We start from the raw sequence: 101509 nt of genomic DNA, 5'->3' as shown, positions 1-101509 counted from the left end.
TCACATTGTCGGCCTAATCCGCGCGATATTCATGCAGGAGGGGCTTCCCTTGTCGTGTCCTGCTCATATCGTCTTATTTGCTATGCTGTAGACCTCTGGAAAATGTGCAGGATATGTGCGCGGTGAGGGATATGGCAAAGACATCATCAAAGAGGGTTTGGGCGCTTGCAATCCTCTTGCCATGCCTGCTCTTTCTCGCCGTCTTCACATTTCGTTCATCTTTCATCCCGCCCCTCGACCAGCTTCTGTTTTCCGACGTCACCTTCGATGTCAACGGTGGTTGCATCGAGGGGCAGGAAGCGGGCACCCTTAGGGTGTGGGCCTGGGAGCCCGTCTCGATGCCGCAAGCGCATAAAGACGGCTACGTGCTGCTCGGATGGGTAGATAGCTCCTCTGGGGCCGTTACAGGGCCTGATAGCAGCAGGGTAGGGGGTAGTGGCACCCTACGGGCGGTATGGGCGCGCGACAGGTACGCCATATCCTATGACTTGGCATGTGGATCGCTTACGGATTGCCCGCCTACGTCGTATTCCGTCGAATCGGACGTCGTGAAGCTTCCAGAGCCTTCGCGCTATGCGTATGAATTCCAGGGTTGGCGTATCGATGGATGCGAGGAGTTGGTCGATAGCATCGACCCTACGCTTGCCCGGGATGTCACTGCGCATGCCGTCTGGACGCCTGCGGTAGATGCCGCGCCTGCGACGCTGTATCTTGGCGATGGACTCGATGCCGTTCCGTATTCCTATTGCTATGGGTGGGATACCGCTCCAGCGCAGGAAGCTGGCATCTGGCAGGGCATTGGATGCGTCACCGATGGGGAGCCGACATATTACATCGGACACAATCCCGGTATCTTCGCCCCCGTAGCCGATTTTCGCGTGGGGTCCCTTTTCGCGGTTTGCGACGATGCGGGCAACCTTGGCTGCTACCGCGTAGTGCGCATTGTGACGGTACTGCACGATGGAACCGTTTTCACGCCCGAATTGCAGGCGATGGTCATGCCGCAGGGGGAGTACGCCTCGCTCCAGACCTGCCGTCTCGACAATGTCTACATGGACATATTCGTAGGCAAACGCATCGACTAATGAACGTCGGTTTTGGCAGTTCACCTGGGATTATGTACTCAGCTACAAAAAATTAAATACCCTCTTGCCAGAAAGGGTGAGTCGCGTATAATACTTTCTTGCGCGCGGACATGGCTCAGTTGGTAGAGCACCACCTTGCCAAGGTGGGGGTCGCGGGTTCGAACCCCGTTGTCCGCTCCATTGTTCATGTGAGCCGGCCGAGCAATCGGCTGGCTCTTTTAAGCAAAGCATGGCGACGTGGCCAAGTGGTAAGGCAGAGGCCTGCAAAGCCTTTACCCCCGGTTCGAATCCGGGCGTCGCCTCCAATTTGCTTCATGAACGCAGCGCTGGAAGTTTTTAAAATTGGGTGTTTACATAGCACTCAGCTCTGTTAGAATACTTCCTGCTGCAAAGCTAACGGGCGTTTAGCTCAGGGGGAGAGCGCTTCCCTGACACGGAAGAGGTCACAAGTTCAAATCTTGTAACGCCCACCACGAATTGCGAGGCTGGAAGCTGATGCTTCTGGCCTCTTTTGTTATCTGCGGCATTTGTTATTGTGCTCATCTGTGCGTATTGGCGTGTTGGTCTCGTTGTCTGGTAGCTGGTCAAGGAGTAAATCAATGGTTGACCTACATTTTGCATTGCCGGATTTCACGTACAACTTCCACTTGAACCTTGCCCTCATCAAGGCTTGGAACAGCGACCCTGCGATGTTTAGAGACGGGGTGTGCTTTGATAGCGTGTACGGCTGCTTCCCCCAATGTAAAGCAAATGGCGGACGACACTATTTGGGGAGGCAGTACAAGCCTTTTCTGATACATGCAACCTTTGCCATGCTTAACGACATGGGCGTGAAGGTGCGTCTGACCTTCACCAACGTGTTCCTCGACCGCCACGTGTTGAGAGACGACGCATATGTTCGTGAGATCTTAGATATCGCAAGCAACTATGATGTTGAGGTAATAGTCTACTCAGATGACGTGGCAGAGTATTTGCGTCAAAACTATCCATTTAAGCTCGTGCTGTCGACAAGCCGAGACATCACAGACGTACATTTGCTTAACGATGCGCTCGATCGCTTTGACTATGTGGTTCTTAACTACAACCTGAACAAGGACTACGACTTCCTTGCTCAGGTTGCCCATCCGGAACGCCTCGAGGTTATGGTCAACGAGCTCTGTGCGCCGCATTGCCCTGTTCGGCAAAAGCATTACGAGCATGAAAGTCGCGACCAGTTAAACGGTGAGAGCACCCTCTTTTGTGAGGAGTGCGGCCGCTCGAAAGCTGACCTGGCCGATCTCTTTGACGGACCAATTGTTCTCTCTAACGAGGAGATTGCGCGCCTGCGCACGGAGCATGGAATTCGTTACTTTAAGATTGTTGGGCGCAAGAGAAATCGCAACAAGCTTCTCGATGTCTATCTGTACTACCTCGTGAGACCCGAGTACCACGAAGATGTTCGCCGTTTGCTTGTTGGGTAGTTAACCGGAAGGGGCTCAGCATGAGAGCGAGGGAGTGTCTTACAGTCACTGCGATAGTCCTCAGCGTGCCGCATGGCCTCTCACGTCACCTTTTCCCTGGTAACAGTCGTTTATCCACTGTCTGACGGTGCGATGCCAGAGAAGAGCGCATGCTAAAATGATGCAGGGGGTTAGCTTTCTAGGCGCAATCATTACTCGATGGCGGCATTTCGCGTGGTAAGCATGCGAATATGAATTAGCTGAAAGCAAGGTTTGATCATGATTGAGCTGCGCGATATAGGCAAGAACTACTTTAAGGGAGAGAATGCGGCACTTTCCGATGTGTCCGTCGCCTTCGGAGATTGCGGCCTTGTTGCGATTTGCGGGCCGGCGGCTTGTGGCAAGTCCACGCTCCTGAACATCCTGGGAGGAATCGAACAGCCCGATTCAGGTGAGGTAATCATTGATGGCAAGTCGACCCGTACATTCAGAGAGGCCGATTGGAATGAATACCGCAACGCGCGTGTCGGGTTTGCGTTCCAGGACCCTGTTCTCGTGGGGCATCGAACTGCGCTCGAGAATGTCGAGCTGGCTTTAACGATTGGAAACGTTCGCCAAACCGAGCGCAGTGAACGAGCGCTCGAAGCCCTTCGTCTTCTGGGTGTTGAAAACTGCGCGTCGAAGAAGCCAGCGGCCCTTTCAAGCGCTCAGCAGCGTCTTGTGGCGATTGCTCGCACCTTGGCGAAAGAGCCTGATATCCTTCTTGCGGACGAGCCGACGTGTGGGCTTGACAAAAGCTCCGCGGAAACGGTAGTAAACGCTCTCGAGCGCGCAGCGAGGAGTCGACTCGTGATACTGGCTACGAGCGACGATGAACTGGCTTCGCGCGCCAGTCGGATCTTGCGCTTTGCCAACGGCAAAGTGGTCAGCGATGTATCTACGCACAATGGAATCGTCGTCGGGACTATCGAACAATCCGCGCAGCTTTCGGAAAAGAGCAGCTCTAATCCCCGCCTACGAGCGAAATCGCGGCGGAGCATGCCGTTTTTCGCTGTGGTAGGCTATTCGATCCGCAACATGTCTGCGAAGAAGGGGCGGGCAATACTCACAGCCATCGCATCGGCCATAAGTATGATAGGCATTGCTACCATCGTGGCGCTTGGTGGCGGTGCAAATAATCTCATTGCTGGTTTCGAAGAGTCTTCGATTGCCACCGACCCTATCGTTGTAGGGAAATCCAACCTTGACCTCACGAGCTTGCTTAGCAGCGAGAGCTTGAGGAATCTCAATTCCCAGAGTGCGGCCACAGAGGAAAGCTCGTCGTCTCCGGGCACTGTAAAGGTAAATACTCTCGATGGCTCCATTCAAGACGTATCATCGATGCTCACCGAAACGATCTCACACGTTCGCGATAATGACCTTGCTGGTTTCAAGCAATTCGTCGATTCAAATTCGGATGGTATTCTCGATTATGTTGACACTGTCACATATGATTATGGCATTGTGCCCCTTGTATACAATGGCGACACGACCCAGGGCGTTGAACAGCTTAATCCTTCGTCGCTTTCGGAAATGGTCATGCGTCGGGCCAACTCGACCGCAAGCTCGCTTAATAGCCTAGGCGGGTTTCATCAGATGATCGACAGCCAGGATATATTGGACGAGCAGATGAACGTTGTCTATGGCACTTGGCCTCAAAGCTACGACGAATGCGTGATTGTGCTCGACAAAGACGGCGGTATTAGTGACCTTACGCTCTATTACCTTGGGCTCTACGACCACGAGGCAGTTAACGACGCGCTGAATGCGACCCTCGACGGGCAGAGCGTCGAGTTTCCCGAATCGCCATCCGAGCTTAGCTACGACCAGCTTATGGACGCGAATTTCGTGGTTCTGCCGCGCGTGAGCCTTTACCAGAAGGATGAGGCACGAGGCACGTGGGCCGATAAGTCGCTGGACGACGACTATGTTGCCGGCAAAATAGCCCAAGAAGGCATCAAGCTGAAGGTGTGCGGTATCGTACAGCCGAAACGTGATGCGCTTTCCCCGCTCATGCCCGAAGGCGTCGGGTATACGTCCGAACTCGTCGATTACCTCGTCGGGGTATCCGCTCAAAGTGCGATTACCAAGCAACAGCTCGAGAACCCTGATGTCGACGTGTTTACGGGTAAGAGCTTTGAGGATTTGAAGGCGCATCCGGCGGGCAATCTGGACCTCGAGAACGTCATTACCGTTAATGATCAGGCGATTGCTCGCCTGCTCGGCATGTTTGGAGATAGTGATGTGGAAGAGACTGATTCCGGTGATGACGACCTTGAGCTGCTTTGGGCTGACCTCTCGAAGATTGACTGGTCGCAATTCGAGATTGACGAACGCGACATCCTCGACGCGGTGAACGAACAGAGGATCTACGATGCCATCGAACTCGCCTCGATGCTCGATCCCGAAGAATCCGGCTTGGAGCTGACCGATGAGCAGAAAGCCGAGGTAAGCATATTAACGGGGGGCATGGTTGCCAACTTCACCGCCTGGGCCATTGATGAGGGGGCCACTGCCGAGGATCTGAGCGATTCGGATAAGGTTAGCCGCTATTGGAAAGACTACTTGCAAACCGATGTCGGCAAGCAGCAAATGCTCGAACTCGACCTTCTCGTGGGGCAGAGCTACGGTGAAGTCGTGCGTGGTCAGCTCGAAGATTACCTAACGGGCGTTTACGTCGAGGTCCTAATCGACGAAGTCAGTGCCGAAATCATCGAACAGTCCATGGAGGAAATCGCGAAGGAGGCCGAAGAGGAGCTCGAGCGCGAGTTTCCGGCTGTTGCCGACGAACTAGGCAGGGAACTCGAAGCGGCTATAGCTAATGAGCTCGACCGCATTCTCACTGAGGTCGACAATGGGGTCGCTGTGGTTGGAAACGAACTTGCCAACGTAATCCAGATCAACATGAGTGAAGAGGATCTCGTTGCGTTTCTTAACAACCTATCTGACTCATCCGAGATAGGCTATGACAACAACATGGCCAAGCTTGGCTACGTAGACATGAGCAAGCCGCTCTCGATGAGCATCTATCCAAAAGACCTTGCTGCAAAGCAGAAGGTGATTGGGATTATCACGGCTTACAACGATCGCATGGACCAGGCGGGAATGCACGACCGAACTATCATCTACAACAATAATTCTGGCGACATGTCCGAAACCCTGTCTGGCGTTGTGGACATCGTGGGCCTGGTGCTGATCGTTCTCATTGGCGTCTCGCTGGTTGTCGGTTCCATCATGCTAGCGCTCCTTACCTACACTGGCATAGCTGGACGACGCCGAGAAATGGGGCTTCTACGATCCCTTGGCGCATCGCGGGGCAACCTGGTGGCCATGTTCAACATCGAGACGTTCGTGGAAGGCTTGCTCGCTGGCGTGATTGCGGTGGGCGTCGTCTACGCAATGTCTGCGGGCGTGAACAGCATGACGGCCACAAGCTTTGCGGGCGTAGACGTCATGGTTCTGTCCCCTCAGATAGCCGCCGCGCTCATCGTACTCTCGGGCGTGCTTCCGTTGCTTGTAGGTTTGATACCGTCACTTGTTGTGTCATGCAAGCGCCCAGCTCGATTTCTGAGTAGCTAACGAGTCGATTGTGGCTGCATTGATGTGATAGTAGTCATTCCCCTTGAACCTTCATTACGCCATCGTCTATTGGGCTATCTGGCGAAATCTTGATGATTTCCTATACTGTTAGGTCGAAGGAGGAAAACGCAGGTCTATGCCTGGTCTCGGAACAATCATAAACATTGCAGCTATTGTGGCTGCGGGAGTGCTTGGCTCTGCAGTTGGAATGCTGCTAAGCGAACGTCTGCAAGAGGGGCTTGCCAAGGCGGCGGGAGTATGCGTGCTCTTCATTGGAATTGCGGGGGCCATGCAAGGCATGCTTTCCCTCGACGGGGGCACCCTTGCATCAGGCAAATCGTTGTTCGTGGTGGCAAGTGTGCTTTCGGGAACTATCGTAGGCGAGGTATTGGGCATCGAGGATCTCGTGAATCGATTTGGCGAGTGGCTCAAGCGCAAGACGGGAAACACCGAGGACCGTTCCTTCGTAGATGCGTTTGTCACGGCGTCGGTGACCGTATGCGTGGGTGCCATGGCAGTGGTTGGAGCAGTCGAGGATGGCATGCTTGGAGATATATCCATCTTGTGCACCAAGGCGATTCTCGACTTCGTTATCATCCTGGTCATGACATGTTCGCTTGGGCGAGGATGTGCGTTCTCCGCTATTCCCGTTGGCCTCCTTCAAGGGACGGTAACCGCGCTGGCGGTGCTTATCTGCCCGATTATGACCACTTCCGCTTTAGCGGCCCTTGCGCTCGTTGGAAGCATTCTTATTTTCTGCGTGGGCGTGAACCTTGTATGGGATACCAAGCTTCGGGTGGCAAACATGCTGCCCGCCATCATTATTGCCCCGTTGTTCACCTTCCTGCCAATTGCCTGGTAAGACCTCATGTAGCAAAGGGATGTCTGCGAGCATGACGCAGACATCCCTTTTCTTTATCCGTTCGATGGCTTTGCTAGCTTAGAGACGAAACGTTCAGGGGAAAGGTGAAGTACGTATCGGGATACGGTTCGTCTTCTAACGTGAAGTGCCACCACTCCTCAACGAGGGGCTTGAAACCGGAGCTGAGCATGATATCGCGCAGAACCATGCGCCGCTCGTATTGCTCATCGGTTATATCCCGATAATCGGGGTGGCTCAGTTCGCCAAAGTAATCGAACGTGCCACCCATGTCGACTTCGCGTTCGGTCGCCATGTCGAACAGCGTTAGGTCTACGGTGGAGCCTCGCGTATGGCCGCTCTTCTCGGCAATGTAGCCTTGGTCGAATAGGACGGACTTATCGAGCTCGGGATAGAAGTAATCCTTCATGCGCGTATCGGAGAGGTCCTTCGACCAGCGAACGAAGTGGTCGACGGCCTTTTGCGGACGATAGGCGTCGAATATCTTCAGGCGATACCCCTTCGAAATCGCCATCTTGGACGCATCCTGCAACGCTTGCGCCGCTTCACGCGTGAGCAGGGAAATGGGCTGTTCGTAACCATCTATGCGATCGCCCACGAAGTTGTAGGTCGAGTAATAGCGTATCTCCTGAATGGCGTCGGGAACTGCGTCTGCCAGCAGTACAAACCCCGATGCATCGGCTCTTGGGTCTTGCGATTCGCTACCGGAATCGGACGCGCTCGAAGAGGTGCCCGTTTGCCCTTGCGCGCAGCCCGAAAGAGCCACAGCCGAAAGGGCCCCTCCCATGGCGGCTACAAAACCACGACGTGTCATTGATTTCATGATTTCCCCCCTTGCGTTTCCCTGGCTGGAAATGATACGGCAGCGAACCCAAAGGAATTCCGTTTGGTTCCAAATGGTAACTAAACGCAGTCTTGCGCGTATGCACTCCCTGTTCGAGCAGGTAATATGCTAGCCGTACGCGTCTCATCACGCTCAGGCGCCTGAGCGTGATGCGCGCGACGCAGCCCGTAGCAATGGACGTTATTCGTGCCTGCGTCAGTAGGTAAGCCCATGTACTTTTGGATCTCACGTTCGGGCTTCTTCAGGAACACGGAATAGACGCCTACGAGCACGGCCTGCTCGTAGGAAAGGACGCCAGCACGGTAAAGACCAATGGAGTCGAGCGTGCGATCGAGGTTCCGCTCGTCGGAAAGCGCGCTTATGATCTGCGATTCCATTGAGTACATGCGCTTCACGTTCACTCCATTCTCTTCCGAGAATACGCGAATGGCCGCATCGCTCGTTTCGTCACACACGGCAACGTAGACGGTATCGCCTTCCACCGCAAGAGGCAGGATCTTCGCCTTTCGCAGGCGTTCCCGGTCGAACTGTTCCAGGGCCTCGCGGTAGCCAAGCTTGTTCACGACGCCATCGGGCAGGAAGAGCACGTGCTGAACGTGGCTTAGGGCCTGCACCATCTGCACCTCGGTGATGAGTCCCTTGCGAATAAGAAATGCGCCGATGTGCTCGCCAGACTCATGGTCCATTTCCTCCAGCGCATCCCTGAACTCCTCTGCCGTCAAGCATCCCTGAACGATGAGGGTGTCGCCGATCTTGCGGCGATAGCGCTGCAGCTGCTCGCTCGTAAGGAACTCATGGTCGGTCTTGGCCCACTTAACCTTGCGGCGCGGACTCTTCTTCGCCTTTTCCTTTTGAGGGCGATTCTTGCCCACGCGAAAACGCATGCTAATGGCGCCCTTGGTTGCGACGAAGTTGATGATGTTGCCGTAGATGAGGCGAATGGGAAGCAGCGGAGGAAGGAAGCAGCCAAAGAAAGCGCTCTTCAGGCCATATACGCGATAGAGCGAATGTGCCCTGGTGATCTGACGTACGAACATCATAAGGAATACCAGTACGGCCAGGAAGAAGAAGGGGGAATCCTCGGGGAACATCTTCGGTAGGCCAAACGGAAACGAGACAATGCAGTAGAGCGAGGCCGCATAGCCGATGATGGGCATGAGGTTGATGTACTTCGACTTGACGTCCTTGTAGAAGGAATAACGCCCTGCAAAGCTCACGCCCTTCGAGAAGAAGACGTCCCGAAGGCTGATGGATTGCATGGTGATGCCATACGCCCAGCGCGTCTTCTGGCGCACTGCGGCATGAAACGTTGCGGGGAACAGGGCGCGCGTAGTGATGAAATCGTCCTTGATCTTGCCGTTTGGCAGAACACGGGGCAGGCGTTCGAGAACGTAATGCAGGGAAATGCCCTTCTTGTACAGCTGAAGCGAAAGGAGGTAGTCCTCCGTAAGGCTGTCGCTCGGCAAGACATCCTCACCGTTGAACCTATCAATCAGGCCCCTCGAGAGCGCAAATCCGGTGCCGGCGCAGGGCACGAACGCACCTAGGTTCCTGCGCGCAACAAGCGTCGTGAAATGGTGCTCCGCGAACTCATCGGCGTACGTTCCCGTGGTGAGTTGCCTGAAGAAGTTCTTGAACGTGGGCATCTCCATGATGGGGAACACGGGGAACTGCAGCGCTTCGTGCTTGTCGATGAGGTAATTCGTAGCCAGAAGTTCGTAGGAATGGATAACGTCTTCGGAGTCGTGAACGGTCAGCGAGGCGAACCGAATGTGATTCTGCTCCTCGTAGAGTTTGATTTGGCGAATGACGTGATTGATGTTCTGGGCTTTCGTTGTGGGGCCATCGATGCAGTTCACAATGGCATGCACGTTGGGAAAGCGCTTGGAAGCCGATTTTACGGCGGCAATCGTTTCGGGGTCGTTCGGGTAGACGCCCACGAATAGGTGATACATCGACTTGGGGTAGTCGGTGTTGGTGACGAAGGTATCGATGACGTCTTCGATTACGTTCGACTCGTGCCAGGCGGCAATGCACACGGCGAGCATTTTGGGCGGGGTGGAGCGCATTTGCTCGAAATTGATTCGGGCATTATTCGACTTCCTGCGGTAGATGCGCGAGCAGAAGGAAACGATGTCCCAAATGGCGTCATCTATGCCACAAAAGAGAAAGACAAAAATTGTGAACGCGCCGAACCCCACGACGAACGTTTGCAAATCCATACGCACCTCAGCAGTAACATTTTTCAAGGTCCGTATTGTGAAGAGCAGTTGTGAAGCGAGACTGATATTCGCAATTTCGACACTTCGAGCATTTCGTGTACGCGCTTGACGTGGAGAAACGTTTTCATTCAAACGAATAGGGGGTTATATTGTTTCAAGAGTGAATTATCTACTCGTCATTTCTCCATAAGTATTCAAATGGAACAACGCTGCAGGTAGGTTGCTATACATCCCTCTTTTCGTCCGCGACGATATCGATGAGTTCTTGCTTAGAATGCACGTCGAGCTTCAGGTAGATTCGCTTTACATGCGATCGCACCGTGTTTTCCGAGATAAACAATGTTTCTGCGATATACGGCTTGGAGCGGCCTCGACAAAGCAAATTCAAGACGTCTTCTTCGCGACTTGAAAGGCCGTATTGTTTGGCAATGGCATGGCATGTTTCGTTGATCCTGTTGTCAACGTCTTTCGTTGGGTGCTCGTTCATTGTCCCGGAAAGCAGGCGATCGGCGTCGGGGGAGCGCTGAGGAAGTAGGAACGCCACAACGAGGATGATGGCGAGTAAAGAATAGCTTGCAACGACCTGCTCGTTTACGCTCGCGGAGAAGGCTCCGATGAGCACGCGGGCAATAGCGTCGGGAAAAACGTAGAGAAGCATTCCGAGAAGAACGATGGCGGACGCTTGGTATGTACTCTGGCGGGCGATATCGACGAGGGTCAGCCACAGCAGCAACTCGCCAATTACGGCCGTCGGACCCGTGACAACTTGTAATGGCTTTATGATGCCAATGGATACAGAGAGGGCAAGGCCAATCCCTATGAAGACGAATGCCAGTCGCCAGACGAGTGAAACGTCGAGTCGTCGCGAGCGTGCGACCATCCACCAATAGAGGAACGTAGATACTGCAATGAGCAGGAGATAGGAAAGCACCGTTAGCTCGCTATCCGCGCTCGCCCCAAACGAGTAATGACCCGTGGATAGCTTCAAGGACGCATTGAGCCACGACCAGACAAGAAAGAAGATGGCCGCCGATACGGCCATGGGCCATAGCGAAGCTATCTCATCCGCTCCGTATACGTATTGCGCCTTTTCGGCGGGAGCATGCTCTATTTCAGCATGCAGTAAGGTTACGGACAGGAGGGGAGCTGCTGCCGCTATGATGCTATAGCATTCGAATCCAATGAGGGAAACGACAAGCTTGACAGCTGAAATTCCAACAAGAGAAACGACGAACGCACCAGCCGCATCGGCTGAAGACGTTCGCGCATATCGAATGCTCCATTGTGCCATGAGCCAAGAAGTCGCAAGGGCAAAAGCGGACGTAATGGCGCCGGCAAGAGGTACGTGCCTCATGTCGACGATGCTGCAGCAGACAATCGTTGTGACCTGAATGGAAGCGGCTACTGTATCGATTCCAAACAAGAGTGATTTCGGAGCCCTTTTAGTCGCAACGCAAAGTATGAGGGCCCCAGGAATGCCCACGAAAAAGCAAAGTGATTTGCTGAACCACCAAGCGTCTACGTCATAAGAAAATGACCCCATCCAGTTCGAACAGATATACCATGCCGCAAACCCCACCGAAAGCGGCACGTACGTTCGGGTAATGGTTTTGGCATTCTGGCTTTCAATCACGTAATTCCTCCCTCATCCCCTTAGAACTATACCCAACTCCCCTCCGAATTTAAAAGCTTCTCAACTGGTCTTTTGCAAATGCACCCTAAACGGGCGATGGAAAAGCGGGGTGGATTACGTCGTTTAGGGCGTATACGCTTGCTTGCCTTTGGCCCAATGCTGCATACGTCAGACCGCATGATGCGGATGGTTCAAGCAAGGAGATAACAGTGAAGACAATTAAAGACGTCTATTCGCGCCGTTCGTTCCTGAAAACGAGCAGCGCCATAGCACTTGGTGCCGCTGCGATGGGCTTTACGGGCTGCGCCCCTTCAAAGAGCAAGAATAACGACCAGGCCACAAACATCAACGATATCACCTGGGACGAAGAATACGATGTGCTTGTCGTTGGCGCTGGCGCGGCGGGCTTGGCCACCGCGGCCACGATTGCGACTGAGGGCAATGGTCTTACGACGCTACTTCTCGAAAAGGGCGCGTCGGAACGCGGCGCAGGCAATTCCCCCGTATGCAGCGGTTCATTTCACATTACCGAGGACGTCGAATCCTTCACCAAGTATATGAAGGCCCTTCTCGGCGACTTCTCGGCTACGCCCTCAATCGTCTACGAGACGTATGCAAAGGGCGCTGCGGAAAACTGGGGCTGGCTCACGTCTCTTGGCATGAAGGAAGACGACGTCAAAATCACCCCGATGACAGGTGGGGCTGCCGAGTACTTTGAGCTCGAGGGGTCCGAAAGCTTTTCAAAGTGCCAGTTCAAAAAGGATAACGAGGACGGCGTCAATCACATTACCATCTTCCTGAGCAACGTGCTCGACCAGTACTCCGATCGCGTAACGCGCCTTACGAACGCACCTCTTACCGCCTTGGTGCAGGATCCCGAAACGAAAGAGGTCATTGGCGGCACGTACGAGAAGTCGGGCAAGACCGTCTACGTGAAGGCGCGCAAGGGCGTTGTCATGACGTGCGGTGGCTTTGAGAACGATCAGGAAATGCTGCAGGATTATCTATCTTTCGAGAGGATGCACGCGGCAGGCGCTTCGCTTAACACGGGCGATGGGCACCGCATCTGCTCAAAGCTCGGCGCTAGCATGTGGCACATGAACAGCTTTGCCGGCGCCTGGACCAATGGCGTGAGTCGCGATGGCACGCAGTTCCTGCAGTACCGCACCCTCAAGAAGGCTCAGGGCATCGTCGTGGGCATCAATGGTCGTCGTTTCTACCAGGAATGGGAGGGCACGACGATGTACACGAAGGGCGAGGAAGGATCGCTGGACCTCCACTACGGATGCCGTCACGGCCATCAGAACTTCGGTGGCGACTGGCGTTGCCTGCCGATCCCACCCAAGACCTGGTTCGTATTCGATGCCGAAGGCCAGAAATACGGTGCTTACCTTGGTAAGGACGTGCTCACCAATACGCTGCAAAACCAAACCGAGAAGCGCGAAATCGAACCGAATATCAACCCCGTCGAAGATGGCTATGCCCTCACGGCCAACACGATCGAGGAGTTGGCTCAGCAAATGGATGTTCCCGTCGACGAGCTCGTTAAGACGGTCGAGAAGTGGAATTCCGATTGCGAAAAGGGGGAAGACACTCAGTTCCATCGCCCTTCCTCCCAGCTCACGCCCGTTGCCACCGCTCCGTTCTACGCCATCGAGTGCGTTCCCGAAATCCTCAACACCGATGGCGGTCCGCGTCGTGATGAGAAATCCCGCATTCTCGACGTTGATGGAAACCCGATTCCCCATTTGTACTCCTCGGGCGAATTCGGTTCGGTATGGGCCGCCAAATACCAGGGCAGCGGCAATATCACCGAATGTATGGTCTTCGGACGCATCGCCGCACGCGAGATTATTAGCGCGTAGCACCTTCGCGACAAATGACATATCCCTCCCTGGGACGCCGATACTCCTCGGCGTCCCTTTTCACTTAGTCGCGCACATGTGCTCAAATCGTGCCCTTGAGGGTTCTTGTTGATTGTTGGGGGAATGAGAGAGGGGAGTTGCGCGCGTTATGCCCTGCGATACCGTTGCATGCGGTCTGTTGTTTTGCGCATTGAGGGTATCGTGGATCTCGCACAGTTCTTTCTTGGCGGCCTGCCCGCTTGGTCACTCTTGATAATCGCACCGCTGCTGTTTGCCGCGGGCTTCGTAGATGCCGTAGGCGGCGGGGGAGGCCTGGTTTCGCTTCCCGCATACATCCTGTGCGGCCTTCCTTCCCACGCGGCTATCGCCACGAACAAGATGTCGTCGACCATGGGAACGACCATCGCCACGATCAAGTACGCACGGCGTGGCTACATGGATTGGAAGCTCTGCATTCCTTCCGTAGCACTTGCCATCTGCGGTTCTTTCCTGGGGTCGAATCTTGCCCTCCTGGCAAGCGACCGCCTCCTCATCATAGTCATGCTCGTGGCCCTACCCGTCGTAGGCGGATATGTGCTCTTCAAGAAAGACATCTCTCCGAAGACGCCCGCGTTTCCGTTCGGCAAGACCGTAGCGCTCTGCATGCTTATCGCATTCACCATCGGCATCTACGATGGCTTCTACGGCCCCGGCACGGGAACGTTCCTCATGCTGCTGCTCATGGGTGTGGCGCGACTCGACGTCTTCAAGACTGCGGGCGTTACCAAGAGCATCAACCTCACCACCAACGTCACATCGCTTGCCGTATTCCTGGTGAATGGGGAAGTGCTCATCGGCCTGGGCTTACTCGCCGGCCTCTTCAACATCGCGGGCAACTACCTTGGCGCCACGTACTTCTCGAACAAGGGGGTAGGCATCGTTCGCCCCATCGTCCTCGTCGTGATCGCAATTTTCTTCGTGCGCTTGGTGCTTCAGCTTTTGGGCATCTTTTAACGCGAACGTGTGCAGATTATGGACAATTCGGAAAGCTGAGCCGTCCACCCTCATTTTCGCGCCGTCCACGCGCAACGGAGGGGACCGCTTTTCCCGCCTACCGAGAAATTATGTGGCTGAACAGCCCCACTAGCGAAGAGTGGAGCAGCTTTTGATACTCTGTCTACGGTGCTACAAGGCACCGTTTTTTATAGCAGTCGAGAAGTTAGAAGGGGTGAAGCTCGTGGAAATGATTGGTTTCCTGATTCTGTTCCCGCTGGTGATTGCAGCAGTATTGCTCTTCATCAAGAACAATAGCGTGCGAACGGCAATCGTATGCAGTGCCGCGGCCATCATCGCATTGGCCACGCTGGTATTCTGCGCCACCAATATTGCCACACCCGGCGTTTACATCGAATTCAGCTCGCAGATCATCGACTACATCTGCGCTCTGGCTAGCATTCTCATCGGAGTATGCGTTATTGCCTTTGCCATTCGATACAAGAACGTGTGGGCGGGTATCCTCGCGGGCGTACAACTTGTAGCTTCCCTCGTCTTCGAATTTGCATTTGCCCATGGCATTCACGTTACCTACGGCTTGTACTTCGATTCCCTTTCGGTGGCCATGGCATTCATCATCGGCATCATCGGTACGGGCATCTGCGTATATGCTCTGGGCTACATGGAAGATTTCCAACGCGAACATGCTGACGAGAAGGACCGTCGCCCGGTGTTCTTCGCCATCATGTTCCTGTTCCTGTCGGCTATGTACGCCGTCGTTTTCTCGAACAACATGTCGTGGCTGTTCACCGCTTGGGAAATCACCACGGTTTGCTCGTTCCTGCTCATTGGCTACACGCGCACCGACGAAGCCATTCGCAACGCATTCCGCCAGATCATCATGAACATCGCTGGTGGCCTGGGCTTTTCCGTAGCGCTGTACTTCTGCGCCATCGCGCTGAAGACGTTGTCGTTCTACGAATTCATCGCGCTGGGTGCCTATACGCCCGCGCTGGTCGTGCTTCCCGCAAGCGCACTTGCCTTCGCGGGCCTCACCAAAGCGGCACAGATGCCGTTCCACACCTGGCTGCTGGGCGCCATGGTTGCGCCTACGCCCACGAGCGCCCTGCTCCACAGCTCCACGATGGTGAAGGCCGGCGTATTCATGCTGGTGAAGCTTGCCCCGGTATTCGTGGTCTCCATGGTTCCGTCCATGATGGTCATCCTGGTAGGCGGCATCACGTTCATGCTCGCCTCGTTCATGGCCATAAGCCAGAGCAACGCCAAGCGCGTGCTGGCGTACTCCACCATTGCCAACCTGGGCCTGATCGTTGCCTGCGCCGGCGTGGGCACGCCCGAGGCCATCTGGGCAGCCATCTTCCTCATCCTGTTCCACGCCATCGCCAAGTCGCTGCTGTTCCTGTGCGTGGGCACCGCCGAACATCACATTGGCAGCCGCAACATCGAGGACATGGACCTGCTGTTCGAGCGCATGCCGAAGCTGGCCCGCCTCATGATGCTGGGCATCATGACCATGTTCATCGCGCCGTTCGGCATGCTCATCTCGAAGTGGGCCACGCTCGTCTCGCTCGTTGAGATGAACCAGGTCGTGCTGCTCGTGCTCCTGGCATTTGGCTCGGCCGCCACGTTCATGTTCTGGGCGAAATGGCTCGGCAAGCTCTCGGGCATTGCCGCGGCGCAGGAAAGCGTCGAGGTCACGGTTACCAAGACTGAATGGGTTTCCCTGTACCTCATGGCCGCCCTCATCGTGCTGTGCTGCTTCTTCCTGCCGGTAATCAGCAATTACGTCGTGCTGCCCTACATTGCAACCGTGTACGCGAACCCCACTGCAGCCCTGAGCGACGACATCCTGTGGATCACGAGCATCCTTGCGGTGGTCGTCACGTTGCTCCTGTTCGTTGGCTTGAATCGCAAGGCCCCCAAGGGCAAGAAGGCAAGCGTGTACCTGGCCGGCGTAAGCGCCGACAACGCGAATCGCGTGTACGTCAACGCCATGAGCCAGCGCTCCGAAGCCACGGTGCGCAACTGGTACCTGGAATCACTGTTCGGCGAAAGCCGCATCAAACCTATTGGCGAGATAAGCTGCACGCTCATCATCATCGCCGCATTCGCCATGTCCCTCGCCAGCATCACGGCCGTTTTCTAGAAAGGAGCGCAAGATGACACCCATTCTCATGGCAATTCTGAAGACCATCATCGCCACGGTCATTTTCGCCGTCGTCGCTCCCGTTATCGGCTGCCTGCTGGCTGGCCTGGAGCGCATCATCAGCGCCCGCATGCAGGGTCGCGTTGGCCCGAAGCTGCTGCAGCCCTATTGGGACGTGCGCAAGCTTCTGGAAAAGGAACGCGCAAGCGTGAACGGTGTCGAAGGCGTCTACATTGCCGCAGCACTTGGCTTTGCCATGCTGGCAGGCGGCATCTTCTTCAGCGGCGGCAACCTGCTGCTATGCGTTTTCGTCATCACGCTGTCGAGCCTGTTTTTCATCATCGCCGCGTACTCCACGCGTTCGCCCTACGCCGAAATCGGCGCTGCGCGCGAAACCATGCAGGTCATGAGCTACGAGCCCATGGTCCTGTTCATGGCCATCGCGTTCTACCAGGTAACGCATTCGTTCGACGTGGCATCCGCATTCCACCTTACGCATCCTGTCATCTGCTTCGGCCTGGGTGCGTTCATCGGGCTGGCATTCATCCTCACCATCAAGCTCCGCAAGAGCCCCTTCGACATCTCCGACAGCGGCCACCACGGCCACCAGGACATCGTGAAGGGCGTCACCACGGAAATGTCCGGCCCCACGCTTGCCAAGGTCGAGATCATGCACTGGGTCGAAGATGTGCTCTTCCTGGGCTGGGTAGGCATGTTCTTCGTCTGGGGCGGCCCCGTAACCATCATCGTGGCCATCGTCTTCGCGCTGGTCATGTGGTTCCTGGAAATCTGGATCGACAACAACTTCGCCCGCGTGAAGTGGCAGCCCATGCTCAAGTGGGCCTGGGCGGTTGCCCTGGTCGCCGGCGGCATCAACATCGCCGTGTTGGCATTCGTATAGGAAGGAGGCTCACATGTCTTTTGCTAGCAAATCCCCGTGGGTCATCCACTACGACGCTTCCAGCTGCAATGGCTGCGACATCGAAGTGCTTGCGGCCCTATGCCCCGGGTTCGACGCCGAACGCTTCGGCGTGGTGAACACCGGCAACCCGAAACACGCCGACATCTTCCTGGTAACGGGTAGCGTCAACGAACGTAACATCCACGTCGTGCGCGAGATCTACAGTCAGATGCTCGAGCCGAAGGTCGTTGTGGCTTGCGGCTGCTGCGCTTGCACGGGCGGCGTGTTCCACGACTGCTACAACGTGCTCGGCGGCGTAGACAAGGCCATTCCCGTCGACGTGTACGCACCCGGCTGCGCCGTGCGCCCCGAAGCGCTCATCGACGCCGTCGTGGAAGCCGTGGGCATCCTGGACGAGAAGAGTAAGGCCATCAAGTCGGGCACCTACGTTCCGCCGAAGCTGCCTGAGCTCACCCGTGGCACGCCCGTCGAAGAAGAGATAGCGAAGGGGGCATAATGGCAATCGACCAGCACTTTCAAGATATTCAGCTCTCCGAGCTCCGTGCGATTGCGCAGCGTCGCAACGCCGAAGGCTGGCGCGCCGTGCAGACGCATTGCGTAAACACCGAAGAGGGCATCGACATCACGTATACCTTCGAACGCGAAGGCATCTACGAGAATTTCCGCATTCGCGGGGTGCAGAAGACCGACGAGGTTCCCTCGCTGCAGGACATGTTCCTGGGTCTCTTCCCCTTCGAAAATGAAGCGCACGACCTGTTCGGCGTGAATATGACTGGCATGGTCCTCGACTTCCAGGGCGCATTCTACGACCTGGCCATGAAGGAGCCCATGACCGTCATCAGCCCCGAGCAGAAGGCAGCCCGCGAGAAGGCCGCGAAGATCGCCGCTGCGAAGGCGGCAAAGGCCAAGGCAGCCGCTGCCAAGAAGGCAACCGAAGAAGGGGAAGGGGAGTAGCATGGGCAAGGCAACCGTCATTCCTTTCGGTCCGCAGCACCCGGTTCTGCCCGAACCGCTTCATCTGGACCTGGTAGTCGAAGACGAAAAGGTCGTCGAGGCCATTCCCCAGATTGGCTTCATCCATCGCGGCCTGGAAAAGCTCACTGAAACGCGCGACTACAACCAGTTCATCTACATTGCAGAGCGCATCTGCGGCATCTGCGCATTCGGCCATAGCATGGGCTACGCGGAAACCGTCGAGAAGCTCATGGGCGTGGAAATCCCCACGCGTGCGGAATACCTGCGCGTCATCCTGCATGAACTTTCGCGCGTGCATTCGCACATCCTGTGGATGGGCCTGGCAGCCGACGCATTCGGCTTCGAGAGCCTGTTCATGCATTGCTGGCGTCTGCGTGAGCGCGTGCTTGATTGCTTCGAGCGCATGACCGGCGGCCGCGTGATCTTCTCGGCCGTGGTCGTGGGCGGCATGGTGCGTGACCAAGACGCCGAGACGCTCCGCCACCTGCAGGACACGCTTGCGGGCATCAAGGACGAATACCAGCAGCTCATGAACACCTTCGTGAACGACACAAGCGTTCGCTCGCGCCTGGTGGGCGTAGGCGTCATCACGCCCGAAGACGCGGCAAAGTACGGCATGGTGGGCCCCTTCGCCCGCGCCAGCAACCTGAACAACGACGTGCGTCGTCTGGGTAATGGCGGCTACAAGTACCTGAGCGACTTCCAGCCGATCCTCTCCACCGACGGCGACTGCATGGCCCGCGTTATCGTGCGCGCGCAGGAAGTGCTGCAGAGCATCGACATCATCAACGAGCTGTGTGCCACCATCCCCGCAGGCGACATTGCCGTTCCCGTGAAGGGCTCGCCCAAGGCCGGCGCACAGGCGTGCAACGCCCTCGAGCAGCCGCGTGGCGAATGCTACTACTACGCCATGGGCAACGGCACGAAGTACCTGGAGCGCATGCGCATTCGCACGCCAACCAGCGCGAACCTGGCCGGCATGGCCACGGCGCTCGCGGGCTGCGAGCTCACCGATGTGAACATGATCGTGCTTACGATTGACCCCTGCATCAGCTGCACGGAAAGGTAGGGCCATGGGTAGTTTCAAACTTGGAAAAATGACCTTGGGCTCGCTTTTCAAGAAGCCTGAGACGCTGCTGTATCCCTTCGAGACGAAGCCTGCACCCGCAGGCCTGAAGGGCCACATTGAAAACGACATGAAGGTCTGCATCCTGTGCGGCATCTGCCAGAAGGCGTGCCCCGCACATTCCATCACCGTCGACAAGAAGGCTGGCACCTGGACAATCGACCATTTCGGCTGCGTACAGTGCAGCTCGTGCGTGCGCGCTTGCCCAAAAAGCTGCCTGACCATGCTGCCCACGTATCAGAAGCCCACGCGCTCCATGGCTCCCGAGGTTTTCACGAAACCGGAAGAATCGGAAGAGGAGAAAGCGGCCAAGGAAGCCGCGAAGAAGGCGAAACTTGAAGCTGCTATGAAAGCCAAAGCCGAACGCGAGGCCGCGAAGGAATAGGTCTGCAATTTTCGCTACAATAAAGAGTCGGGTGTCTATTCGCACCCGACTCTTTTTGTTTTGATTAGCAGAAACGCAGGGACATGACGCAAGAGAACGACATCATCAAAGGCACTCCGGAGAATCCATCTGACGCTATATTCACGCTTCCCAATGCGATCAGCTTTGTGCGTCTGTGCATGATTCCCGCGTTCTTCTTCATGCTCATGCAGGGGAACAACATTGCGGCTACCGCGTTGTTTGCGATTGCCGCCTGCACCGACTTCCTTGACGGGCAAATCGCTCGTCGAACGAATCAGGTTACGAAGCTGGGTCGCATGCTCGACCCAGCGGTAGACCGCCTCCTCATGATTCTGGGCGTGCTCGGCGTATACCTTACGGGCCGCATCCCCCTGTGGATTATCGTGCTCGTGCTGGGTCGCGACATCGTACTTATGGCAGGATACGCCATCCTGCTCAAGCGCTGGAAGGTGCGCGTCGACGTCATCTACCCAGGTAAGGTTGCCACCACGTTCTTCTTCATCGGCTTTGCGGGTCTGGTGCTAAACGCTCCGCTCATTCCCGGTTTGGGATGGTGCGACTTCGCATGGCTTCCCGGCTTCAACGGAGCGAACGTTTGCTGGGCCATCTGGTTTATCTATGCCGGCCTTCTGCTGGGGGCGTATTCCACCACGTACTACGTGCGAGAAGCCCTGCGGAAGCTTTCCGCAGCTAGGAAAGCTGAGCGTTCGTAGCAATGGCTGAAGCTCGTCACAATCGGAGTTCGTCTTCCCGCGCATCTTCGCGCGGCGGAAAGCACGCAGGCAGCGGGCAGACGCGACGCACGCGCAACGCGGCACCAGCGCGCTCTTCACGTAGCAGCGCCGGTAAGCGTGCGCCCGCGAGCAATCGCTCTGCAACGCGCACGGCGAACACCTCGCGCGCAACCAGGCGAACGCAACCGCAGCGAACCATGCGTTCGAATAGCTCGACCCGTACACGTTCTACGAGCGTAGGCGCAGTTCGCGCCCAGCAGCCGCGTTCCGCACATCGCAGCAAAGCCAAGAGCCGCAATATCGTAGCCATCATCCTTGGCGGATTGGTCACGGGACTCTTTTCGTTCTTTTCGTTCATCGGGAAGGGCATCCTGCACGCATTCGGCTCGCTTCGCGCCAGGCATCCCCGCGCGGCCTTGTTCGCCGCAATACTCGTAGTGTTCGCGCTCTTCAACTGCGTGTGCTATGCAGGCGATTACGTAACGCGATGGGGCAAGATTATGCCCAACGTTTCCGTGGGCGGCATCGACGTTGCCGGCATGACGCGCGACGAGGCCATCGATGCCGTGAAAACGGTATACGAACCCCGACTCACCAGTTCAGACGTGGAAATCTACTCCAGTGAAGAGGGCATGGCGCTGCATCACACCAATACCGCTTCCAGCGACGAGGTCACCGTAGAAGAGGAACTGGCCTCCACTGAGGTGTGGAACACCAACGCCTCGAACCTGAATGCCTCCATCGACTACGACGCGCTCATCGACGCAGCCATGGCCGAAGGTCGCGGTGGCATCTTCGACCGCATTGGCCTGTTCTTTGGTGCCCGCCAGCTTTCCGTCGTCGTCTCGTTTGGCGAAGAAGACCTTGAATGGCTGGCCAGCCAGATTGACTCGTCCATGGGCGAAGCCTACGAGAACTACGGCATCACCATTTCGAAGGGCCAGGCCAGCGTCACCGAAGGCCACGACGGCATGATGGTCGACCGCACCTGGTTCGCCGACAAGCTTTCCACGTTGCTCACCAGTGACGACAGCGTTACGCGCGCATTCGTGGCCGAAGTAGTGTACACCCCCATGAAGATCAGCGAATCTACCGCGCAGGCCACCTGCAACACCATCAACAACGCCATTGCCTATGGCCTTACGTTCTCGGAAGAGGGGGGCGAGTGGCATGCCACGTCTTCCGACCTGGGAGACATGATTACCACGGATATCGTCCAAAACGGCGATGGCACGTATGCGCTTGCCCCCACGGTCGACAGCTCCAAGGTAAAGCATTACCTGGTCACGCAGTCGCTTTCGGGCGTCGATGCCGATAGCCTTACGGTAGCGTTCGAGCGGGAAAACGACAGCATCTACGTAAACGTAACCTCCGGCGGGCTCATGCCCGAAACCGAAGATGCGGTTACCCAGATCACGAACGCGCTCTTCGGCGGCGACGCGCCCAGCGCTACGCCCACCATCACACTGAAACTCGTGGATATGCCCAGCCATATCTCGGTCGACGAGGCGATTTCCCTGGGCCTTATCACGAAGATCAGCTCGTACACCACCGAATACACCGCTCGCTCGACGGCTCGCAATCACAATATTCACTTGGCAGCCGACCTGCTCGACAACTCCATCGTTTCGAGCAACGGGGGAGTGTGGAGCTTCAACGATACGGCGGGCGAATGCAACGAAGCGGCCGGGTTCCAGGTAGCGGGCGTCGTGGTGAATGGCGTGAGCGAGGAAGACTTCGGCGGTGGCATCTGCCAGGTTGCCACTACCGTATTCAACGCGGTATACAACGCCGGCTACCCCGTGAAAGAACGCCATAACCATTCCAGCTACATCGCCTCGTATCCCGCAGGTCGAGACGCCGCCATCAGCTATCCGTCTCCCGATCTGAAATGGACCAATGATGGCACTTCAGATGTTTTGCTGGACATGTCTTACACCGACACGACCGTTACCGCTACACTGTATGGAATCGACCCAGGGTACGTTGTCTCCACCGAAACCGGCGAATGGCAAGAAGGGGCCGAATATGGCACCACGTACACCTACGACGACACCATTGCCGCAGGCACGCAATACGTGCAGACCGAAGGCAAGAACGGCTCGAGCATCAGCGTTACGCGCACGGTAAAGGATTCCGAGGGTAACGTCCTGCACAAGGACCTCTTCCAATCCACCTACGTTGCCGTGAACGAGGTCATTGTCGTCGGAACGAAAAGCTAGAGAGGTCACCACGTGAAGCAGCTTTCATCCAAACGAATCACCATCTCGTTCGGCATGCTTGCCCTGGCGCTTGCCACCGTACTTGCGTTTGCACCTGCGCAGGCTTACGCAAACGTGCAGAAAAGCGACGTCATCGCAGGCGAGACGGTAGCGAACCGCAATCTTTCCGCCGCCCAATGCCCCAGCGTGGAGGCATCGTCGGTGCTGCTCATGGATTCCGATGGCAACGTGCTCTTCGAGCGCAATGCCGACGAACACGTGAACATCGCCAGCATCACCAAGGTCATGACGGCCGTAACCGCCGTAGAGTACGCAAGCCTTGACACCGAAATCACGGTGAGCAGCACGGCCGCCGCCATTGGCGAATCCTCGGCAGGCCTGCAAGCGGGGGATACCCTTACGCTGCAAGAGGCCCTGAAGGCCATGCTCTGGCCCAGCGGCAATGATGCAGCACAGTCCATCGCCGAGTGCGTGGGCGCGCAGATTCTGAAGGAACAGGGCAACGCTTCGCCTACGTCCACCGAATCCGTTGAGGCATTCGTGCAGGCCATGAACGACACGTCGGCCAAGCTCGGCATGACGAATTCGCTGTGGGCGAACCCCCACGGTCTCGACGATGGCGTATACGCTAGCCAGGAAATGTACAGCACCGCACGGGATGTGGCCACCTTGGCCAACTACGCCATGAAGATTGATGCCATCAGGTCCATCACCAGCCAGGACGGTGGTACGGTAACCGTTATCCGCGATGGCGCGACCACGGGCGTCGAGCTGGAATCCACCGACGAGCTGTTTGGCGTGGTCGAAGGCGTTCTGGGCGTGAAGACGGGCTTTACCGATGCGGCAGGCGAGTGCTTTGCGGGTGCCGTCGAGCAAAACGGCACGCGCCTCATTTCCGCCGTACTGAACTCCACGTCGTCCTCCATGCGCTTCACCGATACGCGTACGCTCTGGGAATGGGCATACGAGAACATGATCGATTATGCCGCCGCGCAGACGACGCAGACTACCGTCAATGCAAATGGCGCTACGGTTCCCTTGGTGGCAGAAGTAGCTGATGCGGCCTGGACCGACAAGACGGTTCCCGCAACGCTCGAAAACCCCAACCAAACATTCCGCGTATTCGCGCTTGCCGGCAACGTGAGCCAGGAAGTTACCTACTACGACATTAACGGCAGCGTGAAGGCTGGCGACGTCGTAGGCAAAATCACGTACTACCAGCAGAACGAAGTCATCGGCACGGCCAACTTGGTAGCCACTCAGGATGTGGCCGCTCCCAACCCGCTCGAGGCCCTGGGAATCTGGTGGTCTCGCCTGATAGGGGGCTTTTCTGGGGATGACGGCGTAGCCGATAGCGTATGCTATAACGAAGTAGAACTCATTTACGACAAGTCGAGTCTCTCTGCCGCATAGCAAGACTCCGCGTGAAAGGATGTCACATGGAAACATGCCCCGTATGCAATGGTCCGGTGAGCCCGCAGGATGCGGCGTGTCCGTCGTGCGGTTTCAAGCTCACGGGCTCCACGCAGAAGTTCCAGCCCATCAACCTGAACGACGACGCACCGCGCGACAAGCAGGCTGCTGAGGCCAAGGTCGCTGCGCAGCCGAGCGCATCGTTCACCGTGGTACGCGGGCCGCAGCAGATCGATACGCAATACTCCCTCGAGGCACGCGAGCTCACCATCGGACGCTCGCCCAAGTGCGATATCTTCCTGAACGACATGACGGTTTCCCGTCATCATGCCGTTGTCATGCCCGTAGGCGACCGCTTCGCCATCCGCGACGAGGATAGCTTCAACGGCGTTTGGATCAACAACGAAAACATCACCCAGCGCGTTCTGGAAAAGGACGACATCGTTCAGATTGGGGCATTCTGCCTCCTGTACAGCGAATAAGCCTGCACAACACAATCCAAGAGAAGGGGATCGCATGCAGCTCTTGTCCGGCAACGAGGCCATCGCCCAGGGCGCCTGGGAAGCAGGCGCGCGCATTGGCGTTGGATATCCGGGTACGCCCAGCACGGAAACCATGGAGTCCTTCGGCGCGAAGGAAAACGTGTACGCCGAATGGTGCGCCAACGAGAAGGTTGCCGTGGAGGTGGCCGTAGGCGCAAGCGCTGCCGGCGCGCGCGTGCTGGCCACCATGAAGCATGTGGGCGTGAACGTTGCCGCCGACCCCCTGTACACCGCTGCCTACACAGGCGTGAACGGAGGTTTGGTGGTTCTTGCCGCCGACGACCCGGGCATGCATTCCAGCCAGAACGAGCAGGACACGCGCTTCCACGCACAGGGCGCGCATATCCCCGTTGTAGAGCCTTCCGATTCCGCCGAGGCCCGGGAATACACCATGCAGGCCTTCGAGGCATCGGAGCGTTTCGACATTCCTTTCTTCGTGCGCAGCACGGTGCGCGTAAGCCATGCCAAATCGCCTGTTGAAGTTGGCGAGCGCGTGGAACGCGAGCTCATTCCCTACGAAAAGGACCCTTCCAAGTGGGTCATGATGCCCGCCTACGCCAAACCACGTCGCACGTCGCTCGACGCCCGCATCGCGCAGGTGGCACAATGGGCCGAAACGAGCCCGCTAAACCGCCTCGAGCTCAACGATACGTCCATTGGCGTGATTTGCGCCGGCGCATCGTACCAGTACGTGCGCGACGCACTTCCCAACGCATCCATCCTGAAGCTTGGCATCACCTGGCCCATTGCCACGGGACTCATTGCCAAGCTTGCCAACCACGTAGATGCTCTCTACGTGGTGGAAGAGGGTTCCGACTATCTGTCCATGCAGGTAAAGGCTACGGGCGTAGCGATTTCCGAGCCTCCCGCGCATGCGCTTCCCAAAGAGGGGGAGCTTACGCCAGGCATCATCCGCTCCGCGTTCGGCCTTGCGCTGCCCGAAGAGCTTCCCACCCAGGACGACGTTCCCGGACGTCCGCCGGCGCTGTGCGCTGGCTGTCCGCATCGCCTGGTGTTCAAGGAACTCTCGCGTGCAAAGTGCATCGTAACGGGCGATATTGGCTGCTACACGCTGGGTGCGCTGCCGCCGCTTGCCGGCATGGATTCCACGCTCGACATGGGCGCATCCATTTCCATGGCGCACGGCTTCGAGCTGGCTCTTGCGGGAACCGACCATCAACCCGTCGTAGCCGTCATCGGCGATAGCACGTTTGGCCATTCGGGCTTCACGAGTCTCCTTTCCACGGCATACAACAAGGGTGCGGGCACCATCTGCATCCTCGACAACCGCACCACGGGCATGACGGGCCATCAGGGTAATCCCTTCAACGGCATTACCCTGCAAAACCGCCCGTCGCGCGAACTCGACCTGGAGGGCATGGTGCGCTCGCTGGGCATCAGCGACGTCCAGGTGGTAAACCCCAACAACATGAAGGACGTACGTGCCGCCATCAAGGACGCCACGTCCCGCACCGACGAGCTTTCGGTCATCATCTTCCGCAGCCCCTGCGTGCTGCTCAAGAAAGTATTCGAACGTCAGGCACCGTACACGATCACGTCCGATTGCCGTGCCTGCGGCGTATGCGTAACGCTGGGCTGTCCGGCCATCGCGCGCATCGAGGAAACGGGCGAGGCCTGCATCGACCCCGACCAATGCGTCGGTTGCGGCCAGTGCAAGGCATACTGCGGATTTGGCGCCATCGTGCGCATGGAAGGAGCACTTCGATGAGCGTGTACAGCGACGGCGCCACTACGGTACTGCTGGCGGGCGTAGGCGGGCAGGGCACCATTCTTGCCGCCGATCTGCTTGCGAAAACGGCCATTTCTAACGGCCTTCAGGTGAAGCTCTCCGAAATCCATGGTATGGCTCAGCGTGGCGGCTCGGTTACCACCGTCGTGCGTCTTGGCGAGCAAGTTCACTCCATGGTCTGCGACCGTGGTTCGGCCGACTACCTGCTCTGCTTCGAGGCAACGGAAGCCCTGCGTAATCTGCCGTTCCTGGCGCAGAGCGGAAAGCTGCTGGTCAACGACGTGTCCATCAAGCCGCTGCCCGTGCTCACCGGCAAGGCATCCATGCCCAAGCGCGTTCACGAGCGCCTGGGTGCATACAACGCGCAACTAGTCGACGCCAACAAGCACGCACGCGAAGCTGGCTCCTTGAAGTGCGCAAACGTCGTACTGTTGGGCGCCCTGGCTGCCAACATGCCCTTCTCGCTGGAAAGCTGGGAAGAGCAGATTCGCCTGAAGGTGCCGCCCAAAACGATCGACATGAACATCGACTCCTTCCATCGTGGCGTCCAGAGCGTTGCGAGCGAGGCGAACCGCTCGTAAGCGGCGCGCATGACGCTTCCCGAAACACCCGATAGCAGCCATCCCGTTCCACGAGGGCGCTTTGCGCCTTCGCCCACGGGCCGCATGCACGCGGGCAACATCTACGCATCCCTGGTTACCTGGCTTTACTGCAAGCAGCGGGGTGGGGAAGTGGTCCTTCGCATTGAAGACCTGGACCCGCAACGCTGCAAGCCCGCCTACGCCGAGCAGATTAAGGCGGACTACAGCATGCTCGGCCTAGGATGGGATGGCACCATCATGTACCAGAGCACGCGAACGAACGTGTATCGCGATGCGTATAACGAACTGGGGAAGCGCAATCGCATCTACCCATGCTTCTGCACGCGTGCCGACCTGCACGCCGCCTCGGCGCCGCATAAGGGCGAGAAGCACGTCTACCCTGGTACGTGCCGCGATCTTTCACCCGAAGAAAGAGAGGCACGTTCGCAATCGCGCAAGCCCGCGTGGCGCATTCAGGTGCCAGAGCGCACCATACGCCTTTCCGACCTCTTCCAAGGGGAGTATGGCCAGCAGCTCAGCGAGGACTGCGGCGACTTCCTCATCCGGCGCAGCGATGGCGCATACGCGTACCAACTCGCCGTGGTGGTAGACGACGCGGCCCAGGGCGTGAACACGGTCATTCGGGGCGTCGACTTGCTCTGTAGCACGCCCCAGCAGATCTTCCTGCAGCAGGAACTCGGCTTCGACCAGCCCACATACGGACACGTTCCGTTACTGGTGGAACGGGAAAACAGGCGCCTTTCCAAACGCGATCACGACGCCTCGCTCGAACAGCTGCTTGCCCAATACGGAAACGCAAGGGGAGTAGTGGGGCATATCGCGCACGTAGCAGGGCTCATTCCGGAATTCGAACCGCTTACGCCCGAAGAGCTGCTTCCACATGCGTCGTTCGACAACCTGCACAATCGCATCCAAATTGCGTGGCAGGCATAGCTTGCACTACTTAGAGTAACTCTAAGTAGAAGAATCCTAGAGCGTGAGCGTCACCGTAGAGGCAAGGATGCAGAGGCCGTAGAACGAGCCGAACAGAATGTTCAAGGTGGAGCACTGGCCGAAAGCACCTGCGCGAGACTGCGCGGTAAGCGGATTCGCCAGCAGCATGCGTCCCGGCGCATGAGCCGCGAGTAGCATAAACGGCAACACAATGGCGCCAGGGGTGAAGACCACGCCAACAATGACGCAGATGGAGAGCACCCAGGCATACACGACGCCGTGATAGAGCTTCACCGTGCGCTCATGCCCAAGCAGCACGGGGAGCGTCTTGCGATTCGCTTCCGTGTCCTTTTCGATGTCACAGCCGTTGTTCGTGAGCATGATGAGTGCAATGCCCAGGATCTCGGGGATGGAATAGACAAGCACCATGAAGTCGAGCGAACCCGTGAGCACCTGGTAGCTCGCCAGTGTGATGAGGCCGCCCATGGTGAAGCCACTGGCAAGTTCGCCCAAGGGAAGATAGGAAATGGGGAGCTTGCCGCCCGAGTACAGGAAGATCACAACCACGCCAATGAGGGCGATGACGAGCGGAGCGATACCCGCAATAACGATGCAGTATACGCCCAGCACAAAGGCAACAACGATGAGTCCGATGGCGTAGGCAAGCGCATGACGAGGGTTGACGTTGTTGTACACGAGCACGGCATCGGTGGGGTCGAGCTGATTCTCCTCGGTGTCGGTGCCCTTCACATAATCGAAGTAATCGTTGATGGTGTTCACGGCGCTTTGCAGCAGCACGCTGATGGCAAGCAGGACCAAAACGGAGGAAACGCTCGTGGGCTTGCCCACAGACGCATTGAACACGAAGGCGAGGCAGCTGGCCAGAAGAACGGGGAAGATGGAAGCCGCCCACGTATGGGGCGCGGCAAGCTGCACCATGAACGTGGGAGTAAGGGGTTGATACGTTTTCTCGTCGGCCATGAAATCGCTTTCTCTCGCTGCAACACTCGTCTAAGCCGTATGTACTATACCCTAAACACCAGAAGAGAGTGATGTTTTCACGCAAGTTAGGCGCGCTCGAAGCGTTGGCGCTACACTGGGGAATGGCCGCAAGGCCGTTTCTACTACCTAACGCAAAGGAGCGTGCATGGAAACCATCCTGGTTACCGGTGGCACGGGCTTCATCGGAAGCCACACCTGCGTCGAGCTCATCAACGCGGGTTACGATGTCGTCGTCTTTGACAATCTCGTTAACTCGAAGGAAGAGTCCCTGAATCGCATCGAGCAGATCACGGGAACCCGTCCGCGTTTCTACAAGGCCGACATGCTCGATCGCCCCGCGATTGAGGCGATCTTCGACGCCGAGAACATCTCCTCGGTTATCCATTTTGCCGGTCTGAAGGCAGTGGGCGAGAGCGTCGTAAAGCCCTGGGAGTACTACCAGAACAACATCGAGGGCACGCTGATCCTCCTCGACGTCATGCGAAATCATGGCGTGAAGAACATCATCTTCAGCTCTTCGGCCACGGTGTACGGCGACCCTGCTTTCGTGCCCATCACGGAAGAATGTCCGCTGGGCAACCCCACGAACCCGTATGGCCAGACGAAGAAGATGCTCGAGCAGATGCTTCATGACATGTGGGTAAGCGACAACGAATGGAACGTTTCGCTGCTTCGCTACTTTAACCCCATCGGCGCGCATCCTAGCGGCCTTATGGGCGAAGACCCGAACGGCATCCCCAACAACCTTATGCCCTACATCACGCAGGTGGCGTTGGGCAAGCTGGAATGCCTGGGCGTCTTCGGCGATGATTACGACACCCCCGATGGAACGGGCGTGCGCGATTACATCCACGTAGTCGACCTGGCGCGCGGCCACGTAAAAACGCTCCAGGCTACCGCAGGCCAAACGGGCGTGCACGTGTGGAACCTGGGCACGGGCGTGGGTTATAGCGTCCTCGACGTGGTGAAGGCGTTCATCTCCGCCACGGGCGTCGACGTTCCGTACCAGATTAAGCCTCGTCGCGCAGGCGACATCGCCCAGTGCTACGCAAGCGCAGCCAAAGCCGAAGCCGAGCTTGGCTGGAAGGCGGAATACGGCATCGAGACCATGTGCCGCGATAGCTGGAACTGGCAGAAGAACAACCCCAACGGATACGCCGACTAGATAGGTAGCCTCATGATCAGGGAAGACGTAGTAAACCGCTGGAACGAGAAGGTCACCGACCCCATTGTTCGCGAACAGCTCGACGCACTGCTGAATGCCAACGACGAATCGGCCATCGACGATGCCTTCTTCCAAGACCTGGAATTTGGCACTGCGGGCCTGCGTGGCATCATCGGCGCCGGCACCAATCGCATGAACGTCTACACGGTAGGCAAGGCCACCATGGGCGTTGCCGCATACCTGAACAGCACGTTTAGCGAGCCCACCGTTGCCATCGCCCGTGATAGCCGCAACATGGGCAACGAATTCGTGCGCCACACCGCACGCATCCTTGCCTCGCAGGGTATCAAGAGCTTCATCTATCCCCGCATCGAGCCCGTTCCCGCACTCAGCTTCGCCGTGCGCCACCTAGGCACGTCCGCGGGTATCTGCATGACGGCCAGCCATAACCCCGCCGAATACAACGGCTACAAGGTGTATGGCGCCGACGGCTGCCAGATCACCAGCGATGCTGCCAGCAACATTTCCGCTGCCATCGCCGGCATCGACGAGTTCAGCACGCTGGAAATGGCCTCCTTCGAAGAATACGAGGAGCAGGGCCTCATCAACTGGATCGACGACAGCGTAATCACCGCGTTCATCGATGCCGAACTGGAAGCCAGCATGGCCGACCCCGACGCTTCCGACGTATCGCTGAAGCTCGTGTACACGCCGCTGAATGGCTCGGGCCTGGAATGCAATTCGCTCATGTTCGAGCGCATTGGCGTCACCGACGTCACCGTGGTGGAAGAGCAGGCCGAACCGAACGGCGATTTCCCCACGTGCCCGTACCCGAACCCCGAGATCCGCGAGGCCATGGAAAAGGGCATCGAGACGTGCGAGCGCGTGCATCCCGACCTGCTGCTTGCCACCGACCCCGACGCCGACCGCGTGGGCATCGCCGTAAAGAACGGGGGAGACTACCAGTTGCTCACGGGCAACGAAGTGGGCATTCTCATGCTCGACTACCTGTGCCGCATGCGCAGCAAGGCAGGTAAGCTTCCCAGCGATGCAGTCGCCGTGAGCACTATCGTTTCTACGGTTATGATCGACAAGATCGCAGCTCACTGGGGCGTACGCATTCAGCGTACGCTTACCGGCTTCAAGTACATCGGCAACGTGATCACCGACCTGGTGAACGCCGGACGCGAAGAGGCCTATGTACTGGGCTTCGAGGAAAGCTACGGCTACCTGGCCGCCACGCACGTGCGCGACAAGGACTCCATCTGCGCCAGCATGATCATCTGCCAGATGGCCCAGCACTACCGCAAGCGCGGCATGAACCTGGCTCAGGCCATCGAAGAGCTGTACCGCGAATACGGCTACTTCCGCAACAAGACGGTGAGTATCTCGTTCCCCGGAGCCGACGGCGCACGTAAGATGGCCGACATCATGTCCACGCTGCGTACGCAGGCCCCCTCGGAAATCGCGGGATATCCCGTCCAGGAGGTCATCGATTATCAAGACGGCTACAATGACCTTCCAAAGGCCAACGTGTTGGAATTCCGCCTGCCGAACATGAACAAGGTCATCATTCGCCCCAGCGGCACGGAGCCCAAGATCAAGGCATACCTGTTCAGCAATGGCGAAACGGCCGAGCTTGCCGACGAGCTTACTGGCAAGCTGGAAGCAGCCGCACGCGAACTGCTTTCGTAACGCATCAGAACATCTAGCAGGGTAGGGCGCACCTTGAGTGCGCCCTACGTATGGGAAGGCACCATGAGTACCCGAGAACAGCTTCTAACGCTCCTTTCGCAGGCCGCGCTCAACCAGACCTGGGTGTCGGGAGAAGACGCCGCACAGCAGCTGGGAGTATCACGCGCCGCCATCTGGAAGGCCATCAAGACGCTGGAAGAAGAGGGATATCGCTTCGAGGCGCAGCGAAACCGCGGGTACCGCATGGCCGAGCATCAGGACGTCATTACGAAGGGCGACCTGGATGCCGCGTTAGCTAATGCCAAGCTTCCCGTTGAGACGCAAGTCGTCTTTTCCACGGGAAGCACCAATAACGACGTAAAGGCCCTTGCCGAACAGGGGAAAGACGAACTATTCGCTCTGGTAGCCAGCAAGCAGGAAAGCGGAAAGGGAAGGCGAGGGCGCTCGTTTTTCAGCCTGGGCGACCGCGGCGTGTATCTGAGCATCCTCATTCGCCCGTCTATGCCCATCGCCGAGGCTTCCGCCATCACTGCCGTAGCGGCCGTGGCAACCTGCCGAGCCGTGGAATCGCTGTTCGACGTGATGCCTTCCATCAAATGGGTAAACGATGTTTATCTGGGAAAACGTAAGATTTGCGGCATCCTTACCGAAGCGGCAACCGACCTTGAGACGGGCATGCTCTCGTATGCTGTCGTGGGCATTGGCGTGAACGTCTACGAGCCCGAAGGCGGATTCCCCGAAGAGATTCGCGAGCGAGCAGGGGCCATATCCACCACGATCAAGCAAGGAACGCGTGCGGCTCTTGCAGGTGCAATCATCAAGGAATTCGTAGAGCTCTACGACAAGGATTCGTTCGGAGCGTTTCGCGATGAATATCGAGCGCGCTCGTTCGTGGTTGGCAAAACCATCACGGTCATCGACGGGAAACGGGAGCAAGAGGCTCTGGCGCTGGGAATCGATGACGACCTGTCGTTGCACGTTCAATTCGAGGACGGTTCCAAAGCGCACCTTCATTCTGGCGAAGTGAGCCTACGGGTGTAGCACCAAGCAAGCTACACCCATCTAACCTGTGTTTACGCTGCAGTCACCCATAACAACACGTCGCATACCGCTCACCCAACGAGCGTCTATTGTGCATTGACACTGTCGAGATTACAATTGATGCAAACGGGGGATCTCTAGAAACGGGGAGCGAGATGGACTCCGCAGATCAGAAGCAATAATTGAGCCAGAATTGATCCTTTGCGTCTGGCAATGCCTAAGGATCCAGGCTAGACAGAACGACTCCTTAAGTATTGCTACACAACGGGGAACACGCACGAGGGGGCTTCAGCATGAATTCATTGAACGGCGCAGTCGCAAGGCGTTTCTTAATTGCCCTTGGCATCATGCTTGCAATGGCTGCGGTGATGCTAGGCATCGCCATTTCACCTACCGCATTCGCCGAAGACGGCGATCCCACTGCAGCCGAAGAGCCAGCCCCCGACGATAGTGGGCTTGTTGCCACCGAAGATCCGTCTCCCGGTGATGGCACTAAGCCTTTCCGCACCATCATGATTTACCTGGATGGCGCTAGTTCCGAGGAAAACAATCCCGTATGCTCCGCCATGCTCAAGGAATACATGGCATCGAAATTCGATCGAAGCGACTTCCGCATCATTGTTATGACGGGCGGATCGCTCAAATGGCACCTCGATGCAAGCTACCTGCGAGACAAGAATGGCAACGCGGGAACGCTCACCGAGATCAGCAGCGAATACAACCAGATCTGGGAAGTGTACGGAGCCACCGATGACGCCGAAGGCTACCTGAGGCTGCTAGACGGCGATGGCGTAAGCGGTGACGAAGCTAACGCCAAAACGTCTGCCGAGGAGCTCATGAGCGACCCCGACACGCTGCAGCAGTTCATCAACTACGCCTATAGCGTCGCCCCGGCGGGCAAATACGACCTGGTTCTAAACGACCATGGCTCGGGTCCTGGACGCGGCTATGGCTACGACGATCACGACACTGAAAGCCCAGATGTAGGGTTGTCCTTGCTCGAACTGCGACAGGCGATATCCGGAAGCGAAGTCGTGCAGGATGTGGGCAAGTTCGACTTCATCAACTTCGACTGCTGCCTGCTGGGTAATTTTGAAACGGCGCTCGCCTTGGAGGATTACACAGATTATTTCCTCGGGTCGGCAGACGTCGACCCAATGCCTACAGTCGATTACACAGCAGTGTTCGACTTCCTCGCAACAGACCCCGATATGGATGCTTGGGTCTTGGGATGCAAGCTCGTAGACCTCTTCGTTGATTACTATGACGAGAACACCAGCGCGATTTCGATTGGCCCTTCGGAAACCTATTGCGTAGTTAACACGGACAAGCTAAAGCAGAGCGGTATCGTGGACAAACTGTTCGCAATTGCAAGGCAAATGCGAACAGAGGCGACAGCTGGGAGCTTCTACGACGAGATTCGCGTTCCAAAAGACTCCTACCGTTTCGGCTACGCCAACATACAAGATTTCGCGACCGTGATGGAGCAACTTGGAATTGGACTATACGAATCCGATTGGGAAGAGCCAGGGTTCTTGAACGCCTATACGCAATCGGCACTCGAGATTCAAAACATCCTGCATGACGAAGACGTCGTCTATTCAAGGCACACTCAGAGGTCGAATAAAACGCATGCGTTCTTCGGCAGAGACGACGATGGAAGCATAACGGCACGAGCTACGAAATCCCCGACAAGCGGGTTGAGCATCTTCTCCTTCGCCAACCCATCCAACGGCGACGTTTCCTACGAGGTGGCCTTCTACGCAGAGGCCATGAAGGAGCTGTCTGGTGCATACGGTGAGGGCTCAACCGAAAAAGAGCTATTCGAAACGTACATGCAGGCGATTCTCGATTACGAGCTGATCTGCAACGCCGGCGTTGCCGTATCTAATCTCGTTGAGGACGGATGCGATCCCAACGAGATCGACTACGACAAGGTTCATGCCTATCTCCAGTCCCAAAAATCCGGGGAATCCAAGCGAGGATGGGAATACATATCGAAGGCATTTGATGCCAGCGACCGAGATGTCGAAGCATGGCTGGGCGGGATCATAGAAATCCAGCGTGAGGAGGTTTTGAATCATGACAAAGTCTCCCTCAAGACGGAATCCCATGATGGGACGGATTACTATCGCCTCGATGTAGCGGATACTCCCAAGCGAGTCATTGACGTTCCCGTACTTACGGTGACCGCAAACAAGGAAGATGATGTTTTCAACAAGCCAACCAGGACGTTCTACGGCACGCGGATGACCAGCGATGGGGAAGAGTCTGCAGGCGATTACATGAGCGCTACCGACTCTTCCTATCAAATTCCGAAATTCGACGGGCAGTGGTATGCCGTCCAGGATGCGGATGGCGGCGTTTATTTGGCATCCGATGCGTCAGACCATTCTGTTTACGCAAATTTCTATTCGATGGATGGCAAGTCGATGGGTGCGGGGGAGCTGCTCTTCGATGCGGACGGGAACGCGGATAGCATTTACCTTTACGGGAACACGATACCGATTTCCCTCGACACTTTCGAGGAAATGGTGACGGTGGCGCTTTGCAATGACCCGAGCTATGGAGGCGACACGGTCTTGGGCTCGTTCGTGCTAGAAGGGAAGAATGCCAAGCTCGTAAAGGATAGTTGCTCGAATCTGGGCATAGACGACGTTGAATTAACGCTCGCCATCTCGGATATGTACGATGCCCGGCATGAGGTGAAGCCAGAGCTTACATTCGATCCTGCCGGAGGGCAATGGGAAGACGGCACAAGTGCAATCAAAAAATATGAGACTGCCCTCGAATCCTCCTTCGACATCATCGATGCTCCTACGCGCGAAGGTTACACCTTCGTGTGCTGGCAAGGATCTGAATATCAGCCGGGGGAGAACTACCTCGCAGACAGCGACCATACATTCACAGCCCTGTGGGAAAAGAACCCTGAGAGCGACCCCGCCACTACGGAGCCAGAACATAGCGACGACGCGAACAATCAGGATCCAGATAACCAAGGGGAAACCGCCAGGGGCAAATCGAGCATCATCCCAAGCCTGGGAGACCTCCTGAACCTGATGTATCTGCTGCTGGTCTCAGCGGCATTAGGCGGGGCGATCGCAGTGGCCGCAAAGAATCGAAAGCGCAACTAGGAGCCAGTGAATGAATCACCCTGGACTAGAAAGGCGATTTTTATATACTTTACATAATATATATTATCGATAATATATATACGAATAAGCGAGAGGACAGGCGATTCAGATTATGCGGGCGCCTGTCTAGCCAAGAGCTCACTGCTTCATGCGCTACCACATGCGCGTGCGAGCTTCCGTTGTTTCAACCCATGGCTATGCCCTTACGTAACCGCCGTTTTAAAACTACCACTGGCCAGCTTCCGCGCACCATTCGATTTGTCGGTCGTTGCATGCGTTCGGATTTCTAAACCCTACGCATGGCTACCGCCTGAAACGCTTTCCCAGAGAATCGTTCTAGATGCTTTTCTGAGCCACAACCCGAGTCATCCATCAATCTGAAGCAAATAAAACGATTCTCCAGACCGCTAAAAGTGGCCTCTTTTGGCGCATTTTCGAAAAGTAAGACAAAGCAAGCCTATGACCTGGTGTTTTAGAAGCGAGGATCTGAGAGCCGTTCTAAGACCCCATTTTGACTTTAGATGAGTATTTATACCTGGGAAATTTCCGCGTTTTGGGCTATTTCAGATGCATAGGCCTCTAGAGCGCCTTGGCACTCCTCGATTTCGCGCATTTTCAAATCAAGCGAGAGCTTCTGTTCGGAAAGAACGCGCATCAACTGCTTGACGCCATCACGTCCTCGCAATTGCATGCGTACGAAATAGCCAATGCCCTCAATGGACAGACCGCTATAGCGAAGCGCTTCGATTAGCGTCAGCTGCTGCAAATCGGAATCGGTAAAATACCGACGCCCGCGCGAATCGCGCCCAAGATTCGGAAAGAAGCCGCACTTGTCGTAATAGCGAATGGTATGAGCGGTAATACCCGTCATATCCTCGACTTCAGTAATGGAATAGCCCGGGCGATCTTCCTTGCTTTTCGCAGCCATGGCAGCCTCTATTTCTACTTAGAGTAACTCTAACCAAACTATACCATACTTAGAGTAACTCTAAGTAGAAGAATCGCCAGAAGAGCCGAGGACCGAAAACAAATTAAAGCATAAAAGAGAACGACCCACGCTTCAAACTACGAAGCATGGGTCGAAAAGCTGTAGACGATAGGCAGCGCTACTTTACGCCACTGCTACCGAAGCCGCCCTCCCCTCGCTGGGTTTCGGACAGCTTGTCCTGCACGATCAGCGAGACGTTTTCGACGCCCATGATAACCAGCTGAGCAATTCGGTCGCCCACCTTCAAGTGAATGGGCTCGTTCGCATCGAGGTTGATGGCAATGCACATGAGCTCGCCGCGATAGCCGCTATCGATAAGGCCCGGAGCGTTTACCAGAGATAGGCCCTGTTTGATAGCAGAACCAGAACGAGGAAGCACGAAGCCAGCGTACCCTTCGGGAATGGCTACGCAAATGCCCGTATGGATGAGCGCACGCTCGAAAGGCTGGAGCGTGATCTCTTCCACGGAGCGCAGATCAATGCCAGCATCACCTTCGTAAGCGGTTTCCGGCAAAACAGCATTGTCGTTTACCACCTTTACGGGCAACGTAAGAGAAGACATATGAAACCTTTCGAAATAGCCTAGAGACCCTTGATGGCCTGATTGAATTCGTCGACGTTCTTGAAGTCTTTGTACACGCTGGCAAAGCGAATGTAAGCAACTTCGTCGAGGTTCCTCAAACGCTGAAGAACCATGTCGCCCAGAGCCTTGGACTGAATCTCGGTATAGTTCTTGTTCCTGAGCTCGGTCTCCAGATCGTCGACGACGGAATTGATCTGGTCGGGCGTAATATGGCGTTTTGCGCAGGCGATATACAGACCACGAAGAATCTTATCGCGACGGTACACTTCCGACGTACCATCGGACTTACGCACAACAAGAGGATTTTCGCCGAGACGTTCGTACGTAGTGAAGCGGCGATTACATTTCAAGCACTCACGACGGCGACGAATGCTCGTGCCATCTTCGGAAGGACGGGAATCAACAACTTTGGAATCGGTATGCCCGCAGGATGGACAGCGCATGTGAATTCCTCTCTTTCGGCCTGGTGTCAGATTACCATACCAACTGGGATAATATTAGGCCGATTCGAGAGAATCAAGGTATTTTATTCGCCCGAGCCCGCCGGAAAGAGCAGGCTCGGGCATTTACGCAGCTACCACAGAACGCAGCATCTGGGGTGCCCTAGAGGGTAAGGCAGATAGCGCCAATAGCCACGGCAGCATAGACAGATGCCGCAGCGATAACACGGCCCATGCAAGGCTCGGTAACCTGCATACCCCGAACGTTTCCATAACGGAAATCGGTGAGGAGCTGGCTTTCCGATGCAAGGCGAGCACAGCGAGCATGCACACGTTCGCGCATGCGGGCACGGTACGCATCTTCAATGGGATTGACCGCATACTTCTTTTCGTATGCCGCAACAGCGCGCGTGAAGTCGATGATGTGCTCGTTTTCATTGCTGTACCGAGAACAATCAGGCTTACGTGCGGCCGTTCCGTCGATGGGATACATGACGTTCAGGTCCTTCATTTCTGCCTCCTTGCTCTTGCATAGAACCTTTGTTCGTGTATACTCTAAATCGAACATAAGTTCTTGTCAACAAATTTATCAAACATTTGTTCGTGTGAAAGGGTGCAGCATGTCAAAGGACATTACGAAACGCCAGCAAGCAGTCCTCGATTGCATTACCGCCTGCATCGAAGAAAACGGCTACGGCCCCACCGTACGCGAGCTGTGCGAACGCATGCAGCTCTCCTCCCCTTCCACCGTTCACGTGCACCTGAAGGCCCTGGAAGACAAGGGCTACATCCACCGCGATCCGCTGAAGTCCCGCTCCATCACCCTTGCAGGTGAAGCGGCGGCTCCTGTTAGCGAACCCTCCCCCATTGCCTCGTACGGCAACGTGGTGCAGCTTCCCCTCGTGGGCAATGTCGCCGCGGGCGTACCCCTCTTGGCCGACGAAAACATTACCGAAACCATCACGCTGCCTACGGAAATCGTGGGCGATTCGGCATCGTTCCTTCTTTCCGTGCATGGCGAATCCATGATCGAAGCCGGCATCAACGACGGCGATTACATCGTGGTAAAGGAACAGAACACGGCGAATAACGGCGAAATCGTCGTTGCGCTCGTGGAAGACGGCGCCACGGTAAAGCGCTTCTATCGCGAGAAAGACCACATTCGTCTACAGCCGGAAAACTCCAGCATGGAACCCATCATCGTGCGCGACTGCGCCATCGTGGGCAAGGTCGTGGCACTCTTTAGGCGCGTACGCTAAACTGCTCTAACCTACTGGCAAGCGAGGGGCTCACGCGAATTGTCATCCACGTTCCCTGCTCGTCGTAGTGTTCTTCCACAATGTAGCAACGCTCATGCGCTAGCGCCACAATATCGCCGCGCGTATACGGCACCAATACGTGCAGAATCTCGTCCTGGGCAGCAGCTAACTTCACGATGCGCGCTATCAGCGCATCCAGGCCTTCATGCGTAACAGAAGAGATTTGCATGGCATTCGGGAAATGATAGGCCAAGGCTTCACGTCCCTCGTCGTCAAGCAGGTCTATTTTGTTGAGCACCAGAATCGAAGGGATATCCTGCGCGCCAATCTGATTCAGTACATCATCTACCGCACGCATCTGCCCCTCGAAATAATCCGAAGACGCATCGACCACATGCAGGATGATATCGGCTTCTCGCACCTCGTCGAGAGTGCTTTTAAACGATTCAACGAGCGTGGTGGGCAGCTTCTGAATGAAGCCAACCGTGTCGGTAAGGGTAATCTCGCGCCCCTCGGGCAGCGTGTATTTGCGCGTGGTGGAATCGAGCGTGGCAAACAGCTTGTCGTAGCTGAGCACCGAAGCATTCGTAAGAGCATTGAGCAGGCTCGACTTCCCCGCATTTGTATAACCCGCCAAGGCTACGCGCAGCATGCCGCTTTCCTGGCGCCCCTGACGCTGCACGGAGCGGTTCTTGTCGAGCTCGGCAAGTTCGCGGCGAATGGACGTAATGCGATTGCGCACGATGCGACGGTCGACCTCGAGCTGGCTTTCGCCTTCGCCGAAGCGGCTGCCAACGCCACCGCCCATACGGTTGCTGGCTAGATGAGCCCACATGCCGCGCAGACGCGGATAGAGGTACTGGTTCTGGGCAAGCTTCACCTGCAGTCGACCCTCACGCGTGGTCGCGTGGAGCGCGAAGATATCGAGAATAAGGGCCGTGCGGTCGATGACCTTCACGTCACGGCCCATGATCTTCTCCAAATTGCCCTGCTGAGAAGGCGTAAGCTCATCGTCGAAGATAACGATGTCGGCGCTATACGCCGTGCAGAGCTCAGAAATCTCGACTGCCTTGCCACTGCCCACGAACGTACGCGGGTTGGGCGCATCCAAACGCTGGGTGGTCTGCGCAACCACTTCGGCGCCTGCCGTGGCGGTAAGGCGCTCTAGCTCCGCCATGGTCTCCGAAAGGGGCCACGACGCACCAGGCCTATCGATGCCCACGAGGATTGCTCGTTCGGCAACTTCGGCGGTTTCGCGAAGCGGAAAGCGGTTTTTGTTGACCGACATACCCAGCGCCTACGCTAGTCGATTTCGATTTCACCCGTGAAGGAAGCGGCAGCGGGGCCCGTCATGAACACGTGTCCATTGCTGGACCAGTCGATGTGAAGCACGCCGCCACGCAGGTGAACGTCATTTACGCGACCGGCACGCCCCGTAAGAGCTGCTGCCACGTTGCTCGCGCACGCGCCAGTGCCACAGGCAAGCGTCTCGCCATCGCCGCGTTCATATACGCGCATATGCAGGCCATCTTCGCAAACCTGGATAAACTCAATATTGGCCTTTTCGGGGAAGGCAGGGTTGCTCTCGTAGAAGCGACCCACGGTGTTCAAGTTGAGCGTTTCGAGCGACTTATTGCTAGGATCATCGAAAATGGCATCCGGCAACGCCTGGAAATCCTCGATGAACGTAATGGCATGGGGGTTGCCCATGGAAACGCACGTGAATTCGAAAGCGCCCCAAGGGCTCTCGATGGCTGTCTCGCGCACGTAGCCAGCCGCTTCATACTGGGCGTTCTCGGGAAGCGCAACGGGCACTTCCGCAGCCGCCAGGATGGGCTGACCCATATCGACGGTGGCAACGGTCATCTTGCCCGCTTCGTCAACCTGGAACGAAATGGGCCTACGACCAGCTAGCGTGTCGGCCACGAACGAACCCGCAGACGCATCGACATAGCCATGGTCGATGAGGAACTTCGAGAAGCAGCGCACGCCATTGCCGCACATCTGGGCAAGACTGCCATCTGCGTTGTAGTAATGCATGTAGCCAGCGCAATCGTCCTTTTCGCTCGGGCGAACCAGAATAACGCCATCGCCACCGATGCCAAAATGACGATCGCACAGATAGGCGACCTGACGGGGTTCGAGTTCGATGGCGCCTTCCATGTCGTCAATCATGACGAAGTCGTTGCCCAGGCCATCCATCTTGGTGAATGAGAGTTTCATGCGCAGCCCTTTCCGTAGCGTTTTTCATCAGTATCCACGATTTCAAGAGCGCGACAAAGCAGCTCTTCCCCATTATCACGGTCTGCGCATATCCAGGTGATGCGCTTGTCCTTGCGAAACCACGTGCGCTGGCGCTTGGCATAGCGATGCGTGGCAAACTTGATTTGCGAAATGGCCTCGTCAAGCGAAATGGCGCCGTCGAGCGCCTGGACGATTTCCTTGTAGCCGATTGCCTGATTAGCGGTAAGCGCATCTCGCAGACCCTCGGAAAGCAACGAACGCACCTCGTCTACCAGGCCATCTTCGACCATCTGGTCCACGCGAGCGTCGATGCGATGCCGCAGGATTTCAGGGTCAACTTGCAGGCCGATCATGGTAACCGGGAAATGCACGCCGATGGCATGCAGCTTGGCATGCTGCTCTGCATACGACGTACCCTCGCTGAGCAGCTCAAACGCACGAACGACGCGTTTGGCGTCATGCGCGTTGATAAGCGCCGCGGAAGCGGGATCGCGTTGATTGAGCTCGGCCCACACGGCACCGCAGCCACATTCTGCGATGCGCGCGTTATAGGCATCGCGCACCGGATTTCCCACCTGCTCGCCTGCGGGAAAGTCGTACGAATCAACGAGGGCGCGCACGTAGAAACCCGTTCCACCACACACGATAGGGCGACAGCCCTGCTCGTACGCGCGAAGCACCACTCCCCTGCCATACTCCTGGAACAGGGAAGCGGAATAGGCGCTGCCCGGAGCGGCCACATCGAGGCCATAGTACGGCACCGTGCGATCGGCGGGGGCGATCTTGCCCGTGCCGATATCCATGCCACGGTAAATCTGCATGCTATCAGCGGAAAGGACGCAACCATTCAGGCGTTCCGCAATACGCTGCGCCAACGCCGTCTTGCCCGAAGCCGTGGGACCCACCACGCAAACCAGGGGCGCATCAAGCGGACATACTACCTGGCTTTTCTCACCCGAGGCAGCAGGCCACTGCATTAGAGCATCGTCCCCCACAGGTACCAGGTATGGGCTTCGTCGATGCGAATGTCCACGATGGAACCAGCGAAATCGCTCGCACTCATGCCCTGGGGCACGCGCGCATGAACCGTCTGATTGCGAGGACTCTTGCCCGCAAGGATGGAAGGATCGTTCTTGCTGGCGCCCGTAACAAGCACGGGAAGCACCACGCCCGCCTGATTCTGTTCCAGGTTCAAGCGCTCAGCATTGCGCTGCACCAGGTCGACCAGACGATCGAAGCGCTCCTGAATGACCTCGCGCGGAGTATCGTCCTGCATTTCGGCAGCGGGGGTTCCCTCGCGCTTGCTGTAGATGAACGTAAACACCTGGTTGTAGCCAACTTCGTTCACCAGGTCGTACGTAGCCTGGAAGTCTTCCTCGGTTTCGCCCGGGAAGCCCACGATGATGTCGGTGGAAAGCGCGATATCAGGGCAAACCTTGCGAAGCTTCTCGATGAGCTCACGATAATGCTCGACGGTATAACGCCTGTTCATAGCTTTCAGGATGCGATTCGAACCACTCTGCGCGGGCAGATGCAATGCCGGCATGAGGTTGGGTAGCGTGGCGAAACGCTCGATAACCTCATCGGTAAGGTCCTTAGGATGACTGGTAGCGAAGCGGATACGCTCGACGCCCGTTTTCGAAACCACGTCGAGCACCTGGGCGAAGCGCGGTTCGCCATACAAGTCGCGACCATAGGAGTTCACGTTCTGACCCAGAAGGGTGATCTCCTTCACGCCCGCATCGACGTAGGCCTGCGCTTGCTGGGCAATCTCCTCGATGGGGCGACTCAGCTCGCGACCGCGCACGTACGGCACAATGCAGTACGTGCAGAAGTTGTTGCAACCCACCGTGATGGGCAGCCAAGCAGCCCAGGGATGCTCACGATCCTCGGGAAGGTCGTCGTGAAACTCGGCGCGGCCATCCACGAGCTCGGCGCGGCGCATGCCGCCCTCAATGGCCTCCTGCAGCAGATGCGGCAGGGCTTCCATGTTATGCGTGCCAAATACGACATCAGCGTTTTCCAGCTGATCAAGCAGCTTCTGGCCGTCGCGCTGGCCAATGCAGCCGCCAATGGCCACGAATCGCTTGCCGAAGGGGCTACCTGGGCGCACCGGGTCGTTCTTCATGGTGGCCACGGTGCCCATAAGGCGCTCGTCGGCCTTTTCGCGCACGCAGCACGTGACGAAAATGGAGAAGTCGGCTTCAGCATTCGTCTGAACGGGCACGGAACCCAACGACGACATAAGGCCCGACAGCCTTTCGGCGTCGTGCTTATTCATCTGGCATCCGAAAGTCGTGATGCAGAAGGTAGTATTTTCGAACATGAAGTGGAACCTTTGGGTTTGAATTACACGTTTTCGCCGATGGTGGCACCGTTCTTCAGGTAATGGAGAATGACCTTGAAGCGAATGGCGGTGCGATATTCGCCATCGATAACAATATCGGCGAAATACGGAATGCAAGCAACTTCAATACCGATAGGAGAAAGAAAACCACGCGAAATAGCTATAGCTTTTACCGCCTGATTGACCGCACCGGCGCCAACTGCCTGAATTTCGACATCGACGCCGTCTTTAACCATGCCGGCGATAGCACCGGCTACGGAAGCCGGCGAAGACTTGGAAGAGACTTTCAAGAAGCCAATTTGTTGCTGCGAATCGTTCGGCACGTTGTATTTCCTATCGTAGTGCGACTTTGCTGCGATATTGCATCTTATCGAGTCATTTTATCCGTATTTTACGAACAGGGCAATTGCGTTAGCCCCTATTCGTGGTGAAACCATGCTGATTCTGCGCAGCAAAACGCGACGGCAGCATATGCGAGGAAGGCGGAGCTAACGCTCCATGACGACGGGGATGGTAATGCGAATGCCATTCTTCTGCACGGAGACTGACGGCACCACGTTTTCATCGAGGTAATACGCTTCGGCAAGATCGGCATAGGCCCGAGCAACGCCTGCGCGAAACGCAGCAAGGTCCTCGGGGGCAATCTTCAGCGAACGTGGGTCGACATGAAGCAGGCCATCATCTTGCTGGTCGGCGGCATGAGCGATCGCAGCATTCTTCTTGGTACGCGGGGGCTTGGCGTTTTCGTCGCGAATGACCACTTGAGAGGCAAGATCCTGAAGCGGCTGGATTTGGCCATCCATAATGCGGCGAGCACTGCGCGCAGAAAGCTGCAAGCCCAGCGATGCGGCAATGTCGGCAAACTCCTCGGGCGTACCCGCAATTGAAATGCGCTTCAGAATGGGTAGCTGAGCAGGGTCGTTGCAGAACGCGAGCGTAGACTTGCTGAGCACCGAGCGCCCGAAGGCCCACAGCGTTGCGGCGATTTCAATGGCGGAGCCCATGTACACCTGCACGGACGTGCGATCAATATAGGCGAACTCGGTTGCCGTGCGTACGATATTGCGAGGGCCACGCACGGTAACGGTTCCCGCGGCAGTTCGTACGAACGCGGGGTGCGTGCTCTGGTCGGTTTTCTCGGGCAGCTTGGTGGCGTCGGTTTCCACCAGGAACGAAGAGCCGCCCGCAGGCATGGTTTCCTGAATACGCGCAAGCTTGGCGTTCTCGCGAATGGCATACAGGGCCATACCGCGGCCATGAATGCCCCACGTATCCATGTGCACCGTGTCGAGCTTACTGGTAACGCGGGCTTCGAAGATGCGTTCGCGCATGTGATCGGGTACGCCATCGCCATCGTCGAGCATAACCAGGCGACGCGTATTACCCTCGCGCCCCGTAGCCAGATAGATGCTATGCGCATGGGCGTCGCGCGCATTGCGCAGCATCTCGATGACGATGTCCTCCACGCTACGAACGTCGTGCTTTGCCTGACGGCGTTCGGCTTCCGCACTACGTAAACGGACGAAGCCATCCCCAAAGTCGTCTTCGACTCGGAGATGGCTTTCGCCCGTTACTGATTCAACGAATTGAGCGAGGTCTTCGGAAGACATGCTACTTGGCGATGCCGATTGCACGGCTTTCGCGGATAACGACTACCTTGACCTGACCAGGATACTGCATCTCGTTTTCGATCTGCTGCGCGATGTCATGCGCGAGGACCGTGGTGGTTGCCTCGTCGACGACCTCGGGCTGAACCATAACGCGAAGCTCGCGGCCAGCCTGGATGGCGTAGGTACGCTCGACGCCCTTGTGGGCATTGGCGATTTCCTCGAGTTTTTCCAGGCGCTTGACGTAGGCATCGAGGGTTTCCTTGCGCGCGCCGGGGCGTGCAGCGGAAACGGCATCGGCAGCCTGGACGAGCACGTCGAGAACGCTATTGGGCTCGACGTCGTTGTGATGAGCCTCGATGGCATGCACGATTTCGGGCTTTTCGCCGAAACGACGAGCAAGGTCGGCACCGATGACGGCGTGGCTACCGTCGACCTCGCGATCGATGGCCTTGCCGATGTCGTGCAGCAGGCCGGCGCGCTTGGCAACGATGGGATCCAAGCCCAGCTCGGAAGCCATGACGCCGGAAAGGTAGGCAACTTCCAGACTGTGGTCGAGCACATTTTGGCCATAGCTCGTGCGGTACAGCAGACGACCAAGCGTATGAACCAGCTCGGGATGCAGATCGTGCATGCCCGTATCGAAGGCGGCCTGCTCGCCCGCTTCGTCGATCTTCTGGTTTACGAGCTTTTCGGCCTTCTTGTACATCTCCTCGATGCGTGCAGGATGAATGCGACCGTCGGCGATGAGGTTTTCCATGGTCACGCGACCGATTTCGCGGCGTACCGGGTCGAAGCAGCTGATCGTAACGCACTCGGGAGTGTCGTCGATGATGAGGTTGGTACCCGTGAGCTGCTCGAACGAACGGATGTTGCGACCCTCGCGGCCGATGATGCGGCCCTTCATGTCGTCGCTGGGAATGTGAATGGACGAAACGGTAATTTCGGACGTGTGGTCGGCGGCAACGCGCTGAATGGCGATGCTCAGGATCTCGCGCGACTTCTTGTCTGATTCCGCCTTGGCGCGGGTTTCGGCCTCGCGGATGATAGCGGCAGATTCGTGCGCCACTTCGTCCTTCAGGTTATCGAGCAGTTCCGTCTTCGCCTCGTCGGACGTCATGCCGGCAACCTTTTCGAGCTGACGGTTGATTTCCAGATGTTCTTCTTCCACCTCGGCACGACGACGCTCGAGCTGCTTTTCGCTTTCGCGAAGATCGCGGGAACGCTTGTCGACCTGGCCCTGCATGCTGGAAATCTGATGCTCACGCGCATCGAGCGAATCGCTGCGATGATCGAGCGACTTCTCGCGCTGATTCAGGCGATCTTCCTGAGAGCGCACGTCCTTCAGACGCTCGGAGCGTTCGGCTTCGATGGTCTGGCGCATTTCAAGCGCCTTGTCCTTGGCCTCAACTTCGGCTTCGCGGCGGAGCGTATCGGCTTGCTTGCGAGCGCTTTCGATGAGCGATTGAGCTTCCTGGGCCGTCTGCTTCTGCTTCGAGGAATTCAATGCGCTAACGGCGACGAAGGCGATAACAGCGCCAACAGCAACGCCGACAACAGCAAAGATTATTTCCATCGGACTCCCCTTCCTGGTAATCCTGTTTTGTGTTTCAAGTGCATAAAAAAGCCAGTGATTACACTGGCATGAGATTGCACGGGTGTAAGGCACCCGACTCTATATATTGAATTGTATATATAAAACACCTTTTCAGGTATGCTTTCTCATGCTCTTCTACTATAGGCGTTGCAGCGAAGATAACACGCGGGAATTGCGAAAATAATGGCAAAAGCCACGAAAGTTTCCGCGGGTGTGCCATTTAATCGCGCGATTCGAACCATTCCCTTGTGGCGCGTGAAGCAACGGAAGGCGCGTAGCCCTTTGCGATAAGTTTACGGTACGCACCGCCCCAAACATCCTTACAGCGCGGTTCGTGCTTAAGCAGGAAAGCCACCGCCCGCTGGGTTTGCTCATCTTCGGAAAGCCCGTAGGAGGCACCTTCGTCTTCGAAAAACGGCGCAGGATCGATGCCGAATTTACGCTGCAATTCACGCTCAATGGCAACGCGACCCTTGCCCATGGAAACGCGTGAGCGAATGTACGCCTCGGCGAAACGCGAATCACTTACCAACCCGCAGGCTACGGCACGTTCGACAGCGGATTGAGATTCCTCTTGCGTATACCCAGCACGCACAAGACGTTCGAGCAATTCGTGCTGCGACCTATCGCGCTGGGCACAGAGGCGAATAATGCGATCGAAGGGTGGCGTGGAGGGGCGTTCCACACCCGATGCGTGCGCTTCCGAGTTTGAGCGACGCGAACGACGCCGCTTAGGCACGCTTGGCTCGGGATCAAAAGAGGATACGACCCTACCCCGCCCTTCGGAGTTCATGAGACACTACTTACGCTTTGCCGGTTTCGGATCGGGCGTGACTTCGGTGGCCTTCGCCTCTTCAGCGGAGGGAAGCACCATGTCGTATTCCTCGCGCACCTTCACTTCCAGCTCGTCGCGCAGATCGGGGTTTTCCTCGAGCGTGCGCTTAGCCGCTTCACGACCCTGGCCAAGGCGCTCTTCGCCGTAGGTATACCAGGCGCCACTCTTCTTCACCAGGCCACACTCGACGGCCATGTCGAGGATGCAGCCCGTCTTGGAAATGCCCAAGCCATAAATGAGGTCGAATTCAGCCTGGCGGAACGGAGGGGCTACCTTGTTCTTCACGACCTTGGCACGCACGCGGTTACCCACCGTTTCGCCGTTGATCTTCACGTAGTCGCAGCGACGAACCTCGATGCGTACGCTGCTGAAAAACTTCAGCGCACGACCACCCGTGGTGGTTTCAGGATTACCGAACATAACGCCGATCTTTTCGCGCAGCTGGTTGATGAAGATGCAGGTGGTATTCGAGCGAGACAGCGAACCAGCAAGCTTGCGCAGAGCCTGGCTCATGAGGCGCGCCTGCAAGCCAACCGTGGTATCGCCGATTTCTCCTTCGATTTCGGCACGGGGAACCAAGGCGGCAACGGAGTCGACGACTACGGCATCGATAGCGCCACTGCGTACAAGCATATCGCAGATTTCAAGAGCCTGTTCGCCCGTGTCGGGCTGGCTGATGAGAACGTCGTCGATATCGACGCCCAGGCGGGCCGCATATACGGGATCGAGCGCATGTTCGGCGTCGATAAAGGCGACGACGCCGCCCTGCGCCTGTGCTTCCGCCAAGATGTGCAACGCGAGCGTGGTCTTACCGCCCGATTCGGGGCCGTAGATTTCGACGATACGGCCACGCGGTACGCCGCCAATACCCAAGGCGGCGTCGAGCGGAAGGGCGCCCGTGGGAATGACGCCAATATCGAGGTTGTGACCGCCTTCGCCCAGCTTCATGATGGAACCGCGACCAAACTTCTGCTCTATCTGGTCGGTTGTGAGTTTAAGGATTTGTTCTTTGCTCTGACTCTGGGCCATGTTCTCCTCGATTCTGTACGGATTAGCCTAATTATACGAACATTTGTTTGCTCGTCAAGAACGTACCTTAAGAATCGAGGAGCGCAGTGACGGCGCGACACAAGAAAAGTCGCGAAATGGTTGCGAAAAGCTAGCGCGATTATTCCGAATACGTGGCAAGCGATGCACGAACGAGGCGAAGCGCTTCGTGAACCGTTTGGGCGCGCACGCGTTCGCGGTCGCCCTCGAAGTGATAGAGCTTCGCAAACGTCATATTCGCGTCGGACAAGCCAATCCACACAGTGCCCACCGGCTTACCGGGAACTGCACCGCCAGGGCCCGCGATGCCCGTAACGGCCACGGCAGTATCGACGCCCAACGCCTCGCGCGCGCCCTTCGCCATCTGGCAGGCAACTTCCTCGCTCACGGCGCCATGCTCGGCAAGCGTAGACTCCAAAACACCCAGATGGGACTTCTTCACGTCGTTGGAATAGCTCACGATGCCACCGGCAACCACGGCCGAAGAGCCCGGAATATGCGTGAGCGTGCCGCTGATGAGGCCACCCGTGCAGCTCTCGGCGGTGCCAATAACCGCATGGCACTCATTGGCCATGCGAACCACCTCGGCAGCGAGCTCCTCGTTGGTCTGGCGCGGCTCGGCCAGCTCCGTCTTAACCTGCACGCCCGGACCGGCGTCGGCACGTACGAACCCGAGAATCTCGCGCGCCTTAACAAAGTAGTCGAGCATGGAGACGATGGTGAGCACCACGGCCACGAGCATGACGAACCAGCTAAACAGGTACAGGCCATTACTCAGCACGGAGCCAAGATCGGTAACGGGATGGCTGTCCTTGATGATGAACAACACGATGGCGATGATCTGCGTGACCGTCTTCGCCTTGCCATACCAACTAGCCGCGATGACGACGTTCTGGCTGGCTGCAAGCATGCGAATGCCAGACACAATGAATTCTCTGGCCAAGATAATGAGTGCCACCCAAGAAGGCAAAACACCCAATTCGATAAGAGCCAAAAGAGCCGAAGCGACTAGGATCTTATCGGCAAGAGGATCCATGAACTTGCCAAGCGTGGTTACTTCGTTGCGACTACGCGCCAGATGGCCATCGATGGAATCGGTGGCGGCAATGGCAATGAACACGCCAGCAGCCACCCAGGGCTTCCATACGGCGGCGTCGGCCCATTGCGGAAACCATTCGGGCCACGGGCTGATGATGGCGATAACGAAGAAGGGAATGAGAAGAATGCGGGCCAGCGTTACCTTGTTGGCCGGAGTCCAGAGCTTTTCGCGCTGCGAAGCCGCCTGAGACATGCTATTCGCCCTCCATTTCGTACATAAGCGTATCGTTGATGGTTACGCTCACGATATCGCCGATTTCGCCCTGATGGACGTACACCACGCCATCAACATCGGGGGCCTGGCATTTCGCCCTGCCGAAGAGCTGGCCATCTTCCTCGCTGCCCAGAACGAGCACGTCGAGCTGAGAGCCCACGCGGGCGGCAACGCGCTCGCGCGAGATGGCATCGGCGATGTCGCGCACGGCCTGAGCGCGCTCGATCTTCACGTCGTCGTCAATCTGATCGTCAAACGTGGCGGCACGCGTACCTTCTTCGAGCGAATAGGGGAACACGCCCACGTAATCGAAGTCGACGTCCTCCACGAAATCGCAGAGCTCCTGGAAATCGTCTTCCGACTCCCCCGGGAAACCGGCGATGAACGTAGTGCGCAGCGTGATGCCCGGCACCATTTCGCGGATATGCGCGATGAGCTTCAGGTACTCGGCTGCACTCCCCTTGCGGTTCATGCGCGACAGAATGCGCTCGTTGGCATGCTGGAACGGAATATCCAGGTACGAGCAAATGTTCTCGTGCGCCTGCATGGCGCCAAGCAGCTCGTCGGTGATGCCTTCGGGCTGCAGGTACATGACCCTGAACCACGTCTGGGGATACTTCTGCGCCAACGTGGACATGAGCCAGGCCAACGTGGACGGCTCTTCGAAATCGTCGCCCCAACGGCCCGTATCCTGCGCAATGAGAACGATCTCGCGCGCGCCACGCGCAATCTGCGCGGCAACGTCGGCATCGATGCGATCGAACGGGAAGCTATGATACCTACCGCGGATGTACGGGATGGAGCAGTAGCTGCAGAAGCGATTGCAGCCATCGGAAATCTTCACGTACGCGCTAAGCACCTCGGGCGCAGAAGCGGTCTCTTCAAGCTTCGAACGATGTGGGAACAACGCATCCAGAATGGCCACGATATCATCTTCCTTGCTGCACGGTACGAAGGCGGAAGCCTCGTTCAGCTCGGAAGCAAGGTCGTCGCCATACCGGGCAGGCATGCAACCAGCAACGATAAGCTTCACGTCGCCCGTTTCCATGCCCGGAAGCCCTGCCATCTCGAAGATAGCCTGCAGGCTTTCCTCGGTGGCGCTCTGGATGAACGAACAGGTATTCACGATAACGGCCTGGGCATCTTCGGGCTCTTCGACCATGCGATACCCGGCAGCCGAAAGACGTACGCGCATGTTGTCCGAGTCGACCTCGTTCTTTGCGCATCCCATCGTGAGAATGTGAACTGATATTACTTCCGAAACGCTCATGATACTTCCTCGTACATACGCAACCGAGCGCCCACGTGCAGGACACGCGTGCGCTCGGCGACTTTGAAACACAAAAGACTAGCGGTAATTAGTGAACTGCAGAGGCTGGCCGTAGTCGTTGCCCTTAACGAAGGAAATCACATCCTGCAGGGTATCCTTCGAGGCGCTGGAAACGCGCAACTTGTCGCCTTCGATGGTGACCTTCGCCTTGAACTTCTGGGCCTTGATGTCCTTGTTGATCTTGCCAGCGGTGTCGCGGTCGATGCCCTCGATGATGTTGGCAACCTTGCGCACCGTGCCGCCAGAAGCGTTTTCGGAGGCGCCCCACTTGATAGCAGAAAGGTCGATGCAGCGCTTCACGAGCTTGCTGGCGATGATGTCGGTAACCTGGCCGGCCACGAAATCGCTCGGCGCATTCACTGTGATGGTTTTCGCCTGCTTGTCGAGCGCAATGCTAGAACCGGAATCCTTCAGGTCGTAACGCTGGGTCAGCTCTTTCTTGGCCTGGCCATACGCATTGTCGATTTCCTGCATGTCAACGCTGGAAACGATGTCGAAGCTGGATTCTTTTGCCATGTAGGTACCTTTCTATGCAAACGCAGCGAGAAGACGCCCTACTCGCTGGTAGATGACGTGGTGGCCGTGCTGGTGCTGGATGCCGTATCGCTTACGGCGTCGGGGTGAGCCGACTTCCATTCGGCCAGGATATCGGAGAATTCGTACGTGACGTTCACGATGCCGTTGGAATTCGGTTCCAACGTCTGCTCCTCGCCATTGACCGTTACGGTAACACTGGTGGTGTCGACGCAGATAATCTGCAACGTATCCGTAAAGGTGTACTGCTTCGTAGCAGGACCTTCCACCGTGTCGGCTTCCTGGTTCGTTCCGTCCACATACACTTCGATGTACGTGGAGCCGCCATCGGCCACCGTGTACGTGAATTCGCCCTGCGTAGGCGCGACTTCCGTGGTGGTGGACGAAGTGGAGCCAGTCGTGGAGCTGCTAGAAGCGCTGGTGTCGGAAGCGCTGGAGCCGGACTCGGAAAGCCCCGTTACGGGCATAGTGGAGGTAGCCTGCGAACTGCTTTCCGACTTATGCGAGAAGAGGAACGAGCAGACGATGATGACGATGACCAGAATGACCGCCGCAGCAATGATGAAGGGAAGCTTGGAGCGCCCCGCCCCATCGGCATTGCGCGCAGAAGACGATTGCCCCACGAACGACTGCGGGGGCAGCACGGAACCACGCGACGGAGAAACGCGACCGGGAGCGCCAACCTTCTTGCCCTTCACCTGGGGCACGCCACGCGAGCGCTCCATGCTCTCCAGGCGATCCATGTAGCCGCCCTCGTTGCGCTTGCGGCCAACCTGGCGACGCGAAGCGCCGTCACGCTGCTGGCGACGAGGCTTCAGATTCTGATCGGAAGCGCGCAGACGGGACGTACCCCCGCGATGCGGAAAGCGCGTATTTTCCGGAGCGGCGGACATGTCGAACCCCGTGCCACGCTGATGCGCGCGGGAAATGCCCGACTGATACGCATAGAGCTCGTCGATGTACATGCCCGTGATATCGGTGGGGTTCAGCCCCAGATAGCGGGCATATCCATTCACCATGTTGCGCGTATAGCCACGCGGCGGCATAGCGGCGAAATTGCCCTCCTCGATGGCGCGCAGAATATCGGGACGAATGCGAAGACGACGAGCGGTAGCGTACAGGTCGAGGCCCTTACGCTCGCGCGTTTGCCGAAGTATTTCACCGAAGCTCATATCGCTCATGCTTACTCCCCGGTATTCGCGTCGTTCTGTTCGAACGCTTTCAACGTTTCCAATTCCATGGCGTCGACGAGAACCTCACGCGGCTTGCTGCCGTTCGGAGGCCCAACGATGCCCTTATCCTCAAGCATGTCCATTATACGCCCAGCTCGGGAATAACCCACTTTGAGACGGCGCTGAATATTGGAAGTAGACCCCAATCCGGAATTGACGACGATATCGGCTGCCTCCCAGATAAGCGGGTCGTCGGCCGTAGACGAACCACCCGAGCCATCGGGCGCGGTATCGCCCAGCGAGATGACATTGGTCTGCAGGATCTCCTGATGGTATTCCGGCTCGCCCTGCTCCTTCAGGTGGGCAACGACGGCGGAAATCTCCTCTTCGGTAACCAAGCAGCCCTGCAAGCGCTGGGGCTTGGAGTACTCAGGCTTCGAAAGAAGCATGTCGCCCCAGCCAATGAGGTTTTCGGCGCCCGGAGTATCCAGGATAACGCGGCTGTCGATGCCGCTGGCCACGTTGAAGGCGATGCGGTTCGTAATGTTTGCCTTGATCAGGCCCGTAACAACGTTCGTGGAGGGGCGCTGCGTGGCGACGATCATATGGATGCCCGCGGCACGCGCCAGCTGGGCCAAGCGGCTAATGGAGAACTCGACTTCCTTGCCCACGTTCATCATGAGGTCGGCAAGCTCGTCGATGATGATCACGATGTAGGGAAGCTGCTCGGCGTCTTCCTCGCCTATCTGCATGCCGTTCTGGCACTTGGCGTTGTACTGGCCAATGTTCCTGGCGCCCACCTTGGAAAACACCTTCAGGCGGCGCTCCATTTCGGCCACGGCCCAGGAAAGCGCGCTGGCCGCTTCCTTGCATTCCGTGACAACGGGAACGTACAGATGGGGAATGCCGTTGTAGGGCGTGAACTCAACGCGCTTCGGGTCGATCATGATGAAACGCACCTCGGCAGGCGTAGCGCGCATGAGAATGGACATGATCATGCCATTGATGGACACCGACTTACCGGAACCGGTGGTACCGCCAATAAGCAGGTGGGGCATCTTGGCCAGGTCGGACACGATGGGATTGCCCTCGACGTCTTCGCCGATGGCAACTTCCAACGGGCTCTTCCCCGCCTGAGGCAGCACGTCACCCAACAGCACGGAACGACGCTTCACGTTCGGCACCTCGATGCCAACGTAGTTGGTGCCGGGAATGGGGCTGAAGATGCGCACGCCCTGCGAAGCCATGGCAAGCGCAATATCGTCGGTGAGGTTCGTCACCTTGCTCACGCGCACGCCCGAAGGCAGGGAAACCTTGAACAGGGTAACCGTAGGGCCTGCCGCCCAGCCAACGACCTCGGCATCGACGCCGAAATCGGACAGCGTGTTCTGCAGGAGCATGGCCGTCTCGCGCAGCGTCTCCTCGGTTTCCTTGCTGGCAACCTTAGCGCCAGAGGACTTGATGAGCTGCATATCGGGCAGAACGAAGCCCTCGGAAGGCTTGGGCGTGGTAACAACCGTACCCGCAGCCGCGGAACGCTTGGGAGCCGCGGCAGTAGTTGCACGCTTGCCCAGCCTGCGCGTGAGGGCGGCAGACTTGCCCGACTCAACGGCGGCATCGCGCGCGGCAGCGGCACGCGGAACGGTTTCCGCAGGCGTGGCGCCGAAATCGATCTTCTGGGTAACGCCAGCAGAAGCACCGCGGCCATTCGAGCCGCGCTTCATGACGGGGTCGCGCTGAGCGCCATCACGCGAAGAGCGGCGCTTCCTGCCCACTTCCAGGGGCTTGTACGCCGGAGCGGGCATGACGTCATTGGGGTCCTGCTCCGATTCGGGATTGCGCAGCTCGGCGGCATGCGCGCGGATCTTGTCGACCACGTCGGAAAGCGAGAACCCAATGATGATGAGCGCCACGGCGATAACGCCGATCATGATGATGGTGGTTACCAGCTGGCCGAACAGCAGCAAGAACAAGTAGGCCACCAAGGCACCCACGTAGCCACCTTGGCTCACCAGGTTCTCGTGGTTGAACAGCACCTGCAAATTGCCACTCGAAAGGCCGGGCGTATACGCGGCAAGAATGACCAGCAGGGCGAAAAACAGAATGATGAGGCCCACGGTTACGCGCGCCGACATGCGATTCTGGGTTTCGCCGTTACGCCAAATAAGGCTTACGGCAATGAGCACCAAGACGAAAGGCAGGATATAGGTGCCCAAGCCCAGGCCAATATGCAGAACCGAGGAAAGCCATTGCGTGATGATACCCGAGCCCGGCATGAGGGACACGATGAACAGCGCTACGGCAATAACGGCGCAGATGACGCCTGCGATATCGCGACGCGAGCGATCGTCGAGAAAGCGATCGCCCGCGGCCTGATTCGAGCGCGCGGCTTGCCTGGCGACAGGCGCCTTAGAACGCGCGCTTCTTCCCTGTTTAGATGAGGTGCCCTTACCTGTGCGCGGCACGTCACACTCCTTTTGCTGCGTTTAAGAATCGTTTGTTGAAGTATAACCTACTTCGAGGCCAGCCTAAATATCGAGCAAGTTCACGATGACCAAGGGGCGCTGCTTGATGCGGTCCCACAGAACGGACTGCAGCGACTGACGGCAAGCCTTTTCCAAGTCGCGCTTCTTGCCACCCTTAGAAAGCGCCTTCTCCAAGCCGTGACGCACGGCGGAAGCAGCGTCTTCCAGCAGGTACTCGTCATCGCCACCGGAAATGCCACGCATCTGGACGGCCACGTCGCCCGTGATCTTGCCCGTCTTGGAAGAGATGGCACATGCAACGGAGGCGATGCCCTGCTCGACCATGGCACTGCGTTCGTTCAGAACGTCCTGGCTGGTGTCGCCCACGGAAAGGCCGTCGACAAACACGATGCCGCTTTCCACAGGCTCGCCACGACGCACGCCCTTGGCGGAAAGCTCGAGCGTATCGCCATTTTCCAGGATGAAGATGTTGTCCTCGTTCACGCCGGTAGCAGCAGCCAGCTTGGCATGGGCGCGCAAATGCGTGGCCTCGCCATGCACGGGCATGAAGCACTTGGGCTTCACGATAGACAGCACGAGCTTAAGCTCTTCCTGACCCGCATGGCCGGAAACGTGCACCTGGGCACGGCTTTTGTCGAACACGTCGGCGCCCACCTTGGAAAGCAGGTTGATGACACGCGTAACGGCCTTCTCGTTGCCAGGCACGGGCGTAGCGCTAATGATGACCGTGTCGCCCGGGTCGATTTCGATGGTCTTATGCTCACCTGCGGCAATGCGCGCCAGTGCGGAGAGGGGCTCGCCCTGCGAACCGGTGCACATGACCACGACCTTCTCGGGCGGAATGCCCTTCAGATCGTATGCGTCGATAATGTCGGCGTCGGACACGTTCAGATACCCCAGCTTGCGGGCAATATCGGTATTCTGCACCATGGAACGGCCCGTGACGACCACCTTACGACCCTCGGCAACCGCTGCATCGCAAATCTGCTGCAAGCGGTGAATGTGGCTTGCAAAGCTGGCGATGATAACGCGACCCTTCGCCTGGGCGATGATCTTGCGCAGCGTAACGCCCACGGTGGCCTCGGAAGGCGTGAACGTGGGGACCGTGGCATTCGTGGAGTCGCTCATCATAAGGTCGACGCCCATCTTGCCAAAGCGAGCCAGCGCGCCGAAATCGGTGGTAACACCATCGATGGGCGTCTGGTCGAGCTTGAAGTCGCCCGTATGCAGCACCGTGCCGGCCGGCGTCTGGAAGAAGATACCCACAGCGCCCGGGATGGAATGGTTCACTGCGAAGAAATCACAGGTGATACAGCCCATCTGGATGCGCTGACCAGGCTTGATCTCGATTAGCTTGGCATTCTTGATGCGATGCTCGGCGAACTTGCCCTCGATAAGGCCAAGCGTGAGCTTCGTGCCATAGATGGGAACCTGGCGGTCCAGGTCTTTCAGCAGGTACGGCAGCGAACCGGTATGGTCTTCATGGCCATGCGTGATCACGATGCCGCGCAGCTTGTCGGCGTTTTCCAGTACGTAGGTGTAGTCGGGAAGAATGAGGTCGACACCGGGATGGTCGTCGTCGGGGAACATGAGACCGGCATCATCGAGCACCATGTCGCCATTGCACTCGAAGGCCGTCATGTTCTTGCCGATGGCATCCAGGCCACCCAGCGGAATGACCTTGAGCTTGGCCTTCGGATCCTTCTTTGCGGCCATGACCTGGGGCGCCTGGTGCTTCTTTTTGCTCGTGCGACGACGGCGCTTGGGAGCTTCGCCCTCTTCTTTCGACAGCTTGGGGCGCTCGCGCTGAATGTCTACGTGCTTGTAAGAACGCGACTGCCCACGCTTACCAGTGCCCTGTTCGGGCTGGTTATTCTGTTGTTCCAAAACCTTTCCTTACTGCTAGTCGAGCACTCCGCACACGCGCATGGTCTCGGCAAGCTGCGCGGCCTGCTCGGGTGTTGCGTCGACAAGCGGCAGGCGAAGGCTGCCCACATTGAACCCCTGGAGGTTGAGCGCCTTCTTGACCAGGATGGGATTTGCCGTGAGGAAAAGGCCCTTCATCAAGGGGAGAATGGCCTCATGTGCCGAGGCTGCGGCTTCCCAATTGCCCTGGGCGGCGTTATCGACGATCTTCTTCATAGCGGCGGGGGCGCAATTGGCCGTAGTGGAGATGACCCCTACGCCTCCCCGCTTCATTACTTCATACGTGAGGGCGTCGTCGCCGGAGTACACGACAAAGCCCTCGGGAGCGGCATCGCAGATTTCGGCAATCTGATCGAGATTACCCGATGCCTCTTTCACGGCTACGATGTTCGCGCAATCGCGCGCCAGGCGAAGCGTGGTTTCGGCCGTCATGTTGATACCGCAACGACCGGGAATGTTGTAGAGGATGATAGGCAGGTCGACCGCTTCGGCAATGGCGCGGAAGTGACGATACAGGCCCTCTTGCGGAGGCTTGTTGTAGAACGGTACGACGGCCATGAGGCCATCGACGCCGCAGGCAGCAGCCTTCTTCGCCATTTCGATGCTGTCTTCGGTGCAGTTCGTGCCCACATTCGCGATAACGGGAGCGCGACCAGCCACCATATCGACTACGGCCTTGATGACCTCGAGCTTCTTTTCCACGTGGATCGTGGGACCTTCGCCCGTGGTGCCGAACAGCAGAACGGAATCGCACCCGCCATCGAGCAAACGCTTGGCCAGCTTGCAGTTCTGCTCGACGTCAACCTGCAGGTTTTCATCAAAAGCGGTGACCATCGCCGGAATGAGACGGCCAAAAACTGGTGTGCTGGACATGGTTCCTCCTTGTGCGTGTATGAGTTTCCTCATTATTGCACAGCAAAATAGACGTTCGCCTGCATTCAAGAAATCAATGCAGACGAACGGTACGAACTTGAGCTATGGAAGGATTTTGGCCTACATGAAGCTTTCCAGGCCCACCACAAGGCCCTTCTGCTCGCCGACATTGCGAATGCCCAGGAGCACACCCGGCATGTAGCTTTCGCGATCCCAGGAATCGTGCGTGATGGTAAGCGTCTGGCCCATGGAGCCGAAGATAACCTGCTGGGTGGCAACGTAGCCCATGGAACGCACGGAATGAACGGGCACGCCATCGATAAGGGCGCCACGTGCGCCTTCGGCACCTTCGAGCTCGGTTTCGGAACCAGGAGCGGTGCTCGTGAAGTCGCGTGCTTCGGCGATCATCTGAGCCGTGCGCATGGCCGTGCCGCTGGGAGCGTCCTTCTTGCGGCAATGGTGGAACTCGATGACTTCGGCTTCGGGGAAATAGGGAGCCGCGGCCTTGGCAAACTGCATCATGAGCACGGCGCCCGTGGTGAAGTTGGGAGCATAGAACAGGCAAGCATCGTTCGTAGCGCACGCAGCAAGCTCCGAAAGCACGTCATTGGAAAGGCCCGTGGTGCCCACCACGCAGTTCACGCCAGCAGAGAGGGCAACGCGCACATTGCCGGCGACAACGGAAGGCTGCGTGAAATCTACCAGCACGTCGACCTGTTCGCTTTCGATGGCCTGAGCCACCCCGCCATACAGGGGAAACGGAACATCGGCCTGGAGCAAATCGATTCCGCAGACGAGCTCCATGTCGTCGGCCGACTGAACCGCCTTGACGACGGCCTGCCCCATGCGACCCATGCAACCGGCAACAGCAACCTTAATCATGTAGGCACCTTTCTATTGGCTTCTCTTTCGACTAGCATATTTCACCGCTCAATCACGTACAACGCTCCTTACACTTCCACCATCTTGTTAATTCACACAATCCACACGTCTGGTGCATAATGGTCAAACAAGGTTAGGAGGCAAAATGAGTATTGCAGATTCGGCAAAACGGTTTGGCTTCAATAGGGTGTACGACTATCTCGATAAGGATCCTCGTGCGAACCTCCCCAAGATCATGGAGCTTGTGGACAAGATAACCCCAGGTGACATGATGAAAACGCAACGTGCAGCGTTTCGAAGGGTACTAGCCGACCCCGACAACAACTGGAACAAGATGATCATGGGCCTGTGGGATGACATCGACCCGTTCATCCTGAAGAAGGCGTTCCAGAACTTCATCATCAACGGCAGCATCACTGGCTGGGAACAGCAGCAGAAGATGCGCAAGGAACACGGATGCAACATTCCGTGGGCCATCCTGCTCGACCCCACAAGCGCCTGCAATCTGCATTGCACGGGCTGTTGGGCCGCCGAATACGGCAACCGGCTTAACCTTTCCTTCGATGAGATTGACAACATCATCGAACAAGGCAAGGAACTGGGCGTTTACATCTACATCTACACGGGCGGCGAACCGCTCATGCGCAAGAAGGACCTCATCGCCCTATGCAACAAGCACAACGATTGCGCATTCCTCTGCTTCACGAACGGCACGCTCATCGACCAGGCATTCTGCGAGGAAGTGCTTCGCGTGGGCAATTTCATCCCCATCGTGTCGGTAGAGGGCTTCGAAGACGCCACCGACTTCAGGCGCGGCGAGGGCGTGTACAAGAAGGTAAGCGACGCCATGGACATCATGCGGAAGAACCGCCTGGGCTTTGGCATTAGCTGCTGCTATACCGCAAAGAACGTCGACGTCATTGGCAGCGAGGAATACTTCGATTGGATGATCGAGAAGGGCGCGAAGTTCTGCTGGTTCTTCAGCTACATGCCCGTGGGCGCGGGAGCCGACAAGAGCCTCATCACGCAACCCGAGCAGCGCGAGCACATGTACAACGTCGTGCGCGGTTTCAGGAACACGAAGCCCCTGTTCACGCTTGATTTCTTCAACGACGGCGAATACGTGGGCGGCTGCATCGCCGGCGGGCGCCGCTATCTGCACATCAACGCGAATGGCGACATGGACCCCTGCGTGTTCATGCACTACAGCGACACGAACATCCGCGACTACTCGCTGCTGGAGGGCTTGAAGCGACCGCTTTTCATGGCATATCACAACAACCAGCCGTTCAACGAGAACATGCTGCGTCCCTGCCCCGTACTCGACAATCCGGGCAGGCTCACGCAGATCGTGGAGGAAACGGATGCGCACTCCACCGAGATTCTGCAGCCAGAAGACGTGCACGTGTATTCCGACCGCTGCGTAGAAGTAGCCGCGGAATGGGCCCCACGCGCCGATAGGCTCTGGGCCAGCAAGGAACACAACCCTGCACTGCTCGTGAAATAGCAGCGAACCTGCATACGCTACGCGCCCCGCATGCCCGCCTTCTCGGCTACATGTGAGGCGCATTTTTATGCGACGGGCGAAAATCGTTCGGCCATGCGCTCCCGAAATGGCACGACCATATACTTGTCGAGCTTCTTGAAATACTCCCGCGGCTGCGCATCGATGGCGTGGTCGAGAACCGACTCCACGATGCCAATAAGGGCGTACGTGAGCGTAACCAGGAAGAATTCAACTTCCTCGTCTTGTCCATCGCACACGCCAAGATCGTGTTCGAAGCATCGCTTCAGGATGTCATAGATGAAGCGCGAGTTCATCTTGCGCAGGATGTCTCGATCGAGATGGGCGTAGTCGCCGAATACGTGAAGCGTATCGGTTTCGTATAGGTCGATAATCACATCCACCATGCTCGACCAGGCATTACCGTCTTCGGGTAAATTGCGAAAGAGCGCGTCGACGTATTCGCGTTCGCGAAACTCGACCAGATCGTAGATGTCCTTGAAGTGATAGTAGAACGTGGCGCGGGAAACCCCAGCCCTGCACGCCACCTGAGTCACGGAAATGGCCTGAGAGCCACCTTCCTCAACCAACTGCTGATACGCAGCAACAATGTGATGCTTTGCGTCGTTGTCCACGTTACCCCTTTCCGCGTACGGGGGAAATGATACCCCAACGGGTACGTAACGCAAAAAAGAAGGCGGCCCGAAGGCCGCCTTCCGAAGCACGAGCTAGTGCGATGAGCTAGTCGCGATTGCGCGAGCGGGGCTTGCGATGGTCGTCACGACCATGGCCTCCCCTACCGCCGCGGTCGCCACCACGGTCGCCGGGACGACGACGGGGACGATCGCCATGCTCGGAGCGCTCGCCGCGATCTTCGCGACGGGGACGCGCGGAGCCTTCGGGCGCGTCGGGCTTCTCCAGGCGATCAAGGCTGATCTTGCCGTTCTCGCCCACTTCGATGACCTGGACCTTTACTTTGTCGCCCAGGTTGAGCACGTCTTCAACACGGCCCACGCGGCCATTGGCCATGCGGCTGATATGCAGCAGACCGTCCTTGCTGGCGGTAAGCTTCACGAATGCGCCGAAGTCCTTGATGCCGACGACTTCGCCTTCGAAGATCTCGCCGACTTCGGGTTCCTTCACGATGTCGAGGATGGCCTGCTTGGCAGCTTCGCCTGCAGGGCCTTCCACGGCGGCAATATGCACGGTACCGTCTTCCTCGACCTCGATGGTGGCACCCGTTTCGTCCTGCAGGCCACGAATGACCTTGCCACCGGTGCCGATGACGTCGCGAATCTTGTCGACCGGAATCTTGATGGTCTCGATGCGCGGAGCGAACTCAGAGAGCTCGGAACGAGGCGCAGGGATTTCCTTCAGCATGGCTTCCAGGATGAACGCACGGCCTTCCTTGGCCTGCGCCAGAGCGCGACCCAGGATTTCCGTGGAGAGACCACGGGCCTTGTTGTCCATCTGAAGCGCGGTGATGCCGTTTTCAGTACCCGTTACCTTGAAGTCCATGTCGCCCAGGAAGTCTTCCAGACCCTGGATGTCGGACAGAATGACGACGTCGTCGCCTTCCTTGATGAGGCCCATGGCAATACCGGAAACGGGAGCGCTGATGGGCACGCCAGCATCCATGAGGGCCAGGGTGGAACCACAGGTGGAAGCCATGGAGGAGCTACCATTGGATTCCAGGACCTCGCTAACCACGCGGATGGCGTAGGGGAAAGTGTCCTCGTCGGGCAGAACGGGCAGCAGAGCGCGTTCCGCCAGGGCACCATGACCAACTTCACGACGCTTGGGAGCGCCCATGCGGCCAACTTCGCCCGTGCAGTACGGCGGGAAGTTGTACTGGTGCATGTAGCGCTTGCCCTCGGCGGGGTCGATGGTGTCGAGGCGCTGGCCTTCACGCAGCGTGCCAAGGGTGCACACCGAAAGAGCCTGCGTCTGACCGCGCTGGAACAGACCCGAACCGTGCACGCGGGGAAGATACCCAGGACGGATGTACAGCGGACGGATTTCCTTGGCGGTACGGCCATCGGCACGCTCGCCGGTCTCGATGACCATGCGGCGCATGGCGCGCTTTTCCAGGGCCTTGCATGCAGCGGCGATGTCGGAGCCCCAGGCAGCCTGCTCCTCTTCGGAGAAGTCGTTGGCCTTGATGGAGGCCTTCAGCTCTTCCACCTTGCCGATGCGGGAAAGCTTGTCGGCATCATGCAGAGCGGCGCTCATCTCATCGAAGTGAGCATCGACGCGCTCGGCGATGGAAGGATCGGCCTGATGAACCTTGTACTCCAGCGGCTGGGGGTTCACCTTGTCGAGGAAGCGCTGCTGAGCGGCGCAGAATTCCGCGATGGCCTTCTGGCCGAAGTTCATGGCAGCGAGCATGTCTTCCTCGCTGATTTCCTTGGCGCCGGCTTCCACCATGGAGATATAATCGGCGGTACCAGCGATGGTGAGGTTGAGATCGCTCTCTTCCAGCTCATCGTAGGAGGGGTTGCAAATGAAGTCGCCCGTTTCGGGGTTGCGGCCAACGCGCACGCAGGCAGCAGGGCCGTCGAACGGGGCGCCGCCCACCAGCAGAGCCGCCGAAGCACCATTCACGCAGATGCAATCGGGAGCGTTATCGCCATCGACAACCAGCGTGGTTGCAACGATATGCACTTCGTTCTTGAAGCCATCGGGGAAACCCGGACGAATGGGGCGGTCGATGAGACGAGCCGTGAGGGTGCCCTTTTCGCTGGCCTTGCCCTCGCGCTTCAGATAGCCACCGGGGATGCGGCCCACGGCGTACATCTTCTCCATGAAGTCCACCGTGAGGGGGAAGAAGTCGTAATCCTTCTCTTCCTTGCTCACCACGGCGGTGACCAGGCAGGTGGTATCGCCCTGGGTAACCAGAACGGCACCCGTGGCCTGCTTGGCAAGCTCGCCGGTTTCGAAGCGATACTTCTTACCGTACAGCTCGAACTCTTCTACGATTTTTTCCATATTTCACTTTCTCTTCCCTCGCCTCCCTATGAGGCGAAGCTTCTTCGACGGGGCCTACCCCCGCCGCGAGCAGCTGCGGATCCTTCCGCGGCCGACCGCACTACACGCGAACCTCATCCGTTCGGCTCGCGCCGAAGCCGCAACACGGCTTCGAAAAGCAAAAGCCCGCACGAAGCGGGCTTTATGCATTTACACGTTGTCGCGAATGCCAAGCTTCTTGATGAGCTCACGGTACTCGGTGATGTCGCGGTTCTTGATGTACTTCAAAAGACCGCGGCGCTTACCGATGAGCATCATGAGGCCACGACGGGAATGGTTATCCTTCTTGTGGGTCTTCAGGTGCTCGGTGAGGTTGCGAATACGCTCGGAGAGGATAGCGACCTGCACTTCAGCAGAACCGGAATCGTTCTCGTTCTTGCCGTATTCCTTCATGAGCTCGGCTACGCGCTCTTTGGAAATGCTCAGCTTATCAGCCATGCTTCCACCTTTCATTCCGCCCCAACGGGGCAACGTGTATTGATCTTTCCTCCGAGGACGCATGCAAGGTGGCGCGTGCGTGCTAAGGGGAAAGCCCTGCTAATGCAGCTTGTCCATTATACACATCCTAGGAATTGGCAGCTACGCAGTATACGAAGCATCATGGTCTGCACATATGGGGTGCAGGGGCGACGTTGAGCATGAAAACGACGACGCAACGCTTAGAACAATCCGCTCGTGAGCAGGAAGTTCAGGGACTTCAGGTTGAGCCCCATGTGCTCGCGGAACCACTGGTGCGCGAAATGGAGCACGGCAAATGACGCCTGTAGGGGAACATGCGAATCACGTACGCGGGCAAACGGCTGGCCCAACAGCGTTTGCACCCACAGCAACGTAGTAGCCTCGATGCGCTGCGTCTGCACGTGCGAACGGCAATCGATGCAGACTGCTCCCCCTTCGACGAACGAGAAATCACGCCATGCGCCATGCTCGAGCGGCACCTGAGCCCCGCACGATACGCACGTGGACACGCGCGGGCGAAAGCCCAGCATGGCGAAGAGCTTCACCAGGAACGCCGCGCAAATGGCGGGCGCATCGTCTTCCTGGCAGGCGCAGAGCTCATCGAGCGCCGCACAGGCCATGTCGAACAGGCGCGGCACGGGAAGGTCGGGTTGGCCGCACTTGGCAAGCGCATCGAGAATGGGCGAAGACGCGGCGTTGAACAGCACATCCTCGCGCAATCGGGCATGGGCGTTCACGCAACGCGCCTCGGTGACGATAGGCAGGCCCCTCCCCTTCGCGATGAGCACGTCGGCCAGGCAAAAGTATTCCAGGCGCGAGGCAAACGTATTGCCCGGCTTACGCGCGCCACGCGCAACGGCCTGCCCCAGCGAGCCGTCTTCATGCAAAAAGGTGATGATGAGGTCGGTTTCCCGAAGCTTCGTCTTGCGAACGACCAGTACGCGGCAAGATTTCGTGGGCGTGGCCACTACATGCCTTCTCCGTAGCCGAAGCGCCTGATCTGGTTCAGGTCGCGACGCCAGTTCTTGCGCACCTTCACGCGCAGATCCAGGAAGACGCGCGAACCGAGCATCTGCTCCAGATCGGCGCGAGCTTCGCTGCCAATGGCCTTCAGCGCGCGACCGCCCTTGCCGATGATGATGCCCTTCTGGCTATCGCGTTCCACGTAGATGAGCGCATAGATGCGCTCGAGGTTCTTGCGCTTGTCGTATTCCATTTCCTCCACGACGACGCCGATAGCATGGGGCACCTCGTCGTGAAACGAACGAAGAATCTTCTCGCGGATGAATTCGGCGATGAGCACTTCCGTAGGCTGGTCGGTTTCCATGTCGGAGGGGAACCATTGCGGACCCGGCGGAAGCAGGTTGGCGGCCGTTTCCATGAAAGTATCCACACCGTCGCCGGTAACCGAGGAAACCTCAAGCACGGCATCCCACTCGGCCAGAGCCTGCGCGGCTTCGCGCTGCTTGGCGATGGTTTCGGCGTCAACCAGGTCGGTCTTGGTAATGACCAGGATTTTCTTTGCCTTCACCGCCGAGATCTGGCGGACGACCCATTCGTCGCCACGACCCGCAGGCTTGGAAGCGTCGAGCAGGAAGGCAACAGCGTCGATGCCGTCGAGCGCCTGGATGGCCGACTCGTTGAGTTCTTCGCCCAGCACGTCGTGCGGCTTGTGCAGGCCCGGCGTGTCTACCAGCACCAGCTGATAGTCGTCGCGCGTAACGACCGCGCGAAAGCGATGGCGCGTGGTTTGCGCGGTGTCGCTGGTAATGGCGACTTTCTTGCCCATGATGGCATTGATGAGCGTGGATTTACCCGCATTGGGGCGCCCGATGAGCGTGACGAACCCCGAGCGGAAATCTTCGGAGAATTCCATGGTTACCATCCTAGAAGAGGAAGCACATGCGGGATGAATACGACACACCCCACGATGACGGAAGTAAAAGCAAAAATATATACGGCGCCGGCAGCCATGTCCTTTGCGGCCTTAGCAACCGGATGAAGCTCTGGGCTAGCAAGGTCGACGGCATCTTCAATAGCGGAATTGAAGCACTCGCCACCAATGACCAAGCCGCAGCAGATAAGCACGGCGCACCATTCCCACGGGGCAAGCGAAAACGCGAACCCAAGCACGATGACAAGAACGGCGCCAGCCGTTTGAACGCGGATATTGAACCCTGTACGGTACGCTTCAATAACGCCTTGAATGGCGTACTTAAACGACTTTACGAACGGGGTCTTGCCAGCGCCGGGTTTCACGATTGGCCTCGCCAGGCAGCCAGAAGCTCGCGCTCGCGGGCCTCCATGACCTCTGCCTCTTCGTCGACGATGTGATCGTAGCCGCACAGATGCAGGCAGCCATGCGTGATGAGCAGCTCGAGCTCTTCCTGGAAGGTGGTGCCGTATTCCTGCGTCTGACGCTTGCAGACGTCGACCGCGATTACGATATCGCCCAACTCGTACGGAGCGTCTTCGGGAGCGTCGGCATCGAACTCATCGTCGAGGTTGTCGCATTCGAAGCTCAGAACGTCGGTGGGACCCTGCTTGCCGCGATAACCTTCGTTCAGGCGGGTCATTTCCTCGTCGTCGACGAAGCTGATGGACATTTCGGTGTTGGCCGGCTTGCCCTCGTGCGAGACGACGAATTCGGCGAGCTGCGCAATGGGCAGGCTTTCGACGTCTTCTTTGCCGTAATCGTAATTGACGGTGATTTCCATTCCTATCCTTCCCGAGGAGGATGCAACCACAGTAGCTGGAGGCCCTTCCCCGCAGACACGGGCTATGTTGTGTTTTGAGGTAATTATACGCGCTCGATTGAAAACGGGGCACCTGGGGCAATGCCTGTCACCCTACGGACACAAGCGCGTTTGGCGCGTATAGGCGCTAAAAATGGCTTTTGGGCAAAATTAGCCCGCCCAATGTAAAAAAATCAACACCTCCATCTATCGCGCGAATAGGCAAGGTGAAGTGTCCGCTGCCGTCACAATCCCATCCATGCCTTAGAATGTGAGGGCTTGAAGCCTGAATTGCTCTGGGGAGAAGACATGGGAAAAGAACTGTCGGACATGACGCTGGAAGAGCTGTGGGAGCTCTTTCCCATATTCCTCGTGAAGCATGACGACACATGGCGTCAGCAATACGAAGAGGTCGAAGAGCACTTGGTCGAGTTGTTATCCGACCGTTCGGTCGAGAGGATCAGCCACATAGGAAGCACCGCCGTGGATGGAATCTGGGCCAAGGACATAGTCGATGTCATGGTCGAACTCTCCACTCAGGCAGAACTGGAAAAGGCGGCGGAGAAGCTCGAGCATTCGGGCTTCACCATGATGTCTGACGAGGGCGAAAGGGTCTCGCTCAACCTCGGCTACACGAAGGACGGGTTTGCCGAGAAGGTCTACCACGTCCATCTGCGGCTTGTCGGGGACAACGACGAGCTGTATTTCCGCGACTACCTCAACGCGCATCCACAGACCGCCAGGGAGTACGAGGCTCTGAAGCTGCGCCTATGGAAAGAGTTCGAGCACGACAGGAACGCCTACACCGAGGCGAAGACCGAATTCATCCAGGGTGTAACCGCGCAAGCCCGCCAGGAGTATGCGGGAAGGTACTGAGGGCCAACGTCGCGCTCGCCAAGGCTCAAACGCCGATAAGGGCGAGAGAACCAAGGTAACCAAAGTACACGCCAGCAGCCACAAGAAATGCGCCTAGCGGAACTCATGGGTCGAGCCAACCAACCCAGGAAGCAAACTCCACGTCAATAGCGTATTGACACCTCAACCATCGCATTATATTCTAATCGTGTGTGTTTTTTGAGTTTATTTGGGGCTACACGGAAGGTAGGTACCGAAATGGAACGCAGTGGAAGTCAGAAGGTGTTGTTGGTCCTCTCCATCATCGAGATCGTGGGCGCCGCATTGTCCCTTATTACGGGCATCTTGTTCTTCGTAGGAGCGGGCGCGGTGCTATCCGATGCAAGCGTCGTTGCGGGAACAGGCACTACCCAGGGTCAAGCAGCCGGTATTTTCGTAATCCTATCGTGTATTCTCATTGTCGAGGGTATCTGGAGCCTTCTGTGCGGCATCTTCGGTATTCGCGCAGCCAACGATAACCAGAAGATCATGATCGTTTGGGTCTTCTGCCTCATCGGCGTGATCATGGCAATCATCGGCATCATCGCAGCCATCGCAAACGGCCAGTTCGGCAACCAGGTTTGGTCGCTCATTTGCTCGCTGGCAGTCTCGGGCATCATGTTCTTCATCGCCAACAATATCAAGAAGGAAGCTGGCAAGTAAGACGAGCCGCTTCCACAAGCTCTCTCTTCCGGCACCCTGCCTTCGTCGCGTTCGACGCACATGAAGGCGGGGTGCTGGCTTTATCAGGCACGTTAGGCTTCACCACGCAACGCGAACGCTAAACAAGCAGGACCAGCTAGAAACCAGCCATCGTTGGAGGTTTACCTAGCTGGTCTTTCTTTGCCCGCCTACACGTTCCCCAACAAGACCGTACGCAAATGACGTTTCGCCACGCGAGCCAACTCGTGCAACGTGGCAAGGGGCGTAGGCGGCACATCGCTCATGCGATGCTGCGGGAAAAAGCGCGTAAGGTGATACGGAATAGCGGGATCGAGCGATGCAAGCCAACGCGCCATACGCTCCACCTGCACCACATCATCGGAAAGCCCAGGCACCACAAGCGTAGTTACCTCCAAATGGCACGTAGGCAATGCGGCCAGCAACTCAATCGTATGCTTCACCGTATCTAAATCGCCACTGAGCTTGCGGTAACCCTCCGCAGTAAAGCATTTCAAGTCGATATTGGCGGCATCCACGAAGGGAGCAATCTGCTCCACCACATGCTCGCTCGCGAACCCGTTGGAAACGAGCACATTCACCAACCCCGCATCATGCGCCAAAGAACCCGTATCGCGAAGGAACTCCCAATTGATAAGCGGCTCGTTATACGTATACGCAATGCCTATGCACCCGCGATCGCGCAGGCCGCACGCAGCGCGTACAACCTCTTCGGGCGTCACCTCGCGCCAAGGCACCCCAGTCGCATCCACTTGCGCAATCGAGGCGTTCTGGCAAAACGGGCAATGCATGTTGCAGCCATAGCTACCCAGGGAAAGGACGGTGCTCCCCTGCCTCCAACGGGCAATCGGCTTCTTCTCGATAGGGTCGAGCGCCAGCGACGTAATGCGCCCGTACCCTTCGGACACCACCGCGCCATCGATGCAGCGACGAGAACGACATGCCCCCAGCGCACCCTCGGTAAGGGAACACGCATGGGGGCATGTCGAGCATATTGTCACGGCTAGTTAGTCACGCGTGAGTTTGCGATGCAGGCGATGTGGCTTTGCCGCTTCGGGCCCCAAGCGACGAACACGGTCTTCCTGGTAGCCTTCGAAGTTGCCTTCGTACCAATACCATGCACCCGGATTCTCGTCGGTACCTTCCCAAGCCAGAATATGCGTGGCAACGCGGTCAAGGAAGAAACGGTCGTGGCTGGTGATGACAGCACAGCCGCTGAACTCGTTCAGCGCCTCTTCCAGGCTGGAAAGCGATTCGGTGTCCAGGTCGTTCGTAGGCTCGTCGAGCAGCAGCAGGTTGCCGCCCTGCTTCAAGGTGAGGGCCAGGTTCAAGCGGTTGCGCTCGCCACCGGAAAGCACTCCTGCGGGCTTCTGCTGGTCGCTGCCCTTGAAGCCATAGGCCGCCACATATGCACGCGAAGGAACCTCGGTGCCAGCTACATTCATGTAGTCCAGGCCGTCGGAGACGACTTCCCAGACCTTCTTGTTGGGATCGATGCCGGCGCGGTTCTGGTCGACGTAGGAAAGCTGAACGGTAGAGCCCAGCTCGAGCGTGCCGCTCGTAGGAGCCTCCTCGCCCACGATCATGCGGAAGAGCGTAGTCTTGCCCACGCCGTTCGGGCCGATGACGCCCACAATGCCATTGCGAGGCAGGCTGAACGACAGGTCGTCGATGAGCACACGGTCGCCAAATTCCTTGTGCAGATGCTCGGCTTCCAGCACTTTGTTGCCCAAGCGCGGACCAGCGGGAATGTGAATCTCGGTGAAGTCGACGTTCTTGCGCGCAGCGGATTCGGCCACCATCTTCTCGTAGGCCGCCAAACGCGCCTTGCCCTTGGCCTGACGGGCCTTCGCGCCACTGCGCACCCATTCCAGCTCGGCCTTCATCTTCTTGGCGCGCTTCTTGTCCTGCGCACCCTCGAGCTCCAAACGCGCAGCCTTGGTTTCCAGGTACGTGGAGTAATTGCCCTTGTAGGGATACAGCGTGCCGCGGTCGACCTCACAGATCCACTCGGCAACATGGTCGAGGAAGTAACGGTCGTGCGTAACGGCCAAAACGGCGCCGGGATACTTCGCCAGGAACTGTTCGAGCCACAGAACCGATTCAGCATCCAGGTGGTTGGTAGGTTCGTCGAGCAGAAGCAGGTCGGGAGATTCCAGCAGCAGGCGGCACAGGGCCACGCGACGACGTTCGCCACCGGAAAGCACCTTCACGGGAGCGTCGGGGTCGGGGCACTGCAGCGCGTCCATGGCCTGCGAGAGCTGCGAATCGAGATCCCAGCCATTCACGGCATCGATGGCATCCTGCAACTTGCCCATTTCGGCCATGAGCGCATCGAAATCGGCATCGGGCATGGCCATTTCCGCCGAAATCTCGTTGAAGCGCGCCACGTTGGCAAGCGTTTCGGCAAAAGCCTGCTCGACGTTCTCGCGAACCGTCTTGTCGTCGTCGAGCGCGGGATCCTGCTGAAGCAGACCCACGGTGTAGCCAGGCGTAAGACGCGCCTCGCCGTTGCTGACCTCTTCCAGGCCCGCCATGATCTTCAGCAGCGTGGACTTGCCCATGCCGTTCGGACCAACGACGCCAATCTTCGCACCAGGATAGAACGCAAGCGTAACGTCGTCCAAGATAACCTTGTCGCCATGAGCCTTGCGCGCCTTTTCCAGCGTGTAAATGAATTCAGCCACGAAAACCTCCGTGCTAATAGAGCCGTATTGCGTTAATTTGTTTATTGTACAAGACGAATATCGAATTCGCTTGAAACGGAGGCGCTTATGTCGATCGTTGGAGCAATTGCCGTACCGCATCCGCCACTTATCGTTCCCGCCGTTGGGCGCGGCGAGGAGCAACGCATCAGCGAAACCATTGGCGCGTATAAGCGCGCAACAAAATGGCTGCTCAGCCAGCAGCCCGATTGCCTGGTCATCACCTCGCCGCACGCGCCGCTGTTCCGCGACGCGTTTCACGTAACCACCGATGACGTCCTCGAGGGAAACATGGCCCAATTCCGCGCGCCGCAAGAGCACATGAGCGCGGAATGCAATGCCGAACTGGCGCGAGAAATCATCAGCAGGGCAAACGATGCAGGCATCCCAGCCATTGGCAGCGAGCGCTATCGCGACAACATGGATCACGCCACCTACGTGCCGCTCTACTTCGTGCGCGAAGCCTCAGGCGGAATGCTTCCCTGCCCCATCGTTCGCATTGGACTTTCCGGCATGCCCTACGAGACGCACCGCCAATTGGGGCGCATCATCACACAAGCAGCAAACGCCCAGGGGCTCAATATCGGCTTTATTGCCAGCGGCGATCTATCACACAAGCTCACGCCCGACGGCCCCTATGGTTTCGCACCCGAAGGCCTTGTATTCGACGAGCGCATTGGCGAGATATTCGCATCGGGTAACCTCGATGGCCTCTTCGAGCTCGACGAGGCATTCTGCGAAGCCGCCGCCGAATGCGGTCTCCGATCGTTCCAAATCATGGCGGGCGCCCTAGACGGCCTGAGCGTGCATACGGAATTGCTCTCGAACGAAGGGCCGTTTGGCGTAGGCTACGGAGTAGCCATCTGCGCATGCGAAAGCACGACAAATTGCCACGCCCAAGCAAATAAATGCGATGCGGACAACGACCACCTTCACGGTGCCAATCCGCCCACCGAGGCCGATCCCATCGTGTGCCTTGCACGCCTTACGGTCGAAACGTTCACACGCACGGGCCAGGCACCCAAGCTACCCTCCGGCCTACCCCAAGAGCTTCTGACCCGAGAGGCAGGCGTATTCGTTACGCTTCACAAGCAGGGCACATTACGCGGCTGCATTGGAACCATCTCGCCAACCTGCACCAACATCGCCGAAGAAGTCATACAGAACGCAATCAGCTCGTGCAGTCGCGACCCGCGCTTCCCCGCCGTTCGCGAAGAGGAACTCGATTACCTGGAGTATTCGGTCGACGTATTGGGCGAAGCCGAACCCATCGATTCGCCCGGGCAACTCGACCCAACGCGCTACGGTGTCATCGTGACGAAGCGGTGGCAACGCGGGCTGCTGCTCCCGAACCTCGAAGGCGTGGACACGATTGAATCCCAGGTATCGATTGCCAAGCAGAAGGCCGGCATCGACCCAGCTGACAACGACGTCGAGCTTGCGCGCTTCGAAGTCGTACGCCATTCCATCGGCGGCGAAGCACGACAGTAGCCTGCTTCGCCATGCCCCGCTGGCAATGGCGTGAGCATAATCGCCCAACACGAAACAAAAGGCCAGCCGGGAATTCCCAACTGGCCTTCTTCATAACCAATAACCCCAAATTACTGAACAGGTTGCACGGGAGCGTTCGCCGTCTCCCATACGTTGTACGCGCTCACGATTTCCGACACGAGCGAATGGCGCACGATGTCGGTGCGCGAAAGCTCGCAGAACGCGATGTCGGAAATACCCTCCAGAATGCCGCGCACCTGCTTCAAACCCGAGATACCACGCGGCAGGTCGAGCTGCGTCACATCACCCGTCACCACCATCTTCGAGGCGAAGCCCAAGCGCGTAAGGAACATCTTCATCTGCTGCGGCGTGGTGTTCTGTGCCTCGTCGAGCACGATGAAGCTGTTGTCGAGCGTGCGACCGCGCATGTAGGCAAGCGGCACGATCTCGATGGTGCCATCTTCCAGATACGCCTGCGCGCGTTGCGGGTCCATCATCTCGAACAGCGCATCGTACAAGGGGCGAATGTACGGGTCGATTTTCTCGTTCAACGTGCCCGGCAAGAAGCCAAGGTTCTCGCCCGCTTCCACCACGGGACGCGAAAGAATGACACGGCTGACCTCGTGCGAACGCAGCGCGCGAACGGCCATAGCCATGGCCAGATACGTCTTTCCCGTGCCAGCGGGACCAATGCCAAAGGTGATGGTGTTCTTGCGAATGGCGTCAACGTAATGCTTCTGACCAGCCGTCTTGGGGCGAACGGAGCGCCCGCGATGCGAAAGCACCACGTCGTCACGCAAGGCGCGCGGGGCGAATTCGCCCGTACGGAGCAACTCGATGGCATGCTTCACGTAGGCGCGATTGGGCACGCCGCCCTCGCGGACGTACTGGAAAAGGTCGGTGAACAGCGAGGAAACGGCGTCTACCTCGACCTGCTCACCCGAGATACGCACGCTGTTTCCGCGCACGAGAATATGGGCATGATAGCAATCTTCGATGAAGCGCAGAATGTCGTCTTGCGGACCCACAACCTTTGCCATATCAACGGTGTCGGGGGCGGTAAGCGAAACGCTCGTTTCCATATCTGTCATACGCTGAATACACCATTCTCGTCGACGGTTTGCAATTCACAGGATACTAGACCGCTATCGGGAAAAGAACCATCTAATTTCACCTGGTAATACGATTCCGTGGTGCCAAGACCGTTTTGCTCCACGAGCACAAGTTCGCGGCTGCCCAGGCGCTTGCGGGCTTCCTGCATGCGCAATTCGTCGCCCAAGCGCGCAAGCTCATCGGCACGCTGCGCGGCGATAATGGGGTCGACCTGGTCGTCGCGTTCCGCAGCGGGCGTACCCACGCGTCGCGAATAGCGGAATACGTGAATCTTGCTGAACTGGCACAGGCGCGCCACGCGCATCGTCTCCTGGAAATCCTCGTCGGTTTCCCCAGGAAATCCCACGATGATGTCGGTAGACAGCGAAAGCCCAGGTATGGCCTGGTGCGCACGTTCCACGATGCCAAGGAAACGTTCGGCAGAATACGGGCGCGCCATCTGGCGCAGAACCCGCGTACTGCCCGATTGCAGGGGAAGATGCAAATGGCGACATACCATGCCGTCGGCTTGCGCAATGGCCTGCAGCAGATCGTCGGTCACATCGCGCGGCTCGACGCTCGAAATGCGAATGCGCACGCTGGGCACCTGTTCTCGCAAGGTGCGCACGACGGTTGCCAACGTGGCGTCCCCATCGCGGTATGTGCCAAGGTTAATACCCGTGAGCACGATTTCCCGCGCACCAGCCTCGGCGAGCTTGCGGGCCTCTTCCACGCATTCCCGAAGCGGCACCGACCACGCACGACCACGGGCTACGTGCACGATGCAGTACGTACAGGCATTGTTGCAGCCATCCTGAATCTTCAACCCCACGCGCGAGGGGAAGCCCTCGCCGAAGCGCACGTCGGATGCGGCAGGAACGATGGATTCGCGCGAAAGGCCGCAGCATTCCAAGCACACATCGACGACCTGGTTCTTCGGGACAACGATAACGCGTTCACTCATGGAGGCGAATTCATTCGCGTCTATGGCAGCCGCGCACCCGGTCACGATTACGTTGGCATTGGGATAATCGCGCAATTCGCGGCGCACGGCCTTGCGCGTCTTCTTTTCGGCCTCACCCGTAACGGTGCACGTGTTCACGATGACGCATTCCGGATCGCCGTCGATAAGGGAAAACCCAAACGAGCGAAGATCGGCTGCGAAGGCATCGGACTCAACGCGATTGACCTTGCAGCCTAGGTTAACGATGCGCGCCCTCACTGAAGACCGCCCAGCTCGTAGATAACCAGGGCAGGCGCAACGATGCCAGCGGTTTCGGTACGCAAGATGCTCGAGCCCAGCGTGACGGTGCTTGCGCACCGGTTATGCTCGTGGAACAGCTGCACTTCCGCTTCGGTAAGCCCACCTTCGGGACCCACCACCACGGCAATGCGCGCGTCGTTGCGACTGCACATGTTATGCGCCATGCCGCGCTCGATGGCAGCCCGTATGCCACCCTCGCGCGCTTCCTCCCAGCACACGATAACCGCCGTAGCGCCCGAAAGTGCCTCGGCTGCCTGCTTCACCGTAGCCGGTTCGTGTATTTCGGGAATGCGCATCTGCCCCGACTGCATGGCGGCGCTCTTGGCAATGGACCGCCAGCGGGCAAGGCGCTTCTGCTCCTTCTTGGCGTCGAGCTTTACGACGCTGCGGTCGCACGCGAGCGGGATGAATGCAGAAACGCCAATCTCGGTGGCATGACGGATGACCGTCTCCATCTTGTCGGCCTTGGCGAGGCCCTGCAAAAGCACGACCTGCGGACCGGTAACGGAAGCATGCTCGTGCGCGGCAATGCGCACGGTAAACGGATCGCCCGCCTGGATGATCTCGCATTCGAAGTAATCTTGCGTGGCATCGATGACGGCAATATGCTCGCCAGGAGCCAAGCGCAGCACGCGTGCGTGCTTGGCATCCTCAGCGAACAACCGAAGCGGAAACACCGCTTCGGTTTCGGATGAAAGTACCTGGTCGTCCAGGAAAAACCGGGGCAGACTCATGGGACCCTAGTTGAACGCATCTTTAATCTTCTGGAAGGGCGTGCGTTCTTCAGCGTACTCCTCGCCCATTTCCTTCGCCAGCTCTTCCAGAAGCTCGCGCTCGCGCTTGGAAAGCTTCTTGGGAACAACCACACTGACATGAGTAAATAGATCGCCACGAGCATCGCTCTTGAAGCGCGGCATACCATAGCCGCGCACGCGGACCACCTGCTCGTTCTGGCAACCAGCCGGAATGGACACGGTAACCTTCTCGTCTTCCATGATGCCCTCGACCTCGATGTCGGCACCCAGGCACGCCTGAACGATGGAAACGTTAACGCGCGTATGCAGGTTGTCGCCATCGCGCTGGAAGAAATCATGCGGCATGATGCGACACGTGACGATAAGGTCGCCTGCAGCAGCGCCGCGCATGCCCGCCTCGCCGTAGCCGGAAAGACGCAGCTGCTGGCCATCGCGAATGCCCACAGGCACTTCCACGGAAACGCGCTGGCGGTCGGGAACGCGACCCTGGCCATCGCACTCGGAGCAGGGGTTCTCGATGGTCTGGCCCGTGCCACCGCACGTGGGGCACGTGGTGGCCGTCTGCATGTCGCCCAGGAAGGTGCGCTGCACGGTAACCACACGGCCCTGGCCATGGCATTCGGGGCACGTGACTTCCTTGCCGTTTTCGCCCAGGCCACTGCCATCGCACTCGGGGCACGGAGCAAGACGGTCGTAGATGATTTCCTTCTTTACGCCCGCAGCCACTTCCTCGAGCGTAAGGCGCAGGCCCACGCCCATGTCGCGGCCCTCGCGGCGCACGCGCGCGCCGCCACCGCCCATGCCGCCTCCGAAGAAGCTGCTGAACAGATCGCCCATGCCAAAGCCGCCGCCAAAGATATCGTCGAAGTCCACGTAGGGCTGGCCACCGCCACTGGCGCCGGGGATGGTGCCAAAGCGATCGTACTGAGCGCGCTTGTTAGCGTCGGAAAGGACATCGTACGCCTCGTTGAGTTCCTTGAACTGTTCTTCGGCATCTTCCGCCTTGTTCACGTCGGGGTGAAGCTGGCGCGCCTTACGTCGAAAAGCCTTCTTAATCTCATCGTCCGTCGCCGTCTTCTCGACGCCGAGTACCTCGTAGAGATCCCTTGCCATAAAGCTGTTGCCTTTCCTTTCTTGACGCTACGAACGCTGTTGAGCTATTCGTCTCCCAGGGCGCGTCGCGCAACGTTTACCGCGCGAATGACCTGGGCATAATCCATTCTTGTAGGGCCAATGACCGCCACCACGCCTTCGCTAGCTCCGCGGCCGTAGCGCCCGGCGATAACCGACACTCCCGAAAGCTGCGACGGCGCGTTTTCATGCCCAATGCGCACAGACGTGGAATCGGCAGGCGAATCCTTCAGAATTTGCATGAGCACGGTATCGTCTTCCAGAACCTCGAGCACGGGCATGAGGTTCTGCGCACGTTCGAATTCGGGCTGCTTGACCATGGTGGAAAGCCCCAAACGGCGCGCATGGCCCGTATCACCCTCGCGCAAGCACGCGAGCACTTCCTCGAACAGCACGGATACGAGCGGCGAATGGAGCAGCTCGGCGGTTTCCTCGTCGAAATCGGCGCGGATTTCCGCAAGCCCCCTGCCCGCAAACACGCGGTTGAGCACTTCCTGGGCGTGCGCCAAATCGAGGGAATCGACCTCGTCGACGAACTCGATATGCCTGTTCAAAACCTGACCATCTTCGGTGACGATGATGGCAAGCACGCGATTGGGCGTAAGGGAGACGAACGTGATCTGCTTGATGTCGAGCCGCAGGGTGCTGGGCGGAAGCACGATGGTGAGGTTATTCGTGAAGCGAGCAAGCGCCGCGGTGGTCTTTTCGATAAGGTCGTCGAGCTCGGATGCGCTATCGCGCAGGCTTTCTGCAGCGCGGCGCGCGTCTTCGTCGAGTTCCTGGCCCGCAAACTGGGTCTTCAACAGGTCGTCAACGAAGGACCGGTAGCCGATATCGGTGGGAATGCGCCCTGCCGAGGTATGCGGCTGCGTAATGTAGCCGTCGTCTTCTAGAACCGAAAGCTCGTTGCGAACCGTGGCCGAGCTGACGCCGAGGTTGTGGTTTTCGACCAGCGTACGCGAGCCAACGGGCAGCGCTCGGGAAACGTATTCCTCAATAAGCGCAGCTAGAACGCGCTGTCGTCTATCCGAAAGCATGGCCCTCCTTTCGCGTAATCGGCCGTTTGAAAAAGCCCACCTGAAGGCGGGCTGTTCGATACCACCAGAGCATTCTAGCAGCCGCGCCCTTCAAGTGCTAAAACGACACCAATCTGTCACAGTGAACCCACGTGTGAATGGGCAAAACGCGTGAAATGAGAAGTAAATGGGCGACGAGGAAACGAACGGGTGACGCTAGGGCGCAACGTCGAAGATGGCGCCGTAGAGTTCGTTGCCGCAGAGCCAGCCACGCTCGGTGGGCTGCCAGCGGCCGTCGCAATGACGCACGAGGCCACGTTCAACCAGAGATTCCATGACCGCGCGCAGCTCGGGGGCAAGCTCGCACGCCCGGGAAAGCGTGCGCTCGGAAACGCCCCTGCTCATGCGCATGCCGAGCATGACATCCTCCACGCGCATTTGGCGCGCATCCAGATCGTCGGTGATCACGTCGTCCTGCTTGCGCATGCGTCGTTCGGCATTCTGCGTCATGGTTGCCGCGGAAGGGCCTATGCCCAGATACGGCTTGCCGGTCCAATAGGCGGTATTGTGCCTGCTCTGGAAGCCAGGCTTGGCATAATTCGCCACTTCATAGCGCTCGAAACCCGCCTGAGAAAGATCCTGGGCGGCAATGCGCATGTGCTCGGCTTCGACGTCGTCGTCAGGTTCGGGCATAGCGCCACGCGAAACGAGCTCATCGAACGGCGTGCCCGGCTCGATAGTCAGGGGATACACGCTCACGTGCGTAACGCCCAGGTCGATGGCGGTATGCAGGCTCTGCCGAAAGCTTTCGGCGCTCTGGCCGGGAATGCCGCACATGAGGTCGACGCTCACGTTCCTGAATCGGCCATGCGCGATCTCCACGGCACGGCGAGCCGCCTGAGCGTCGTGGACGCGCCCCAACGTTCGCAGCACGCTATCGTCGAAGCTCTGCACGCCAATGGAAAGGCGATTCACGCCAAGCGCCCACAGGTCGTTCACCATGCGCTCGGTAAGGCTGTCGGGGTTCGCCTCCATGGTGCATTCCACCTGGTCGGTAAGGTGCATGGAAAGCCCCAGGATGTACATGATTTCGGTAATGGCGCCCAAGCCAATGTACGAAGGCGTGCCACCACCCAAATACACCGTTTCCACCTGGGAGAGAAGCCCCTGCTTGCCGGCGCGGCGGATTTCCAGGATGACATGGTCGACGTACTCGCGTATGAGCGGAGAGCTTGGGTCGACCGCCTGCGTGGCGAAGTCGCAATAGCGGCAACGCTGCTTGCAGAAGGGCGCGTGGATATAGAGCGCTTTGTACGGATCGTACATCTAGCAACCCTTCAGATGCTGTTCTAGCCGGTCGAAGGCTCGATCGTACTCCTCAATCGTCTTGCAGGCGTTCAGCATGCCGCGTGCGGCAGAGGCACCATCAAGCCCCTTGCAATACCAGCTACCCTGTTTGCGCATGCGCACGAGCGCACGCGGTTCCCATTCGTAGAGCAAATGAGCATGTCGGCGCGCCATTTCCACGCGCTGCAACGGCGTGGGCTCTTCAGGGGCCGGACGGCCCTCCAACGCAGCACGGATCTCGGCGAAAACCCACGGATTGCCCCGCGCCGCCCGCGCCACGAGCACGGCTTCGCAGCCCGTTTGCTCCATCATGGCAAGTGCGCTTGCGCCGCTAACCACGTCGCCATTGCCCACGACGGGAATGGAAACGGAACGCACCACGCGCTCGATTACGCCCCAATCGGCCTGCCCATGGTACATTTGCGCAGCATAGCGACCATGCACGGTAACGGCACACGCGCCCGCCTGCTCCATGCGACGAGCGAATTCGGGGGCCGTTTCGTTGTCGATTTCGTAGCCTCGCCGGAACTTCACGGTTACCGGAACGCTAGAGGCGGCAACCACCGCCGAAACGATGCGCTCGGCCAACTCGGGGCTCTTCATGAGGGCGCTGCCGTCGCCCTTGGTAACGAGCTTGCGCACAGGGCAGCCCATGTTGATGTCGATAACGGCAAGCTTCTCCCCCACCGTCTCGCACAAACGCGCTGCCTGACCAGCCATGACCTCGGGTTCGTGACCAAAGATCTGCACGCCTACGATGTCTTCGTTGGGTGCCATTTCCAGCAGGTCCTCCGTACGCTCGTTGCCGTACGAAAGGCCCTTCGCGCTTACCATTTCGGTAAACGTGAGTTGCGCGCCCTGCTCGATGCAAAGCTGGCGCATAATGCGATCGCTCACGCCAGCGAGCGGGGCGAGCATAACGCGATGACTGCTTAGAAAATCGCGATAGCTGGGCATGACGCTAGGAAAGGCTGCCAACGGCGCTGGCAAGGCCAAGCGTCATGAAGACCGCCAGAACGAGCAGGACCACGAGCACCCCCACGCAACCCAGCACCACGGCGAGCTTGCTGCCGCCACTCATGCCAGCTTTCATCTGGGCGTTCTTCTTCTCGTCGAACGGATCGTCGAGCCAATCGTACTGTTCCTTGCGCGCCATTAGTCATCCACCTTCAAAATAGCCATGAATGCCTCTTGCGGCACTTCGACGCTGCCAATGTTCTTCATGCGCTTCTTACCGCGCTTCTGTGCTTCCAACAGCTTACGCTTACGACTGATGTCGCCACCATAGCACTTGGCGAGAACGTCCTTGCGCTTGGCCTTGACCGTCTGGCGAGCCAAAACGCGCCCGCCCACGGCAGCCTGAATGGGCACCTCGAACATCTGGCGCGGAATGATTTCCTTCAGCTTGTCGCACAGCACCTTGCCACGGTCATACGCCTTGTCGCGATGCACGATAAACGACAGCGCGTCGACGGGTTTGCCCGAAAGCAGGATGTCGAGCTTCACCAGACGACTGGGCTTGTAGCCGTCGAACTCGTAGTCGAGCGACGCATAGCCCTTCGTGTTGCTCTTCAGCTTGTCGAAGTAATCAAGGATGAGCTCGGAAAGCGGAAGCTCCCAGATCATCTCGACCGTCTGCTGCGAAAGGTAGTTCATGGTGACGAACGTGCCGCGGCGCGCGACGGTAAGGTCCATTACGGCACCCACATAATCGGGTGGAATGAGGATTTTCGCCTTCAGGTACGGCTCTTCCACATGCTCGATTTCACCCGGATCGGGCATGTCCTGCGGCGAATGAAGGCTGATCATTTCGCCGTTCGTCTTGTACACGTGGTATTCCACGCTGGGCGCAGTGGCCAGAAGATCCAGGTCGAACTCGCGCTCCAGGCGCTCCTTCACGACCTCCATGTGCAGCAGGCCCAAAAAGCCCACGCGGAAGCCGAAGCCGAGCGCGTGACTCGTTTCGGGTTCGTAGCGCAGAGCCGGATCGTTCAGCGAAAGCTTGTCGAGGGCGTCGCGCAGATCGGGGTACTGATCGCTGTCGATGGGGAACAAACCCGTGTAGACCATGGGCTTCGCATCGCGATAACCCGGCAGGGGCTCTTCCACGCCGCCGGATACGAGCGTGACGGTATCGCCCACCTTCACCATGGACGTGTCCTTCAGGCCCGTGACCAGGTAACCTACTTCACCCACGGAAAGCGAGTCGGCAGCGACTTCCGCTGGGCGACGCACGCCCACTTCCTCGACGTGCGTGGTAGCGCCCGTGGCCATCATGCGGATGAGATCGCCCTTGCGCATGGTGCCGTCGACGATGCGCACCAGGGCAACCACGCCACGGTAAGCGTCGAAGTACGAGTCGAAGATAAGCGCGCGCAGCGGTGCGTTCGCATCACCCGTAGGCGCGGGAATGTTGTAGACCACCGATTCCAGCAAGTCGTGCACGCCAACGCCCGTCTTGCCACTGGCAAGCACCGCGTCGTCGGCCGGGATGGCCAGCGCGTCTTCGATTTCGCCGCGCACGCGTTCCGGCTCGGCGGAAGGCAGGTCGATCTTGTTGATCAGCGGGATAATTTCCAGATTGGCATTCATGGCCATCATGGCGTTGGCCACCGTTTGCGCTTCCACGCCCTGAGTGGCGTCCACCACCAGCACGGCGCCTTCGCATGCAGCCAGGCTACGAGACACCTCGTATGTAAAGTCCACGTGGCCTGGGGTGTCGATAAGGTTGAAGTGGTAGACCTGCCCGTCATCGGCGGTATAGTCCACGCGCACGGCCTGGCTCTTGATGGTAATGCCGCGTTCGCGCTCGATGTCCATGGAATCGAGCAGCTGCTCCTGCATGTCACGCTGGGCCACCGTGCCCGTCATTTCCAGAATGCGGTCGGAAATGGTGGACTTGCCGTGGTCGATATGCGCGATGATGCTGAAGTTTCGTATGTAATTAGGATCTATGCTCATGCATAGAACTATAGCGTAATCGTGGCCGAATCGGATTCGTCGGAGCTTACAACCACGATTTGACCAACAGAAGAATCGCCGTTATCGAGGCAAATGGCCCACACGCCATCGTCGAGCTGGAGCGTCACCTTACCGCCCTCCACATTTTCCACGTGATCGAGAATGGGCGTATAGGCAGTTCCGTCGGCCGAGGTGAACAACGGCGTGCAGACGGAAACCTTATCGGCTTTCGTGGAGACGGTAACCGTGTTGTTGGAGTGCAGGGCGTCGTTGTGGGCCGTGGTGCCATACGTGGTCTTCTCGCCATGGCAACTGGTGCATTCCTTCGTGGGCGACACGATCTGGTGCCCCTTTGGACCGCATCCGCCCAGGAACAAGGCACACATGAGCGCCGCGGCGCTTAGGCAGGCAAACAGCGTTGCGCTGCGGAAAGAGAGCGTCGTATGGTGTGTAATTGTGGATTTGCACGCGTTCAGCCTCATGTGTCCCCTCTTCTCTATTACTATTACCGTGGTCGGAGCGCAGATACTACGTCCAGCCGTGCTTGCAACGAATGTACCACGTTCGCCGAATACAAGCATTAACCAGAATTACGGTAATGTGAGTATTTCGGTCGCTTAGAGGTACCCAATGCACATGGATTGTGCTACGATTTCAAAGTTTTCGTTTGAAACATTTGGTATTAACGGAGGATACAGACGTGGCGAACATCAAAAGCCAGAAGAAGCGAATCATTACCAACGAGAAAGCTCGTATGCGCAACCGCGCTATCCGTTCCGAGCTGAAGACCGCAACTCGCGCCGTCAAGGACGCTGTTGCTGCGCAGGACGGCCCCAAGGCCATCGAAGCCGCTCATTACGCTTGCAAGATGATGGACCGCGCCGTTTCCAAGGGTGTCATCCACAAGAACCAGGCTGCCAACCGCAAGAGCGGCATCATGAAGCTCGCCAACACGGTTGCCACCGAAGAGGATCGCAAGAACTACAAGGCCCCCGAAAAGAAGGCTCCCGTAGCCAAGGGCGGCACGAAGAAGGCTGCTGCCAAGGCCGCCAAGATCGCTGCTCTGGAAGAAGCCGCCAAGATCAAGGAAAAGAACCGCAAGGCCACCCAGAAGGCTGAAGCCGCTGCTGCCAAGAAGAAGGCCGAAGCTGCTGCCGCTGAAGAGGCTGCCGAAGCTGAAGAGTCTGCCGAATAAGGTAAACTGCTCATAGCGATCGGATTCGTTCGCATATCAAGTGGGAAAAGCCGCTCATCGAGCGGCTTTTCTGTTGTCTGGGGGACGTTGCGCTACCGCGAAGGCCGACGCGGGAAGCGGAAAATGAAAGGCCAGACCAGACCAAAGAGCATCCAAGGTCCGATTGCCAGCCTTTTGGACAAATTCGGACGGCAAAATGTAAGAAATGTCGCGGTTTACACGCTTGATGGCATCTAATCCCCCACAGGAAAAATCACGACCTGGGGAAATGCTAGGCTGGGACGCAGCTTACCTCCGTACGCCCCGTCAAAAAGCCCAATAACAGGTCGAAGAACGTGTAAACCGTTACATTTTTTCAAAAACGAGGCTCGATTTTGCTCATTTTCGTTTTTGGAACCGCGCATCTGCCGCAAAGGCCTCAATCCGACAAAGCACGATGCGGGAATAGGCGCGAAGCTGTAGCGGAAATGCGAGAAAGGCTAGGGTTCGTGCTGCGCTATTTCGCGGAACGCTCGACGACCGAGATGACCCAATTCTGGAAGACGAGTTCGGGGTCGGAGCCGCTCTTCATGGCAGCTTCGGCATCGCGGGCGCCGATAAGCGCCTGATGCAGCTCTTCCGACGTGAAGCTACGCGCCCACATGGCATGACGCTTCACGCGCCAAGCGGGAGCATGCAAAACGCCCGGAAGGTCGTTGATGCGACCACGCTGAAGAAGCGCACGGGCAATCATGAGCTCGCGAACGCGCGTAATGCACATGGCCATGAGCGCATACGGCGTCATGCTCTCCATGCGCGAACGCACGAGCAGGCACTTCTTCAAATTGCGCTCGGAAAATGCATCGGTGAAATCCCACGGCTTCATTTCCGCCGTGCGGCTGACCATATTCAGAACTTCCGTCTCGTTGATGGGGTCACTCCCGCGATGCGCCAACGCAAGCTTCTGCAACTGAGAGTCGAGCTGAACGGTATTGTCGCCCACGAGCTCAACGAGCGTATTGGCCGCAGCCTGGGTAATGGTAACCCCGTGCGCAGTCGCCATGCCACGGACTTTTGCGGGAAGCTCGGCATGCTTGGGGGGCGTGCAATCGATAACGGCCTGCTTGCCCACCTTGGCAGCAGCCTTGTACAGGCGTGTGTTCTTCGCCAAGCCCGCAGACACCAGGCAGAGTACCGTAGTGGCGCACGGCTCGGAAAGGTACTGCACAAGCTCTTCCTGATCGGGCTTCTTGAGCTTTTCGACGCTCGTAACGAGCACCAGGCGAACGTTGCTGGCAAACGGGAGCGTATTGCATGCAGCCACGATGGCCTCGCCCGCGTCGGATTCGCCAGAGAAGGCATCGGAGTTGAACTCCAGGTCGCCTTCCTTCGCGACGCGCTGACGCAAGCGCTTGACGACCGTCTCGCGCTTCAGTTCGTCGGCACCGGTAACCAGATATGCGGGGAGCAGCCCCTGTTCGTTCTTTTCAGCCATGGTCCCATTCTACCTGTTCGGCGCTACGGTGACACCCCGCGGCGAGACAGCACACACAACATCTGAGTTCATATCAGTGCGAAAAACAACCGCCCCGGACGATTCAAGCAAGCCGAGCGCCTCACTCGTAGGATGCCCATAGCGATTGCCCGCACCCACGCCAATGAGCGCCACTTCGGGGCGCAAGGTACGCACGAGCGCCTCGTTGAGCCCCGCACGAGAGCCATGGTGAGGGACCTTTAGGATGTCGACATCGCACAGCGCATGCGCATCGTTCAAGCCATCAAGCACCTCGCTTTCGGCATCGCCCGTGAACAACGCTCGAGCATCCACTTCCCCATCGCCATTCGCATCACATGACCCCAGGCAGACAAGGCTATCCTGATTACCTCCGTCATCGGCGAAGGAAGCGGGCGACAGAACGCGCAGCGAGAAATGCCCCACGGAAATCACGTCCCCCGTAGACAACGACGTGACGGGCGTTTGGCCTATGACCTGCATGAGCCTTTGGCAATTGTCGTTAGAACACGTGGGCAAATCATCCGCAACGCATACCGTTCCTACGGGCATCGCCTGCAGAACGGCCGAGAGCGAACCGCAATGATCGTCATCGGCATGGGTGATGAGCACCGCGTCGAGCGAGCGAATGTCGTGACGCGCCAAGCCCGCAAGAACCTGCGCATCATGCGTTCCCGTATCGATGAGCAACGCGTGCGAACCGCTGCGCAGGACAACGGCATCCCCCTGCCCCACGTCGAGCATGATGATCTCGTCGCCATGAAAGAAGCCGGGCAGAAACAGTGCAGCAAGAAACGCACACGTGCCCAGCGCAAGGCCGCACCAAGCACGACGAACGGTCGGCTGGGGCCAGGCAACATAGAGCACGATGGCACCCAGAACGCTCGCACCAAGCAAAAACGGAAGCGAGCCCGACGCGGGAACGCAAGCAAAGGGAACGCATGAACAAAGGCGAATGAGCACGCAAACGAACTGGGCAAACAACGTAACGGCCCATAAAACCGTCTGGCCAAGCACGGGAAGCGCAACAGCCAAGCACGTCGCCAGAAGACCACCACCGCACAGTATGCCAAATAAAGGACCCACGATAACGTTCGCTAAAGGCGACACTAAGGAGAGCTGCGCAAAGAGCGACGCTGAAACGGGAATGGTGAATGCGCTCGCCGCAAAGGTGAGCGCCAGCGTGTCGGATGCAAAGCGCACACGCCCGCGAAATAGAACGGCGAACCAACGCGACAGGTAGGCGGAAAACAGCACGATGCCAAGCGTCGCCAGCGTGGACAGGGAAAACGATACCTGCAAGGCGACAGATGGGTCAAGCGAGAGCATCACGATGATGCAGAGCGCAAGCGCCGTCTGCGAGGCGCCACGTCGTCGTGCGATATACGAAAGCAGCATGGCCGACGTCATGAACATGGCGCGCAAAGCCGAAATGGGAACGCCCGTGAACAGGACGTACGCAACCATAAACAGCAGGCATATCGCAATGACGAGTGCGCGGCGAACGTGGAGCCGCTTCAAAACATAGAGCAGCAACGCCATGAGGATGGCCAAATGAGAGCCAGACACCGCAACGATGTGCGCCAATCCGCACGACTTTACGCAACCGTACAGGTCACTTGCCTGCAGCTCATCGCGCTCGCCAAGCAAGACAGCACTTAGCAGCGCAGCCCCATCATGCGTATGTTCGCCTGAGCACGCCCTGATAGCGGAAGCACAACGCTCCCTGAATTCTGAAATAGCCGCCAGCGCCCCGGGAACTTCCACCCGTTCCAACGTCTTCGCGGTAAGCGAGCCGACAAGCCCCTTTTGCCTGAACTGGACCGCAGCGTTTTCGGATGGGGGTTTAAGCGCCCCATGCACGCATACGACATCCCAGCATCGAACCGTCTCATCCTGCGGTAGGTTCAGCCGAACGCGAACCGTAGCGCCAGACGACAATTGCGTTTCGCCCACAGCGGACTCGCCGAACTGACCCGCCGTAGCATCGGACAGAATGCGCACCGTATACGAGCCCGCCTGCTCGCTTTCCAGCTGGACCAAGGAGGCATCGTAGGCAACCGATTGGCCAACGAACAGGAGCAAGGCAAGTGCCGCACCCAAGCCGCAGAGCGCAATGCGCCGCACCACGCGAAATGCCAAGCAGACTAACGACGCAAAGGCTATCACCACCCCACAGCACACGAGGGGAGCAACCGCGCCAGTCGCTTGGATCACGCATGCCTGCAATGCGGCCAAGCACGGCCAAAGCGTTAACGCCACCAGAAGCAATGCCTGGATGGCTGGGCGCTCGGGCGTTGGATCTACCTGTTCATACGCAAATGCTGTCTGCAAGGGAGGCATACTTCTTCTCGCCAATGCCCGGAACGCGCTTCAGGTCCTCCTTCGATTTGAAGGGGCCTTCCTCTTCCCTATTCGCCACGATCTTCTTCGCCGTTGAGGCACCCACGCCTGAAAGGGTTTCCAACTCGGCGGCAGAGGCAGTATTGATGTTGACGAGGCCACCTACTGCACCCGAAGCCGAAGGTGCCGAAGAGGATGCGTCAGACGCCCCAGAAGGGGCATCCTGCGCGCTTGCGGCCGGCACGAGAAGCTGTTCGCCATCTTGCACCACGCGCGCAAGATTCAGCGCTTCGCGATTCGCCTCATCGGTAAAGCCACCAGCAGCGTCTATGCAGGCCGCCACGCGCGTGCCCTCGGGAAAGTCGTACACGCCCGGCGAAACCACGCATCCGGAAACGTACACGACTACCCGCGGCGCCTCTTCCGACTTGGCAGGCGTTTCGCTCTCAGATTCGCCTACAGACGCCTCCTGACTCGCAGAGGCAGACGATACGCTAAACGGGTCGCCCGCCATGGCATGGGCAACGTTGAAAACCACCAGGCCAATAACGAGCACCACAAGCGCCACGATGCCAACGAGCATGGGTACGCTGCATTCTCCTACGTGTAGTTTCTCGGAAAGCTGTTCGGAAGGGTCTATGAAGGGCATGGCGCATCCTTTCGGTCTACGCCCAGCCTACGTGTACGCACTCGCCGCGCGAGCAAAGAAAAGTCGCGCCACCCTCGCGAAAGGATGGCGCGACCATTGCGCAATTCTTGCAGAAGCCCTATTCCTTGCGGCGGCGCTTCTTATACGAAGGGCACGCATAGTCGTGAACCTCGACGGCTTCCATGATGGAGTCGATCCACTCTTCCAGCGGGAACTGCTCTTCGGCAGCCAGCGCGTCTTCCAGCTTGGCATGCGTTTCGGGATTGCGCGGCATGAACAGCGTGCAGCAGTCGGGGGCGTCCTGGCTGGAAATCTCGAAGGAGCCCAGCTGCTGGGCGTCGGCGATGATTTCCTGCTTGTCGCTGCCGATGAGCGGGCGGAACACGGGCATGTTCACCGCAGCGTCGGTGACGAAGATGTTGTCGATGGTCTGGCTAGCCACCTGACCAAGACTTTCGCCCGTTGCAATGGCCTTCGCACCCTCCTGCTGGGCAATGCGCTGCGCAACCTTGAACATCAGGCGACGATACAGGATGACGCGCAGCTCGGGCGGAGCGCCCAGGGCGATCTCGCGCTGATAGTCGCCAAACGGAACGATGTAGCATCGCGCAATGCAGCCCGTGCGCTCGAGCACATGGCAGATGTCATCAACCAGAAATTCGCTGGTAGAAGAGGTCTGCGGACGGCCGCTGAAGTGAACCGCGATGGGAATGGCGCCGCGGCGTGCCATGCGCCACGTAGCCACCGGAGAATCGATGCCGCTGGAAAGCATGGTGATCACGCGCCCACTGGAACCCACGGGCAGACCGCCCACGCCACGCACGGAGCGCGCATACACGTAAGCATTACCCTGGATGACCTCGACGCCCACCTTCACGTCGGGATCCTTCATGCGAACCTTCTTTTCGGGGAAATGCTCGCACAGATAGGAACCAACCAAACGGCTGATCTCCATGGAGGGAATATCGAAGTCGGTATGGTTGCGACGCGAGGCCACCTTGAACGTGTAGAAATCGCCTACCTCGGCCAGTGCCATGCGGGCCGCTTCGCTCATGATGTCCATCTCGCGGTCGCACTTATAACCGCACGACACGCGCGCCACACCGGGAACACCCGCGATGGCATCTTCGATTTCGCACGCGATTTCGTAGCTGGTGCCTTCCTTGATGAATACGCACAAGCGTCCGGAAATGCGGCGAATAGTTACGATGGGATACGCCGAAAGCAGCGCTTCGATATTCTTGAGCAGGCGATTCTCAAACGACGTGCGATTGTGGCCCTTCAGGCCGATTTCGTGATAATGCACGAGGCAAATGCGTTGCAGTTCCATGACTACCTTCCAAGTGAACAATGCGCAAAAGGCGCCCGCAAGCCTCTAAGCAAGCGGGCGCCAGATGAAGCTATACCTACGCGTTTAGTGCGTTTTTGCGTCGATGGTGCTGGGATCGTACGACACGTCTTCCTTGGCAATTTCACCAAATGCAATGGAAAGCGGCTTCTTGTTGGAAGCGCGGGCGATTTCCACGGCGGTCTGCAGCTGAATAGCGCGTTCGCGCTGGCCACGAAGCATATCGTTGATGTCGTGCGCGCGATGCGAAGCGACGGCGCACAGCAAGAAGCGGTCGTTTTCCGTTTCCTCGAGCAGTTTGTCGATCTTGGGTTCGATAAGACTCATTCGTACTATCCTTCGTAATTACCGGTTGCCTGATCCTCGATATAGGCAACGAGCTTTTGCGTAGCCTCTTCAAGGTCGTCATTTACAACCGTGTAATCATACTTCATTTTTTGCTGAAGCTCCACCTGTGCGACCTTCATTCGCGCAGCAATCACATCTTCTGGTTCCGTTCCTCGACCGCGAAGGCGTTCCAGAAGGATTTCCATGGAAGGCGGCTCGATGAAAACGAGGTGGCACGACGGGAACTTTTCCTTCACCTGGAAGCCACCCTGGACGTCGATTTCCAAGATGACCTGTTCGCCCGCGGCGATATGCTCCTCAACGCTGGCGCGCGGCGTGCCATACTTGGCAGTATGAACGTTTGCCCACTCCAGAAAGCCGTCTTGCGCTACAAGGTCGTCGAACTGACCATCGGTCATGAAGTAGTACTGAACGCCATCGACCTCGCCCGCGCGCGGCGCGCGCGTGGTAGCAGAAACGGATACCCATGCATCGGGTACCCGCTCAAGAAGCCGGGCCACCAGGGTGCCTTTACCTGCACCCGATGGCCCGGATATGACGTACAGATTGCCCTGGCGCGCCACTAGGCCAGGCGCTCCAGCAGAGCGGCTTCCTGACGCTCGCCCAGGCCACGCAGACGGCGGCTTTCAGCGATATGAAGCTCGTTCATAACCTTTTCGGCCTTGGCCTTGCCATAGCCGGGAAGCGTTTCGATGAGCGTGGAAACCTTCATGCGGCCAATTACCGGATCGTCCTTCTGCTTCAGGACATCGGCCAGCGTGAGTTCGCCAGATTTGAGCTGATCGCGGACCTCCGCGCGCTTGATACGAGCAGCTTTTGCCTTCTCGAGAGCAGCCTTGCGCTCTTCTGGGGTGAGCTGAGGAATTGCCATCTTCAGATCTCCTTGTCTCGCTTTAGGTTATGCACTTCCGTGCCGTTGTGGATATCCTAATACAAAACAATGGTTATGACCAGCATTTTTAGGATTTAGTCCGCTCAAGCGGCCGTTGAGCGGACAAAAACAACCGTAAATTCGATGGATTTTACGCCTCTTCAAGCTCGGAAACGATGCGCTCGAAAGCGGCCACGGGATCGTCGGCTTCCGTGATAGGACGACCGATGACCAGGTGCGATGCGCCATTTTCAAACGCCATGGCAGGCGTGGTAACGCGCGACTGGTCGCCCTTAGAAGCCCAGGTGGGACGTACGCCAGGTGTGACGATAAACGCGTTGGGTCCAAGCAGCTCACGCAGGATGGGGGCCTCGAGCGGCGAGGCCACAACGCCCGAAAGTACAGCTTCCTTGGCCATGGAAGCCAGCGCACGAACCTGCTCTTCCACCGAACGGGTCACGCCCGTGGTTGCCAGGGTTTCGGCATCCATGCTCGTAAGCACCGTGATGCCCAGCGTGACGGGCTCGGGAATGCCAAAGTCGCTCGCAGCCGTGCGCGCGCCTTCGACGGCGGCCTGCATCATGGGAAGACCACCCACGGCGTGCATGGTGAGCATGTCGGCGCCATTGTGCGTAGCGGACGAAGCGGCGCCGCGCACCTGATGCGGAATGTCATGGAACTTCAGGTCGAGGAAGATCTTGAAGCCGCGTTCTTTCAGCTCGTAGACGATCTGGGGGCCCAGTTTATAGAACAGCGTCATGCCGATTTTCAGCCATGCCGCATGGCCGGAAAGCATGTCGGCCAAATCGAGCGCACGGGCGCGGTCGCAGTCGAGCGCGACGATAATGCGGTCGCGCGGAGCTTCGTCTTTCCAATTCTCTAGCATTGCAGACCTCCTACCAGCTCGTTCACGTCGGTTACGCCCTGCTCTTCACAGTATGCTCGAATACCCTCGATGACCTCGCGCGTGGCGAGGGGGTTTACGAAGTTGGCGGTGCCCACGGAAACGGCGGTAGCACCCGCGAGCATGAATTCCACGGCGTCGGTGCCGTTCATGATGCCACCCATACCCAAGATGGGCACGTTCACGGCGTTGTGCACCTGCCATACCATGCACAGGGCAACGGGCTTCACGGCCGGGCCGGAAAGGCCGCCTACCACGCGGGCGAGCACGGGCTTGCGGGTACGCGCGTCGATGGCCATGCCCAAAAGCGTATTAATGAGCGACAGGGCGTCGGCACCCGAGGCTTCGGCCGCGCGGGCGATTTCCGTGATGTCGGTAACGTTCGGGGAAAGCTTCACGATCATGGGCTTCTTCGTGGCTTCGCGGCACAGGCCCACGATCTTTTCCACGCTGGGTACGTGCGTGCCAAACGTCATGCCGCCCGAATCGACATTGGGGCAGCTGATGTTCACCTCGTAGGCGCTCACGCGATCATCGTCGTCGAGCGCTTCGATGACCTGCACGTATTCCTCGAAGCTGTGACCAGAGACGTTCACGATGACGGGTACGTCACGCCCTTCGAGCCACGAAAGGTCCTTTTCCTTCAGCACGGCCACGCCAGGATTCTGCAGGCCGATGGAATTCAGCATGCCAGAAGGCGTTTCGGCAATGCGAGGGCTTGCGTTGCCCTCCCAGCCGTTCAGCGATACGCCCTTCGTGGTGACTGCGCCCAGCATCTCGACGGGCACGAAATCGTTATACTCGCGGCCAGCGGCATAGGTGCCCGAAGCCACGGTAACGGGGTTCTTCATTTCCAAGCCGCCCAGATTGACGGCCATGTTCACCTGCGTCATTACCACACCACCTGATCAGCTTCGAAAATGGGACCGTCGACGCACGCGCGCTTCTTACCCTGCACGGTTTCCACCACGCAGGAAAGGCAGGCGCCTACGCCGCATGCCATGCGACGCTCCATGGAAACCTGACAGGCAATGCCAGCCTCGGCAGCACTGTTGGCCACCGCGCGCATAAGCGGTTCCGGACCGCACGTGATGACGCGGCTGTATTCGTTCTCCTGCATGAGCTCGGCTGCCGGGATGGTCGCGAAGCCCTTGAAGCCATACGAGCCATCGTCGGTGGCGCAAACCGGGTCGGCGCCAAGCAGCGCGGCATAGCGCTCGCGCGTAACCAGGGCGTTGGCATTTTGCGCGCCCAGGACCACGTCTACGGGAATGCCCGCTTCAACGCAGCGCTTCACCTGCATGAACGTAGCCGGTGCACCCGCGCCACCCGCAACGGCGAGCACACGCGTTTCGCCTTCGGGAGCGTCCCAAGGACGGCCGATGGGGCCAATCTGATCGAGCTGCGTGCCAGCGGGAAGCTTCGAGAGGAATTCCGTGCCATAGCCCACGACTTGGTACAGGATGTCCATGGTGCCCTCTTCGGGAAACGTTTCGTATACGCTGAAGGGGCGGCGAAGGATGTGCGATTCCATCTGCGGGATGCGCACATGCGTGAACTGACCGGGGAGAAGCGCCTGGGCAATGCGCGGGCTTTCAACGCGCATCACGAAAAGCCTGGGACCCACCTTCTCGTTGGAGAGCAGGGTTATCCGCTCGTGAATGAGACCGCTACGGTCTTCGCAACACATAGATATACCTCTCGTTCAGGGTTGGATTTTCCCACATGATACCGCACGCACTTCGCGCGCTAGCCTGCGCTAAAGCGACTACAGGGAATGCACGCGAAATGCATGAACGAGAGGCCGCGAATCCCCCACTCGGACGCCGACGGGAAGCGCCTTGGCAAAAACGGAGAACAAAAGTGCAAAAATTTGCCGTTCTGAACAAAATCTGGGGCCAAAATCGGCTCAAAGCAAGCAAGTCGAAGGCTTCGAATCGCATTTACCCAGGTCGCCGAAATGAGACCCTCGCGCATTCGGGGCGGAAATGTTCAGAAAGACGAATTATTTACATACGGCAGCGTATTTTTGCCGAAACGGGGCCGAGCGCACGCAAATCGACGGTATTTCGCGCCATCACGCAGAGATGCACGAGCAAATGCGCTCCCCCGTTCCTTGTTCGCGCACGTTAGCGCTTCTTAAAACGTTTCGCCGCACACACGGCAGCAACGGTTGCCCCCGCAACCGCAATCGTTGCAACTGCAATGGAGACGGCAGTGACGGCAACGGCCGTTACGTCGGTCCCACAGCAGATGGAATTCGATTCCTTCACGTGCTTGAGCGCGAAGGCGCAAGCGGCCGGCTTGCGAGACTCGATGGCAAATTCAGGAGCGAAGAAATGCTTGCAATCGACGAGAATGCCCTTGCGAAGAAGAATCTTGCGAAGGGCAAGAATCGTGCGACGTGACACGCCCGATGTCGTAAAGAGTACAACGCGTCCCACCTTGCCAGCAGGAATGGCGTTCGCATACTCGCGAAGCTCTTTGGCGAGGGCATTCAAGTACGGCGCACCCCCAAGGAAAAGCACGTCGCAATCGAGAGCGGCGGCCGGCATTTCATCTATTGTGTACGCGGGTACGCCCAGCTCGCTGGCTATCTCATTGGCAATGGCCTCGGTGTTGCCCGACTGAGAGTAATAAACGACTTTGACGTTCATGTGTCCCCCTCACCTGGATGTTGCCTTGCATTCATTATAAATAGCACCAAGATGGAAACAATTAACGGAGCGGTAGCAATACGGCGAGAGAAGGCGCAATCAAAAGCCAGCATGTAGCGTTGCGCGTCGTAGAGGACTTGACGTAAAACATCTATCTTCGTTCGCTCCCAAATACCAACATTACGAAATACTGAACGATTGCAATACGCGCATCCGAATATCGATATCCTGTAATACAATGTCTTACAGGATGAAAGGAGGCCTAAATGGCAAGCACCACAATGACAATTCGTCTGGAAAGCGATGAAAAGGCGCTTATCTCCAACTATGCCGAAGCCTTCGGGACCTCCGTTTCGGAATTCATGCGCAAGGCAGCAATCGAGCGCATCGAAGACGAGCTCGATCTTAAGGCCTGGGAAGAGGCGAAAGCGGAATTCGAAGCCGACCCCACCACTATTTCCGCAAGCGAAATCGCGCGAAAGTACCTGTAGCATGTGGAGGCTCCTCTTCTCAAAACGAGCTGATAAGCAACTTTCGAAAATGGACCCGGGCGTCCGACGCATCATAATTGCGTGGCTCCTGAAAAACATCGACGGCTGCGCAGATCCACGCGCACATGGGAAAGGGCTCACAGCAAACCAGTCGGGAAAATGGCGCTATCGAATTGGCGACTACCGAGTCCTCTGCGAAATCCGGGATGATGAGCTCATAGTTCTTGCAATCGAGATTGGGCATCGGCGCAACATATACAATTCTCGCTAAGGATTCAATCAAAACCGTGATTCATAGCGAAATGCGATCGCCGCGTAGCCACCCCACGCACCATGCGTTCATATATACTTCCACTCGAGGGAGGAACATATGAACATCAACCAGATTGAATGGTTTTGCCTTGCGTGCGAGCATCGCTCATTTGCGAAGGCAGCGCAACTGGCTCATGTTTCACGCCAAGCGTTCAGCAAACAGATGAGCAACATGGAACGCACGCTGGGATATCCGCTGTTCAAGCGCAACGAAATCGGCGTGCACCCCACCGAGCGAGCATTAGCCATCTACCCCGCCGCTCTGGATTGTGTACAGGGCTATCGCTCGTTCGTGCAGGTAGCTGACGACCAGCTGTTGGAGTCGAAGCCCATCGTGCGCATAGGATTCGCCGACGGCATCATTGACACACTGCCCGACGACTTCCTGTTTCAGCTGGAACAGGAATGCCCCTATTGCCAGATTACGGTCGAGAAGCACTACGTGAACCGCTGCGTCGACCTTCTGCGCGAAGACGAACTGGACATGATCATCTGCTCGACGCCCGGCAGCACTGCGGGACTGCGCGAGCGCATTCTCACGCGCTTCCCCATCTACGTTGCCATCCCCCGTGCAATCATGGATTGCTCCATGCGCGAACCCACCCTGGAAGACCTTTCCCACCTGGAATTCTTCGCGCTCGGAAACGACTTCCCCAACGATCGCGAAGTCGAAACGCTCTTCGAAGAGCGTGGACTACCCTTTCGCATGAACACGCAATACAACGACTACGACATCATCCTGAACGAAGTGCGCCGCGGTCGCGGTTGCACGTTCGTGCCTGCCACCTGCGTGGATGCCATCCGATGCGCATCGGTTCAAATCGTGGACTTCCCGCTTCACAACCACACGTGGAACATAGGGCTGTATTACGAGGAGGGCTTGCACGCGCATGCGACGCAGCAGGTCATCGATGCCATCTGCGCGCACTTCCCCGTCACGCAACCACACGCCGAAAAGCACCGAGCCGCCCTGGCGCAATAAGACGCGAGAGGCCCCACTTAGTAAGAACCCATAACGCACAAACGAACTCGCGAAGGCATATCGCCCCACGTTGCAAGGGGACGCAACGCATGCTTGCTCCCCACTCAAGCAATTGCTCCTTCCGAGTTGCGCCCGCCCGCGATACCTTGCACCTGTCTGTGAGGGACAGACAAAATCCGCAAGGAAAGGGGAGGTCATGACGAAGACCAACGTCAGTCGTCGCGCATTCTTCAAGGGAGCGGCCCTAAGCGCCGCGGGTGCGGGAATCGCAGGGCTGGGCCTATCGAGCTGCGCTAGCCCAAAAGGCTCTAGCGAAGCACCCGCCAAGGCAAGCGGCGCCAGCAACGTAAGCCCGCAAGAGGCTATCTCGCAGCTGAATCCGCAAGACTGGGATTACCGCAGCAATTCGGTAAAGGACTGGAACCAGACAAGCCTGTTCACGTCCTGGAAGTTCGGCAACCTAACGCTGAACAACCGCATGGTGAAATCTGCCGCAGGATCGGCCTATCTGCCCTGGTGGACTACTGAAATGACCATCGCGGAATACACGCATTGGGCCAAAGGCGGCGTGGAGCTCATGTTCGTGGAGGACTATGCGAGCCTGCTTCCCCACTACCCCGCCGCATATAAGATGCGCACGCGCGAAAACGCGGAGCTGGACAAAGTAGCCGCCGCCATCCACGAAGCGGGCGCGTACTGCGGATATCAGCTCTCGCTCATGGGCGCATCTTTTTCTGGGTTCGACGCCACGACCGCACCGCAATTCGCATGCGCAGAGGCAGACGATCTCACGCTCGAAGAAGTGCGCACAGTGCAAAGCGACTTCATCGACGCCGCAAAGTTCCTGAAGGAACAAGGCTTCGACGCCGTGGAGATCAACGCAGCCGGCAACAACATCGGCCAGGCGTTTCTCTCGCGCAACCGCAACAAGCGCTCCGACGAGTACGGCCCGCAGAGCTTCGAAAATCGCGCGCGCTTTGTCGTCGAAATGATCGAGGGCATCAAACGCGAATGCGGAGCCGATTTCCCCGTGCAGGTACTCATCAACGTCATCGAAGAAAACGACTACGACCTAGGCAACAACTCCACGCTTACCACGCTCGAGGAAAACATTGAGATGTGCAAGCTGTTCGAGAAAGCGGGCGCTAACAGCCTGCATCTGCGCTTGGGGCCCTTCAACAATCATCCCGCCGAATTCGCTTCGGACATGTACTTCACGGGCTATGGCATCGACGGCGTAACGGGCTACGGCAACATGTTCGACTTCTCGCGCCACTTCCAGGGCAAGCTCATCGCCAACCACTCCGGTTGCGGCATGCTGCTGGACGTAGCCGCCGAAATGCGCAAGGCGGTATCCATTCCCGTAGGCTGCGTCACCTTCATGGACCCCGCCCATGCACCCGACATGTTCGTGGGCGCCCTGGACGAAGGCAAGGCCGACTTCTACATGATGAACCGCCCGTTCATGGTAGACCCCGAGTACATCAACAAACTGAAGGAAAATCGCGCGGACGAAATTCGACCCTGCAACCGATGCCTGCACTGCCATTTCGATCTGGACGAAGACGGCGTATTCTACGAGCACTGCCGCATGAACGCCTGCCACATGCGCGCCTTCACCGAGGTCATGCCCGAAGGACCCGACATCCCCGCAGGTAGCGGGAGCAAGAATGTAATGGTCGTAGGTGGCGGTCCCGCTGGCATGGAGGCCGCTCGCGTCGCAGCACTGCGCGGATACACGGTCACGCTCTACGAAAAGAAGAGCGACATCGGCGGTCTGCTCGATTTCGCCGAAGCAGTAAAGGGCCAGCATGAGAACATCGGCCGCGACAAGGAGTACTTCAAGCGCCAGATGAAAGTCTGCGGCGTAAAGGTGGTCACCGGACAGGAAGTGGACGCCGCATTTGTGAAGCAGCAGAATCCCGATGCCGTTATCGTGGCAACGGGCGGACTGCGCGACACGCTGGGGCTTTCCGCCAGCGGCAAAACGAACATCGTGAGCATCGAAGACTTCCTGACCAGCGATATTGGCCAGAACGTCTGCGTCGTGGGCACGGGAGCGCAAGCGGTGGACACCACGCTGCGCCTGCTCTCACAAGGCAAGGAAGTGATATTCGTCTCGCCCGACCCCATCGAAAAGCTCGACCGTGGACAAAGCGATCACATCAAGGGCTTCGTGATTCCCATGCTCTACACGCGCGGCGTGCGCGTATGGCCCAATGCCCAGGTGAAGAGCGTAGGCGATGGTAGCGTGACCATTAGCTGCGATACGGGCGTGGATATGACGTTCGAATGCGACACGGTAATCGAAGCCATGGACATGTTGCCCGACACAAGCCTGGCCGACGCCCTTGGCGGCATGAACGTTCAAGCCGTAGGCGACTGCAAAAAGCCGTTCAACATCGCCGAGGCCATTGCGGCTGGCAATTTGGCAGCACGAGCAATCTAACTGGCGCTACGCCAGCCAAGACAAGAAAACTCCGAGATATTCCCTCCCAGCGAAAGGCAGCCCAAGGGCTGCCTTTCGTGGTTGAGCGCCGTTAAACGGCGCTTGTCTGGAAATCTGGATCTATGCAAAGAAAACAGCCCCACATCGCATGAATGGACGCGGGGCTGTGGCGCTCAGGCAAAACGCGAACGCGCGCTAACCGAACCTTACAGGTACGTCTGCGGCAGGTCTTGCAGCGCGATGACGCGCGGGGCCTGGGCGCGGGCGCTTTCCATGGCGCTCACCATGGCCTGCGCAGCCGGCAGGTTCGTAAGGTTCATGACGCCGTGACGCACGGCCTCCAGGCGCAGGTAGTAGCTATCGTCGCGCGTGTCGTGACCGAAGGGCGTGTTCACGATAAGGGCCACTTCCCCATTCGACACCATGTCGCCGATGTTGGGCGACGGCTGGCTTACGCGGCGCACCACTTCCACCGGCACGCCCGACGCCTCGAGCACCTGCGCGGTGCCTTCCGTGGACAGCAGCGTGAAGCCCAGGCGCACGAAGTCGCGGGCCAGCGAGATGATGCTGCGCTTGTCGCGGTCGTTCACCGAGATAAAAACCTTGCCCTCTTCGGGCAGGCGATACGAAATGGCCGTCTGCGTCTTCGCGTATGCCGCGGGGAACGTACGGGCCACGCCCATGACCTCGCCCGTCGACTTCATTTCAGGTCCCAGCACCGTGTCGGCACCTGGGAAGCGACCGAAGGGCATAACGGCTTCCTTCACGCTGAAGTGATCGAGCTTGCGGTCGTCGGCCGGCAGGTTCATCTGAGCGATGGTCTCGCCCGCCATAATGCGTGCCGCGCACTTGGCCAGCGGCACGCCCGTGGCCTTGCTGATGAAGGGCACGGTACGGCTGGCGCGCGGGTTCGCCTCGATGACGTACACTACGGCGTCCTTGATGGCGCACTGCACGTTCATGAGACCGCGAACGCCCAGGCGCAGGGCAAGCCTACGCGCGATGTCGCGCAGCTTTTCCTGGATGGCGGCGCTGAAGGTGAACGGCGGAATGCAGCACGCGGAGTCGCCAGAGTGAATGCCAGCCATCTCGATGTGCTCCAGGATGCCGCCAATGTAGACCTGCTCGCCGTCGCACAGCACGTCAACGTCGCATTCCACGGCATCTTCCAGGAAACGATCGAGGTACACGGGATGGTCGGGCGAAATGCGCGCGGCCTGCTCCATGTAGGTTTCCAGCTGCTCGCGGTCGTACACGATGGCCATGCCGCGGCCGCCCAGCACGTAGCTGGGACGAACCAGCAGGGGGAATCCGATGTCGCGCGCCACCAGGCAGGCCTGCTCGTAGGTAGAGGCCATGCCGGCTCGCGGGTAGGTAATGCCCAGCTCATCGAGGATGGCGCTGAATCGGTCGCGGTCTTCCGCCAGGTCGATGGCGTCGGGCTTCGTGCCCATGACGTTCACACCAGCCGCCTCCAGCGCGCGGGCAAGCTTCAGGGGCGTCTGACCGCCCAGCGTGACGACCACGCCATCGGGCTGCTCCACGTCGATGATGTCCATGACGTCCTCGTACGTGAGCGGCTCGAAGTACAGCTTGTCGGACGTGTCGTAGTCGGTGGAGACCGTTTCGGGATTGCAGTTCACCATGATGGTCTCGTAGCCCGCGTCGTGCAGCGCATAGCTGGCGTGCACGCAGCAGTAGTCGAACTCGATGCCCTGGCCAATGCGGTTCGGGCCCGCGCCCAGAATCATCGCGCGCTTGCGCGTCTTGGGCGCAACTTCGCTCTCGCAGCTATCGTACGTCTTGTAGTGGTACGCCGTGTCGCTGTGAAATTCCGCGGCGCAGGTATCGACCTTCTTGAAGCTAGGAACCACGCCCAGGCCACGACGAAACGCGCGCACGGTGATTTCCTGCGTGTTCGTGAGGTGCGCAATCTGCGCGTCGGAAATACCCGAGCGCTTCAGCAGGCGCATGGCGTCGGCATCAAGATCGTACAGGCTCATGCCGCGCAGGTTCTCCTGGATGCGCACCATATCGGCCATGCGATCCACGAAGAAGCGGTCGATGCGCGTGGCTTCGCACACTTCCTGCACGCTCCAACCACGACGCAGCGCCTCGGCCATGTAGAAGATGCGGTCGGCCGTGGGACGCGTAACCAGGTCGCGGAAATTCTCCTCGTCGAAGGAAACACCGTCGGCGCCCAGGCCCGCATGCGCGTTCTCCAGGGAACGCAGGGCCTTGCCCAGGGACTCCTCGAACGTACGGCCAATGGCCATGACCTCGCCCACGGCCTTCATGCGCGTGGACAGAGTATCGTCGGTGCCCTTGAACTTCTCGAATGCGAAGCGCGGCACCTTCACGACGCAGTAGTCGATGGAGGGCTCGAAGCAAGCGGGCGTAACCTTCGTGATGTCGTTGGTGATTTCGCTGAGCGTGTAGCCCACAGCCAGCTGAGCTGCGGCCTTGGCGATGGGGAAACCCGTAGCCTTGGAGGCAAGCGCCGAAGAGCGCGATACGCGGGGGTTCATCTCGATGACGATGAGGCGGCCGTTTTCCG

The 101509-nt window shown here is 58.1% G+C and carries 89 protein-coding genes and 3 tRNA genes (1 of these 92 only partly in view); 36 read left to right on the top strand and 56 right to left on the bottom strand.

The window, feature by feature from the left end; all coding sequences use genetic code 11:
- The first annotated feature begins 131 nt into the window (after window positions 1–131).
- From E7002_RS05130 to E7002_RS05100, 7 genes are all read left to right on the top strand, one after another.
- Window positions 132–1085, top strand: a complete 954-nt coding sequence (locus tag E7002_RS05130) for an InlB B-repeat-containing protein (RefSeq protein WP_303727778.1) — start codon at window positions 132–134, stop codon at window positions 1083–1085.
- Window positions 1086–1189: 104 nt separating this feature from the next.
- Window positions 1190–1265 (top strand) — tRNA-Gly (locus E7002_RS05125).
- Window positions 1266–1316: 51 nt separating this feature from the next.
- Window positions 1317–1390 (top strand) — tRNA-Cys (locus E7002_RS05120).
- Window positions 1391–1483: 93 nt separating this feature from the next.
- A tRNA-Val gene (locus tag E7002_RS05115) sits at window positions 1484–1558 on the top strand.
- Window positions 1559–1684: 126 nt separating this feature from the next.
- Complete coding sequence (locus E7002_RS05110) at window positions 1685–2545, top strand: hypothetical protein (RefSeq protein WP_303727777.1); 861 nt, start codon at window positions 1685–1687, stop codon at window positions 2543–2545.
- 258 nt (window positions 2546–2803) lie between these two features.
- Complete coding sequence (locus tag E7002_RS05105; RefSeq protein ID WP_303727776.1) at window positions 2804–6142, top strand: ATP-binding cassette domain-containing protein; 3339 nt, start codon at window positions 2804–2806, stop codon at window positions 6140–6142.
- A 136-nt stretch (window positions 6143–6278) separates the two neighbouring features.
- Window positions 6279–7004, top strand: a complete 726-nt coding sequence (locus E7002_RS05100; protein ID WP_303727775.1) for a DUF554 domain-containing protein — start codon at window positions 6279–6281, stop codon at window positions 7002–7004.
- Window positions 7005–7077: 73 nt separating this feature from the next.
- Here the strand turns inward: E7002_RS05100 and E7002_RS05095 are convergent, their stop codons facing one another.
- From E7002_RS05095 to E7002_RS05085, 3 genes are all read right to left on the bottom strand, one after another.
- On the bottom strand, window positions 7078–7845 hold the full coding sequence (locus E7002_RS05095) for a M15 family metallopeptidase (protein ID WP_303727774.1): 768 nt from the start codon (window positions 7843–7845) through the stop codon (window positions 7078–7080).
- An 80-nt stretch (window positions 7846–7925) separates the two neighbouring features.
- The gene (locus E7002_RS05090; protein WP_303727773.1) at window positions 7926–10088 is read right to left on the bottom strand and encodes a glycosyltransferase; all 2163 of its coding nucleotides are present in this window, start codon (window positions 10086–10088) and stop codon (window positions 7926–7928) included.
- A gap of 223 nt (window positions 10089–10311) precedes the next feature.
- On the bottom strand, window positions 10312–11721 hold the full coding sequence (locus E7002_RS05085; RefSeq protein ID WP_303727772.1) for a LuxR C-terminal-related transcriptional regulator: 1410 nt from the start codon (window positions 11719–11721) through the stop codon (window positions 10312–10314).
- 209 nt (window positions 11722–11930) lie between these two features.
- Here E7002_RS05085 and E7002_RS05080 point away from each other — a divergent pair, with 209 nt between their 5' ends.
- The 15 genes from E7002_RS05080 (at window position 11931) to gluQRS (ending at window position 28350) form a co-directional block, all read left to right on the top strand.
- The gene (locus tag E7002_RS05080) at window positions 11931–13586 is read left to right on the top strand and encodes an FAD-binding protein (protein ID WP_303727771.1); all 1656 of its coding nucleotides are present in this window, start codon (window positions 11931–11933) and stop codon (window positions 13584–13586) included.
- A gap of 201 nt (window positions 13587–13787) precedes the next feature.
- Window positions 13788–14579 carry a sulfite exporter TauE/SafE family protein gene (locus E7002_RS05075; RefSeq protein WP_303727770.1) on the top strand — a complete coding sequence of 264 codons (792 nt, stop codon included), beginning with the start codon at window positions 13788–13790 and terminating at the stop codon, window positions 14577–14579.
- 229 nt (window positions 14580–14808) lie between these two features.
- Window positions 14809–16725, top strand: a complete 1917-nt coding sequence (locus E7002_RS05070; RefSeq protein WP_303727786.1) for an NADH-quinone oxidoreductase subunit L — start codon at window positions 14809–14811, stop codon at window positions 16723–16725.
- 13 nt (window positions 16726–16738) lie between these two features.
- The gene (locus E7002_RS05065) at window positions 16739–17626 is read left to right on the top strand and encodes a respiratory chain complex I subunit 1 family protein (protein ID WP_303727769.1); all 888 of its coding nucleotides are present in this window, start codon (window positions 16739–16741) and stop codon (window positions 17624–17626) included.
- Window positions 17627–17639: 13 nt separating this feature from the next.
- On the top strand, window positions 17640–18143 hold the full coding sequence (locus E7002_RS05060; protein ID WP_303727768.1) for an NADH-quinone oxidoreductase subunit B family protein: 504 nt from the start codon (window positions 17640–17642) through the stop codon (window positions 18141–18143).
- Window positions 18143–18601 (top strand): NADH-quinone oxidoreductase subunit C, encoded by a 459-nt coding sequence (locus E7002_RS05055; protein ID WP_303727767.1) that lies wholly within the window; start codon window positions 18143–18145, stop codon window positions 18599–18601. Before E7002_RS05060 ends, E7002_RS05055 begins: the two co-directional genes overlap by 1 nt.
- A 1-nt stretch (window position 18602) precedes the next feature.
- Window positions 18603–19691 carry a nickel-dependent hydrogenase large subunit gene (locus E7002_RS05050; protein ID WP_303727766.1) on the top strand — a complete coding sequence of 363 codons (1089 nt, stop codon included), beginning with the start codon at window positions 18603–18605 and terminating at the stop codon, window positions 19689–19691.
- A gap of 4 nt (window positions 19692–19695) precedes the next feature.
- On the top strand, window positions 19696–20133 hold the full coding sequence (locus tag E7002_RS05045) for a 4Fe-4S dicluster domain-containing protein (RefSeq protein WP_303727765.1): 438 nt from the start codon (window positions 19696–19698) through the stop codon (window positions 20131–20133).
- 83 nt (window positions 20134–20216) lie between these two features.
- Window positions 20217–20867: a CDP-alcohol phosphatidyltransferase family protein gene (locus E7002_RS05040; RefSeq protein ID WP_303727764.1), complete on the top strand. Its 651-nt coding sequence runs from the start codon at window positions 20217–20219 to the stop codon at window positions 20865–20867.
- 218 nt (window positions 20868–21085) lie between these two features.
- On the top strand, window positions 21086–23110 hold the full coding sequence (locus E7002_RS05035) for a VanW family protein (protein ID WP_303727763.1): 2025 nt from the start codon (window positions 21086–21088) through the stop codon (window positions 23108–23110).
- A gap of 12 nt (window positions 23111–23122) precedes the next feature.
- Entirely contained in the window at window positions 23123–24523 is a 1401-nt protein-coding gene (locus tag E7002_RS05030) for a D-alanyl-D-alanine carboxypeptidase family protein (protein WP_303727762.1), read from the top strand.
- A gap of 26 nt (window positions 24524–24549) precedes the next feature.
- Window positions 24550–25005, top strand: coding sequence for an FHA domain-containing protein (locus E7002_RS05025; RefSeq protein WP_303727761.1), 456 nt, complete (start codon window positions 24550–24552; stop codon window positions 25003–25005).
- Window positions 25006–25039: 34 nt separating this feature from the next.
- Window positions 25040–26794: a thiamine pyrophosphate-dependent enzyme gene (locus E7002_RS05020; protein ID WP_303727760.1), complete on the top strand. Its 1755-nt coding sequence runs from the start codon at window positions 25040–25042 to the stop codon at window positions 26792–26794.
- On the top strand, window positions 26791–27396 hold the full coding sequence (locus E7002_RS05015; RefSeq protein WP_303727759.1) for an indolepyruvate oxidoreductase subunit beta: 606 nt from the start codon (window positions 26791–26793) through the stop codon (window positions 27394–27396). The genes E7002_RS05020 and E7002_RS05015 overlap by 4 nt, the downstream gene beginning before the upstream one ends.
- A gap of 9 nt (window positions 27397–27405) precedes the next feature.
- Complete coding sequence (gene gluQRS, locus E7002_RS05010; RefSeq protein WP_303727758.1) at window positions 27406–28350, top strand: tRNA glutamyl-Q(34) synthetase GluQRS; 945 nt, start codon at window positions 27406–27408, stop codon at window positions 28348–28350.
- Window positions 28351–28386: 36 nt separating this feature from the next.
- Here gluQRS and E7002_RS05005 read toward each other — a convergent pair whose 3' ends face one another.
- Entirely contained in the window at window positions 28387–29331 is a 945-nt protein-coding gene (locus E7002_RS05005) for a prenyltransferase (protein WP_303727757.1), read from the bottom strand.
- A 166-nt stretch (window positions 29332–29497) separates the two neighbouring features.
- On the opposite strand from E7002_RS05005, the gene galE reads away from it, so the two are divergent.
- The 4 genes from galE to E7002_RS04985 all read left to right on the top strand — a co-directional run bounded on the left by galE (window position 29498) and on the right by E7002_RS04985 (window position 36387).
- Window positions 29498–30517 (top strand): UDP-glucose 4-epimerase GalE, encoded by a 1020-nt coding sequence (gene galE, locus E7002_RS05000; protein ID WP_303727756.1) that lies wholly within the window; start codon window positions 29498–29500, stop codon window positions 30515–30517.
- Window positions 30518–30529: 12 nt separating this feature from the next.
- The gene (locus E7002_RS04995; RefSeq protein ID WP_303727755.1) at window positions 30530–32212 is read left to right on the top strand and encodes a phospho-sugar mutase; all 1683 of its coding nucleotides are present in this window, start codon (window positions 30530–30532) and stop codon (window positions 32210–32212) included.
- A gap of 63 nt (window positions 32213–32275) precedes the next feature.
- The gene (locus tag E7002_RS04990; RefSeq protein ID WP_303727754.1) at window positions 32276–33253 is read left to right on the top strand and encodes a biotin--[acetyl-CoA-carboxylase] ligase; all 978 of its coding nucleotides are present in this window, start codon (window positions 32276–32278) and stop codon (window positions 33251–33253) included.
- Between the two features lie 293 nt (window positions 33254–33546).
- Entirely contained in the window at window positions 33547–36387 is a 2841-nt protein-coding gene (locus E7002_RS04985) for a clostripain-related cysteine peptidase (protein ID WP_303727753.1), read from the top strand.
- A 529-nt stretch (window positions 36388–36916) separates the two neighbouring features.
- Here E7002_RS04985 and E7002_RS04980 read toward each other — a convergent pair.
- The 4 genes from E7002_RS04980 to E7002_RS04965 all read right to left on the bottom strand — a co-directional run bounded on the left by E7002_RS04980 (window position 36917) and on the right by E7002_RS04965 (window position 38909).
- Window positions 36917–37315 carry a MerR family transcriptional regulator gene (locus tag E7002_RS04980; protein ID WP_303727752.1) on the bottom strand — a complete coding sequence of 133 codons (399 nt, stop codon included), beginning with the start codon at window positions 37313–37315 and terminating at the stop codon, window positions 36917–36919.
- 178 nt (window positions 37316–37493) lie between these two features.
- Window positions 37494–37937, bottom strand: a complete 444-nt coding sequence (gene dut, locus E7002_RS04975; protein ID WP_303727751.1) for a dUTP diphosphatase — start codon at window positions 37935–37937, stop codon at window positions 37494–37496.
- Between the two features lie 20 nt (window positions 37938–37957).
- Window positions 37958–38401, bottom strand: a complete 444-nt coding sequence (nrdR, locus tag E7002_RS04970) for a transcriptional regulator NrdR (protein ID WP_066662481.1) — start codon at window positions 38399–38401, stop codon at window positions 37958–37960.
- Window positions 38402–38561: 160 nt separating this feature from the next.
- Window positions 38562–38909, bottom strand: coding sequence for a hypothetical protein (locus E7002_RS04965; protein WP_303727750.1), 348 nt, complete (start codon window positions 38907–38909; stop codon window positions 38562–38564).
- Between the two features lie 109 nt (window positions 38910–39018).
- On the opposite strand from E7002_RS04965, the gene lexA reads away from it, so the two are divergent.
- Window positions 39019–39657 (top strand): transcriptional repressor LexA, encoded by a 639-nt coding sequence (gene lexA / locus E7002_RS04960; protein WP_303727749.1) that lies wholly within the window; start codon window positions 39019–39021, stop codon window positions 39655–39657.
- Here the strand turns inward: lexA and hflX are convergent.
- From hflX to dapB, 17 genes are all read right to left on the bottom strand, one after another.
- Complete coding sequence (gene hflX / locus E7002_RS04955) at window positions 39641–40945, bottom strand: GTPase HflX (RefSeq protein WP_303727748.1); 1305 nt, start codon at window positions 40943–40945, stop codon at window positions 39641–39643. The two genes, lexA and hflX, sit on opposite strands and share 17 nt — an antisense overlap.
- Window positions 40946–40959: 14 nt before the next feature.
- Window positions 40960–41880: a diaminopimelate epimerase gene (dapF, locus tag E7002_RS04950; protein WP_303727747.1), complete on the bottom strand. Its 921-nt coding sequence runs from the start codon at window positions 41878–41880 to the stop codon at window positions 40960–40962.
- Entirely contained in the window at window positions 41877–42878 is a 1002-nt protein-coding gene (gene miaA / locus E7002_RS04945) for a tRNA (adenosine(37)-N6)-dimethylallyltransferase MiaA (RefSeq protein WP_303727746.1), read from the bottom strand. Before miaA ends, dapF begins: the two co-directional genes overlap by 4 nt.
- Window positions 42878–44227, bottom strand: coding sequence for a tRNA (N6-isopentenyl adenosine(37)-C2)-methylthiotransferase MiaB (gene miaB / locus E7002_RS04940; RefSeq protein ID WP_066662493.1), 1350 nt, complete (start codon window positions 44225–44227; stop codon window positions 42878–42880). Before miaB ends, miaA begins: the two co-directional genes overlap by 1 nt.
- Window positions 44228–44250: 23 nt before the next feature.
- Entirely contained in the window at window positions 44251–44547 is a 297-nt protein-coding gene (locus E7002_RS04935) for a stage V sporulation protein S (RefSeq protein ID WP_143117373.1), read from the bottom strand.
- A gap of 189 nt (window positions 44548–44736) precedes the next feature.
- The gene (locus E7002_RS04930; RefSeq protein ID WP_303727745.1) at window positions 44737–45858 is read right to left on the bottom strand and encodes an ATP-binding protein; all 1122 of its coding nucleotides are present in this window, start codon (window positions 45856–45858) and stop codon (window positions 44737–44739) included.
- 1 nt (window position 45859) lies between these two features.
- Entirely contained in the window at window positions 45860–47431 is a 1572-nt protein-coding gene (rny, locus tag E7002_RS04925) for a ribonuclease Y (protein ID WP_303727744.1), read from the bottom strand.
- 241 nt (window positions 47432–47672) lie between these two features.
- Window positions 47673–48245 (bottom strand): regulatory protein RecX, encoded by a 573-nt coding sequence (locus tag E7002_RS04920; RefSeq protein ID WP_303727743.1) that lies wholly within the window; start codon window positions 48243–48245, stop codon window positions 47673–47675.
- Between the two features lie 6 nt (window positions 48246–48251).
- Window positions 48252–49316: a recombinase RecA gene (recA, locus tag E7002_RS04915; RefSeq protein ID WP_303727742.1), complete on the bottom strand. Its 1065-nt coding sequence runs from the start codon at window positions 49314–49316 to the stop codon at window positions 48252–48254.
- A 139-nt stretch (window positions 49317–49455) separates the two neighbouring features.
- Entirely contained in the window at window positions 49456–50625 is a 1170-nt protein-coding gene (gene pgsA, locus E7002_RS04910; RefSeq protein WP_303727741.1) for a CDP-diacylglycerol--glycerol-3-phosphate 3-phosphatidyltransferase, read from the bottom strand.
- Between the two features lies 1 nt (window position 50626).
- The gene (gene rimO, locus E7002_RS04905; RefSeq protein WP_303727740.1) at window positions 50627–51916 is read right to left on the bottom strand and encodes a 30S ribosomal protein S12 methylthiotransferase RimO; all 1290 of its coding nucleotides are present in this window, start codon (window positions 51914–51916) and stop codon (window positions 50627–50629) included.
- Between the two features lie 78 nt (window positions 51917–51994).
- Window positions 51995–52492 (bottom strand): YajQ family cyclic di-GMP-binding protein, encoded by a 498-nt coding sequence (locus E7002_RS04900; protein ID WP_303727739.1) that lies wholly within the window; start codon window positions 52490–52492, stop codon window positions 51995–51997.
- Between the two features lie 38 nt (window positions 52493–52530).
- The gene (locus tag E7002_RS04895; protein ID WP_303727738.1) at window positions 52531–53691 is read right to left on the bottom strand and encodes a RodZ family helix-turn-helix domain-containing protein; all 1161 of its coding nucleotides are present in this window, start codon (window positions 53689–53691) and stop codon (window positions 52531–52533) included.
- Window positions 53692–53693: 2 nt separating this feature from the next.
- Complete coding sequence (locus tag E7002_RS04890; protein ID WP_303727737.1) at window positions 53694–56147, bottom strand: DNA translocase FtsK 4TM domain-containing protein; 2454 nt, start codon at window positions 56145–56147, stop codon at window positions 53694–53696.
- A gap of 63 nt (window positions 56148–56210) precedes the next feature.
- Window positions 56211–58055, bottom strand: coding sequence for a ribonuclease J (locus tag E7002_RS04885; RefSeq protein WP_303727736.1), 1845 nt, complete (start codon window positions 58053–58055; stop codon window positions 56211–56213).
- Window positions 58056–58070: 15 nt separating this feature from the next.
- Window positions 58071–58967 (bottom strand): 4-hydroxy-tetrahydrodipicolinate synthase, encoded by an 897-nt coding sequence (gene dapA / locus E7002_RS04880; protein ID WP_303727735.1) that lies wholly within the window; start codon window positions 58965–58967, stop codon window positions 58071–58073.
- A 120-nt stretch (window positions 58968–59087) separates the two neighbouring features.
- The gene (dapB, locus tag E7002_RS04875; RefSeq protein ID WP_303727734.1) at window positions 59088–59849 is read right to left on the bottom strand and encodes a 4-hydroxy-tetrahydrodipicolinate reductase; all 762 of its coding nucleotides are present in this window, start codon (window positions 59847–59849) and stop codon (window positions 59088–59090) included.
- Between the two features lie 145 nt (window positions 59850–59994).
- Here dapB and E7002_RS04870 point away from each other — a divergent pair, with 145 nt between their 5' ends.
- A complete protein-coding gene (locus E7002_RS04870; protein ID WP_303727733.1) occupies window positions 59995–61356 on the top strand; it encodes a radical SAM protein in 1362 nt (453 codons plus the stop codon).
- A gap of 65 nt (window positions 61357–61421) precedes the next feature.
- On the opposite strand, the gene E7002_RS04865 is transcribed toward E7002_RS04870, so the two are convergent.
- From E7002_RS04865 to ybeY, 7 genes are all read right to left on the bottom strand, one after another.
- Entirely contained in the window at window positions 61422–61988 is a 567-nt protein-coding gene (locus E7002_RS04865; protein ID WP_303727732.1) for a TetR/AcrR family transcriptional regulator, read from the bottom strand.
- 106 nt (window positions 61989–62094) lie between these two features.
- Window positions 62095–64341: a polyribonucleotide nucleotidyltransferase gene (locus E7002_RS04860; RefSeq protein WP_303727731.1), complete on the bottom strand. Its 2247-nt coding sequence runs from the start codon at window positions 64339–64341 to the stop codon at window positions 62095–62097.
- A 189-nt stretch (window positions 64342–64530) separates the two neighbouring features.
- A complete protein-coding gene (gene rpsO / locus E7002_RS04855; RefSeq protein WP_074777282.1) occupies window positions 64531–64818 on the bottom strand; it encodes a 30S ribosomal protein S15 in 288 nt (95 codons plus the stop codon).
- A gap of 221 nt (window positions 64819–65039) precedes the next feature.
- On the bottom strand, window positions 65040–65807 hold the full coding sequence (gene recO, locus E7002_RS04850; protein ID WP_303727730.1) for a DNA repair protein RecO: 768 nt from the start codon (window positions 65805–65807) through the stop codon (window positions 65040–65042).
- Window positions 65807–66715, bottom strand: coding sequence for a GTPase Era (era, locus tag E7002_RS04845; protein WP_303727729.1), 909 nt, complete (start codon window positions 66713–66715; stop codon window positions 65807–65809). Before era ends, recO begins: the two co-directional genes overlap by 1 nt.
- Before the next feature lie 2 nt (window positions 66716–66717).
- Window positions 66718–67098, bottom strand: a complete 381-nt coding sequence (locus E7002_RS04840) for a diacylglycerol kinase family protein (protein ID WP_303727728.1) — start codon at window positions 67096–67098, stop codon at window positions 66718–66720.
- Entirely contained in the window at window positions 67095–67556 is a 462-nt protein-coding gene (ybeY, locus tag E7002_RS04835) for an rRNA maturation RNase YbeY (protein ID WP_066662557.1), read from the bottom strand. The genes E7002_RS04840 and ybeY overlap by 4 nt, the downstream gene beginning before the upstream one ends.
- A gap of 327 nt (window positions 67557–67883) precedes the next feature.
- On the opposite strand from ybeY, the gene E7002_RS04830 reads away from it, so the two are divergent.
- Together E7002_RS04830 and E7002_RS04825 are read left to right on the top strand one after the other, a co-directional pair.
- Window positions 67884–68450 (top strand): GrpB family protein, encoded by a 567-nt coding sequence (locus E7002_RS04830; protein WP_303727727.1) that lies wholly within the window; start codon window positions 67884–67886, stop codon window positions 68448–68450.
- A gap of 237 nt (window positions 68451–68687) precedes the next feature.
- Window positions 68688–69131: a hypothetical protein gene (locus tag E7002_RS04825; RefSeq protein WP_303727726.1), complete on the top strand. Its 444-nt coding sequence runs from the start codon at window positions 68688–68690 to the stop codon at window positions 69129–69131.
- Window positions 69132–69319: 188 nt separating this feature from the next.
- On the opposite strand, the gene amrS is transcribed toward E7002_RS04825, so the two are convergent.
- Window positions 69320–70150 (bottom strand): AmmeMemoRadiSam system radical SAM enzyme, encoded by an 831-nt coding sequence (gene amrS, locus E7002_RS04820; RefSeq protein ID WP_303727725.1) that lies wholly within the window; start codon window positions 70148–70150, stop codon window positions 69320–69322.
- 6 nt (window positions 70151–70156) lie between these two features.
- Window positions 70157–71836 carry an energy-dependent translational throttle protein EttA gene (gene ettA, locus E7002_RS04815; RefSeq protein WP_066662575.1) on the bottom strand — a complete coding sequence of 560 codons (1680 nt, stop codon included), beginning with the start codon at window positions 71834–71836 and terminating at the stop codon, window positions 70157–70159.
- A gap of 87 nt (window positions 71837–71923) precedes the next feature.
- On the opposite strand from ettA, the gene amrA reads away from it, so the two are divergent.
- The gene (amrA, locus tag E7002_RS04810) at window positions 71924–73345 is read left to right on the top strand and encodes an AmmeMemoRadiSam system protein A (protein WP_303727724.1); all 1422 of its coding nucleotides are present in this window, start codon (window positions 71924–71926) and stop codon (window positions 73343–73345) included.
- Window positions 73346–73455: 110 nt separating this feature from the next.
- On the opposite strand, the gene E7002_RS04805 is transcribed toward amrA, so the two are convergent.
- From E7002_RS04805 to E7002_RS04760, 10 genes are all read right to left on the bottom strand, one after another.
- Window positions 73456–74436, bottom strand: coding sequence for a PhoH family protein (locus tag E7002_RS04805; RefSeq protein ID WP_303727723.1), 981 nt, complete (start codon window positions 74434–74436; stop codon window positions 73456–73458).
- A complete protein-coding gene (mtaB, locus tag E7002_RS04800) occupies window positions 74433–75659 on the bottom strand; it encodes a tRNA (N(6)-L-threonylcarbamoyladenosine(37)-C(2))-methylthiotransferase MtaB (protein ID WP_303727722.1) in 1227 nt (408 codons plus the stop codon). Before mtaB ends, E7002_RS04805 begins: the two co-directional genes overlap by 4 nt.
- The gene (locus tag E7002_RS04795; RefSeq protein WP_303727721.1) at window positions 75656–76435 is read right to left on the bottom strand and encodes a 16S rRNA (uracil(1498)-N(3))-methyltransferase; all 780 of its coding nucleotides are present in this window, start codon (window positions 76433–76435) and stop codon (window positions 75656–75658) included. The genes mtaB and E7002_RS04795 overlap by 4 nt, the downstream gene beginning before the upstream one ends.
- 6 nt (window positions 76436–76441) lie before the next feature.
- On the bottom strand, window positions 76442–77569 hold the full coding sequence (gene dnaJ / locus E7002_RS04790) for a molecular chaperone DnaJ (protein ID WP_303727720.1): 1128 nt from the start codon (window positions 77567–77569) through the stop codon (window positions 76442–76444).
- Between the two features lie 44 nt (window positions 77570–77613).
- Window positions 77614–78624: a heat-inducible transcriptional repressor HrcA gene (gene hrcA, locus E7002_RS04785; RefSeq protein ID WP_303727719.1), complete on the bottom strand. Its 1011-nt coding sequence runs from the start codon at window positions 78622–78624 to the stop codon at window positions 77614–77616.
- Between the two features lie 195 nt (window positions 78625–78819).
- Window positions 78820–79929 (bottom strand): radical SAM family heme chaperone HemW, encoded by a 1110-nt coding sequence (hemW, locus tag E7002_RS04780; protein WP_303727718.1) that lies wholly within the window; start codon window positions 79927–79929, stop codon window positions 78820–78822.
- Complete coding sequence (gene dusB / locus E7002_RS04775; RefSeq protein WP_303727717.1) at window positions 79930–80868, bottom strand: tRNA dihydrouridine synthase DusB; 939 nt, start codon at window positions 80866–80868, stop codon at window positions 79930–79932.
- A 43-nt stretch (window positions 80869–80911) separates the two neighbouring features.
- Complete coding sequence (locus E7002_RS04770) at window positions 80912–81106, bottom strand: hypothetical protein (protein WP_303727716.1); 195 nt, start codon at window positions 81104–81106, stop codon at window positions 80912–80914.
- Window positions 81106–82911: a translation elongation factor 4 gene (gene lepA, locus E7002_RS04765; protein ID WP_303727715.1), complete on the bottom strand. Its 1806-nt coding sequence runs from the start codon at window positions 82909–82911 to the stop codon at window positions 81106–81108. The genes E7002_RS04770 and lepA overlap by 1 nt, the downstream gene beginning before the upstream one ends.
- Window positions 82912–82919: 8 nt before the next feature.
- Entirely contained in the window at window positions 82920–83393 is a 474-nt protein-coding gene (locus E7002_RS04760; RefSeq protein ID WP_303727714.1) for a hypothetical protein, read from the bottom strand.
- A 218-nt stretch (window positions 83394–83611) separates the two neighbouring features.
- On the opposite strand from E7002_RS04760, the gene rpsT reads away from it, so the two are divergent.
- The gene (gene rpsT / locus E7002_RS04755) at window positions 83612–84106 is read left to right on the top strand and encodes a 30S ribosomal protein S20 (protein WP_066662619.1); all 495 of its coding nucleotides are present in this window, start codon (window positions 83612–83614) and stop codon (window positions 84104–84106) included.
- Between the two features lie 496 nt (window positions 84107–84602).
- Here rpsT and holA read toward each other — a convergent pair whose 3' ends face one another.
- The 11 genes from holA to E7002_RS04700 all read right to left on the bottom strand — a co-directional run bounded on the left by holA (window position 84603) and on the right by E7002_RS04700 (window position 94718).
- Entirely contained in the window at window positions 84603–85580 is a 978-nt protein-coding gene (holA, locus tag E7002_RS04750; protein WP_303727713.1) for a DNA polymerase III subunit delta, read from the bottom strand.
- 9 nt (window positions 85581–85589) lie between these two features.
- Entirely contained in the window at window positions 85590–87728 is a 2139-nt protein-coding gene (locus tag E7002_RS04745) for a DNA internalization-related competence protein ComEC/Rec2 (RefSeq protein ID WP_303727712.1), read from the bottom strand.
- A gap of 181 nt (window positions 87729–87909) precedes the next feature.
- Window positions 87910–88590, bottom strand: coding sequence for a ComEA family DNA-binding protein (locus E7002_RS04740; protein WP_303727711.1), 681 nt, complete (start codon window positions 88588–88590; stop codon window positions 87910–87912).
- Window positions 88591–88708: 118 nt separating this feature from the next.
- The gene (gene thiI / locus E7002_RS04735; protein ID WP_303727710.1) at window positions 88709–89920 is read right to left on the bottom strand and encodes a tRNA uracil 4-sulfurtransferase ThiI; all 1212 of its coding nucleotides are present in this window, start codon (window positions 89918–89920) and stop codon (window positions 88709–88711) included.
- An 84-nt stretch (window positions 89921–90004) separates the two neighbouring features.
- Entirely contained in the window at window positions 90005–90265 is a 261-nt protein-coding gene (locus E7002_RS04730; RefSeq protein ID WP_303727709.1) for a DNA-directed RNA polymerase subunit omega, read from the bottom strand.
- A gap of 5 nt (window positions 90266–90270) precedes the next feature.
- Window positions 90271–90849, bottom strand: coding sequence for a guanylate kinase (gene gmk / locus E7002_RS04725; RefSeq protein ID WP_066662644.1), 579 nt, complete (start codon window positions 90847–90849; stop codon window positions 90271–90273).
- Window positions 90849–91157 carry an integration host factor, actinobacterial type gene (mihF, locus tag E7002_RS04720; RefSeq protein WP_066662647.1) on the bottom strand — a complete coding sequence of 103 codons (309 nt, stop codon included), beginning with the start codon at window positions 91155–91157 and terminating at the stop codon, window positions 90849–90851. The genes gmk and mihF overlap by 1 nt, the downstream gene beginning before the upstream one ends.
- Before the next feature lie 151 nt (window positions 91158–91308).
- Window positions 91309–92043 (bottom strand): orotidine-5'-phosphate decarboxylase, encoded by a 735-nt coding sequence (gene pyrF / locus E7002_RS04715; protein WP_303727708.1) that lies wholly within the window; start codon window positions 92041–92043, stop codon window positions 91309–91311.
- Window positions 92037–92954 (bottom strand): dihydroorotate dehydrogenase, encoded by a 918-nt coding sequence (locus E7002_RS04710; protein WP_303727707.1) that lies wholly within the window; start codon window positions 92952–92954, stop codon window positions 92037–92039. The genes pyrF and E7002_RS04710 overlap by 7 nt, the downstream gene beginning before the upstream one ends.
- Window positions 92954–93751 carry a dihydroorotate dehydrogenase electron transfer subunit gene (locus E7002_RS04705; protein ID WP_303727706.1) on the bottom strand — a complete coding sequence of 266 codons (798 nt, stop codon included), beginning with the start codon at window positions 93749–93751 and terminating at the stop codon, window positions 92954–92956. Before E7002_RS04705 ends, E7002_RS04710 begins: the two co-directional genes overlap by 1 nt.
- 439 nt (window positions 93752–94190) lie before the next feature.
- Complete coding sequence (locus E7002_RS04700; protein WP_303727705.1) at window positions 94191–94718, bottom strand: hypothetical protein; 528 nt, start codon at window positions 94716–94718, stop codon at window positions 94191–94193.
- A gap of 266 nt (window positions 94719–94984) precedes the next feature.
- Here E7002_RS04700 and relB point away from each other — a divergent pair, with 266 nt between their 5' ends.
- From relB to E7002_RS04680, 4 genes are all read left to right on the top strand, one after another.
- The gene (gene relB, locus E7002_RS04695; protein ID WP_303727704.1) at window positions 94985–95209 is read left to right on the top strand and encodes a type II toxin-antitoxin system RelB family antitoxin; all 225 of its coding nucleotides are present in this window, start codon (window positions 94985–94987) and stop codon (window positions 95207–95209) included.
- A gap of 1 nt (window position 95210) precedes the next feature.
- Window positions 95211–95480 (top strand): type II toxin-antitoxin system RelE/ParE family toxin, encoded by a 270-nt coding sequence (locus E7002_RS04690; RefSeq protein WP_303727703.1) that lies wholly within the window; start codon window positions 95211–95213, stop codon window positions 95478–95480.
- Between the two features lie 99 nt (window positions 95481–95579).
- A complete protein-coding gene (locus E7002_RS04685) occupies window positions 95580–96503 on the top strand; it encodes a LysR family transcriptional regulator (protein WP_303727702.1) in 924 nt (307 codons plus the stop codon).
- A gap of 196 nt (window positions 96504–96699) precedes the next feature.
- On the top strand, window positions 96700–98952 hold the full coding sequence (locus E7002_RS04680) for an FAD-dependent oxidoreductase (RefSeq protein WP_303727701.1): 2253 nt from the start codon (window positions 96700–96702) through the stop codon (window positions 98950–98952).
- Window positions 98953–99158: 206 nt separating this feature from the next.
- Here the strand turns inward: E7002_RS04680 and carB are convergent, their stop codons facing one another.
- Window positions 99159–101509: the 3' portion of a carbamoyl-phosphate synthase large subunit gene (carB, locus tag E7002_RS04675; RefSeq protein ID WP_303727700.1), read on the bottom strand. Its footprint extends 868 nt past the window's final position; 2351 of the gene's 3219 nt are visible here — the last part of the coding sequence; the start codon falls outside the window, past its right edge; it ends in the stop codon at window positions 99159–99161.

The organism is Denitrobacterium detoxificans, assembly GCF_015062615.1.
GTDB lineage: Bacteria > Actinomycetota > Coriobacteriia > Coriobacteriales > Eggerthellaceae > Denitrobacterium > Denitrobacterium detoxificans_A.
This window is presented reverse-complemented; position numbering and strand designations above follow the sequence as displayed.

What these genes read in the sequence shown, in the direction of transcription:
- E7002_RS05130 (WP_303727778.1), top strand. Translation starts at nt 132, where the DNA reads ATGGCAAAGACATCATCAAAGAGGGTTTGGGCGCTTGCAATCCTCTTG.
- E7002_RS05110 (WP_303727777.1), top strand. Translation starts at nt 1,685, where the DNA reads ATGGTTGACCTACATTTTGCATTGCCGGATTTCACGTACAACTTCCAC.
- E7002_RS05105 (WP_303727776.1), top strand. Translation starts at nt 2,804, where the DNA reads ATGATTGAGCTGCGCGATATAGGCAAGAACTACTTTAAGGGAGAGAAT.
- E7002_RS05100 (WP_303727775.1), top strand. Translation starts at nt 6,279, where the DNA reads ATGCCTGGTCTCGGAACAATCATAAACATTGCAGCTATTGTGGCTGCG.
- E7002_RS05095 (WP_303727774.1), bottom strand. Translation starts at nt 7,845, where the DNA reads ATGAAATCAATGACACGTCGTGGTTTTGTAGCCGCCATGGGAGGGGCC.
- E7002_RS05090 (WP_303727773.1), bottom strand. Translation starts at nt 10,088, where the DNA reads ATGGATTTGCAAACGTTCGTCGTGGGGTTCGGCGCGTTCACAATTTTT.
- E7002_RS05070 (WP_303727786.1), top strand. Translation starts at nt 14,809, where the DNA reads ATGATTGGTTTCCTGATTCTGTTCCCGCTGGTGATTGCAGCAGTATTG.
- E7002_RS05065 (WP_303727769.1), top strand. Translation starts at nt 16,739, where the DNA reads ATGACACCCATTCTCATGGCAATTCTGAAGACCATCATCGCCACGGTC.
- E7002_RS05060 (WP_303727768.1), top strand. Translation starts at nt 17,640, where the DNA reads ATGTCTTTTGCTAGCAAATCCCCGTGGGTCATCCACTACGACGCTTCC.
- E7002_RS05055 (WP_303727767.1), top strand. Translation starts at nt 18,143, where the DNA reads ATGGCAATCGACCAGCACTTTCAAGATATTCAGCTCTCCGAGCTCCGT.
- E7002_RS05050 (WP_303727766.1), top strand. Translation starts at nt 18,603, where the DNA reads ATGGGCAAGGCAACCGTCATTCCTTTCGGTCCGCAGCACCCGGTTCTG.
- E7002_RS05045 (WP_303727765.1), top strand. Translation starts at nt 19,696, where the DNA reads ATGGGTAGTTTCAAACTTGGAAAAATGACCTTGGGCTCGCTTTTCAAG.
- E7002_RS05040 (WP_303727764.1), top strand. Translation starts at nt 20,217, where the DNA reads ATGACGCAAGAGAACGACATCATCAAAGGCACTCCGGAGAATCCATCT.
- E7002_RS05035 (WP_303727763.1), top strand. Translation starts at nt 21,086, where the DNA reads ATGCGTTCGAATAGCTCGACCCGTACACGTTCTACGAGCGTAGGCGCA.
- E7002_RS05025 (WP_303727761.1), top strand. Translation starts at nt 24,550, where the DNA reads ATGGAAACATGCCCCGTATGCAATGGTCCGGTGAGCCCGCAGGATGCG.
- E7002_RS05020 (WP_303727760.1), top strand. Translation starts at nt 25,040, where the DNA reads ATGCAGCTCTTGTCCGGCAACGAGGCCATCGCCCAGGGCGCCTGGGAA.
- E7002_RS05015 (WP_303727759.1), top strand. Translation starts at nt 26,791, where the DNA reads ATGAGCGTGTACAGCGACGGCGCCACTACGGTACTGCTGGCGGGCGTA.
- gluQRS (WP_303727758.1), top strand. Translation starts at nt 27,406, where the DNA reads ATGACGCTTCCCGAAACACCCGATAGCAGCCATCCCGTTCCACGAGGG.
- E7002_RS05005 (WP_303727757.1), bottom strand. Translation starts at nt 29,331, where the DNA reads ATGGCCGACGAGAAAACGTATCAACCCCTTACTCCCACGTTCATGGTG.
- galE (WP_303727756.1), top strand. Translation starts at nt 29,498, where the DNA reads ATGGAAACCATCCTGGTTACCGGTGGCACGGGCTTCATCGGAAGCCAC.
- E7002_RS04995 (WP_303727755.1), top strand. Translation starts at nt 30,530, where the DNA reads ATGATCAGGGAAGACGTAGTAAACCGCTGGAACGAGAAGGTCACCGAC.
- E7002_RS04990 (WP_303727754.1), top strand. Translation starts at nt 32,276, where the DNA reads ATGAGTACCCGAGAACAGCTTCTAACGCTCCTTTCGCAGGCCGCGCTC.
- E7002_RS04985 (WP_303727753.1), top strand. Translation starts at nt 33,547, where the DNA reads ATGAATTCATTGAACGGCGCAGTCGCAAGGCGTTTCTTAATTGCCCTT.
- E7002_RS04980 (WP_303727752.1), bottom strand. Translation starts at nt 37,315, where the DNA reads ATGGCTGCGAAAAGCAAGGAAGATCGCCCGGGCTATTCCATTACTGAA.
- dut (WP_303727751.1), bottom strand. Translation starts at nt 37,937, where the DNA reads ATGTCTTCTCTTACGTTGCCCGTAAAGGTGGTAAACGACAATGCTGTT.
- nrdR (WP_066662481.1), bottom strand. Translation starts at nt 38,401, where the DNA reads ATGCGCTGTCCATCCTGCGGGCATACCGATTCCAAAGTTGTTGATTCC.
- E7002_RS04965 (WP_303727750.1), bottom strand. Translation starts at nt 38,909, where the DNA reads ATGAAGGACCTGAACGTCATGTATCCCATCGACGGAACGGCCGCACGT.
- lexA (WP_303727749.1), top strand. Translation starts at nt 39,019, where the DNA reads ATGTCAAAGGACATTACGAAACGCCAGCAAGCAGTCCTCGATTGCATT.
- hflX (WP_303727748.1), bottom strand. Translation starts at nt 40,945, where the DNA reads ATGTCGGTCAACAAAAACCGCTTTCCGCTTCGCGAAACCGCCGAAGTT.
- dapF (WP_303727747.1), bottom strand. Translation starts at nt 41,880, where the DNA reads ATGAAACTCTCATTCACCAAGATGGATGGCCTGGGCAACGACTTCGTC.
- miaA (WP_303727746.1), bottom strand. Translation starts at nt 42,878, where the DNA reads ATGCAGTGGCCTGCTGCCTCGGGTGAGAAAAGCCAGGTAGTATGTCCG.
- miaB (WP_066662493.1), bottom strand. Translation starts at nt 44,227, where the DNA reads ATGTTCGAAAATACTACCTTCTGCATCACGACTTTCGGATGCCAGATG.
- E7002_RS04930 (WP_303727745.1), bottom strand. Translation starts at nt 45,858, where the DNA reads ATGTCTTCCGAAGACCTCGCTCAATTCGTTGAATCAGTAACGGGCGAA.
- rny (WP_303727744.1), bottom strand. Translation starts at nt 47,431, where the DNA reads ATGGAAATAATCTTTGCTGTTGTCGGCGTTGCTGTTGGCGCTGTTATC.
- E7002_RS04920 (WP_303727743.1), bottom strand. Translation starts at nt 48,245, where the DNA reads ATGAACTCCGAAGGGCGGGGTAGGGTCGTATCCTCTTTTGATCCCGAG.
- recA (WP_303727742.1), bottom strand. Translation starts at nt 49,316, where the DNA reads ATGGCCCAGAGTCAGAGCAAAGAACAAATCCTTAAACTCACAACCGAC.
- pgsA (WP_303727741.1), bottom strand. Translation starts at nt 50,625, where the DNA reads ATGTCTCAGGCGGCTTCGCAGCGCGAAAAGCTCTGGACTCCGGCCAAC.
- rimO (WP_303727740.1), bottom strand. Translation starts at nt 51,916, where the DNA reads ATGAGCGTTTCGGAAGTAATATCAGTTCACATTCTCACGATGGGATGC.
- E7002_RS04900 (WP_303727739.1), bottom strand. Translation starts at nt 52,492, where the DNA reads ATGGCAAAAGAATCCAGCTTCGACATCGTTTCCAGCGTTGACATGCAG.
- E7002_RS04895 (WP_303727738.1), bottom strand. Translation starts at nt 53,691, where the DNA reads ATGAGCGATATGAGCTTCGGTGAAATACTTCGGCAAACGCGCGAGCGT.
- dapA (WP_303727735.1), bottom strand. Translation starts at nt 58,967, where the DNA reads ATGTCCAGCACACCAGTTTTTGGCCGTCTCATTCCGGCGATGGTCACC.
- dapB (WP_303727734.1), bottom strand. Translation starts at nt 59,849, where the DNA reads ATGATTAAGGTTGCTGTTGCCGGTTGCATGGGTCGCATGGGGCAGGCC.
- E7002_RS04870 (WP_303727733.1), top strand. Translation starts at nt 59,995, where the DNA reads ATGAGTATTGCAGATTCGGCAAAACGGTTTGGCTTCAATAGGGTGTAC.
- E7002_RS04860 (WP_303727731.1), bottom strand. Translation starts at nt 64,341, where the DNA reads ATGGAAAAAATCGTAGAAGAGTTCGAGCTGTACGGTAAGAAGTATCGC.
- rpsO (WP_074777282.1), bottom strand. Translation starts at nt 64,818, where the DNA reads ATGGCTGATAAGCTGAGCATTTCCAAAGAGCGCGTAGCCGAGCTCATG.
- era (WP_303727729.1), bottom strand. Translation starts at nt 66,715, where the DNA reads ATGGAATTCTCCGAAGATTTCCGCTCGGGGTTCGTCACGCTCATCGGG.
- ybeY (WP_066662557.1), bottom strand. Translation starts at nt 67,556, where the DNA reads ATGGAAATCACCGTCAATTACGATTACGGCAAAGAAGACGTCGAAAGC.
- E7002_RS04830 (WP_303727727.1), top strand. Translation starts at nt 67,884, where the DNA reads ATGGGAAAAGAACTGTCGGACATGACGCTGGAAGAGCTGTGGGAGCTC.
- E7002_RS04825 (WP_303727726.1), top strand. Translation starts at nt 68,688, where the DNA reads ATGGAACGCAGTGGAAGTCAGAAGGTGTTGTTGGTCCTCTCCATCATC.
- amrA (WP_303727724.1), top strand. Translation starts at nt 71,924, where the DNA reads ATGTCGATCGTTGGAGCAATTGCCGTACCGCATCCGCCACTTATCGTT.
- E7002_RS04805 (WP_303727723.1), bottom strand. Translation starts at nt 74,436, where the DNA reads ATGACAGATATGGAAACGAGCGTTTCGCTTACCGCCCCCGACACCGTT.
- E7002_RS04795 (WP_303727721.1), bottom strand. Translation starts at nt 76,435, where the DNA reads ATGAGTCTGCCCCGGTTTTTCCTGGACGACCAGGTACTTTCATCCGAA.
- dnaJ (WP_303727720.1), bottom strand. Translation starts at nt 77,569, where the DNA reads ATGGCAAGGGATCTCTACGAGGTACTCGGCGTCGAGAAGACGGCGACG.
- hrcA (WP_303727719.1), bottom strand. Translation starts at nt 78,624, where the DNA reads ATGCTTTCGGATAGACGACAGCGCGTTCTAGCTGCGCTTATTGAGGAA.
- hemW (WP_303727718.1), bottom strand. Translation starts at nt 79,929, where the DNA reads ATGTACGATCCGTACAAAGCGCTCTATATCCACGCGCCCTTCTGCAAG.
- dusB (WP_303727717.1), bottom strand. Translation starts at nt 80,868, where the DNA reads ATGCTCGCCCCGCTCGCTGGCGTGAGCGATCGCATTATGCGCCAGCTT.
- E7002_RS04770 (WP_303727716.1), bottom strand. Translation starts at nt 81,106, where the DNA reads ATGGCGCGCAAGGAACAGTACGATTGGCTCGACGATCCGTTCGACGAG.
- lepA (WP_303727715.1), bottom strand. Translation starts at nt 82,911, where the DNA reads ATGAGCATAGATCCTAATTACATACGAAACTTCAGCATCATCGCGCAT.
- E7002_RS04760 (WP_303727714.1), bottom strand. Translation starts at nt 83,393, where the DNA reads ATGAGGCTGAACGCGTGCAAATCCACAATTACACACCATACGACGCTC.
- holA (WP_303727713.1), bottom strand. Translation starts at nt 85,580, where the DNA reads ATGGCTGAAAAGAACGAACAGGGGCTGCTCCCCGCATATCTGGTTACC.
- E7002_RS04740 (WP_303727711.1), bottom strand. Translation starts at nt 88,590, where the DNA reads ATGCCCTTCATAGACCCTTCCGAACAGCTTTCCGAGAAACTACACGTA.
- thiI (WP_303727710.1), bottom strand. Translation starts at nt 89,920, where the DNA reads ATGGAACTGCAACGCATTTGCCTCGTGCATTATCACGAAATCGGCCTG.
- E7002_RS04730 (WP_303727709.1), bottom strand. Translation starts at nt 90,265, where the DNA reads ATGAGTCTTATCGAACCCAAGATCGACAAACTGCTCGAGGAAACGGAA.
- mihF (WP_066662647.1), bottom strand. Translation starts at nt 91,157, where the DNA reads ATGGCAATTCCTCAGCTCACCCCAGAAGAGCGCAAGGCTGCTCTCGAG.
- pyrF (WP_303727708.1), bottom strand. Translation starts at nt 92,043, where the DNA reads ATGCTAGAGAATTGGAAAGACGAAGCTCCGCGCGACCGCATTATCGTC.
- E7002_RS04710 (WP_303727707.1), bottom strand. Translation starts at nt 92,954, where the DNA reads ATGACGCAGGTGAACATGGCCGTCAATCTGGGCGGCTTGGAAATGAAG.
- E7002_RS04705 (WP_303727706.1), bottom strand. Translation starts at nt 93,751, where the DNA reads ATGTGTTGCGAAGACCGTAGCGGTCTCATTCACGAGCGGATAACCCTG.
- E7002_RS04700 (WP_303727705.1), bottom strand. Translation starts at nt 94,718, where the DNA reads ATGAACGTCAAAGTCGTTTATTACTCTCAGTCGGGCAACACCGAGGCC.
- relB (WP_303727704.1), top strand. Translation starts at nt 94,985, where the DNA reads ATGGCAAGCACCACAATGACAATTCGTCTGGAAAGCGATGAAAAGGCG.
- E7002_RS04690 (WP_303727703.1), top strand. Translation starts at nt 95,211, where the DNA reads ATGTGGAGGCTCCTCTTCTCAAAACGAGCTGATAAGCAACTTTCGAAA.
- E7002_RS04685 (WP_303727702.1), top strand. Translation starts at nt 95,580, where the DNA reads ATGAACATCAACCAGATTGAATGGTTTTGCCTTGCGTGCGAGCATCGC.
- E7002_RS04680 (WP_303727701.1), top strand. Translation starts at nt 96,700, where the DNA reads ATGACGAAGACCAACGTCAGTCGTCGCGCATTCTTCAAGGGAGCGGCC.